Here is a 111,593-nt window from a genome sequence, read left to right as displayed (position 1 = left end):
ATCGTGCCGGTGGGCCGGGCCGGTGCGGCCGGTGCGGCCTCGGACGCGGCGAGCGGTGGGTCGTAGGCAGGAGTGGAGACCATGTCTCCTCCTTGGAGGGGTTGGCGGGTCGTACGGCCCGAGGGGACGGAGGGGAGGTCGTTGGCGCGGGGAGCGTCGTCAGAGGCGGGGAAGAAGCTCGGCCATGCAGCCGAACAGGCCGGGGCCGTCGAGCGGGGGCAGTGCGGGGTCGAGCTCCCGGTAGACGGTGTGCACGTTGACGGCGAGGCGTTCGCTCTCGTCCAGGTCGGCGAAGCGGCCGAGGCGGATGTCGCGTGCCGCGTCCATGGCGGGCATGCCGGCGGTGAAGCGGGCGGTGGCCTGCTCGTGGACGTACTCGAGGTAGTCGCGGATCTCGCGGACGGACTGCTTGGTGGTGACGGGGCCGTGGCCGGGTACGACGATGTCGGCGTCGAGGCCCAGCAGCAGGTCGCAGGCGGCGAGCCAGCGGGTGAAGGGACCGTGCCAGACGACCGGCGCCGCTCCGGCGAAGACGATGTCGCCGGTGTAGACGGTCCGGGCCCGCGGCACGTGGACGATCGTGTCGCCGGCACTGTGTGCGGGCCCCACGTCGATGAGGCGGACCTCCGTCCCGCCGATGTCGATGACGGTCTCGCCGTCGAAGACCCGGTTCGGGAGGACGGGTTCGATGTCGGTGTGGTCGAAGCGGCCGAAGATCCGGCGGGCGAAGTGTCCGGCCGGGCTGTCCATGCCGGTCAGTGCGCGCATTTCGGCGGGGCCCACCTGACGCATGTCCGCCACGGACCCGCGGGCCGCGATGATCTCCGCGTGGGACACGAGCTGGTTGCCGAACCAGTGGTCGCCGTTGCCGTGGGTGTTGACCACGGTGGAGATCGGTGCGGGAGCGGTGAGGGGCGCCAGCCCGTCGAGCATGGTCTTGGTCAGCCGCAGGTCGTAGAGGGTGTCGACGAGCAGTGACTCGCCCCGGCCGGTGATCAGCCCGGCGTTGCTCATGCCCCATCCGACATCGCCCGCGATCCAGGCGGAACAGCCGTGTCCGAGCTCGACACGGCCCGTGCGGGATGTCACGGAAGCCACGTTGCCTCCTTCTCGGCGTCCCGCGATCAACATCGCGAGACTTTCATCCATTGCTGGACTGGAGTCCAGCAATGGAGAGGAATCTAGATAAGTCCGGGGGAGGGGTCAAGAGCCGTGCAGCCCTGTGCTGTACTGAGGGCCATGAAGATCCGGGACGCGGCAGCGGCCTCCGAGGGCGGCGCGACCGTCGGGCGCCAGGAGCGCAGACGCCGGAAGCTGCACGACCAGCTGTACGAGGCGGCGGTCGGTCTCTTCGTCGCCCAGGGATACGAGGCGACCACCATGGAGCAGATCGCCGAGGCCGCCGATGTCGCCCGGGCGACCGTCTTCAACCACTTCGCGCAGAAGGTCGGCTTCCTCGAGGAATGGGGAGTCCGCCGCCGTGCCCGCGTCGCTGAGATCCTCGGCGCGGAGCACGCGGAAGACCTGCCGGTCGGCGACCGGCTGCGCCGATACCTGAAGGAGATGGGCGACCTCAACGTCGCCTCACGTGCCGAGACCACCGTCCTGATGGACGCGTCAGCGCGGTACGGGCGCCTTCTGCAGGACCCGTCCCTGGAAGTCGAACTCGCCAGGATCGTCGAGCAAGGGCGGCAGTGCGGGGAGGTCAGGGCGGGCGTCGACTGCGACCAGGCCGGCCAACTGCTGGCCGCCTGCTACTTCTCGACGATCCTGCGCTGGATCCGCGAGGAACCGGCCCCCTTCGACCTGGACGAGCGCCTCGCCGGGGCGCTCGACATCATCCTGCTGGGCCTTCTCGCCGACGAGGCACATGCAGGGGAACCCTGACGGTTCCCTCACCGCTGCCTTGAGGCAGGAGGCCGGTGGGCAGCAAGGTGCGGCAACGCCGAAGGGCCCGTACGACCGGAGTCGTACGGGCCCTTCAGTGATCAGTCAGCGGTCAATCAGCCAGTGAGCTCTCGGCGATCAGCCGTTGCGCTTCCAGCGCGGCTTCTCGTCGCGGCGGCCGAAGGACGAACCCGAGCCGGAACCCGAACCCGTGCCCGTTCCCGTGCCGCGGTGGCCGTACGACGGGCGGTCGTGGCTGCCGGAGCGGAAGCCGCCGCCCGCGGGGCGGTCGCCCTGGCGGTCGCGGTTGAAGGGGCGGTCGCTGCCTCGGTGACCGGTGGACGGGCGGTCGTCGCGGCGGAAGCCACCACGGTCGCCGCCGCCGTCACGACGGTCGTCCCGGCGGAAGCCACCGCCAGAACCCGAGGGGCGCTCGTCACGACGCTCGAACGAACGACCACCACGGTCGTTGTCACGGTTGAACCCACCCGACGGACGGTCGTCGCGACGGAATCCACCACGGTCACCACCATCACGACGGTCATCGCGGCGGAAGCCACCGCCAGAACCCGAGGGGCGCTCGTCACGACGCTCGAACGAACGACCACCACGGTCGTTGTCACGGTTGAAGCCACCCGACGGACGGTCGTCGCGACGGAATCCACCACGGTCACCACCATCACGACGGTCGTCCCGGCGGAAACCGCCGCCAGAACCCGAGGGGCGCTCGTCACGACGCTCGAACGAACGACCACCACGGTCGTTGTCACGGTTGAAGCCACCGGAGGGACGGTCGTCGCGACGGTCGCGGCGCTCGTAGTTGCCCCGCTCGTCACGACGCGGACGCTCCTCGCGCGCCTGCGCCTCAGCGGCGGCCGTCGCCTCGGCGGCGGCCTCCTCGATGACGACGGCAGCGGCGGCCTCGGCCACCGCGGCCACGGCCGCCTCCGGGTCCTCGCCCCGCTCGCGCGCCGCACGCGCGGTCAGCCTGTCGGCCTCCTCGCGCAGTTCGGTGGCGCGACGGGCGGCGCGCTCCAGCTCCTTGGTGAGCTGCGAGACCTCACGCTCGGCCTGCTGCGCGGCGTTGCCCGCGGACTCGGCCTGGACCTCGGTCATCGACCGGGCGCCGGTGATCTCGGCGACCTCCGGCTCGAAGGCCGCACCGCCCTGGATGATGTGGCGCGAGGCGTCGACGCCCGCGTCCTCCATCAGGCGGAAGATCTGGCGGCGCTGGTGCGGCAGCGACAGCGACACGACGGTGCCGGAGCGGCCGGCGCGGGCCGTACGGCCGGAGCGGTGCAGGTAGTCCTTGTGGTCGCCGGCCGGGTCCACGTTCAGGACCAGGTCGATGCCGTCGACGTGGATACCGCGCGCGGCGACGTCGGTGGCGACCAGGGCGTTGACGTAGCCCTTCTTGAAGTCCTCGAGGACGCGGGTACGGGCGCCCTGCGTCATACCGCCGTGCAGCGCGTCGGCCTTCACACCGGAGTCGCACAGCTGCTCGGCGATACGGTCGGCGCCCAGCTGGGTGCGGACGAAGATGATCGTGCGGCCCTTGCGGGAGGCGATCGCGGCGGTGACCGGCGCCTTGTCCTTGGGCTTCACGATGAGGATGTGGTGGGACATCGTCGTGACGTTGCCCTGGGCGCTGTCGACCTCGTGCGTGACCGGGTTGGTCAGGTAGCGCTTGACCAGCGTGGAGATCTCGTTCTCCATGGTGGCCGAGAACAGCATGCGCTGGCCGCCGCCCGGGATCTGGTCGAGCAGCTCGGTGACCTCGGGCAGGAAGCCCAGGTCGGACATCTGGTCGGCCTCGTCGAGGACCGCGACCTCGACGTTCGCCAGCGAGCAGGCGCCACGGTTGATGATGTCGCGCAGCCGGCCCGGGGTGGCGACGAGGACGTCGACGCCACGCTCCAGGGCGTACATCTGGTTGCTCATCGACGTACCGCCGCAGACGACCTTCATCTTCAGGCCGAGGACGTCGCCGTACGGCTGGAGGGCGTCCGCGACCTGCATCGCGAGCTCACGGGTCGGCGTGAGGATGATGCCGCGGGGCTTCTTCTTCTCGGTGTGGCCGCCGGACAGCTTGGTCAGCAGCGGCAGGCCGAAGGAGAGGGTCTTGCCGGAGCCGGTACGGCCACGGCCGAGGATGTCCTTGCCGGCCAGGGCGTCCGGGATGGTCGCGGCCTGGATCGGGAAGGGGCTGGTCACACCGTTCTGCGTGAGCTTGCGCACGACGCCCTCGGGGAGACCGAGGTCGGTGAAGGTGATCTCCGGCTCGCCGGACTCCGTGTCGGAGACATCGGCGGCGTCGGTGTCGGCGGCCGTCTGCGCGAGGTCGAGGTCGATGGCCTCGTTGTCCTCGTTCTCGGGCACGACGATGTGATCAGTACTGGAAATGGACATGCGAATGCGAAACCTTCCGGAGTCTCGTCGGCACGCGCCCGTCAACTCCGTGATTTCGCAATTCGACCGCCTCAATGCGGTCAGCCACGGCAAGGGAGAGTACGCGCCACACGCGGCGCATCTCTTCGGCGCCAGGCAATGGGATCAAACGATCTACTACCATACGCACTCACCTCCCCTTTGGGCAAATTGAGTACCGTCATCGCAGGTCAACACCCTTCTGAACCTTCGATCGAACGGGTCTAGACAGCCACCCCGGCCTCCGGCGCGGGCTCCCGCGTCATCAGCTGCGGCTGGGCCTGCTGCGGCTGCACCGAGGACGACGGCTCGGCGACCGTCGGCTCCGGTGAGGGCGGCGGAGGCGTGGGGGACGCGGGCGGCGGCTCCGGCTCCGGCTCGGCGGTCTTCGTCGGTGTGGGCTGCGGCTTCGTCGGTGTGGGCGCACCGGGGCCGACGGGCCCGGGACTGCCACCGGCAGGCTTGGTGGGCGCCGCCGCGGGCGCGCTCTGCCCCGCGGACGGGGAGGCGCCCGGAGAAGCGGGCGCCCCGCTGGCCCCCTTCGCGCCCCCCTTGTCCTTCCCGTGCCCGTGTTTGGCGTCACCCGCGGACCCGCCGGCCCACCCGGAACCGCCGCCGCCGGTCATCGCCGCCCCTCCGTCGGACACCTTCGCGCCCTTCTGGCCCGCGCTGTGGGAAGGCTTGACCTGGCCGGCGTCGCCGTCGCCCACGCTCATGCAGCCGGCGGCAGCGGCGACGGCCACGACCGTGGCGGCCAGTCGGACAGGTACATGCAAGGGGCGCACGAGCAGCCACCTCCGGTGGGGAGTCGAGGAGTCAAGGTGCTCAACTCCCGTCGCCCACAAGAAGACACGCGCCCCTCAGAAGCCTCCGCGCGCCCGGCCCAGTGGCCCCCGCAGCCCCTGAAGCCCCTGAAGCCCCGTCAGCCGTAGCCGAGTGCGTGCAGCCGCTCGTCGTCGATCCCGAAATGGTGAGCGATCTCATGTACGACCGTCACCTCGGTCTCCGCGACCACGTCGTCCCGGGTCTCGCACATCCGCAGGGTCGGCCCCCGGTAGATCGTGATCCGGTCGGGCAGCACCCCCGCGTACCACTCCCCGCGATCGGTCAGCGGCGTCCCCTCGTACAGCCCGAGCAGCTCGGGGTCGTCCGTGGGCGGCTCGTCCTCGACGAACACCGCCACGTTGTCCATCAGCCTCGTCAGCTCCGGCGGAATCCGGTCGAGGGACTCGGCGACCAGTTCCTCGAACTCCTCGCGCGTCATCTCCAGCACACGCCCATTGTCCGGCACGGGCCGCCCGTACGGGGCTCACGGACCCCCGCTCTGCGGAAAGCCGTGCTCTGCGTCACCCCGCATAGCCGCGTACCGCGTTGGGCATACGGGACCAATGGCACGCGTACCCGCCAACACCCCGAACCCCGGAACCACCCGCACCACCACCGGCCGCCTCGGCCGCCCCCTGACCGCGCTCACCGGCCCCTATCGCTCCCGGCGCGTGCGTCCGGCCGCCGAGCTGGTCCATCCGCCGCACCCCTGGACCCGCGCTCTGGGCCTGGTCGCGGTGGTCCTTCTGGGTGCTTGGCTGGGGCTGCTGATCGTCGGCAACGTACGCGCACCGGTCGGCCCGATGAACACCACGATGACCCTCCGTCCCTCCCTCACCGGCGGCACGAAGATCAACGTCTCCCCGCTGGGCGCCCTGGAGCTGAACAGCCACACCGCGCCGGTCCGCCTCGACGTGAACGTCGACCAGCTCGACCCGGTCCGCTCCCAGGCCCTCGTCGACCACCCCGAACGCCTCTCCGGACTCCAGGACGAGGTCGCCGAGGACGTCGAGCACGGCACCCTCGACCTGGCCGTCCGCTCCTGCGTGGCCGTCGTGTCCGGGGCCACCGCCCTCGGCCTCGCGGTGTACCGCCGCCCCCGCCGGGCCCTGGCGGCCGGCGGCCTCGCCCTCACCCTCCTGGTCGCGTCGGGGGCGACGGCGTATGCGACCTGGAACCCCAAGTCGGTCCTGGAACCGAAGTTCTCCGGGCTCCTGTCCTCCGCCCCCTCCCTGGTCGGCAACGCGCGCAGCATCGTCACCGAGTTCGACGTCTACCAGAAGGAGTTGGCGCGCCTGGTGACCAACGTGACGAAGCTCTACGACGTCACGTCCACGCTCCCGACCTACCAGCCCGACCCGGCCACGATCCGCGTCCTGCACGTCTCGGACATCCATCTCAACCCGGCGAGCTGGAAGATCATCGCGTCGCTCGTGGAGCAGTACGACATCGACGTCATCGTCGACACCGGCGACACCATGGACCACGGCACGGCCGCCGAGAACGGCTTCCTGGACCCGATCAGGGACCTCGGCGCCCCGTACGTCTGGGTGCGCGGCAACCATGACTCGAGGCTCACCCAGCGCTATCTGCAGCGCATGAAGAACGTGCACGTCCTGGACGACGGCCAGTCGGCCACCATCGGCGGGCTGCGCTTCGCGGGGATCGGCGATCCCCAGTTCACCCCGGACCGCTCGGCGGGCGAGCAGGACGGCACCCAGGCCCAGGAGTTGGCGGGCGACCGGCTGGCAGCGGCCATCCGCGACCAGCGGACCCTGGGCACCCCGGTGGACATCGCGATGGTCCACGAGCCGAAGGCGGCGCGGCGGACGGACGGCGTGGTCCCGCTCGTCCTGGCCGGGCACCTCCACCACGCGGAGATGGAGGTCATGGCGAAGGGCACCAGGCTGCGCATCGAGGGGTCCACGGGCGGCAGCGGACTGCGTGCCCTGGAGAAGCGCAACCCGGACCAGATCGAGGCGTCCGTCCTCTACCTGGACCGCGACACGCGTCGCCTGCAGGCCTGGGACGAGATCAAACTGGGCGGGCTCGGGCTGACCACGGCGGAGGTGAGCCGCCACCTCCCGAAGGAGAACCAGCCGGGCGCCACGCCGGTCCCCTCACCGTCGTCTTCGCCCCCGACTTCGACCCCGTCCGCACCCTCGACTTCGCCTTCGAGGTCCTCCGTTCCGAGCCCATAACCGTTTTGGCGAACGTCCCCGGCATCACCTATGCTTCTCACGTCCTCGCCCCCATCGTCTAGCGGCCCAGGACGCTGCCCTTTCAAGGCGGTAGCACGGGTTCGAATCCCGTTGGGGGCACAGGTAAATACGGTTGGCGGCATCCCGCATCAGGGGTGGCCGCCATTCGTGCTTCATGGACGCCGCTACGGCGGCCGGGAAACTCAGGCCGTCGGCTCGTCGGGCACGGGCTGCTCGGGGTGCCCACTGCCGGAGTGCGGAGCGCCCCGCCTGCCCGTACCGGCCTCGTCCGTGTCGGGGACCTCAGGGTCGGGCCGCCCGTCGGGGCCGGTCGCCCCCGGGGCGTCGTCGTCGAGCTCCCAGGGGTCCTCGTCGACGCCCGCCTGCTGATCGGGCAGATCCCTCGGGACGGGCGTGGGACGGGACTCCCGTTCCGGCGCCCCCTCTTCGTCGTCCCCGGGGGTGTGGGTGGCGTGGTCGCTCACAGCACTGTCCCTTCGCACTGTTCCTTCGTCGGCCCGTCGTCAGGACCGCTCGGACAAGCGGGTACCCAGGGGTGCGCCGGCCAGTACTCCAGCAGCCGCAGGACCGCGAGCGAGGGCGCGCGAGGCTCCGGCCACGTCACCGCATGTGTCGCGTCACCGGTCGGCTCGCGTCACTGATCGTCTTCGGAACTCCGCGCGTGTGGAGCCGTCGACTGCAGCTCACGCCGGCCGTCGACGTGTTCGGCATCGTGCCGCGCGAGGAGCGACAGCAGCTCCGCCACGCTCAGCCCCTCGTCGGCGGGATGGCGCAGGATCGTTCCGGCCTCGATCCGGTACGCGTTGGAACGTCCCTGACGGGTGTGGGTGAGATAACCGGCCGTCTCCAGGTCCGAAACGATCTTCTGAACGGCGCGCTCGGTGAGGCGACATCGGGCGGCGATGTCACGGATGCGGACGGTGGGATTCTCCGCGATCGCAGCGAGGACACGGGAGTGGTTGGTGAGGAACGTCCACCCTGTGTGTGATTCGGGTACTCCACGCATGCCGACAGCATAGGCTCCTCGATTCACGTATTCAAAAGGCCGAACTTTGTTTCATGTATCTCTTGACGTACGAACGCCTCGGGCAGACGCTTGAAGAGCCACGAACTGCCCGATGCCCACGGAGTATCCGCAATGCCAGACCGCGCAGTTACTACGCAGCTCACGGTGGCGAACGAAGTCCCCCTGGCGCCGCTCGCCACTCCGTCGAGCGACACCCCCGCACCGCTGCTCGGGATCGAGACCCGCCCCGACGGCTACGCGACGCTCGTCGTGGTCTCGGGCGCGATCGACCTCGTCACGGAGCAGGCCTTCCACAAGGGTCTGCGCCAGGCCCTGGCCGGCTCGGAGCGCGGCATCGACCTCGATCTGAGCGGCGTCGACTTCTGTGACTGCTCCGGGCTGAACGTCCTGCTGCGGATCCGGAGCCACGCCCTCGACGAGGGCAAGATCGTCACCATTCGGTCGGCGAGCGCCGCGGTGCTCCGGCTCTTCTCGATCACCGGCACGCTGCCGCTGTTCGCCGGCGTGGGCGAGGGCGAGGAAAGGGGCGCGGGAAAGGGAAAGGAACCCGAGGTCATGAACGGGGCCGACGCGACCGGCCGGGTCCCGGCCACAGACACAGACCCCACCGCGGACTCGGCCGCGGAATCAGCCGCCGGCTCCGCCGCACACTCCGCCTCGGCCCTCGCCCTCGGCGCCGAGGCCGCACCGCTCGGCGAAACCGACCAGGATCTGCGGATCGAGGTGATTCAGCTCCGGCGGGCGATGCAGACGCGGCCCGTCATCGACCTCGCCCGGGGCGTCCTCATGGCGTCCTTCGGTCTGAGCGCCGAGGACTCCTGGAAGGTGCTCGTCGCGGTCTCCCAGAACACCAACACCAAGCTGCACGAGGTGGCCGACAACCTCGTCGGCGCCGTCACGGGCGACGCCCTCCCCGAGGCGTTCCGACTACGGATCGCCGAGACGGTCGCAGACCTCCGGACACCACCAAAGGGCCGGGCGGGAGTTGCTCCTCACCCCTGAGCCCGACCTCCGGGCCCGCCCACCCCATGGCCCGACCCACCGCCAAGCCGCCGGCCCGGCCCCTGAACCAGCTGCTCAGCCGCGGTCCCGCCGGCTCTCGCGCCGCATGGCCTTCTCCGCGCGCTCCCGGGTCTCGCCCCTGATCTTCTTCGCCTCGCCGCGAGCCTTCTCCAGCTTGCCTTCGAACTCCTGCTCGTGATCGCTCGTGGCCTTGCCGGCCAGCTCCTTGGCCTTGCCCTTGATCTTGTCGGTACGCCCCTTGTCCACCATGGCTCCTCCGTAAGTCGAGTTGACGGGTGGCCCGGGAGGCACCGGTACCTCAGGCCTCCGGGGCCGCGATCCGCAGCGGGGTAGGCCCCGCGGGCGCCTCTTCGTCCCTCTCCTGAGTGATCTCCGCCCACCACGATCCACCGTCCTCGATGCACCGCAGCAGCACGCCCTCGCGGATGGCCCACGGGCAGATGGTGAGCCTCTTGATGCCCGTCAGCTTCATCGCCGTGTGCCCGACCACCGCTCCGGCCAAACTCTGCAGGGCTCGCGGCGCGGAGACCCCGGGGAGTGTCGCCCGCTCGGCCGCCGGCAGAGCCGCGAGGCGGGGCAGACAGGCGCGGAGTTCTCCTCGCGTCAGCTGCCGCGCCACGAACACGCCCTGGCGACCTGGTGCGGCCCCGCAGAGCCGGGCCAGCTGCTGGAAGGTCCGAGAGGTCGCCACCGCCATGTGGGGCCCCTCCCACCTGAGCCGTGCGGCCACGTCCCGCAACTGATGACGCACCCGGCGGCGCAGCGCCCTCAGGTCCTCCTCCGACGGCGGATCCTGGCCGGCGAGGAACTCCCGGGTCAGCCGGCCGGCGCCGAGCGGCAGCGACGCCGCGAAGTCGGGCAGCCTGCCGCGCCCGCACGCCACCTCCAGGGAGCCGCCGCCGATGTCGAACACCGCGAGGGAGCCGGCCTGCCAGCCCAGCCACCGCCGGGCACCCAGGAACGTCAGCTCGGCCTCGACCTCTCCCGGCAGCGTGCACAGCCGTACGCCGGTCTCGTCCCGTACGGTCCGCAGCACGTCGGCCCGGTTCGGCGCGGCGCGTATGACCGCCGTCGCGAAGGCCAGTGGCCCGCCCGCACCCCGCCGCTGGGCGGTCGCGGCGGCCGACGCGACCGCCTTCACGAGCCGGTGCACGGACTCCTCGGGGATCACTCCGTCGCGTTCCACCTGCTCGGACAGCCGCAGCCGCCACTTGGCCGTGTGCGCCGGCAGGGGCACACCGTTCCGGGTGTCCGCGACCACCAGCCGAACCGTGTTCGAACCCACATCCAGCACGCTCATCCGCATGCGGGCGGAGTACCCTGCGCGGCGCACCCCACGCCCTCCGGTGCACGCGCCGACACGCGCTCGGATCGCCTCCGAACCCCCTCGGGAATCTCACCGGACCCCCTCCGGAATCCCGCCAGAACCCTTCCGGAATCCCGACCGCACGCCCCCGACCTGCGTTGTCTCCTGCGCGGAGCATCCCCCGTGGTCTGATACGCTTTTCCAGCGACATCGGCACGCCAACAGCCCCAACCGGTCACTCAGAACCACCAGATCGGCCACGGCGACCAGGCAGTCCGACACTCGCAGTCGGTGTCGGTTCACGACGGGAAATCTCGTTGGGAGCACACGACACGGTGTGCGAGACTTACGTCGCGCACAACAGCAAGGTCCTGTGGAGCAGTTTGGAGTGCTCGCCACCCTGTCAAGGTGGAGGCCGCGGGTTCAAATCCCGTCAGGACCGCTGAGGTTGCATGTTTCACGTGAAACCTCGTGGCTGGGTAGCTCAGTTGGTACGAGCGATCGCCTGAAAAGCGATAGGTCGCCGGTTCGATCCCGGCCCCAGCCACAACCCGAAGGCCCCGTCCAAGCGGACGGGGCCTTTGTCGTGCTCACGCTTGGCAGACGATGCGGGGCGGCGCTACGTTCTGGCAGGTCCGCGGAGCGACAAGGTGGGGGCAGGGACGATGGTTCGGGGCGGGGCGAAAGCCGAGCGGGATCATGACGGGCTGGAGAAGAGCCGGGCGCTGTACGGACTCCTGGCCGTGGTCATCAGCAACCTCGCGATAGCCGGAGTGGCGATCTTCGGCGTGTGGCGTCTGCACGGCGACTCGGCCGTGATCGTGGGCATCCTGACCTCGGCGTTCACGGCGGTCAGCACGATGACGACGGCCTATCTGAGCATCAAGGCGATGTCCAACACCGCGAAGACAATGGTCCTGGGCGACGCGAGCGCCCGCATGACGCCCCCGGCAGCTCCTCCTGTGGCCCCGGTACCGCAGCCGGCCGGTCCTGTCAGCCCGGTCAGCCCAGTAAGTCCGGCCGGCCCGATCGGCGACTGAGGACACTGCGGACGCCGAAGGCCCTGAGGACGGGGCCGCTCGGGCTGTCGCCGGGCCCCGTGACAAAAGCGTTCGCCAGTAATTTGGCCGAGGTGAGATCCTGGACCGCGTATGTCTACGCATCCTGCCTCCGCCCCCGGCCACAGCCCCGGCGTCAGCGCCACCGGGTCCTCCACCCCCGGCGCTCCCGCCCTCGGCGATCTCGCCCCCCGCCTGACCGAGCTGTCCCTGCGCGACGCGCACCGGCTCGGGCGCAGGCTCGAAGGCGCGCGCAGGATCCGCAAGCCGGAAGCCCGCGCCGCCGTCCTCGCCGAGATCGAGGCGGAGGTCGCGAAGGCCGAACTACGGATGGCCGAGCGGCGCAGCCGGGTCCCGGCGGTCAGCTACCCCGAGCAGCTGCCCGTCAGCCAGAAGAAGGACGAGATCGCCGCCGCCATCCGCGACCACCAGGTCGTCATCGTGGCCGGTGAGACGGGGTCCGGGAAGACCACCCAGATCCCCAAGATCTGCGTCGAACTCGGCCGGGGTGTGCGCGGCATGATCGGGCACACCCAGCCCCGTCGTATCGCCGCCCGTACGGTCGCCGAGCGGGTCGCCGACGAGCTGGACACGCCCCTCGGTGAAGCCGTCGGCTGGAAGGTCCGGTTCACCGACCAGGTGAACCAGGACGCGACGGTCATCAAGCTCATGACGGACGGCATCCTCCTCGCCGAGATCCAGACCGACCGCGAGCTGCGCGCCTACGACACGATCATCATCGACGAGGCCCACGAGCGGTCCCTCAACATCGACTTCCTGCTCGGCTACCTCGCCCAGCTCCTCCCCCAGCGCCCGGATCTGAAGGTCGTCATCACCTCGGCGACCATCGACCCCGAGCGCTTCTCCCGGCACTTCGGGGACGCCCCGATCGTCGAGGTCAGCGGCCGAACGTATCCCGTCGAGGTGCGTTACCGCCCGCTCCTCGAAGAGGACACCGAGGATTCCGACCGCGACCAGATCACCGCGATCTGCGACGCCGTCGAGGAGCTCCAGGGCGAGGGCAAGGGCGACATCCTCGTCTTCCTCTCCGGCGAGCGCGAGATCCGCGACACGGCGGACGCGCTGGGCAAGCGGAACTACCGGTTCACGGAGGTTCTGCCCCTCTACGCCCGGCTCTCGCACGCCGAGCAGCACCGGGTGTTCCAGCAGCACACCGGCCGCAGGATCGTTCTGGCGACCAACGTCGCCGAGACCTCGCTCACCGTGCCGGGCATCAAGTACGTCATCGACCCCGGCTTCGCCCGTATCTCCCGCTACAGCCACCGCACCAAGGTCCAGCGGCTGCCCATCGAGGCGATCTCCCAGGCCAGCGCCAACCAGCGCAAGGGCCGCTGCGGCCGTACGTCGGACGGTATCTGCATCCGGCTCTACAGCGAGGACGACTTCGAGGCCCGCCCGGAGTTCACGGACGCCGAGATCCTGCGGACGAACCTCGCCTCCGTCATCCTCCAGATGACCGCCGCCGGTCTGGGCGACATCGAGAAGTTCCCCTTCATCGACCCGCCGGACCACCGCAACATCCGCGACGGCGTCCAGCTCCTTCAGGAGCTCAACGCCCTCGACCCCACCGAGAAGGACCCCCGCAGACGGCTCACCGACACCGGCCGCAAGCTCGCGCAGCTGCCCGTCGACCCCCGGCTGGCCCGGATGGTCCTGGAGGCCGACAAGAACGGCTGTGTCCGCGAGGTCATGGTGATCGCCGCCGCGCTCTCCATCCAGGACCCGCGCGAGCGCCCCGCCGAGAAACAGACGCAGGCCGACCAGCAGCACGCCCGCTTCAAGGACGAGACGTCCGACTTCCTCGCCCTGCTCAACCTCTGGCGGTACGTCCGTGAGCAGCAGAAGGAACGCGGCTCGTCGTCGTTCAGGCGGATGTGCAAGCAGGAGTACCTGAACTTCCTGCGGATCCGCGAGTGGCAGGACATCTACACCCAACTCCGTACCGTGGCCCGCCAGATGGGCATCCACCCCAACGAGGACGACGCCCCCGAGCAGAGCGTCCACGTCTCCCTCCTGGCCGGGCTCCTCTCCCACATCGGGATGAAGGACGTACCGAAGTCCACGAGCGGCTCAGCCGGAGCGTCCACGTCGACCGGCGACAGCCCCCGCAACGCCTCCGGCAAGAACGAGTACGTCGGGGCCCGCAACGCCAAGTTCGCGATCTTCCCCGGCTCCGCCCTCTTCAAGAAGCCCCCGCGCTTCGTGATGTCGGCGGAACTCGTCGAGACGTCACGTCTGTGGGCCCGGGTCAACGCCCGCATCGAGCCGGAGTGGGTCGAGCCCCTCGCCGAGCACCTCCTCAAGCGCACGTACAGCGAGCCGCACTGGGAGAAGGACCAGGCCGCGGTGATGGCGTACGAGAAGGTGACGCTGTACGGCGTACCGATCGTCGCCCAGCGGAAGGTGAACTACGGGCGCATCGACGCGGAGGTGTCCCGTGAGCTGTTCATCCGGAACGCGCTGGTCGAGGGCGACTGGCGGACGCACCACAAGTTCTTCGCCGACAACCGCCGGCTCCTCACCGAGGTCGAGGAGCTGGAACACCGGGCCCGGCGCCGGGACATCCTGGTCGACGACGAGACGCTCTTCGACTTCTACGACGAGCGCGTTCCCGAACACGTGGTGTCCGGCGCCCACTTCGACTCCTGGTGGAAGCGCAAGAAGACCGAGGAGCCCGAACTCCTCGACTTCGAGCGGGCGATGCTCATCAACGAGCGCGCCGGCGACGTCAGCAAGGACGACTATCCGGACGCCTGGCACCAGGGGCGGCTCAAGTTCCGGGTGACGTACCAGTTCGAGCCGGGCGCGGACGCCGACGGTGTGACCGTCCACGTCCCGCTCCAGGTGCTGAACCAGGTGACGGACGAGAACTTCGACTGGCAGATCCCGGGCCTGCGCGAGGAGCTGGTGACGGAGCTCATCCGTTCCCTGCCCAAGCCGATCCGCCGCCACTACGTCCCGGCCCCCAACTTCGCCAAGCGCTTCCTGGCCACCTCGACGCCGTCGGCCTCTGGCCGCCCAATGTCACAGCAGGAGCCGCTGACGGTCACCATGGCCCGCGAGTTGAAGCGCTTGGTCGGAGTCCCGTTCACCGCCGACGACTTCGACTGGGACCGGGTCCCCGACCATCTCCGGATCACCTTCCGGGTCGTCGACGAGCGTCGCCGCAAGCTGGCCGAGGACAAGGACCTGGAGGCACTGCGCCTCCAGCTCAAGCCGAAGGCCCGCCAGGCCATCTCCCAGGCCGCGGCGGCGACCGCCGAGCGCGCCGGCGGCGAGTCCCTGGAGCGCACCGGCCTGACGGACTGGTCGATCGGCACCCTGACGCCCCTCTTCGAGACCCGCCGAGCCGGCCAGCCCGTGAAGGCGTACCCGGCGCTGGTCGATAACGGCGACACCGTCTCCGTACGCCTCTTCGACACCGAGGCCGAGCAGCAGCAGGCGATGTGGAAGGGCAGCCGGCGGCTCATCCTGCGCAACATCCCGGTCAATCCAGCGAAGTTCGCGTCCGAGAAGTTGACGAATGTTCAGAAGCTCGCGCTGTCCGCGAATCCGCACGGTTCGATCCAGGCCCTGTTCGACGACTGCGCGACGGCCGCGGCCGACAAACTGATCGCCGATTTCGGCGGCCCGGCCTGGGACGAGGAGTCGCACCGGAAGCTGTACGAGAAGGTGCGCGCGGAGATCGTCGACACGACGGTCCGTACGGTCAACCAGGTGCAGCAGGTGCTGGCCGCCTGGCAGGCCTGTGAGCGCCGTCTGAAGGGCGTACGCAGCGCCGTGCTCCTCCCGAACCTGACGGACGTACGGAAGCAGCTGGACGGCCTCGTACGGCCCGGCTTCGTCACGGCGGCCGGTCTGCGGCGGCTGCCCGACCTGATGCGCTACCTCGTCGCCGCGGACCGACGCCTGCAGCAGATGCCCACCAACGTCCAGCGGGACACCTCCCGTATGGAGAAGGTGCACGAGATGCAGGACGAGTACGCGTGGCTGCTGGAGCAGTTGCCGCAGGGCCGGCCGGTGCCGTCGGCGGTGCTGGACATCCGCTGGATGATCGAGGAACTCCGCGTCAGCTACTTCGCCCACGCGCTGGGCACGGCGTACCCGGTGTCGGACAAGCGGATCGTGAAGGCGATCGACGCACAGGCCCCGTAAAACCCCGTAAAACGACCGTCGAGGCCGTAACGGGGTCGGCACGGTAAGTGAGTTCGCCCCCGGGCTCGCCCTCCTGTACAGTCTCTTTTCGCAGCACAGCGCAACATCAAGTGCCGCGAAACCTGGTCCTGTGGAGCAGTTTGGAGTGCTCGCCACCCTGTCAAGGTGGAGGCCGCGGGTTCAAATCCCGTCAGGACCGCAAGTGAAGTACGAGAGGGCCCGAGTCTCAGGACTCGGGCCCTCTCGCGTTGCCGTCGCGTCGACGGCTTGACGGCGCCGCGCTCCCCCGGTACCCAGAGAGCAGGGCCTTCGATGCCCTGTCCCCCTTCCGGAGGTGGCGCATGGCGGCGACCGCGCGACGGCACGAGACGCGTGCTCTGCTTCGGGCACACCTGTCGGCCGCGAGCGGGTACCGGCATCTCACGCGGCACTGCCCGATCTGCCACCGGTTACAGCGGCTCGCCATGGAGCGCTGCGACGCGGACACCGAGGCTGACGTCGACGAGGCACCGGGTGCCAACAGCCGTTCCCTCTAACACCTGTGCCACAGCGTCAACAAGGCGCGCAGGGTGTGACGGGTGTCACTGCATGAGTTTTCGAAAAGTGGGTTCTTACCGGTCTCCTACAACTGGTCAATTTAATATGTGCAATTGCACCAGCCTCAGACAGGTCCCGCGGCAGGTCCCACAGCAGATCCGACACCCCTCCCCAGACTCCAACAAGCCCGCTCACAGCACCCCGTGCCACCCCCGCTCGCGGGCACAAAAAAGAGATCGCGCTGGACCCGGCGGAGTCCAGCGCGATCTCTACGACGCGCCCATGAAGCTGTGGAACAGGTGGAACTGCGTTGGGCGTGGGGCCTGTTGGGGCAGGACCCGCGTCGCACGAGCGGTCAAAGATCAAGCTGATGGAACAGGTGACTCTGGTGACTCAGGTGACTCTGATCTTGCGGATGTTGCTGGTGTTGCCAGTCGGACGGCTCGGCCGATAGTTGGGGGACCTGCCGACACGTCCGACTATTCAGTTGGTCAGGCCTCGCTGCGCTGCTGCGGAATGCCCGCAAGCAGGGCGCGGACCTCGGCCTCGCGGTATCGGCGGTGTCCGCCGAGCGTGCGAATGGATGTGAGCTTGCCGGCCTTCGCCCACCGCGTCACCGTCTTGGGGTCAACACGGAACATGGTGGCGACCTCAGCCGGGGTCAGCAGCGGCTCGGCATCAGGGGTGCGAGCGGTCATGAGCGGCCTCCTCGGGAGAACCGAACCTTCTCGGTTCATTCCTCTAAATTCTGCACCTTGACCCGCGTTGCCCGAAATGGCGGATGCGGGTCGAGTCGGTTATAGGACGAACGGCTTGTCCTCGGCACTACAACTACACCATCTGTCCAACCGCGTAGGCCAAACCGACGGAATTGCCCTCCCAGGCGGCCATCAGCGACGGAAGCCGATGGACCATGCCATAGCGGACAGTCACGCCACTGTGACGATCAGTCACAGTGGCGATCAGGAGTCACGAGACCCCCCATAGCGTGCAATGCTGAGATTCCACCCATAGCTGGGCAGATAGAGCCTCCCCCGGACTCCTTGTCCTATTTTGGCACGAGGAGGGGCAAGGGACGCAAGCCACCTGTACGTGCGGTCCGTCACGCTTGACACAAACGCCCGGATCGGGACCTACGTCCCACGGCAGCCCCAAGAGCGTCCCACAGAAATGGAACTCACGTTCCAGGGAGTCTTTTTTTGACGAACTGTCAGTTCGCCGACCGCCGGTCCCGCACCGACTGCCACCGCTCCACGAGCCGCCCGTACGCCTCCCCGGCCGCCTCGCCGTCCCCGTCGCGCAGTGCCTCGATCCCGGCGGCCACGTCCGCCGCCGAGTGGTCGCCGGCCAGATCACCGGCCGGCAGCACATGCACCAGGCCGCCGTAGTCCAGCTCGACCAGCGACCTCGGGTGGAACTCCTCCAGCCACCGCCCCACGTCCAGCAGCCCGTCGATCAGCGGCCCCTCGTCGAGGGCGCCACGCAGGGTCCGCAGCCCGCGCGCCACGCGCCGCCGAGCCTGCACCATGGGCGTCCGGTAACGCAGCACGGGCGCCGCGCCCCCGGGGGCCCCCGAGCCCTTGTCGTACTCGCGCTCCTCGTCGGTCACGAGCACGAACCAGTTGAGCGGCACCTGCCAGGTCGCCGTGCGGATCCACGGGCGGGCGTCCGGGTTGCGGGTCAGCCAGCGCTCGTAGTCCTGGGTGGCCTGATGGCGTACGAGGGGCGGCAGAGCGGCGTCCAGGAGCGGCAGCGGCAGCTCCTCCCCCAGCCCGCCCAGCGCCTGCCAGCCGCGCAGCCGGGTCCGCCAGGGGCAGACGCACAGCACCCCGTCGACCTCCGTCACGAACGCGTCGGCGCTCTCGTGCACCGGCACCGCGACCGGCGGGACCGGCAGCAAGTCGGCCAGGGAGCGCCGTAGTTCGTCCTGGTACGAGGGCCGGTCGGGCCGCCGGGCGTAGCGCGCCCAGTGGCTGCGCTCCGGCTCCGGGAAGGCCGCCAGCGGCTCGTAGACGCGCAAGTAGGACGCGTACGGGACGATCACCGAGGACACCTTGGGCACGCCTGCTCCCTCCCCCCTGGACGACCTGGAAAAACCGCGTAAGCAGCACAGTGCAGCACGGGAAAATTATGCAAACCGTCCTACCGGCCCGTGCCACCGGTGGGTGATCCTCGGCACTGCGGGGACGGTTGGCATACGCGGACCAGGCAGGAGCTCTACTCTCATGCCCACGGAGGCCGCCACCCGTACGGGCTCCAGCCCCAACCGCCGCTACTTCCCTGGAGTCACCACAGTGACCGACGTAACCGGCGCGCCTGCTGATGTACTGCACACCCTGTTCCACTCGGAGCAGGGGGGTCATGAGCAAGTCGTGCTCTGCCAGGACCGGGCCACCGGCCTCAAGGCCGTGATCGCCATCCACTCCACCGCCCTGGGCCCCGCGCTCGGCGGTACTCGCTTCTACCCGTACGCGAGCGAGGCGGAGGCCGTCGCCGACGCGTTGAACCTCGCGCGCGGGATGTCGTACAAGAACGCCATGGCCGGTCTCGACCACGGCGGCGGCAAGGCCGTGATCATCGGCGATCCGGACATCGTCAAGAGCGAGGAACTCCTCCTCGCGTACGGCCGGTTCGTGGCCTCGCTCGGCGGGCGGTACGTCACCGCGTGTGACGTCGGCACCTATGTGGCCGACATGGACGTGGTCGCGCGCGAGTGCCGCTGGACGACCGGACGGTCCCCGGAGAACGGCGGCGCGGGCGACTCGTCCGTGCTGACCGCCTTCGGCGTCTACCAGGGCATGCGGGCCTCCGCCCAGCACCTGTGGGGCGACCCGTCGCTGCGCGGGCGCCGGGTCGGCATCGCGGGCGTCGGCAAGGTCGGGCACCACCTGGTGCGGCATCTGCGCGAGGACGGCGCCGAGGTGGTGATCACGGACGTACGGGAGGACGCCGTACGCCGGATCCTGGCCGCCCACCCGGACGGCGGGGTCACGGCCGTCGCCGACACCGCCGCGCTGATCCGGACCGAGGGGCTGGACATCTACGCGCCCTGCGCGCTGGGCGGGGCGCTCAGCGACGCCACCCTGCCCGTACTCACCGCCAAGGTGGTGTGCGGAGCGGCCAACAACCAGCTCTCGCACCCCGGCGTCGAGAAGGACCTCGCGGACCGCGGGATCCTCTACGCGCCCGACTACGTCGTGAACGCCGGTGGCGTGATCCAGGTGGCCGACGAGCTGCACGGGTTCGACTTCGAGCGGTGCAAGGCGAAGGCGGCGAGGATCTACGACACCACGCTCGCCATATTCGCACGTGCGAAGGCAGACGGGATTCCGCCGGCCGCGGCGGCCGACCGGATCGCCGAGCAGCGGATGGCGGAGGCCCGCCGGAAGCCGTAGCCGGACGGGGTGCGGAGGTACCGGTCGGCGGGGTGTTGGAGAGAACTCTCACCCCCGTCGGCGGGTCGGCCACCAAGAAGTGGTTAAAATCGCGGTTGACCAGCGGGGACAGGGCACCTCGCGGGTCCTGGGCACCGCCACGTCCTGCGGGCGACGTACCGTATGGGCGTGGGCTCAGGTACCGTGGAAGCCCTACGGACCGGTCTCTCCACGGAGAGCCCGTTCCAGAACATGAACGGGTGTCAAGACTCTGGGGCCATCGAGCCCCGTATCCGAGGGGGTCGAGCCATGGGGCGCGGCCGGGCAAAGGCCAAGCAGACGAAGGTCGCCCGCCAGCTGAAGTACAGCAGCGGCGGGACTGACCTCTCGCGCCTGGCCAATGAGCTGGGCGCTTCGACTTCGAGCCAGCCGCCGAATGGCGAGCCGTTCGAGGACGACGACGAGGAAGAAGACGACCCGTACGCTCAGTACGCGGATCGCTACAACGACGATGATGAGGACGAGGACGGACAAGGCTCCGGTCCCTCGTCCCAACAACGCCGTGGGGCTTGACGTCTTACTTCTGCTGCGGCGCGCCTGACAGGTGACGGGTTTCGTTCACCGGTCCTGCAGGGCACAGCAGCTGCACCTCACCCGGTCCGGGCGATCTAGCACCGGACCGGGTTTCGTGCGTTGCCGCTCCGCTGGGGTTGGGCGGGGTTGGCGCCTGGGCGGTCGGGGGGTGCCGGTTTTTTGGCGGGTGCGGGTGCGTTGCGGTTGCTCGCGCCGTTCCCCGCGCCCCTGCGTGGCGGCTTCGCCACCTACTCGGACGCGTAGTTGCCGATCAGTTCTGCGCCCGTGGTGTGGTTGTCGCGGTCTGTGATTTCGCCTGCGATCCAGGCTTCCACGCCTCGGTCGGCCAGGGTGGCCAGGGCGATGTCCGCTGAGTCCTCGGGGACGATGGCGATCATGCCTACGCCCATGTTCAGCGTCTTCTCCAGCTCCAGGCGTTCGACGGAACCCGTCTTCCCTACGAGGTCGAAGACCGGGGCCGGGGTCCAGGTGGAGCGGTCGACGATCGCGTGCAGGCCGGCCGGAATCACCCGGGCCAGGTTGGCGGCCAGACCGCCGCCGGTGATGTGCGAGTAGGCGTGCACGTCGGTGGTCCGCATGAGGGCCAGGCAGTCCAGCGAGTAGATCTTGGTGGGGACGAGGAGTTCCTCGCCGAGGGTGTGGCCGAAGTCGTCGATGTGCGCGTCCAGGGACATGCCGCCCTGGTTCAGCAGCACATGCCGGACGAGCGAGTACCCGTTCGAGTGAAGCCCGGAGGCCGCCATGGCGATCACCGCGTCACCCGTACGGATGCGATCCGCGCCGAGCACCCGGTCGGCCTCCACGACGCCCGTACCGGCGCCGGCGACGTCGAAGTCGTCCGGACCGAGCAGACCGGGGTGTTCGGCCGTCTCGCCGCCGACCAGAGCGCAGCCGGCCAGTACGCAGCCCTCCGCGATGCCCTTGACGATCGCCGCGACACGCTCGGGGTGCACCTTGCCGACGCAGATGTAGTCGGTCATGAACAGCGGTTCGGCGCCGCACACCACGATGTCGTCCATGACCATGGCGACCAGGTCGTGGCCGATGGTGTCGTACACGCCGAGCTGCCGGGCGATGTCGACCTTCGTGCCGACGCCGTCGGTCGCCGAGGCGAGCAGCGGGCGCTCGAAGCGCTTGAGGGCGGAGGCGTCGAAGAGGCCGGCGAAGCCGCCCAGGCCGCCGAGGCCCGCGACCTCGGGGCGCTGCGTCTTCTTCACCCACTCCTTCATCAGCTCGACGGCACGGTCGCCCGCTTCGATGTCGACGCCGGCGGCCGCGTAGGAGGCGCCGGAAGCAGAGTTGGTCGCAGACATTGCCTGGGATCTTTCGGGTTGATGTGAAGCAGGAGAGCAGGAGCAGCAGGGCTGCCGGAGCAGGGCTTACGGGCGGCGGATCGCGTCGGCCGCGGCCGTGGCGGCGGGCCCTGCGGCCAGCTCGGTCTCCAGGAGCTGCTTGCCGAGCAGTTCGGGGTCCGGAAGGTCCATCGGGTACTCGCCGTCGAAGCAGGCACGGCACAGGTTCGGCTTGGCGATGGTGGTCGCCTCGATCATGCCGTCCAGGGAGATGTACGAGAGGGAGTCGGCGCCGAGCGAGGTGCCGATCTCGTCGATGGTCATGCCGTTGGCGATGAGCTCCGCGCGGGTGGCGAAGTCGATGCCGAAGAAGCAGGGCCACTTCACCGGCGGCGAGGAGATCCGGATGTGGACCTCCGCCGCGCCGGCCTCACGCAGCATGCGCACGAGCGCCCGCTGGGTGTTGCCGCGCACGATCGAGTCGTCGACGACGACCAGCCGCTTGCCCTTGATGACTTCCTTCAGCGGGTTCAGCTTCAGCCGGATACCGAGCTGCCGGATCGTCTGGGAGGGCTGGATGAACGTACGTCCGACATACGCGTTTTTGACGAGCCCTGCGCCGAAGGGGATTCCGGAGGCCTCGGCGTAACCGATGGCGGCCGGGGTGCCGGACTCCGGGGTCGCTATCACCAGGTCGGCCTCGACAGGGGCTTCCTTGGCGAGTTTCCGACCCATCTCGACGCGGGAGAGGTACACGTTCCGGCCGGCGATGTCGGTGTCCGGGCGGGCGAGGTACACGTACTCGAAGACACAGCCCTTGGGCTTCGCTTCCGCGAATCGTGACGTACGCAGACCGTTCTCGTCGATGGCGACGAACTCGCCCGGCTCGATCTCGCGCACATAGGCGGCGCCGCAGATGTCGAGGGCGGCGGACTCGGAGGCGACGACCCAGCCGCGCTCCAGCCGGCCCAGGACCAGCGGGCGGATGCCCTGCGGGTCGCGGGCGGCGTACAGCGTGTGCTCGTCCATGAAGACGAGGGAGAAGGCGCCCTGGACCTGCGGGAGGATGCGCGCGGAGGCGTCCTCGATGGTCAGCGGCTCGCCCTCGTCGTCGGTCTGGGCGGCCAGGAGGGCCGTCAGCAGATCGGTGTCGTTGGTCGCGGCGACGCGCGGGGTGCGGCCGTCGTGCTGCTTGGGCAGGTCGGCGACCATCTCGGCGAGCTGCGCCGTGTTGACGAGGTTGCCGTTGTGGCCGAGGGCGATGGAGCCGTGGCCGGTCGCGCGGAAGGTGGGCTGGGCGTTCTCCCAGGTGGAGGCGCCAGTGGTCGAGTAGCGGGCGTGACCGACCGCGATATGACCCTTGAGCGCGCCGAGCGAGGTCTCGTCGAAGACCTGGGAGACAAGCCCCATGTCCTTGAAGACGAGGATCTTCGAGCCGTTGCTCACCGCGATACCCGCGGATTCCTGGCCTCGATGCTGGAGGGCGTAGAGCCCGAAGTAAGTGAGCTTGGCGACCTCTTCGCCGGGGGCCCAGACCCCGAAGACGCCGCAAGCGTCCCGGGGGCCTTTCTCGCCGGGGAGCAGATCATGACTGAGTCGACCGTCACCACGTGGCACGGCACCGAGTGTAGGCGAGATCGACCACTGGTCCGAATTAGGGAATGCGAGGGTGATGTGCGGGCACTCGGGGGCCGTGGACTGCGGTAAGAGCTCAATCGGCGACGATCGCGCTGGCGGTGGTCCCGTTTGCGCTGGTCAGGGACAGACTGCGGTGGTCGATCTTGTACGCCGTCCGGCCGTCGAAGAGTTTCAGGAAGGTCTTCTCGGCCTTCATGAGTGAGGCGTCGCACATCCTTCGGGTGGTCGCCGGGCTGCCGAAAGTGATAGCGCCATCGCTGACCGTTGCCTCAGCAGAAACGTTGTTGCACACAGCTTTGCCGCTGACGGTGCCCCTCTTCTGATCGAAGACGAGGTAGGCGTCGGCGCCGGAGGGGAGGGGGGTGGCGGAGTCACTGTCGGTGGCGGTGTCGGTGGCACCGAGTGCCGTGATCTTCCACTTGGTGCCGTAGAGGGCGGCGGCCTTCTCTTCGGAGAGGTGGATGGTCTCGCCGGTCCTGGTGGTGAGGGTGAGCTGCTGGGCGCTGCTGCCGTCGGCGTCGGCCTTCGCGGTGAGGGTGCCGCCGGTGAGCGCCTTGGAGAGACTGCTCTCGAAGGTCATCCGATCACCCTGACAGGCCATGTCGGTCGAGCGGGCCGTGCCGAGGTCGATGGCGTCGCCGTCGACCGTGGCGGTGGCTCCGAAGCTGTTGCAGCCGTAGTTGCCGCTGACCTCGCCGTCCTTGTCGATCTGCAGGAAGGCGCCGGCGGGGGCGGCACTCTTCTTCCCGTCCACGGTCAGGTCGTCGATGCTCCAGTGGACGCCGGTGACCTCGGATGTTCCCGATCCGGTGCCCGTCCCGACGGTCCGGCTGCCGCCGCCGTCCTTCTCGTTGCCGCAGGCGGCGGCGAGGGGGAGCACTGCCAGGGTCAGGAGGCTGAGGCTGACGCTCGTCAGTCGCTGCGTGTTCATGCCGGTGGGACGGAAGGGGCCGGTGGGCGGTTCCCGTCCGGCCACTCTTCGGAGGAGTCTGCGGATTCTCCGTACGGGGCCGCCGTCAGCCCATGAGGGGCAGCAGCCCTCCGAGGTCGGCGCGTTCGCCGCTCGCGCTGACCTGGGCGTTGTCGAGGGCGTCGGCCCATCGGACCCGCCCGGTGGCCAGGCGGATCCAGGTCAGCGGGTCGGTCTCGACGACGTTGGGCGGGGTGCCACGGGTGTGCCTCGGGCCTTCGACGCACTGCACCACGGCGTACGGCGGGACGCGGACCTCCGTCGAGCCGCCGGGTGCCTTGGTGGCGAGGGCGTCGGCAAGGAGGCGGGTGCAGCTGGCGAGGGCCTGACGGTCGTACGGGATGTCGAGGCCCGGGACGGCGGCGTTCAGGTCGTCGGTGTGGACGACCAGTTCGACGGTACGGGTGACGAGGTATTCGGCGAGGGTCATGGCGCCGGTGCGGGTGGCGAGCCGGCGGGTGCCGGCGGCTTCGCCGACTGTGGCGAGGCGGTCGGTGAGGCGTTCCTCGGTGCGGGCGTAGAGGGCCTGGAGTGAGTCGAGGTCGGGGTGAGCGGCGGCCAGTTCACGGGTGCCGTCGGAGATGTCCGCCGCCCGGGCTGCGGTGGCGAACGGCCAGTCGAGAAGGGCGAGTTCGGCTTTCGGCGGCTCGTCCCGGTCGAGGTTGCGACTGACGGACTCCACAGCCATGGTGACGTGCGCGACCAGGTCGTGGACCGTCCAGTCGCCCAGGCGGGTGGGGAGGGCGAGCTGGGCGGGGGCGAGGGTGGGGAGGGCGGCGCGGATGTTGGCGTACTGGGCGAGGACCGCGGTGCGGGTCTTGGCGGGGTCGTAGGTGCGGGACTTCGGCTTTCTGGCGGCCGGGGGCATGGCGGGGAGGGTAGCGGGTGGGGTGGGGAACGGGGAATTGCCCTGGGTCGGTATCCGGGCGGGTACTCATGTACATCTGTTACATTCATGACATGACTGACCCGGTGATTGAGTCCATGGCCGAAGTCCGCAGCCATCTCGCAGACGTAATCGATCGTGCCCGCCACGACGAAACGCCGACGGTCATCACGCGGCGCGGCAAGCAGGAAGCGGTCGTGATCGACATCCGGGAGTACCAGCGGCTGAGTCAGATCGCCGAGAACGCCGAAGACGCATGGCTCAATCGGCTGGCCGACGAAGCGGAGTCCGAGGGCACGGAAGGATCGGTCTCACTCGAAGAGATGGCCGCCCTGCTCCGCGCCGATCAGGGCTGACCGTGGGGTACGCCACGCGCTTCACGGCACACGCCCAGCGGGACATGTTCAAGATCCCGCGCCCTGACGCCCTGCGCATCCTGCATCGCCTCGCCGACCTCCAGAAGGCGATGGACGCGGGGGACACGACCCCGTTCGACGTCAAAGCTCTCCAGGGGCACGACGCCCGTTGGCGGCTCCGAGTCGGTGACTACCGCGTCATCTACACGGTCGAGGACGGCCAACTCATCGTGTGGGTCCTGTCCGTCGGCAACCGCCGTGACGTCTATCGCCAGGTTCCTTAGCTCCCGGACCCTTCCTCGCTCCTCATGAGCAGTGCCCCTGGCCGACGTGAGTCACGAACGCCTGGAAGGCGGATGGGGAGAGGCTGAGGGCGGGGCCTTGGAGTCGCGGACGGCTATGTGGGCTTAGAGGCGAAGGCGAGGTGGGAAGTCAGAGGTCTCCCCGGGACTGGGCGCTCCCGCCCGCATGGCGTCGAACCGCCACGAGAAGCCGGCCGCGTACGGCCAGTCCGGGATTCCCCTGTGCCTCCTGATCGACCGGGACTCCTGCACCATCACCGTGCACAGCTCCCCGACCCGATCGGCATAGAGCTCGACACGGGCACGTGTACGAAGCGGTGACATCGGTTACCCGACTGTCGAGAAAAGGATCTACGGCCCGCCCAACCTCCTCCAGACTCCGCGCCTCTTCAGGTGCGTAGGCACGCACTGACCAGCGTGCCAGTCCGTACACGAGGGGAACCAGAGACTCCATGAACAACAAGCTCGCCGCCGTCGCCCTGGCCGCTGTCGTCGCCGGCGGCTACGCCGTCACCGCCGTCCCGGCCTCGGCCGCCACCACCGCCAAGGCCGCTCCGACCCGCTGCCACACCGCCGACCTGAAGGCCGGTTTCGCCACGGGGGGCGACGCGGCGCCGGAGATGGGGCAGACCACGAAGCAGACACAGGCGTTCATCTGGTTCACCAACAAGAGCTCGCGCACCTGCACGGTGTCCGGCTTCCCCGGTGTTGACATGGTCGGCGCCCAGTCGACCGACGGGACGTGGTCGCTGGCGCGCTCTGCCAAGAAGCCCGTGAAGATCACCCTGGCGAAGGGCGACACGTTGGACTTCAGCATCAACCTGCTCCCGGTCGCCAGGTCCACGCCGAAGACGGAGAAGTTCGTCCCGAAGACCTTCCTGGTCACCCCGCCGAACGAGACGACGCACTTCACCCTGACGTGGCCCTTCGGCGGCCAGATCCTCAAGCACGACGGCGCCACCCACCCGGGCACCTACGTCAACCCGATCGGCTTCTGACCCACCACCCGGACCGTTGAGGGCCCCGCCTGCCAACCGGCAGACGGGGCCCTCAACGTCGTACAGCCAGAACCGACTACGCCAGCAGCGCCGGGATCGTCGCCTCGTGGGCCTCGCGCAGTTCGGCCAGGGTGAGGGTGAACTCGCCCTGCAGTTCCACCGCGTCGCCGTCGACGACGCCGATCCGGGTCACCGGCAAGCCCCGCGCCCCGCACATGTCGTTGAAGCGCAGCTCCTCCGAGCGCGGTACGGCGACGACGGCACGGCCCGCCGACTCCGAGAACAGGAGGGTGAACGCGTCGAGTCCGTCCGGTACGACCAGACGCGCGCCCTTCTCGCCCTGCAGCGCCGACTCGACGACCGCCTGGATCAGGCCGCCGTCCGACAGGTCGTGCGCGGAGTCGATCATGCCGTCGCGGGAGGCGGAGATCAGGATCTCGGCCAGGAGACGCTCACGCTCCAGGTCGACCTTCGGGGGCAGGCCGCCGAGGTGGTCGTGCACGACCTGCGACCACGCCGAGCCGCTGAACTCCTCGCGGGTGTCCCCGAGGAGGTACAGCAGCTGCCCCTCCTCCTGGAACGCGACCGGGGTGCGACGGGCCACGTCGTCGATGACGCCCAGGACCGCGACCACGGGGGTCGGGTGGATGGCCACGTCGCCGGTCTGGTTGTAGAGGGAGACGTTGCCGCCGGTCACCGGGGTGCCCAACTGCTGGCAGGCGTCGGCGAGTCCACGTACCGCCTCCGCGAACTGCCACATCACCGCCGGGTCTTCGGGCGAACCGAAGTTCAGGCAGTCGGAGACGGCCAGGGGCTTCGCGCCCGTCGTCGCCACGTTCCGGTAGGCCTCCGACAGCGCCAACTGCGCGCCCGCGTAAGGGTCGAGCTTGGCGAAGCGGCCGTTGCCGTCCGTCGCGATGGCGACACCGAGGCCGGTCGTCTCGTCGATGCGGATCATCCCGGAGTCCTCGGGCTGGGCCAACACCGTGTTGCCCTGCACGAAGTGGTCGTACTGGGAGGTGATCCAGGACTTCGAGGCCTGGTTGGGGGAGGAGACGAGCTGCACGACCTGTGCTTTCAGCTCCTCCGAAGTCCCGGGCCGCGCAAGCTTGTTGGCGTCGTCCGCCTGGAGGGCGTCCTGCCAGTCGGGGCGGGCGTACGGGCGCTCGTAGACCGGGCCGTCGTGCGCGACCGTGCGCGGGTCGACGTCGACGATCTTGCCGCCGTGCCAGAAGATCTCCAGCCGGTCGCCGTCGGTGACCTCACCGATCACCGTGGCGATGACGTCCCACTTGTCGCAGATGGCCAGGAACCGGTCGACCTTCTCCGGCTCGACCACCGCGCACATGCGTTCCTGCGACTCGCTCATGAGGATTTCCTCGGGCGAGAGCGTCGAGTCGCGCAGCGGTACGTCGTCGAGGGTGACGCGCATGCCGCCCGAGCCGTTCGAGGCGAGCTCGGACGTGGCGCAGGACAGGCCGGCCGCGCCCAGGTCCTGGATGCCGACGACCAGCTTCTCGGCGAACGCCTCCAGGGTGCACTCGATGAGCAGCTTCTCCTGGAAGGGGTCGCCGACCTGGACCGCCGGACGCTTTGACGGCTTCGCGTCGTCGAAGGTCTCGGAGGCCAGGATCGACGCGCCGCCGATACCGTCACCGCCCGTGCGGGCCCCGTACAGGATGACCTTGTTGCCCGTGCCCGACGCCTTCGCCAGGTGGATGTCCTCGTGCCGCATCACACCGATCGCACCGGCGTTGACCAGCGGGTTCCCCTGGTAGCAGGCGTCGAAGACGACCTCGCCGCCGATGTTGGGGAGACCGAGACAGTTGCCGTAGCCGCCGATGCCGGCGACGACGCCCGGGAGGACGCGCTTGGTGTCGGGGTGGTCCGCCGCGCCGAAGCGGAGCGGGTCCACGACCGCTACCGGCCTGGCGCCCATCGCGATGATGTCGCGCACGATGCCGCCGACGCCCGTGGCCGCGCCCTGGTAGGGCTCGACGTAGGACGGGTGGTTGTGCGACTCGACCTTGAAGGTGACCGCGTAGCCCTGGCCGACGTCGACGACGCCCGCGTTCTCGCCGATACCGACGAGCAGCGCGTCCGACTGCGGGGCCTTCTCGCCGAACTGGCGCAGGTGCACCTTCGACGACTTGTAGCTGCAGTGCTCGGACCACATGACCGAGTACATGGCCAGCTCGGCGCCGGTCGGGCGCCGGCCGAGGATCTCGACGACCCGCTCGTACTCGTCCTTCTTCATGCCGAGTTCGGCCCAGGGCAGCTCGACGTCGGGGGTCTCGGCCGCGTGCTCGACCGTGTCCAGAGGCGTCCGGCTCATGCGTTGACCAGCTTCTTGAGGATCGAGGTGAAGAACGGGAGGCCGTCCGTACGGCCGCTGCCGATCAGCGGCTCGACCGCGTGCTCCGGGTGCGGCATGAGGCCCACGACGTTCCCGGCGGCGTTGGTGATGCCGGCGATGTCCCGGAGGGAGCCGTTCGGGTTGAAGTCGCGGTACCGGAACACGACCCGGCCCTCCGCCTCCAGCTCGTCGAGCGTGTGCTCGTCGGCGACGTACCGGCCGTCCATGTTCTTCAGCGGGATGTGGATCTCCTGGCCGGCGTCGTAGTCGACGGTCCAGGCGGTGTCCGCGTTCTCCACCCGCAGTTTCTGGTCGCGGCAGATGAAGTGCAGGTGGTTGTTGCCGAGCATCGCGCCCGGGAGGAGGTGCGCCTCGGTGAGGATCTGGAAGCCGTTGCAGATGCCGAGAACCGGCATGCCCGACTTCGCCTGCTCGATGACCGACTCCATCACCGGCGAGAAACGCGAGATGGCACCGGCGCGCAGATAGTCGCCGTACGAGAATCCGCCCGGCAGAACCACCGCGTCGACCTGCTTGAGGTCCTTGTCCTTGTGCCAGAGAGCTACCGGCTCGGCGCCCGCGAGGCGGATCGCGCGCTGGGTGTCCCGGTCGTCCAGGGAACCCGGAAAGGTGACGACTCCAATACGAGCAGTCACTTCTCTTCCCCCACCATCTCCTCCACCTTCACGGTGAAGTCCTCGATCACGGTGTTGGCGAGGAAGGATTCCGCAAGATCATGGATGCGGGCGAGCGCGGCGTCGTCCACCGGTCCGTCAACTTCCAGTTCGAATCGCTTTCCCTGACGTACGTCGGAGACGCCCTCGAAACCGAGACGCGGCAGTGCACGCTGCACCGCCTGGCCCTGGGGGTCGAGGATCTCCGGCTTGAGCATGACGTCGACTACGACGCGTGCCACTGGCACTCCCGGTGTTGTGGTGCTGAGCAGGTTCCTACACGTGGCTTCAGACTACCTGTACAAAATTTCTACGCGGGTAGATTCGTAGGAATCTACGGAAGCGCGGGACCGGCGGCATCACGATCCGGTATCAGAGGGGTGCCATCCCGAAAAATTCTGGGAAAGATCCTGGTTCACATCCAGGATGTCTATTGCGGGGAGACACGCGGACAGCTTTAGTCGGTCTTCTCATTGCAATGCCGGGCACTGTACAAAGGAAAAGGCATTAGCCGATACTTTGCCCAATAACAGTCGGACAACCGAGATCTCCCGACACCTCCCGACGTCTTCGCACGTCGCGACGGAGGTGTCGCACGAAGGGACCGATATTCGTGGCTCAGCGCGTCGTGGTCACACTCTCCGACGACATCGACGGCTCGGAAGCGGCGGAAACGATCGCCTTCGGACTTGACGGCAAGTCGTACGAGATCGACCTGAATCAAACCAATGCCAAGAAACTGCGTAAGGCACTGGAGCCGTACATGGAGGCCGGCCGCAAGCGGTCGCGCTCCGGCAAGGCCTACAAGCAGACGGAGGTCGCCCCCGACCCGTCGGCGGTCCGGGCCTGGGCCCTCGCCAACAAGTTCGACGTGCCGACCCGTGGGCGCATCCCCAAGAAGGTGTACGAGGCCTTCACCGCCGCCCAGTAGTAGCCCGGCAGGACCCCGGCGGCGGCCCCGCTGCGCCTCAGGAGCCCCTCGGTACAACCGACTTGCGTTGACCCCCCGCTGATCAGCTAGAGTCTGGAACACGCCGAGGGGCAAGGCCGAAAGGCCGGACCCACGGAGGCTTGCGGGTGTAGTTCAGTAGTAGAACATCCCCCTTCCAGGGGGAAGGCGCAGTGTGCAATTCCTGTCACCCGCTCTGCACCGCCGGTCTGACCACTCTTGTGGATCAGGTAGGCTGGTGCCCGCGCCAGTCGGTGAAAGCCGACTGGAGGCAATGCGGACGTAGCTCAGTTGGTAGAGCGCAACCTTGCCAAGGTTGAGGTCGCCAGTTCGAACCTGGTCGTCCGCTCCAGATCAAGACCCCGGTCCATTGGACCGGGGTCTTTTTCGTGCAGCCCTGCGGTTCACGGTCGTCTGACATTTGTCATGTGCGGTGATGACACCACGCACTGCCCTCCCCTCCTTCCGGCCGAGATGCTGAAGGCATGGAAACCAAGGAACACGGACACGTGATTGAGGTCACTGACCTGCGGCGTGTGTACGGGGGCGGGTTCGAGGCGGTGCGCGGGGTGTCGTTCTCCGTGGGCCGCGGGGAGGTCTTCGCCCTGCTCGGCACCAATGGCGCGGGCAAGACGTCGACCGTCGAGCTGCTGGAGGGGCTGGCGGCGCCGGCCGGGGGACGCGTACGGGTGCTGGGCCATGATCCGTACACCGAGCGGGCCGTCGTACGGCCGCGTACGGGTGTGATGCTCCAGGAGGGCGGCTTCCCGTCCGAGCTGACCGTCGGCGAGACCGCGCGGATGTGGGCCGGGTGCACGAGCGGGGCGCGGCCCGAGGCGGAGGCCCTCGCGCTCGTCGGGCTGGAGCGGCGGACCGACGTACGCGTGAAGCAGCTGTCCGGCGGTGAGCGGCGGCGCCTCGACCTCGCGCTCGCGCTTCTCGGCAACCCCGAGGTGCTGTTCCTCGACGAACCGACGGCCGGCCTCGACGCCGAAGGGCGCCGCGCCACCTGGGAGTTGGTACGGGAACTGCGCGCCGGCGGTACGACCGTGCTGCTCACCACGCACTACCTGGAGGAGGCGGAGGACCTCGCCGACCGGCTCGCCATCCTCCACGAGGGGCGCATCGCCGCCGCCGGAACACCTGCCGAGGTGACCGCCTCGCAGCCGTCCCGGATCTCCTTCGAACTGCCCTCGGGGTACTTCGTGGGCGACCTGCCGCCGCTCGGCTCGCTCGGCGTGAGCGGCTACGAGGAGGAGGGGCGCGTCGTACGGCTGCGTACCCATGAACTCCAGCGCGCGGCAACGCGGTTGCTGGTGTGGGCGGAGCAGGCCGGGGTCACCTTGCGGGGGCTGGACGTGCGGTCGGCCTCGCTGGAGGAGGCGTTTCTGCGGATCGCCCGGGAGGCGTCGGCAGGCATGGAGAGTCCCGTCGCGGTCGAGGAGCGTGTCGCATGAGTGCGGTTGCCGGTACCGGTCGCGGGACCGGTCGTACGACTCCCGCCTGGCGGATGCGGGCCCTGGCTCGGGCCGAGGCGACGCTGTTCCTGCGGAACAAGGGGACGCTGGTCGCCGCCCTGTTCGTGCCGCTGGTGCTGCCCGTCAGTGTGCGGTCGGCCGTCCCGGAAGGGGACCTGAAGGAGGCCGGGCTCAGCGTCGGGACGCTCGTCCTGCCCGCCGCCGTCGGCTTCTCGCTGCTCTTCGCCGTGTACGCGGCCCTCATCGGCGCCTTCGTCGCCCGGCGCGAGGAACTCGTCCTCAAGCGGTTGCGCACCGGTGAGCTGGGCGACGTCGAGATACTCACCGGGACGGCGCTCCCGGCGGTCGCGACCGGCCTCGTACAGTGTCTGCTGCTGGCCATCGGCTGCAGTGTCGTACTCGATCTCGGCGCCCCGTCGGCACCCCAACTCGCCGTCATCGGACTGCTGTTGGGCCTGGTGACAGCTGTGGCGCTGGCTGCTCTCACCGCCAGCTTCAGCCGGACCACCGAGAGCGCGCAGGTCACCTCGCTGCCGCTGATGCTCCTCTCGTTCGTCGGCTCCGGGATCACCGTCCCGCTGGAGATGCTGCCCGACCGGCTCGCCTCGTTCTGCGAGCTGCTCCCGCTGACGCCGGCGATCACCCTCGTACGCGGCGCCTGGACCGGCGACCTTTCGGCGCACGACGTCGTGGGCGCCCTGCTGACCGGCCTGGCCTGGACCGTGCTGTCGGTGTTTGCTGTACGGCGGTGGTTCCGCTGGGAACCGCGGCGGTAGTGGACAGCGGGGGGCACGGGGACATGGACAGGCCGAGGCCGCTGAACTGGTGGGGGCGCAAGAGCACACCGGCGAAGGTGGAGACGTACACGCGCTGGTCGTTCCATCTGTTCCCCTTCGTCGAGATCACGGCGATCGGACTGCCCGTCCTCGGGCAGGCTGGAGCGGGGCTCGCGCCCTGGCTGTTCGCGCTGGTGTGCGTGCACGCCGGGCTCTGCGCGGTCACCGCGTCCCGGGCACTGGACTGGGTCCGCAGGACCCGGGAACAGCCGCTGCGGCTGTCGGCCGCGCTCGGCGTGGTCACCGCGGCGATCGGGATCGCGGCTCTCGTCCTGGCCGCCCACGGACCGGCGGGCGACGACACGAAGACCGTCGCCGGCAGCCTGTTCGCCGGAGTGGTCTCCTTCGGGGCCGGCACCCTCACCCTCGGCCTGCGCAGCAGACTGCGGATGCTGTCGCTGGTGGCCGGGCTGGCCGTGGGCTCGGTCGCCCTGGCCCTCGCACTGGGCCTCCCGGTGGGCGCCGCCCTCGGCACAGGGCTGGCCGTACTGCTCGGCGGCGGGTTCGTCTCGCTCACCTTCGCCTTCTCCATCTGGCTGCTCACCGCCGTCTACGAACTCGACGAGGCCCGCGAGACCCGGGCCCGGCTCGCCGTCGCCGAGGAACGGCTGCGGTTCGGGCGCGATCTGCACGACGTGATGGGGCGGAACCTGGCGGTGATCGCGCTCAAGAGCGAGCTGGCCGTACAGCTCGCCCGGCGCGAACGGCCCGAGGCCGTGGACCAGATGATCGAGGTGCAGCGGATCGCACGTGAGTCGCAGCGGGAGGTACGGGATGTCGTACGTGGGTACCGCGAGGCCGACCTCGGTGCGGAACTCCTGGGCGCGCGGAGCGTGCTGACTGCCGCAGGGATCTCGTGCGAGGTGACCGGCGAAGCGGCCGGACTGCCGGGTGAGGTGCAGTCGGCGCTCGGGTGGGTGGTCCGGGAGGCGACGACCAACGTGCTGCGGCACGGGGATGCCGGGTGGTGCGGGGTGGAGGTTCGGGTCGGTGAGGGGGTCGTGGTGCTGACTGTGGAGAACGACGGGGTTGGGGGCGGTGGGGGTTCCGGTCGGGGCTTCGGCGGGGGCTCGGGTGAGGGTTCAGGTGGGGGCTCGGGTGAGGGTTCGGACGGGGGCTCCGGGCGTGATTCCAGTAGGGGCTCGGGTGAGGGCTTCGGCGGAGGTTCCAGTCGGGGTTCAGGTGGGGGCTCAGACGGGGGCTCCGATAGGGGCTCGGGTGAGGGCTTCGGCGGGGGTTCCGGTCGAGGATCAGGTGGGGGCTCGGGTGAGGGCTTCGGCGGGGGTTCCGGTCGAGGATCAGGTGGGGGCTCGGGTGAGGGCTTCGGCGGAGGTTCCGGTCGAGGATCAGGTGGGGGCTCGGGTGAGGGCTTCGGCGGAGGTTCCGGTCGAGGATCAGGTGGGGGCTCGGGTGAGGGCTTCGGCGGAGGTTCCGGTCGAGGATCAGACGGAGGCTCGGGTGAGGGCTTCGGCGGAGGTTCCGGTCGAGGATCAGACGGAGGCTCGGGTAGGGGCTCGGGTGAGGGTTCCGGGGGTCGCTTCGGCGGGGGTTCAGATGGAGGCTCCGGGCGGAGCTCCCGTGATGGCTCCGGGCGGGGTTCCGGGGCGGGGGCGGGGTCCGGGATTGTTGGGTTGCGGGAGCGGCTGGCTGCTGTTGACGGGCGGCTGGAGGCGGGGGTCGTGGGTGCGGGCGCGGACCGGTTTCGGGTGGTCGCCACGGTGCCCCTGCCTGCGGAGGACGGGGCGGAGCCCGGTGCGAGGGGTGTTGTGAGCGGGGTCGCCTCATGAGCGGTGTACGGCTGCTGCTCGCCGACGACGAGCACCTCATCCGGGGTGCGCTGGCCGCGCTGCTCGGGCTGGAGGACGATCTCGTGGTCGTCGCCGAGGCCGCCACCGGGCCCGAGGCGCTGGCCATGGCCCGGGCGCACCGGCCCGACGTCGCGGTCCTCGATCTTGAGATGCCCGGCGCGGACGGTGTGAAGGTCGCCACATCGCTGCGCACGGAACTGCCGGAGTGCCGCGTGCTGATCGTGACCAGTCACGGCCGCCCCGGGCATCTCAAGCGGGCGCTTGCGGCGGGTGTGCGCGGGTTCGTCCCCAAGACGGTCAGCGCCCAGCGGCTCGCCGAGATCATCCGAACCGTGCACGCCGGAAACCGTTACGTCGACCCCGAGTTGGCCGCCGACGCGATCTCCGCCGGGGACTCGCCGCTGACCGCACGCGAGGCCGAGGTGCTGGAACTCGCCGCCGACGGCGCACCTGTCGCGGAGATCGCGGAACGGGCCGCGCTGTCGCAGGGGACCGTACGGAACTATCTGTCGTCGGCCGTGTCGAAGCTCGGGGCGGAGAACCGGCATGCGGCAGTGCGGCTCGCACGGCTTCGGGGTTGGGTATAGTTGGCGTCGCGCCACGGCACGTACGGCTCGTACGAGACGTACCGGGACGCGATGCGGACGTAGCTCAGTTGGTAGAGCGCAACCTTGCCAAGGTTGAGGTCGCCAGTTCGAACCTGGTCGTCCGCTCCAGATCAAGACCCCGGTCCATTGGACCGGGGTCTTTTTCGTGCACTACGTCCAGCTCAGGCCCGTCAGACGCTCGTACGCCTCGATGTACTTCGCGCGGGTCGCGTCGGTGACGTGCTGCGGGAGGGGCGGCGGGGGCTGCTCGCTGGCGCGGACCCAGCCGGACTCCGAGGACGTGAGCCAGTCCCGTACGAACTGCTTGTCGAACGAGGGCTGCGCGTGGCCCGGCTCCCACTGGTCGGCTGGCCAGAAGCGGGACGAGTCCGGGGTGAGGACCTCGTCGGCGAGGACCAGCTTCTCGCCGTCCTCGGTGGTCTCGTACCCGAACTCGAACTTCGTGTCCGCCAGGACGATGCCCCGCTCACGGGCGATGTCCCGGGCGCGGGAGTAGACGGCGAGGGTCGCCTGGCGGAGCTCGGCGGCGGACTCGGCGCCGACCTGGCGGACGACCTCCTCGTACGACACGTTCTCGTCGTGCTCGCCGACCGCCGCCTTCGTGGCCGGGGTGAAGATCGGGGCGGGCAGCTCGGAGCCGTCGGTGAGGCCCTCGGGGAGTGCCAGGCCGCAGACCGTACGGGAGTCGTTGTACTCGGTGAGGCCGGAGCCGGCGAGGTAGCCGCGGGCCACGCACTCCACCGGCATCATGCGCAGGGACTTGCAGATCAGGGTGCGGCCCGCCCAGTCGGCGGGGGCGCCCGGCGGGAGTTCGGTGCTCAGGACGTGGTTGGGGGCCAGGTCGGCGAGCTGGTCGAACCACCAGAGCGAGAGCTGGGTGAGGACGCGGCCCTTGTCGGGGATCTCCGTCTGCAGCACCCAGTCGAAGGCGGAGATGCGGTCGCTGGCGACCATCACGAGGTCGCCCGCCTCGTTCTGGTACAGGTCGCGCACCTTGCCGGTGTGCAGATGCACCAGACCCGGAACCTGGAGGGGCTCGGGCTTTTCTACGAATCCGGACACGGTTCCTCCCCGTGGTGATGACCAAGTGGCTCGATTCTCCCGTATGCGGAGAGTGCGATTCGCCGGGGGTCGTGGGGAGGGTCTTGGAGAAGGGGGCCGGTCAGGGCGTTCAGTCCCGTTTGCAGATGCGGTCCAGGAGGTTCGCGGTGGCCCGCTGGACCCGGGCGTCCACGTGCCCGGGACGGTCCAGGGCCGGGGACCACGCGAACGTTCCGGACGCGAATACCAGGGCACCCGAGGGGGCCCGGTAGAGCGAGGTCTCCTGGTGGCGGAGGGCGCCTTCGCTGTCGGCGTACGGGGAGTGGGCCAGGAGGACGCGGTCGTCGTGCTCGGGGAGCTGGGTGCGCGGGAAGTAGCGGTCGGCCTCGCCGGCCACCATTCCGTCGATCTCGTCGCCGTCGTGGGCGCCGGTCGCCTCCCAGATCCAGTGGTCGGCGTTGCGGACGACCATGGGGGTGGGCTCGGGGACCCGGCCCGCGTACTGGATGCCGATCAACTGCTGCTCGGGACGGTCGACTTCGCGCCACAGGGCCGGCTTTCCGGGGCCGCGGCGCTTTCGGCAGGAGAGGAGGCGGTCCGGGACACCGGACGGCGACGGGCCCAGCTCCACCTGCCAGTACATGGTGTTGGCGGAGAGGAAGACGAGGGACGTGCCGCTCTCGCGGGCGAGTTCCGTGGTGCGGCGCATCGGCGCGGACCAGTACTCGTCGTGCCCCGGGAAGACCAGTCCCCGGTATCGGGTGGGATCGACGCGGCCGGCGTGCAGATCGCGGGCGTCGGCGTACGCGACGTCGTAGCCGTAGCGCTCGGCGAAGCGGATGAAGTCGTAGGCGTGGCCCACGTGGAGGGGGAGACCGGCGCCCGCGTACGGCCGGTCGAAGGAGACGGTCGTCGCGGCGTCGGACTCGCCGAGGAGCCGGCCGTGCTCGTCCCAGGCGTGGTAGAGGCTCGCACCGGTGCGGCCGTCCTCCGGGTAGAGGTTGTACGCCTGCCAGGTGACGTCCGGCAGGAGGAGCAGCAGGTCCGCCGGATGGTTGTCGCGGACCGTGAACGGGATGTGGGAGCGGTAGCCGTCGCCGGTGGTGAGTACGGCGACGTACGCCCCGATGTTCCAGTACGTCGGGATCTGCAGGCGCCAGGAGAGCCACCAGTGGTGGCAGGAGACGGTGCGGTCGGCGGTGAGGGGCGGGGGCTGCACGATGCCGGAGAGACGGGGGCTGGTGGTGATCTTCGCGGCGCCGTCACCGCCGTAGTGGCCGATGCGGTAGATGTCCACGGCGAACTCCTGCGGCGGGTCGACCGTGATGTGGAAGTCGATGGCTTCGCCGGGGGAGACGGGACCGGTGGAGGCGAACCCCTTGATCTGCCGGCGCACGTCGTCGGCGGCGCGGGGGCCGCCGGTGGAGGAGGGCGCGGTGCGCGACGTACGGGCGGTACGGGGGCCGGGGATTCTGGCGTCACCGGGCCGCGCGGTGGGGCCGGCGGTCGGTGTTGGGTCTAAGGGGTCGACGTACCAGGGGACCACGTGACCCGTGTCGCCGAAATAGGTCTCGCTGCCCCGGAGCCAGGGAACCGGACCCAGACCGAAGGGGTCCGTGACGGCGTGCGCGAGGGCTCCTGACTCCCAGCGGCGGATCGGCTGCGACCCCATGACTGCTCCCCTCCCTGGCTCCCCCGTCAGCTGTTTATGTCCCGTGCGATTGCCATGAGCGTGTTCGGTCCCCAGCACATCACATTACGCACGCACTCCGTCACCGTTCGTCGCGAATTGACTGTAAACGGAAGGGAGGGGTCCGACCGGTTTCCTCGCCCTCGATCGTGCCTTCGCTCTCGCCGGGCGGGGGAGCGAGGCTCCCTCGTGTCACACCAGGCGTACGGGCTTCTCCGGGCGTACTCCGGTCGTGCGGAGCCATGCCTCCAGAGGGGCCGGGTCGCCCGTCTCTATGAGGGTCAGGACCTTGGGGCCCAGGTCGGCCGCCCGTTCGCCGTTCAGGAGGAGGGAGGGGCCGTCGAGCCAGTCGAGGCCGGGGGCCGCGCCCGCCGTGTCCATCGCCGCGCAGCAGACCATCGCGGTGACGTGATCGGCGAGCAGTTCGCGGCCCGTACGCGGGGGCTGCAAGGGGAACAGCGGCAGCGAGCCCTCGTCCCAGAGGGCCGTGTCCGGGCCCTGGCCGGTCAGCCCCGCAGAGGTCTGCTGTCCGCCCACCGGCGCCGCAGCCTCCTCCCGGGCGACCTCGGCGCTGAGCTGAGCGGCGAGAGCCTCGCCGCGCTCACTACCTACCGGCTCGTCGTCCGCGTCGCTGTAGTCGTCTGCGCCGCTGTAGTCGTTCTCGTACGCCTTTTCGCTGTCGCTGTCGGTGCCGCTCTCGCTCTCGTTTTCGTACTCGTTCTCGTTCTCGTTCTCGTCCTTCGCCATCGCCGTCGCCGTCGCTGTCGCCGCTTCCCGCGCCGTTGTCTCCGTTGCCGGGGGCTGGGGTGTCGTCAGGTGGTTCATCACGCGGGACAGGGTCGGGGCGTCGGGGTCCTGGGGCGTGGAAGCCGGGGTGCGGTGGACACCTCGGGCGTCCAGGGCGTCCAGGACCCGGTGGAGGCGTGCCGCGTCGGCACGCCACTTCCGGTCGACCACCTCGTCCGGGTATTCGTGCCAGTCCACCGGCGCCCAGTCCGGGCCGGTCTCGGCCGGGCCCCCGTGGAAGAGGCGGGCGGCGAGCAGGGAGGCCGCCTCGTCGACCAGGCCGGGCTCTTCGAGGAGGTCGCAGGCCGGGCGTTCGCCCAGCCGGGACGTGAAGCCCTCGGCCAGCCGGTCGCGGCGGGACAGTTCGGTGAGCGCCGCGACGACGCCGGCGTCCAGCCGGGCCGGCCAACGGCCCATCCGCCAGGCCGGCAGGGCGACCCTGGTGAGCAGCCGGTCCCAGCCCGCGTACGCCAGGCCGACCTGCTCCTGGGCGACGATCCGCAGTCCGTAGTCCACAGCCTGTGCGCGCTCGGCGGCGGCCGCCGCGACCCCGCGCTCCATCTCGGACGCGTGCACCCGACAGCTGCGCAGCAGCAGCCTCGCCACCCAGCCGACGCCCGCGAGCGCCGCCCGGGACACGGGGTCACGCCGGGGCGCTGCGGCCACGGCCACCGCCGCGTCCAGGCCGCGGACGAAGCGTCGGGCCGCCGCGATGTCTGGGTGCGCGGACGGTCCCGTACCCGCGACGACCGGGGCGAGGACCGCGCGCAGCTCGCCGACCCGCATCCACCACAGGAACGGCGAGCCGATGACGAGGACGGGCGATGCCGTCGCCGCCGTACGACGCCGCTGCCCCTGGAGGGGAGAGCGCAGGCCGCGTACGCCTGATATCTCGTCCCGGCCCTCCGGCTGGGGCGGGGCGTGGGCGCGGTGGGTGCGGTCCTCCAGCCAGCTGTCGCAGTCCGGTGTGAGCGCTATCGCGGAGGGCGCGGGGACGCCGAGGCGGTCGGCCAGGTCGCGCACCAGGTGGTAGAGGTCCAGGGCCGATTCCTCGGCGATCGGGACCGTGGGGCTCATGGCCGGGCGGGCGCGGGCCACGACCAGGGCGACACCGGCCGCCGCAAGGAGTACGACGAGTGCGGCGACGCTCGTGATCCAGCGGGCGAGGTGCCAGCCGCCGCCCACGAGGTGGTCGGTGGAGCCGCCTGCCAGCAGCACGACGGCGACGGCCGCGGGCAGCAGGGCGACGGCCAGGGCCCTGCTGCGGATACGCAGCACGGCGAGGGCCCGGGAACGCGCGACCTGCGCGCCCGCCTCCACACCCATACCGGTCACGACCGGATGTCACCCCCTACCTTTTCCGCACACCGTGACGTTGCTCGCCCTGACGTTGCTCACTCCCCCACTGTGGCACCCGCCACTGACATCGCAATGCCGGTGGGCCAAGTGCCGGAACGCTTGCGCCGCACCATAGTTGGGGGCCCGGTCCTCGTCAGCCGGATGGGGGATCGGTCACTCGATGGAATGGCTCTGGGGAGAGGTGGATGACACACGGCGACGACGAAGTAGCAGCTGGGAGAGGTTCCCGAGGCCTGCGGAGGCGCCGCGAACACACGTGGGCCCCGCATCCTTAGACGGCTGCGGGGCCCGGGAGGTTCATCGGCGGGAGAGGTCTGCTCCCCTGCCGCCTACTCGCCGGCCGCCGCCTTCGCGGCGATGTCCGTGCGGTGCTGGGAGCCGTCCAGACGGATGCGGCCGAGGGCGGTGTACGCGCGGTCGCGGGCCTGGCTCAGGTTCTTGCCGGTCGCCGTCACTGAGAGCACCCGGCCGCCGGCGCTCACCACCGCGTCGCCGTCGTGCTTCGTCCCGGCGTGCAGGACGTACGCGTGCGGGGCGTCCTCGGCGGCCACGTCTGCGAGGCCGGTGATCGGGTCGCCGGTGCGCGGGGTGCCGGGGTAGTTGTGCGAGGCGATGACCACGGTGACCGCCGCGTCGTCGCTCCAGCGCAGCGGCTCCAGGTCGGCGAGGGTGCCGTTGGCCGCCGCGCGCAGGATCCCGGCCAGCGGGGTCTTGAGGCGGGCCAGGACCACCTGGGTCTCCGGGTCGCCGAAACGTGCGTTGAACTCGATCACACGGACGCCGCGCGAGGTGATCGCGAGACCCGCGTAGAGGAGCCCGGAGAAGGGGGTGCCGCGGCGGCGCAGTTCGTCGACCGTCGGCTGCAGAACCGTCTGGTGGACCTCTTCGACCAGCTTGGGGTCCGCCCAGGGGAGCGGCGAGTAGGCGCCCATGCCGCCTGTGTTCGGGCCCTCGTCGTCGTCCAGCGCGCGCTTGAAGTCCTGGGCGGGCTGGAGCGGGACGACCGTCACACCGTCGGTGATCGCGAAGAGGGAGACCTCGGGGCCGTCGAGGAACTCCTCGATGACGACACGGTCGCAGGAGTTCGCGTGCGCGGCGGCCTCCGCGAGGTCGGCGGTGACCACCACGCCCTTGCCGGCCGCGAGTCCGTCGTCCTTCACGACGTACGGGGCACCGAAGGCGTCGAGGGCCTCGTCGACCTCCTCCGGCGTCGTGCAGACGTAGGAGCGGGCCGTGGGGACGCCGGCTCCCGCCATGACGTCCTTCGCGAAGGCCTTGGAGCCCTCCAGCTGCGCGGCCTCCCCGGAGGGGCCGAAGACCGGGATGCCGGCCTCGCGCACGGCGTCGGCGACCCCGGCGACGAGCGGCGCCTCCGGCCCTACGACGACCAGGTCGGCGCCCAGCTCCACGGCCAGCGCCGCTACGGCCTTGCCGTCGAGGGGGTCGACCTGGTGCAGCTCGGCGACCTCGGCGATGCCGGCGTTGCCGGGGGCGCAGTACAGCGCGGTGACGTCGGGGTCGAGGGACAGGGAGCGGCACAGGGCGTGTTCGCGGGCGCCGTTACCGATGAGGAGGACCTTCACGGGGGTCAGCTTAGTGGTCGGGGTGTACTGCTCGCCGGTGCCGGTGCGGGCCCTCCCTGGGAGCTGCGCCCCCAGACCCCCGCTCCGGCCCTGAACGGGCCTTGTCCTCAAACGCCGGACGGGCTGGAAATGCGGGGGCTACTCGTTGGAGAACTCTTCCAACACTGTCGCCCCCAGCTCACGCACGATCATTTCGTGACCGGAGAGGGCAGACTCGTCCAGGTCGGGATCGTCGTCCTCGGCGGTGTCGTCCTCGGGGGCGATGGGTGGGGGTTCCGGGGCCGAGGGCTGCGGGACCGGGGCGGCGGAGGCCTGGGGGCGGGGGGCACCGGATGCCTGCGGGGCGGCCGGTGCGGGGGGCGGGGACGCCGGCTGCTGCTGGTGGGGGGCGGGCGTCGTGGCCGCGCCGCCGTAACCGCTACCGCCGGCCCCGCCGCCGCCTCCGTAACCACCGGAGGAACCGCCTCCGCCGTAGCCTCCGGTCGCCGGGGGCGCTGCCGGGCCGCCGCCCGTCGGGTCGACGACCGACTCGATCCTCCACTGGACGTTGAACTGCTCCGCCAGCGCCTGCTTCAGCACGTCCTCGCTGCCGCTGCTGGAGAAGTTGTCCCGCGCGCCCGCGTTCATGAAGCCCAGCTGGAGTGTGGTGCCGTCGAAGCCGGTGACCTGGGCGTTCTGGCTCAGCAGAATCCAGGTGAACCGGCGGCGGTTCTTCACCGACTCCAGGATGTTCGGCCAGAGCATGCGGGGGTCGAGGCCGCCGGGCACGGGGGCACCCGCCTGCGCGGCGGGGGCCTGAGCCGGGGCTTGGGGCGAGGCGTAGGCCGCCGCTGGGGCAGGTGCGGCGGGCGCCGGGCCGGGGTTGGCCGCCGGGGGCTGTCCGCCGCCTGCGGGTGTCGCCGTGGGCCAGCCGCCAGGGCGTCGGCCACTGCCCGCGGTCGTCGCGGTGGGCCAGGCGCCGGGGGCAGCCGGGGCGGGGGCGGCTGGAGCCGAGGGCGGCGTCGGAGTCGGCGTGGGAGGCTGCGCTGCCGGTGCCGCCGGTGCTGCGTGTGCTGCCGGTGCCTGCGGCTGAGGGTGCGGGGCGGGCACTCCGGCCCTGTCCGCCGTACCGGGGAGGTCAGGCATGCCCTGCGCGTCGCCGCGCACTGCCGCTCGGGCGGCCGCGACTGCGCCGCCCGCCGGAACCGGCGCGCCCACGGGACCGCCGGGTGCCGTGCCCTCGTACGCGGCGGGACCACCATGACTAGTACCCGGTCCCGGCACGTACCCCATGGGGATGCCGGCGCCGCCCATGCCCATCGCGGGGCCGCCGGAGAAGTTGACTCCGCGTTCCAGTTTGTCGAGCCGGGCCATGACCGAGCGCTCGTCGCCGTACGCGGCGGGAAGCAGCACGCGCGCGCAGATCAGTTCCAGCTGGAGCCGGGGCGAGGTCGCGCCACGCATCTCCGTGAGTCCGTCGTTCACCAGGTCGGCGGCGCGGCTGAGTTCGGCGGCGCCGAAGACACCGGCCTGGGCCTGCATACGCTCGACCACGTCCACAGGGGCATCGATGAGCCCCTTCTCCGCCGCGTCCGGAACGGCGGCGAGGATCACCAGGTCGCGCAGTCGTTCGAGTAGGTCGGCGACGAAACGGCGCGGATCGTTGCCGCCCTCGATGATCCGGTCCACGACCTCGAAGGCCGCCGCTCCGTCCCCGGAGGCGAACGCCTCGACCACGGAGTCGAGCAGCGAGGCGTCGGTGTAGCCGAGGAGAGAGGTGGCCATGGCGTACGTCACACCGTCGGCACCGGCGCCGGCCAGCAGCTGGTCCATGACGGACATGGAGTCTCGTACGGAACCCGCGCCGGACCGGACGACCAACGGGAGCACACCGTCGGCGACCGGGATGTTCTCGTGTCCACAGACCTCGGCGAGGTACTCGCGGAGTGTGCCGGGCGGGACCAGCCGGAAGGGGTAGTGGTGGGTCCGGGAGCGGATCGTCCCGATGACCTTCTCGGGTTCCGTGGTCGCGAAGATGAACTTGAGGTGCTCCGGCGGCTCCTCGACGACCTTGAGCAGCGCGTTGAAGCCGGCCGGCGTGACCATGTGGGCCTCGTCGATGATGTAGATCTTGTAGCGGCTGCTCGCCGGCCCGAAGAAGGCCTTCTCGCGCAGGTCACGTGCGTCGTCCACACCGCCGTGCGACGCCGCGTCGATCTCGATGACGTCGATCGACCCCGGCCCGTTGCGCGCCAGGTCCTGGCAGGACTGGCACTCACCGCAGGGGGTCGGCGTCGGCCCCTTCTCGCAGTTCAGGCAGCGCGCCAGGATGCGCGCACTGGTCGTCTTGCCACAGCCGCGCGGCCCGCTGAACAGGTACGCGTGATTGACCCGGTTGTTCCGCAGCGCCTGCTGCAGCGGGTCGGTTACATGCTCCTGCCCGATGACCTCGGCGAACGACTCCGGGCGATAGCGGCGGTACAACGCAAGGGACGACACGCATACGACGATATCGGGCCCCACTGACAGTCGACCCCGCTCGCCCGCCTCACCCCGTATGCCGGCGTCGCAACCTGGGCATACAGAAGACCCCCCACGCACCCGCCAGAGCCAACCTACCCTTGCTGCCTTCCGGCCCTGGGGGAGTTCAGTCAGATAGCGCCGCGTGAGGGGCTGAGGCCCAGCGTACCTGATCGCAGGGGGTCCGAACGAGTTCGTAAGCACCCCCCAGGGTCATGTAATGTTCGGGGCGGAGGATTCGCCTAGTGGCCTAGGGCGCACGCTTGGAAAGCGTGTTGGGGGCAACCCCTCACGAGTTCGAATCTCGTATCCTCCGCCAGTGCCTCACCGGGCACGATGTCGAAGGGCCCCACCGTTCGCGGTGGGGCCCTTCTTCGTGCGTGGTCTCAGTTTTGGTCTCAGTTGTTGTGATCGGACGGGGGTGGATCTCGGCGAACAGTGATCCGGTTCACGGTGACGGTCGGTCCTCGTCAGCGGATTCGGCGGTCCAGGTAATGCGCGGTGGCACGACCCGCGCGCACAGAGGCCCACCGCGCGCGTCGGTCAGTCCGAGGCGCCCCACCAGCAGGCCGGTGAGGGTGGCGGCTTCGAGTACCTCGGTGGGCACGGCGTCGAGCATGAGTTTGGCGCGGCGGAACATCGTGAAGGTGCCCGAGTCCTCGACGGTGCCCCACGTCAGGTAGACGAACCGGCCTCCTGGACGGCCCTGAACGTAGGGCCCTTTCACATCGGTGCCGCCAGGTGAGGCCGCCGTGGTGCACTCCAGGGTCCAATCCGCCGAGGCGGCGTCTCCGGGCTGGGGGTCGAGGAGTTCAGCCGGACGGTCGCGGCGTTGCACGGCGACGTGGATGTTGCGGTATTCCGGAACGTCGTCGCTGGCGAATGCTGCGGGTGGGCAGGTGCGGCCGGGAAGGTCGACGGCTTCGATGCGGATGCGCATGTGGGCCATCATCCGCGTGGGGCGTACATGATGGCGGCCATGCCGGTGGGCATACCGGGGCGCCGATGACGTCATGGCGGCGGCACGGTAGCCGTCGGCGACCACGCCCCAGGCGATCGACCCGGCAACGAGGGTCCCGCCGTATGCGGCGAGGATCCACCCGATATCAGGCCACCCGTCATTTATGAGAGGGGGCGGGCAGGCAGCTCGTCCGGCTGCGTGATCCGTTCGGGAATCAGCCGGGGCACCAGGCGGACGTAGGTGACCATGCCCACGACCTCCACGAGCGTCTGGGTGACCACGACGACGGCGGCGACGGCCAGGTCGTCGGGCAGGGCGAGGGCGAGCGGCAGGACGACCAGGGAGTTGCGGGTGGCGCCGGTGAAGACGATGGCGCGGCCCGCCGGGGCTTCGAGGCGGAAGAGGCGGGCCACCGCCTTGCCGGCGAATGCCATGACCAGCAGGAAGGCGATGTAGAAGGGGATGACCGCCGCGACGTCGGCGAGGCTGTCGTCGAGCTTGGGAACCTGTGAGGCGACCACGATGAGCAGGGTGGCGGCCATCAGCGGCACCATCGTCGTGGTCGCCGCGTCGGAGACTCTCTGCCCGGCCGGGCGGCGGGCGGCCCATGCCTGCAGGGCCCACGCCAGGGCCAGCGGGATGACGATCAGGATCAGGAACGCCTTGAGGAACGGGCCGGCCTCGACGATGTCGGCCAGTTCCGAGCCCATGAAGAGGAACAGGAACCCCGGCAGCAGCAGCATCTGCGCGACGAGCAACAGCGGGGTAGCGGCAAGCAGGCGGCGGTTGCTGCCGCCTGCCAGGCCGGAGAAGACGATGACGTAGTCCACGCACGGACACAGCAGCACCAGCAGGACCCCGAGGCGGACGGCCTGGTCGGAGGGCAGGAACGCGAACATCGCGGCGACCACCAGCGGCACCACCACGAAGTTCACCACCAGTGCGGCGGACAGGAAGCGGCCGTCACGCAGTGAGCGGACCAGCTCAGCCGCCGGAACCTGGAGGAAGGTGACGAACAGCAGCGCGCCGAGCACGGGATTGATGGCGTGCTCCAGTCCCGGGCCCGCCTCGGGGGCGGCCCAGCCGAGGAGCGCGCCTGCGGCCATCGCCGCCAGGTAGATCGCGACCTGGTGGTGTTCCATCCGCTCGACCAGGCTCTGCGGTCCCTGCTGCTGCGGCACCCGAACTGCTCCCTCGTATGTATCGGGGGCCGCCGACAGACGGCCCCGCCCCATCCTCACAGGCCGCCGGACTGCTCCTTTCCCGGCTCCGGCGGTTCCGTGCCTCAGCGCCCGTTCTTCGCCCCCTCGGACTCGTCCGGACCCCGGCCGAGGGTGGGCATGCCGAGGTCGGTGAGGGCCGGGGCCGTGCGGCAGGCCACCTTCCTGCGCCGTCGTCGGACCATGAGCACGCCGAGTCCGGCAGCCACGGCCATCACCGCGAGGACGGGCATCCACAGCGCCCCGACCGCAGAGGTGACGCCGATGCCGCCCAGGACGGCGAGGAGCGGTCCCGCGCAGCACACCGCACAGGCGGCGAGGGCTGCCGTGCCGGTGCCGAGGATGCCCCACGGACGGGCCGGGCGGGGAGAGGGAGGCGTGGTCATGCGGTCACTCCGAACAGGTCGGCCAGCATGCCGGCGGCGCTCTCGGGCGCGTGGACATCCAACTGGAGGGCGTCGGGGGTCAGATGCAGGGTGAAGTCGAAGAAGGCACAGCAGCCCTGCTCCGCCGCCGCAAGGGCCGCGACTTCGGCGGCGAGGTCGGCCCTGGACGGGAAGGTGAGCCGGAGTCCGTCCGGGATGTCCTCGCGCCGCTCGGCCCTGGCGATCAGCGTGCGCCACTGCTCGGTGCGTTCACCGAGCTCGGCACCGCCCAGGGTGCATGCCACCGGGGCCTGGCGCCACGGTTCGGGTTCCCGCTCCGGTGCGGGGCGGGTGGGTGACAGGAGCACCGGGACCGGTCCGGGGGCCGGGGCCGCCGTGGTGGTGGTGGTGCAGCCGCAGTCCGGACCGCACGCGCCCTCGGGTGCCGGGCCCGACAGGTCGGCGTGGACGCCGGCGAGACGGCCGCTGAACGCCCGCAGCTCGGCGATGCGGCCGTCGGTCTCCGTGATCCGGGCGGCGACCAGTGGCAGCATTCGGGCCCGTACCGAGGCGCACACGCCTTCCTCGCGTACGTCCAGGAGCTCGCGGATCTCGTCCAGGGCCAAGCCCAGGAGCTTGGCCGAGGAGATGAACTCCAGCCGTTCCACCGCGTCCTCGCCGTACTGGCGATATCCAGCCGGCGTCCGGTCGGCGGGGAGCAGGCCGGCGTCCTCGTAGAAGCGCAGTGTCGTGGCCGGAACGCCGGAGAGATCCGCCAGCTGCGAGATCCGGTAGGTCTTCATACGTCCGACGGTAAACCTTCGACCCGACTTGAAGGTCAAGCGTTCGCGGCTACTCCCCTGCGCGAAAAGCGGGGTCGACCACCGTTAGGGCACGGAGTCGTGTGGGGCCGGTCTCCGTGCGCCCTGCGCGTGGTCAGTGCTGGGCTGGGACGCCGAGTTCGTCGAGGAGGCCGCGGACGCGGCGTTCGATGTCGTCGCGGATGGGGCGGACGTCGTCGACGGACTGGCCTGCGGGGTCGTCCAGGGTCCATTCGAGGTATCGCTTGCCGGGGAACACGGGGCAGGCGTCGCCGCAGCCCATGCTGACGACGACGTCGGCGGCGCGGACGATCTCCTCGGTCCAGGGCTTGGTGAACTCGCGGGAGATGTCGATGCCGCGCTCGCCCATCGCGGCGATGGCGGCAGGGTTGACCTCGTTGCCGGGTTCGGAGCCACCGGACCAGGCGACGGCGTTGTCGGCGGCGAGGTGCTGGAAGAAGCCCATGGCCATCTGGCTGCGGCCGGCGTTGTGGACGCAGAGGAAGAGCACGACGGGCTTGCCGTCGGTGTGGTGGCCTTCGACCTTGGCCAGGGCGCGCAGGCGCTGGCGGGCGAAGCGTTCGGCCATGAGCGGGAGGAAGTTGGGGATGGTGCTGCGGCCGGCGAACTGGTCGTAGCTGGTGTGCAGGAACCGTTCGATGGTCTCCTGGCCGAAGGTGCCGTCGAACTCGCGGCTGAGGTGGGTGGCGGCGGTGCGCAGGGCGAGTTGCTGGTCGATGCTCAGGTTGCGGTGCGGGACGGGCGCGGTCTCAGTCATCGCTGCCTCCAGGAGGCTGTACGGCGGGTGCCAGCCGGTCGACCCGGTCGGCGAGGTCACTCAGGGCGTCGGCGAAGGCGTCGGCGGTGCCGGTGCGGGTGGGGTCGGGGACCGACCAGTGCAGGCGGTCGGGGACCCGGGGGCCGAGTTGTTCGTGGGCGTTGTCGCAGACGGCGACCACGAGGTCGTCCGGGCGCAGCGTCTCGTCGATGTGAGAGGTATGGGCGGGGCCCAGAGAGAGGCCGTGTTTGCGTGCGGTCGCCACAGCACGGGGGTGGACGCACTGCGCGGGCTCGGTTCCCGCCGAGGCGGCCGGGACGGTGCTGTGCCGCTTCCAGAGGGCTGCGGCGAGGTGGGAGCGGGCGGAGTTGTGGGTGCAGACGAACACCACGCGGGGCGCCGTACGCAAAGGTGTCGGCATGGTGTCGGCCAGGGCTTGGACGCGCAGGCGCAGGTAGGTGCGCCGTCGGTCTCCTTCGGATCGGGAGCGCTCGATCAGGCCGACCTGTTCGAGCAGCTTGAGGTGGTGGGCCAGGAGATTGCTGGGCAGGCCCAGTTCCTGGCCGAGTTCACCGGGAGAGGCGTCGCCCAGCAACAGCCGGTCGATGATCGCCAGGCGCGCAGGTTCTCCCAGTGCCGCGTGCCGTTGCGCTCGCGCCACCACCGATGCAGACCACTCAACGTTCATTGAGTCAATTTTCGTTGAGCTAATCTCCGCTGTCAATGCGGCCGGCGGAGGTCAATTCACGAGGGGCTGCCGGGTAGGTCTGCGACCATGCGGCGCTGGACGTCGAGAGGGGCGCTCCGAGCGCCCCTGCAGGCGTCGTCCGTCAGGCGAGGTGGTCGGCGAGTTCGCGTTCCAGGGCGGCCTTCGGCTTGGCCCCGACGATGGTCTGGATGACCTCGCCGTCCTTGTAGAGGTTCATCGTCGGGATGGACATCACGCCGTAGCGGGCGGCGATGGCCGGGTTCTCGTCGATGTTGAGCTTGACGATCTCGATCTTGTCGCCGTGCTCGGCGGCGATCGCCTCCAGGGAGGGGGCGAGCTGTCGGCACGGGCCGCACCAGGCGGCCCAGAAGTCCACCAGGACGGGCTTGTCGCTGGTGAGGACGTCCTGCTCGAAGGAGTCCTCGGTGACGTTCTTGAGAGCCATGACAATGCTCCAGTCGCTGGTCAGACGGCGGCCGTGACGGGCTCGCTCGCGGCGTCGGAGTCGCTGAGGGCGGCGAGGTACCGCTCGGTGTCCAGGGCCGCCGCGCAGCCGGAGCCGGCTGCGGTGATGGCCTGGCGGTAGGTGTGGTCGACGACGTCGCCAGCGCCGAAGACGCCCACGATGTTCGTGCGCGTGGAGGGGGAGGCGACCTTGAGGTAGCCCTCACCGTCCAACTCCAGCTGGCCGTTGACCAGGTCGGTGCGCGGGTCGTGGCCGATGGCGACGAACAGGCCGGTGGCCGCAAGCTTGGAGGTCTCGCCGGTGACGGTGTCGCGCAGGGTGAGCCCGGCGAGCTTGCCGCCGTCCTCGTGGATCTCGGCGACCTCGCTGTTCCAGGCGAAGGAGATCTTCGGGTCGGCGAAGGCGCGGTCCTGCATGGCCTTGGAGGCCCGCAGGGCATCGCGCCGGTGGACGATGGTCACCGACTTCGCGAAGCGGGAGAGGAAGGTGGCTTCCTCCAGCGCGGTGTCGCCGCCGCCGACCACGACGATGTCGTGCTCGCGGAAGAAGAAGCCGTCGCAGGTCGCGCAGTACGACACGCCCCGGCCGGAGAGCTCGTCCTCGCCGGGCAGGCCCAGCTTGCGGTGCTGTGAGCCGGTCGCGACGATGACGGCCTTTGCCCGGTGGACCGTGCCCGCGCTGTCGGTGACCGTCTTGACGGCACCCGTGAGGTCGGCCTCGACGATGTCGTCGGGGACGAGTTCGGCGCCGAAGCGTTCGGCCTGGGCCCGCATGTTGTCCATGAGGTCCGGGCCCATGATGCCGTCGCGGAAGCCGGGGAAGTTCTCCACCTCGGTCGTCTGCACCAGCGCGCCGCCGGCCGTGACCGCGCCCTCGAAGACCAGCGGCTTCAGCGAGGCGCGGGCGGTGTAGAGGGCGGCGGTGTATCCGGCGGGGCCGGAGCCGATGACGATGACGTTGCGTATGTCAGCGGTCGTGCCGGTCGCTGTGCTCATGCCTGGGGCTCCGGCGCGATCTCCTTGATCAGACCCTCGATCAGCACCTTGATCTCGTCGCGGATCGGGCGTACGGCCTCGACGCCCTGGCCCGCCGGGTCCTCCAGCTGCCAGTCCAGGTACCGCTTGCCGGGGAAGACGGGGCAGGTGTCGCCGCAGCCCATGGTGATGCAGACGTCCGACTCCTTCACCGCGTCGACCGTGAGCATCTTGGGGACCTCGGCGGAGATGTCGATGCCGACCTCGGCCATGGCCGCGACGGCGGCCGGGTTGACGCCCGCGCCCGGGTTGGAGCCGGCGGAGCGGACCTCGACACGGTCCCCGGCCAGGTGGGTCAGCCACGCGGCGGCCATCTGGGAACGGCCGGCGTTGTGGACACAGACGAAGAGCACAGACGGCTTGTCGGACATCAGGAGGTCTCTCTTGATCTCGCGCCTGCCAGGCGACACCTGTCAGGCGACAGAGGAGGGCACGAACACATCAGCACCCGGTGGTGTCAGTCACCACTGATGTGAGAGTATCAGCGCATGCTGACGTCAGTCGACACTGATCTGATGCGGGTCCTCGCCGACCCGCTCCGCCTCCAGATCGTCACCCTGCTCGCCAAGGAGACGCTCTGCAGCACCCACCTGGTCGAGGAGACAGGGGCCAGACAGACCAACCTCTCCAACCATCTGAAGGTGCTGCGCGAGGCCGGGGTCGTAGAGACAGAGCCCTGCGGCCGGTTCACCTACTACCGGCTCAAGCCCGACGTCATCGCCGCCCTCGCCGGTCAGTTCGCCGACCTCGCTCAGACCGCGCGCGCCACCGCCGAGAACAACGTCAAGCGGTCCTGCCCCTGATCCCCGCCGCTCCGGCGGCTGCACCGAGGAGTCCTGTTGACCGCCACCGAGGCCACCGAGCACGGCAGAACCGGGGAGTCCGCCATAGCCGCCGGCACCGAGCCGCAGCCCGCGCCGGGTGCCACCCCGCCGCGTAACCCGCTGGTCGCCCGCGCCGCCGCCGAACTCATCGGCACGGCGCTGCTGGTGGCGGTCGTGGTCGGCTCCGGCATCCAGGCCACCGAACTGACCAAGGACGTCGGCCTGCAGCTGCTGGCCAACTCCACGGCCACCGTCTTCGGCCTCGGCATCCTGATCCTCCTGCTCGGCCCGGTCTCCGGCGCGCACTTCAACCCGGTCGTCACCCTGGCCGAGTGGTGGACGGCGCGACGCGGGGGCGCCGGGGTCACCCTCCGCGAGGCCGCGGTGTACGTACCCGCGCAGATCGTCGGCGCGATCGCGGGCGCGATCCTGGCGGACGCGATGTTCGGCAAGCCGCTGGTGGAGTGGTCCACGCACGACCGGTCGGCGGGACACCTGCTGCTGGGCGAGGTCGTCGCCACGGCCGGCCTGATCCTGCTGATCTTCGGCCTGGCCCGCACCGACCAGCTGCGCTTCGCCCCCGTGGCCGTCGCCTCGTACATCGGTGCTGCCTACTGGTTCACCTCGTCGACGTCCTTCGCCAACCCGGCGGTGTCCATCGGCCGCGCCTTCACCGACACCTTCGCGGGCATCGCGCCGGGTTCACTCCCGGGCTTCATCGGCATGCAACTCGTCGGCGGCGTGGTCGGGTTGGCGCTGGTGGCCCTCATCTTCATGGGCGGGCGATCGGCCGAGTGACCAACAGGACGCAGGTGGTGGTGATCGGCGGCGGGCAGGCGGGGCTCGCGGCCGGATACCATCTGCGCCGCCTCGGCCTCGATTTCGTCGTCCTCGACGCCCAGACCGAACCCGGCGGCGCCTGGCAGCACACCTGGGACTCGCTACGCCTGTTCTCCCCGGCCGCGTACTCCTCGCTCCCCGGCCGCCTCATGCCGGCGCAGAGCGGCGAGACGTACCCCGACGCGCAACACGTGGTGGAGTACCTCGCCGAATACGAGAAACGCTACGAACTTCCCGTCGAGCGCCCCGTACGCGTCGCCAGTGTCCACCGGGACGGACAACTTCTGCGGGTGGAGAGCGACTCCGGTACCTGGCATGCCCGCGCGGTGATCAGCGCGACCGGCTCCTGGTGGCGGCCTTTCATCCCCGCCGTCCCCGGCCAAACGGCCTTCGGGGGCCGCCAGTTGCACACCGTGGAGTACCGCAGCCCCGCCGACTTCGCAGGCCAACGCGTGATCGTGGTGGGGCACGCCCTCGTGACCACCGGACACGGACCAGCACAGTTCAGTGGTCCCCCCGGGTTCCGACTGAGGAAGCTCATCCAGGTCAAGCGCGCGGGTGCGCCCGTCGGTGCCGGCTCGATCGGGGGCCTGCCCGTGCCGTACTCGTAGGCGTGCGCCGCGAACTCGACCCGCCCTGCCTCGATGCCTCGCGTCACCTGCGCGATACGGAACGCACCTTCGCGCTCTCCCGCAACCACGGCGTGCTGCCCGCGTACGATCCGGCGGCCAGGCCGAGGCGCCCGACGCCATCCCGCAAGGCATCTTGTGAGATATGCTTGTCCCCACATTTGATATCAGGAGGCGCATATGAGTCGGACGGTCATCGACCTGGATGACGACCTGGTCGCGGACGTGGCCAAAGCCCTCGGGACGAACACCAAGAAGGAGACCGTCAACACCGCGCTTCGCGAGGTGCTGGAGAGCCGGCGTCGCGCCTTGGCTCTCGCCCGGCTGCGGACCGCGGCGGGCGACGGCGCATTTGATCTGGAACTGTTCGAGAACAAGGAGAACTACCGCCGGTGAACGCGGCCCAGTTCCTGATCGACACCAGCGCGCTCGCGCGGTTCATGCACGGGGAAGCGGAACAGTATGGCTGGGACCAGGCCGCCGCGGCCGGACTGATCGCGACTTGCCCGATCACCGAGCTCGAGTTCTTCTACAGCGCACGGTCAACTGCCGACCGGACGCGCGGCATCGAGGACATGCGGCTGATCTTTGGCTGGGTGCCCGTCGACGACCGCGCCTACGACCGTGCCTGGCAGGTCCAGGAAGCCCTCACCAAGCAGGGGAAACACCGAAGTGCCGGAGCGGTCGACCTGGTCGTCGCCGCGACCGCTGAGCTACAGGGGCTCACGCTGCTCCACCGCGATCACGACTTCGAGTGCATCGCCGCAGTGACCGGGCAAGCCCTCCAGTGGTACGGCCCGGAACCCGGCAAATAGGTCAGCCGTGGTTGCGGTCCTGGTTGCGTTCACCGCCGTACGACAGCATTCAGAAGCCCCACCCGAGTCGGCTGCACTGCAGGTCAGAACGCCCCCGCACACCCCAGAACCCCCAGACGAACATTTGACGGGATACGTCACGACGGTTACCGGCCGCCACGACCCACACGTTGAGTTGGCCGTCCTCAACGGCGTGGACGAAGAGGCAGTCGCCGCCCTGAGCCCCCACCAGGCGTCCCGTCAATGGTTGGCCTGCGGCGAACCTTGTCTCGAAAATCCACACGGAGCTGCCCATGGCCCCGGGACGATGTCGCGGTCATAGCCCGATCATCCGGACCTTGCTGCCGCACAGCCGGGTCAGGTCATCGACATCCGACGTGAGGATGGCGACCGGGCCAGGCTGACGCAAAGCCGCTTCCGCGACGGTGGCGTCGATCGCGTACTCGTGTCCGTGCAGGCCGGCGCCCTTGAGCAGTTGTGCCGCCGCCCTGGCCGCCGTCTCCGTGACCGGCTCCACCTTGACCCGGGAGAGCGCCCATTGCAGTCGGGGCAGGTTCACCCTGGCGTGACTCACCTCCACGATGGTGTTGGCGCTGACGACAAGGTCCGCTCCCATGTCGTGGAACACCTGGAACATCGCCAGAACCTTCCGGTCCTGCGCCACCCAGGCCGACAGCCCCTCGCTGTCCAGGACGACGGTCTCGATGTGCCCGCTCACGCGGCGCTCGCGCCGCCGGCGGCCTGCGTCGTACCGAAGATCCGCGCCCGCGCTTCGGCCAGCTCTTCCTCGCTGAAGGCCCCGTGCTCGTCTGTGTGGCTGCGCAGGTCGGCCCCCAGGAGCTGGTGCCGGATCTGCCTGGCGACCGCTTCGGCCACGTAGCCGGAGATGTTGTCCGTGATCTTCTTGAGCTCCGCCACCTGCTCGGTGGGGAGTGTCACCGTGATGCGTGTGGTGTCAGCCATACCGCAAGCATACTGTGGTATGCGCGCTGCGTGCTGCCTTTTCCCGCAGCCGGTCCGGTCAGCGGCAATCGCGGCGACTGTCCGGTCGAGCAGGGGATCAGCCGGCGGCTGTACGACGCGCCAGTTCAGCGAGCCCAGTAGCGGTACGCCTCGATCCATTGCCAGCCCTCGGGGGCGGGTTCCGGCATCGGCAGGTCCAGAATTCCGATGTCCTGTCGGACCGACCCCCGGGCGCAGCGTGCGACCACGCGCCCGTCCTCGGCCAGATCGACACCGCCCACGCTCACCTCGACGCCGAGAACAGTCGTGGTGAACGGCACGGCAAGACTCTCCTCGATCATCGTGAAGAAGCCGGTGAGTTGCTCATCCTCGCCGTAGGCGTCGACGGTGGCGGCGTCGATCAACGCCTCCAGCGTGGCTGGGTCCCAGGAGCTCATGCCCTCAACGTAGCGCTGCACCGTACGGTTGAGGACCGGTGCGTTCAGCAACGGCGTATTCGACGTGACGCCGTCGCCAGCAGTCAAGCCAAGGCCCGCGCTTGCCAGCGTGTGACATTGCCTGGTGAGGTTCGGTAGTGAACGGCCCAGGGGAGGGTCCGGCAAGCTACAGGGCGGAAGAGAGTGGCACGAGTCGTCGTACGAGAGCCGAGTACGGGGGCGAGGGGCGCACAGCCGCTGGCCCGGCAGGAAACGTCCGCCTTCGTGAGGGAGCTGCTCGGCGCCGGCTGGGCGGCGGTGTTCCTGCCCGGTGAGCCCGCCCGCCTCGGGCGGCTGCTGCTGTGGAAGCCGACCGGGGCAGCGGCCGGAGACCGTATGGCGCCCACCGGCCTTGAGACCGAGGTGGTGGAGCTGGTCCTGCCGCATGGTCGCTCGGTCAGGCGGCGAAGGGTCGAGGGTTACGCGGTGCCTGTCGCCGTCGCTGTCTCCGCCCTGGCCGATGCGGAGCCGACGCATCCCTCCGGCGCCGCCTGGCAGGCCGCCACTAGCTTCGCACTGCGGCTGCTCGCCGACGGCCGCCTCCACCCCGCCCTCACTCCCGCCGGTTACGACACCTGGCAGGTGGGTCCCTTCACCGCCGCCCAGCGCCAGATACTGGACGCCCTGGCCGCCGCCTTCCCGCCACACGCCCACTGCCTACCCGAGCCAGGTCCTGCTCCCGTACGGATCGCAGAACCGGCTGCGCTGGTACGCCAGTTCTGCGACGCGATCGCCGATGATCTGGTCCGTACGCCGGCCGCGCCGCTCGCCATGGGAGCGCTGCCGTACGCCTGGCGCGAGGTCCGTGCCGTGCCCGCCTTGCGTGAATGGGCAGAGGAGACCCAGGCGGCGCTCACCGCCGAGGTCAGTGTCTCCCTGCGTGTCGACGTACCCGAAGGACGCCGACGGCAGTTCCGGGCTGTCCTGCAGCTGCACACCGCGGCGGACCCGGCGCTCGTCATCGAGGCCGCACGGCTCTGGAGCGAGCCGGCCGAAGTGGAGCGGGTGCTCGGCCCACGCGCCGAGACCGAGACCCTTCTCGCCCTGCGCCGCGGCGCCCGCGCCTGGCCCCCGCTGCGGAGACTGCTCGACGACGCCGCTCCCGATCAGCTCCGGTTGACCGACGACGAAGCCTTCGATCTCCTTGGGGACGCCACGGACGCGCTGCGCGCGGCCGGTGTCGACGTGCACTGGCCGCGCGACCTGGTCAAGGCGCTCACCGCGACCGCGGAGATCGGGCAGCGCACCGCCCCCGGTTCCGCCGCGGGCGGCCTGCTGGACACCGAGGCCCTCCTCGACTTCCGCTGGCAGGTCTCCCTGGGCGGCGAGCCGCTCACCGAGGCCGAGATGGACGCTCTCGCGGAGTCACGCCGTCCCCTCGTCCGGCTTCGCGACCAGTGGGTGGTCGCCGACCCGAAGCTGGTGGCCCGCGCCAAGCGCCGCCGGATGGAACCGCTCACCCCCATGGAGGCGTTGAGCGCCGCGCTGACCGGCGAGGCCGAGCGAAGCGAGATGGGGGTCCCCCCGGCCGGAGGCTGGGGGAAGGACGGCGACCGGGTCGCCTGTACTGCGGTCGGTGCGCTCGGCGACCTGGTCGCTCGTATCCGCGACCCCGAGTCCCGCACCCTCGTGCCCCAGCCCGCCGCCCTCAAGGCCACGTTGCGCGAGTACCAGAAGCGGGGCCTGGCCTGGCTGGCCGAGATGTGCTCCCTCGGCCTCGGCGGGTGTCTAGCCGACGACATGGGCCTGGGCAAGACCATCACCTTGCTCGCTCTGCACCTGCACCGCCAGAACGACCCCACCACCGCGGGCCCCACCCTGGTCGTCTGCCCGGCCTCCCTGCTCGGCAACTGGCAGCGCGAGGCCGCCAGATTCGCACCGCTCACCCCCGTACGCCGCTACCACGGCGGCGACCGCCACCTCAAGGACCTGGCCGGAGACGAGATCGTCCTGGTCACCTACGGGGTGCTGCGCCGCGACCGCGAAGTGCTCGCCGAGACAGCCTGGTCGCTGGTGGCTGCCGACGAGGCACAGCACGTCAAGAACCCCTACGCCGTCACCGCCCGCGAACTGCGTGCACTGCCCGCCCGCGCCCGCGTCGCTCTCACCGGCACCCCCGTGGAGAACAACCTCTCCGAGCTGTGGGCACTGCTCGACTGGACCACCCCCGGGCTCCTCGGCTCACTCAACGCATTCCGCGACCGGCATGCCCGCGCCATCGAGGCGGGCGAGGATCCCGAGGCGGCCGAGCGCCTGTCCCGTCTCGTACGTCCCTTCCTGTTGCGCCGCAAGAAGTCCGATCCCGGCATCGCGCCCGAGCTGCCGCCCAAGACCGAGACCGACCACGTCGTCCCGCTGACGGCCGAGCAGACCAGCCTGTACGAGGCCGTGGTCCGCGAGACCATGGCGAGGATCGCGGAGTCGGAGGGCATCGCTCGACGCGGTCTGGTACTCAAGCTGCTCACCGCGCTGAAGCAGATCTGCAACCACCCCGCCCAGTATTTGAAAGAGCCCCCGTACGTGAAAGAGCACAGCCTGCGCCGGCCCACTCCCCTGCGGGGCCGCTCCGGCAAGCTCGACCTGCTCGACGAACTTCTCGACACCATCACCGCCGAAGGCGAATCCGTACTGGTCTTCACGCAGTACAAACAGATGGCGGCTCTGCTGGAGAAGCATCTCGCCGAGCGCGGCATCCCCACCCTCTTCCTTCACGGCGGCACCCCCGTCGCGCGGCGCGAGGAGATGGTGGACCGCTTCCAGCGCGGTGAAGTGCCGGTGTTCCTGCTGTCGTTGAAGGCGGCGGGCACCGGACTCAACCTCACCCGCGCCACTCACGTCGTGCACTACGACCGCTGGTGGAACCCGGCCGTCGAGGACCAGGCCACCGACCGCGCCTACCGCATCGGCCAGGACAGACCCGTCCAGGTGCACAAGCTCCTCGCGGAGGGAACCGTGGAGGACAAGGTGGCGAAGCTGCTCGAAGCCAAGCGCGCCCTCGCCGACGCCGTCGTCGGCTCCGGCGAGGCAGCCCTGACCGAACTGTCCGACGCCGACCTCGCCGAACTCGTCGCCCTGGGAAGGCAGTCATGAGCCCCGCTGTTCCTGGCCCGCGCCGTGCGCCCGCCCGCGGCAAGCGAGTCTTCGCCGCGACCTGGTGGGGCCAGGCATGGGTGGCCGCCCTGGAGGACTCCACCCTGGACGCCGGACGGCTCTCGCGCGGACGCACCTACGCCCGCAAAGGCATGGTCGGCCCGGTCACCGTCGCTCCGGGCAAGGTCAATGCCGCTGTCCAGGGCAGCCGCCCGAGCCCGTACCGCTCCTCGGTCCACCTGCCCGTCCTCACCGACCCTCAGTGGGACACCCTGCTCGACACGATCGCGGCCCGCGCCGGACATCTCGCAGCACTTCTCGACGACGAGATGCCCGCCGAACTCGTGGACGACGCCCGGCACGCGGGCGTCCCACTGCTCCCACTGCCCACCGAGCTCGATCCGGAGTGCTCCTGCCCCGACTGGGGACACCCCTGCAAGCACGCCGCCGCGCTCTGCTACGCCATCGCCGCCACCATCGACACCGACCCGTTCGTGCTCTTCGCGCTGCGTGGCCGCGGTCGCGAGGAGGTCTTCGCCCAGCTCCGCGCACTCCGTACGGCAGCACAGGAGACCGCCGCCCCACCGGCACCGGCCGGTATCCCGGCCGCCGCCGCGTACGCCCGCTGGGCCGAAGAGCCCCCCGAACTGCCCGAACTCCCGGAACCCGCCGCCCACACCACAGCGTTGCCCGTCGCGCCGCCGTCCGGCAGCGGCCTGGCCGTCGCGGACCTGGAACGCCTCATGGCCGACGCCGCCGCGCGCGCCGCCCGGCTCCTCGCGGGCGACACCGCCGACCTGCATCTGACCCAGCACCAGGACGCCGTCCGCATCGCCGCGAGCAACCCCGGACCCGAGTGGTTCCACCACCTGATCCAGAACACCGGCACCAACCCCACTGCCTTCGCACGCCTCACCCGCGCCTGGCGCCACGGCGGCCCCACGGGCGTCACCGTCGCCGAACAGCCCTACGCCCCCGACCCGACGGTGATGAAGGCCACCCGCGCCGCCCTGGACGCGGCCCTCGCCGAGATGACCGACTCCCCCACACACCTCAGAACCTGGCGCAACCGCCTCACCCTCACCCACCACGGAATCCAGCTGCGTCTGGGCCCCGACGCCCGCTGGTACCCCTACCTCCAGGACGACGACGGCGAATGGTGGCCCGCGGCACCAGCCGACAGCGACCCGGTCACCGCGCTCACCGCGGCCTGGTCGCAGAAGGGGGATTAAGGCACCCATGACGCTCCCCTTCCATGGTTGCAGTTCTGGTTGCATTCACCGGCGTACAGCACCGTTCAGAACCCCCGCCCGGACCAGCTGCACCGCAGTCGGCGGGACACCGAGCAGCATGAGAGCGTCTCGCCCTGACGCAGTCGTCTCGGATTCGTCATTGAGGAGCCGCTCACTCCCGTCAGGAGTGAACGTCATGGCGCCGCACGAAGTTGTGCGGCCTCGTGGCGCAGTGCCGCCACGGTGGTCGTTACTTCGGGAGAGCGGTCGCGGACCGTGACGGCTACGACGGCTCGGCCGAGCCAGGTGGGGTCGTCGACCTGGACGACGTGGACTCCGGTGGGGACCGCGGCCGCGGCCACTTCGGGGAGTACCGCGATGCCGAGACCTGCGGCGACAAGGCCGAGGCGAGTGGGCCATTCGCGGGCGGCGTAGGCGATCCGCGGCTGGTCGAGGGTGGGCCAGGCGCCGAACTGGGGGTCGTCACGAAGGCCCTTGCCGACGATCCAGGGTTCGTCCCTCAGCTCGGTCACCGGGATGGTTCCGCGGCCGGCGAACCGGTGGTCGGCAGGGACGGCGAGCAGCAGGCCCCCGTCAAGGAGCAGGTCCCGGCGCAGGCCCTCGAAGTCGTAGGTCGGCAGGTCCGGTCCCACGCCGATCACCGCTACGTCGATGCGGTGAGCGCGGAGTTGGCGGAGCTGGGTGGGTGAGGACGCCTCACCGAACTCGACGATCAGACCCGGGTGGTCGTTTCGCAGGCGTGCCAGTGTCCTGGGGACGAGCACGGCGGCGGCCGAGGGGAACGCCGCGACGGCCACTCGTCCGGTGACGTGGTCCTGCAGTCCGGCGAGGTCCGTGCTGACGGCGTCGATCTCGTTGAGGGCCGTCGCGGCTCGGCGGGCGAGCATCATGCCGGCGGGAGAGGGGGCCACCCCGCGTGCGCCCCGCACGAACAGCGGTGCGCCCGCGGCGGCTTCCATCGCCGCAACCTGACGGGACACCGCCGACTGTGTGTACCCGAGCGCGTCGGCCGCGGCAGTGAACGATCCGGTGTCGACCACCGCCTGGACGACACGGAGACCGGTGAGGGTGAAGTCGGCCATGCCGCCATCCTGACACATACACATTCCAAAACCGCATGTCTTCCATGAAAGACCTTCGTTGGCGGAATGTCTGTATCGGCAGCACGATGGAGGAGCAACAGCAGGCAATCCGCGCACAGGGAGCACTGGTCATGGCGAAGACGTGGTTCATCACGGGGAGTTCGAGGGGGTTCGGCCGCGAGTGGGCAGAAGCGGCACTCGAACGCGGCGATCACGTCGCGGCGACGGCTCGGGACGTCACCCGGCTGACTCCTCTGGTAGAGCGGTACGGGGACGCGGTACTGCCGGTCCGGCTCGACGTCACCGACCGCGCCGCGGTGCATGAGGCGGTGCAGCTCGCCCATTCGCATTTCGGTTCGCTGGATATCGCGGTCAACAACGCCGGCTACGGGCATTTCGGCATGGTCGAGGAGGTGAACGAGGACGACCTCCGGGCTCAGCTGGAGACCAATTTCTTCGGCGCGATGTGGGTCACGCAGGCCGTGCTGCCCTTCATGCGGTCGCAACGCTCGGGAAGGATCCTGCAGGTGACCAGTGAGGGAGGCGTACGCGCATTCCCCGGCATTGGCGCGTACCACGCCTCCAAATGGGCTCTTGAGGGGCTTTCGGAGTCCCTGGCGCAGGAAGTGGCAGCCTTCGGCATCCACATCACCAACGTCGAGCCCGGCCCCTATGCCACCGACTGGCTGGCTCACGGGGCACGGCGCAGTGCACGCCACCCGGACTACACCGAAGTCCACGCGGCCACTGCGCAGGAATTCGAGGTGGGCGATCCGCGCGCGACCCGCGACGCGATTCTTCAGATCGTCGATGCGGAGCGGCCCCCGCTGAGGATCTTCCTCGGCAAGTCCTTCACCGACGTCGCCGCTCTCTACGAGGAGCGTCTGAGCACCTGGCGCCAGTGGCGGCCGGTCTCCCTGGCTGCGTTCGGCTGAGCGGGAGCGCCGGCTGTCGGTGGTGGGTGTTGCCTGTGCACGTGGCCGCCGGGCCTACTTGCCGGAGCCGACGTGGTAGCCGACCGGGTCGACGTAGACGTCCGGAGCGTTGCCGCTGGAGGCGGAGATGGTAAAGGCCAGCTTGTCGAGATTCACGATCTCCCCGACCCTGTCGTTGGGCGGGGTGACCAGGAGCCGGGTGTAGGTCTTGCCGGAGCCGCTGGTGTCCGGGATGTAGCGGAGCAGGAAGCGGGTCTCCTCGCCGGGTCCGATGGTGACGGTGGACGGGGAGGCTTCGGTGCGGGCGGCGTCGGGCCCGGTGTCGCCCAGGCCGTCGGGGCCGATGAGCTGGACGCCGGGGAAGCCGTGCAGGCTGCAGGTGCTGGAACCGGTGTTCTTCAGGTTGACGACTATCTCGTTCTTGACCCCCGTGGCGGCGGCGCTGGGGGCGAGAAGGTCGGTCTTGCACCTGGGGGCCGCCGACGTCGAGGCTTGGGTCTGGGCGGCGACCTTGCTGCCCTTGCCGGAGCCGCTGGAGAAGCCGGACGAGGAGGAGGCCGAGGTCGATCCCTTGTCGGCACTGGAGGAGCCGGACGAAGTCGAACCCAAGGTCGAGCCCTGGCCGCCAGTGGAGGTACCGCCGGTCGAGGCGCCGCCGGTCGAGGCGCCCCCGGTGGATGTGCCACCAGTGGAGGTGCCGCCGGTCGTAGAGCTGCTGGCGGTGGTGGACGTGCCGGCACTGGCGGAAGCGCTCGAGCCGTCGCTGCTGCCGCACGCGGTCAGCGAGAGGGCGGCAGCTGCGACGACGAGGGCGAGGGCGGGCATCTTCTTGACGCGCATCGGTACTCCTGGGAAGCGGTGTCGTCTCGGTCGCTCGCTCCGGCGGAGCGGCCTCGGTTGCTTCGTAGGAGGCCGGTGCCAGGCCCTGCGTTGCCGTGGGAGTTGCACCAAGACACCGCTGTGACAAGCGAGTTGATGCGCCGTTACGGGAAGGGGGAGAAACACGGACAGAGCAGGCTCACCCGCCCGTCTCGCCTGTTCTTGCGTCCCGCATCGCGCGGCTCAGGGGCACCGATACGTGACAGGCGCGGCTCCGCTTCCGGGGCGGCAGGCCCTACTCTGAATCCCCGTGAGGCAGGCAGGCGCTGGGAAGGATGATCGGCGATGACGCCCCTGAGCACCGGGGACCCGGAGTCCATAGGCGGGTACACCCTTCGCGGGCGGCTCGGAGCGGGCGGCATGGGAGTCGTCTACCTGGGAGTCTCACCCTCGGGACGGCAGGTCGCGGTCAAGCTCGTGCACGTGCACTATGCCCAGGAGGAGGAGTTCCGGACGCGCTTCCGGCAGGAGATCGCGGCAGCGCGCAGAGTGAGCGGCGCCTTCACCGCGCCTGTCGTGGACGCCGACCCGGACGCCGAACGGCCGTGGATGGCGACGCTCTACGTGCCGGGGTCCACCCTTTCCGAAGTCGTGGCGAAGGACGGCCCGTTGAGTCAGCGGGACCTGCGCGCGCTGGGACTGGGGCTCACCGAGGCGCTGCGCGACATCCACCGGGTGGGCCTGGTGCACCGGGACCTCAAACCGGGCAACGTCCTGATGACCGAGGACGGGCCGCGCGTCATCGACTTCGGCATATCGCGCGCTTCCGGCAACCAGAACCTCACCACGACCGGGCGGATGATCGGCACTCCGCCCTTCATGTCGCCGGAACAACTGGCCTCTCCCCGAAACGTCACCCCGGCCTCGGACGTGTTCTCGCTGGGGTCGCTGCTGGTGTTCGCGGCCGTCGGCACAGGACCGTTCGACGCCGACAGCCCGTACATAACCGGCTATCAGGTGGTGCACGGGACCCCGGACCTCGGCGAGGTACCCGAAGCACTCCTGGGCATTGTCGAGCGCTGCCTGGACAAGGATCCGGCCGCACGGCCGGAACTGACGGACATTCATCGCATGCTCCGGACGCTGCCGGAATCCGACACCACCGGGTCCCCGAAGACCGGGCAGTCCGCGAACCCCCGGCGCCACCCCACTTCTCGGAACTCGACCGCCACCTCCACGGACGCCACAACCACAACCGGCTCCGGCACCGGCACCGGCACCGGCACCGGCAAGCGACGCCGAGCCCGGCTGCTGCTCACCGGCCTCGGTGCGGCGCTGGTCGTCGCGACGCTGGGTGTCGGGCTGGGCGTCTCCGTGTCCGGACCGGACGCGAAGGCGACCACCGTCTCCGCCCGTGCCGCGTCACTGCCCGACGGCTGGCGGCCGTGGCGGACGGCGTTGCGGTCCGACGTGAAGGGTGTTCCCCTCGACTACGGCAGCCCTGGATGCACGACGGAGGGAAGTGCCCTGTTCTGTGGGGGTACGGGCTTCACGGCCGCCAGGATCGACGCGGCCTCCGGCCACATCCGCTGGCGCACCGGCACCCGCCCCCAGGGTGCGCAGCCGATCGGCGTTCGCAGCGGTCTGGTCTACGTGTACGAGGAACCGGACGACGAGATCCGGCGCGTGGTGGCCCTGGACGCCGCTACCGGACACCGGCGGTGGCAACGCGACGTCAACAGGTCCCAGGACGCGGTCCTGTACGACGGCGGGCTGCTGACCATGTCCCCCGACTACTCGTCGTTCATGGCCTATGGGCCGTCCGGCAGGGAACTGTGGCGGGCGCCCTCGCTGAAAGGGGTCTGCATTCCGTCGGCCCTGGGAGGCGCCCCCTACGCGCTGTGCTCAGCCGGCACCGAGCCCGGCCAGGCCCCGGTCGAGCTGATGAAGCTCGGCCCCGGCAGCCTGACCAGAACCGCCACACTGCCCAAGAAGGCGGAAGTGCTCGGCGCTGTCGGCGGGCAGCCCCTGTTCCTCGCCCCTCAGACCGCGAAGGACGTGTACGAAGCCGGGTACGAACGGCCGTACAACGCGCTGCTGAGAGTGGCCCCGGACACCGGGCAGGTCAGACGGATTCCGCTGGCGCATCCGCTGACCGGCGCGGCCACCCTCGTGAACGGCGTCGTCTACTTCGTCCGGTCCGACGGGACGGTCACCGCGGTGTCGGCCCACAGCGGCAGACAACTCTGGCAGCGGACGACGGACATGGAGAGTCTGTCCGCGCCCGCGGTGTCAGCGACGTACAAGCGGGTCTACTTCTCCAACCGCTTCGGCCGTCTGCTGGCGCTGGACAGCCGCACCGGAGCAGAGGTCTGGCGCACCTCCGCCCTGGAATCCCCCGGAGAAAAAGCGCAGAGCTACCCACCGCGCGTGCTGCTCGTCAGGGACGCGATCGTTGCGCTGGCCGGCGACACGGCCTTCTCCCGGAGCCCGAACAGGCCCACCTGAGCGGCCGCGACACGACTACCGCGCAGTCGTGTCGCGGCCGGGCCCGGAGGAGGAAAAGGCCTGGTGCTCAGGTTCAGTACAGGCGGGTGTAGTTCTGCCAGCCTGTGGCGATGCGGGTCTTTGTGCCGAAGGTGGCCGATGTCGTGCCGTTCCAGCGCCACAGGGTGCCCGCATTGTCCAGGCCGACGAGGTCGGGGCGACCGTCGCCGGTCAGGTCGCCGGGGGCGGCCAGGGCCTTGACGCTGATCCCTCCGGCGATGCGGACCCGGGCGCCGAAGGCTCCCTTGCCGTCGCCGAGCCAGCGCCACAGCACGCCCGTACCGTCCAGGCCGACCAGGTCGCCGATGCCGTCGCGGTTCAGGTCGCCCGCGCCGATCAGCCGGGTGTAGCCGGCCAGGCCCTCGGCCAGTTCGACCCGCTCGGTCAGGCCGCCGGTGCCGTCGGAGGCGTACCGCCACAGGACGCCGGACTTGTCGCGGGCGACCAGGTCGGAGAGGCCGTCGCCGGTGAGGTCGCCGGGCGAGGTCAGCGCGTCGTACTGGTCGAAACCGGTGCCGATCGAGCGGTGCGGGCTGTTCAGTGTGAACGGCTTGCCGCAGGTGCCGTCGTACCGGTCCAGTTGACCGGCGAGGTTCCGGACGAGGATGCCGTTGCACGCGTTGCCGCTCGGATCACCGAACGGTACGACGAGCGACCAGCGGTCCCAGCCGTCACCCTGTGCCTTGATCGCGCTGTCGACGGTGCCGAGCCCGGTGCCGGGCTGGACCGCCAGCCAGTCCCCCTTGTCGAAGGTGATCAGGTCACCGATGCCGTCCCGGCCGAAGTCGTGGCGGTCCACCGGCCGTACCGTCAGCGGCTTGTCGTAGATCACCGCGTTCCTGGGCGTGCCGTTCGCGGACCGGGCGGTCAGGGTCACCCGGTAGGTGCCGGTGCGGACCAGTGAGCCGTTCCCGGTGCGCTTGTCCCAGGTCGCGGTGATCTTCCCGCGGGTCAGGCCGCCGGTGTCGGTCCACACGACGGCACCGCCGGGGCCGGTGACGGTCAGCTTCCAGCTGGCGGCGGGCGCGTTCAGGTGCCAGGTGCCCTCGAAGGTGCTGCCCTGGCGCAGGTCGGTGGAGGTGGGGACGGTGGCGTCGGTCGCCGCGAGCGGCGAGGTGGTCACCTGCGGCCACTTCACCGTCACGTCACCGGCAGCCGTCAGGTAGGCGACCGGACCGCCGAAGCGGTCCACGTTCCAGTAGCGGCCGCGCCGGTCGACGGGCGCGTCCACCGGCGACGGCAACGGGGCCAGCGTCTTCGTACCGACGCGGTTGGCGGCGACCGCGCCCTTCAGGTAGGTGATCAGCAGCTTGCCGGCCTTGTTGTCCTGGGAGACCAGGTAGCCGTCGGCCAGTCGCGCGTAGCCTCGCGGTACGTCCTGCACGGTCCGCTTGACCTGGTCGTACACGACCGCCTGCTTGTTCGGACCGCAGGACCAGTAGACGTACCGGCCCACCACCTGCAGATCGGACGGGACGCAGGAGCCGAGCGCCAGGCTTCCCAGTTTCCGCATGGCCGGCAGCGCGAACCTGTCGAACACGGGCTTGCCGCGTGAGTCCTTCCCGGCCGTCCACAGGGTGTTCCCCCACAGAGCCGCGGCCGGCCAGGAGCCTCTGGCCTGCACTTCTTTCCCGTCCCACACCAGTCGGTCGGGTCCTCCCTGGAGCAACTTGTACGAGCCGGACGCCCCCACCACCGACATATCCGTGTACCACGGGTGGGGGATCGTGCCCTCTCCCGTGCCGGTGAACCGCAGGCACTCCTTGTAGCAGTCGACGTGGTCCGAGGGCATGGTCTCCCAGTACCCGAGGTCGCCCAGGTTCTGCGGCGGTGCGGCGGTCAGCGTGCCGTCGGCCGCCCGGTGAAGCGCGACAGCGGTGAGATCGGTGCCGGGAAACGGGTAGAGGGGGTCGCCCCGCTCGTGGCCGTTGAAGTCGGTGCCGTTCCGCTCGGTGCCGAGCAGCACCCGCCCCTGGTCGACCGCGATACCGCCCGCCTCGTACACCGAGACCGGGGGCAGCGGTGCCCCCAGCGGCTTGAACACCGGGACCCCGTCCGGGCCGAGAGTGACCCGTTGGACCGACCAGTGCTCCGCGTCCGTACCGCCCTCGATGAAGAAACTGCCGTCGCCACCGTCGACGAAGTGGCCGTGCGAGGCTTTCAGCACGATCCGCGCCGGACCGCCGGTCACCGGCCTCGCGTCGATCCCGTTGTTCTTGGCGCCGGGGTACAGCACCCAGCCGCCGATCGCGCGGGCGTCCGAAAGGACGCTTTCCGGAACGTCGACCAGGTGTCCAGGGGCCTCTGGATGCGCCCGGTCGATGACGTACAAGCGGCTGGGGCCGGACGCTTTGTCCACGGCGTAGAAGCTCACCGTGTCGCCGGCCAGGTGGGGAAACTCCAGGAACCGGAGGTCGTCGCCCGGCACGTCCGTCATCGAGGCCGTGTCGAAGTCGAGCAGCGCGACGTGCCAGGAGAAGTAGTTGTCGGCCTCGATCTTGGAGTATTCGAGCGCGGCTCCCCGCGTGTCCGACGCCGGTTCGGAGACGGTCCCGCTGAAGTCGTCCCCGACGCCGCTCACCAGCCGGTCGACCGGCTGCCCGCCGCCCACCGGCATCTCCAGCAGGTGGAGCGTCCACTTCCCGGCGACCTGGCGTGCGACCAGCAGACGGTTCTCGGCGAAGACTCCGGTGGCCCGGTCACCGGACGGCAGGTTGAACCGCGTCACCTTGCCGGTGGAGTAGCGCCGGATCTCGTACGCGTTCCTCGTCTGCGGGGTCTGCGGGACCTTTTCCAGCCCGAGGCCGCCGTTGTAGAAGGTCTCGGATCGGGGGCTGGTCACGTCCTTGGCCGAACCGTCGCGGCCGTTCCACCGCGTCGGGGTGTTGCCCAGGGCCGTCCCCGGAAAAGACAGGTATCCGGAGTCGTCGGCCGCGGTCAGGAACGCCACCCGCGGCGCCACCCGGTTCGCGCCGGTCAGCGTGACGGTCGGCATGTCCCCGCTGCCCGCCGCGACGGCCGGCCCCGACGTCCACTGCAGCAGTCCGGCCGTCATCACGAGGGCCGCCGCGGCGGAGACCGCCCCGGCCTTCGTCCGTCTCCCTCGTCGCACCGTACGCAGAGTCGTGCTTCTCAAGCGTCCCACCCCCGTCAGTCCTCCCGTTGAGCCGTCTCGAGCCGCCGAGCCGTCAAGTCGTTGAGTGCGTCGGCGATGCGCCGCGGCCGCCGTCAGGAACAGCCGCCGCATGCCGCGCCCTGTCAGACTCGCTTCGGCGCGAATCGTTGTACGGGATACGAAATGTTGTACGGGACCAGGAGAAGCGCTTTCGATACCTTCGCGCTCATGCCTCGCGGTCGGGCCGGTCGGTGTCGATCTCGGCGATCAGAGCCTCGATACGGCCCCTGATCTCGTCGCGGATGGGCCGGACTGCCTCGACGCCCTTGCCGGCCGGGTCCTCCAAGGCCCAGTCCAGGTACTTCCGGCCGGGGAACACGGGGCAGGCGTCGCCGCAGCCCATGGTGATGACGTAGTCGGACGCCCGGACGTCTTCGGCGGTGAGGATCCTCGGCCGGGCGTCGGCGATGTCGACGCCGACCTCCCGCATGGCCTCGACGGCGGAGGGGTTGACCCGGTCGCCCGGGAGGGAGCCGGCGGAGCGGACCTCGATCCGGTCGCCCGCGAGGTGACCGAGGAAGCCGGCGGCCATCTGGGAACGGCCGGCGTTGTGGACGCAGACGAAGAGCACGGAGGCTAGCGGCGGGGAGGTCATCGGTTCTTCCTTCGTCACGGGATGACGTGAGCTGGGAGGGATGTCAGCTGTTGCTGCTGGTGGTCGTGCCTAATCCGCGGCCGACATGGTCGTCAGAAGCAGCCTGCCCATCGCGGCCAGTACCGACGGCTCGACCCGGTAGTACACCCATGTGCCGCGCCGCTCGGAGCTGAGCAGGCCGGCCTCCTTGAGCTTCTTCAGGTGGTGGGAGACGGTCGGCTGGGAGACCCCGACGTCGGAGATGTCGCAGACACACGCCTCGCCGCCCTCGTGGGAGGCCACCGCCGAGAACAACCGCAGACGCACCGGATCGCCGAGCGCCTTGAACATCCGCGCGGCCGTCTCAGCCTCCTCCGCGGTGAACGGGCGCTCGGTCAGCGGCGGGCAGCAGGGCGCCGCGGTCTCGCCGGGGGCCGGGTCGAGCAGCGGCAGCGGCAGCACCTTCGTATTCGACATGCATCTATATTGACACTCATCGAAGCAAGTGTCACGCTGGCCGCGCAGGAGATCGATGGATATCGATACAACCAGGTCCGCCCAGGAGGTTCGCCATGGCATCCCGCGTACAGCTCGCTCTCCGCGTCCCCGATCTCGCCGCGTCCGTTGCCTTCTACAGCAGGCTCTTCGGCACCGGACCCGCCAAACTCCGCGACGGCTACGCCAACTTCGCCGTCACCGAGCCCCCGCTCAAGCTCGTCCTCATCGAGGGCACCGCGGACGAGGCGACGCGCCTGGACCACCTCGGGGTGGAGGTCGAGAGCACCGAGGCCGTCCACGCCGCGACCGCCCGCCTGAGCGAGGCCGGCCTGATCACCGACGTGGAGAACGACACCACCTGCTGCTACGCCCTCCAGGACAAGGTCTGGGTCCACGGCCCCGGTCAGGAACCCTGGGAGGTCTACGTCGTCAAGGCCGACGCCGGCTCCGACTCGAAGGCAGCGTGCGTCGCAGGTAGCTGCTGCTGATGGCAGCGACGTACAACACCGTTTGCGGAGGCGGGAGTTGATGGCTCCGCAGTCGGGGTTCCGGCGACCGGACCCTCAGGCCAGGGTTGCCGTGAACGCCGGCAGGTCGAGTGTCGTACAGCCGATTGTCACCGCGTAGCGGCGCAGGACAACGCGCCCCCCTTCGACCGCAGGCCCGTGGTCGTGACCGCCGACCTGGTCGCTTTCCTCGTCCCGCCGCCCGCACCAACACCCCGACGCCAAGCGGCTACCGCCTCCTCGCCGAGGCCCACGAGTCGCGGGGCGGCGACTCCGCCGAGGTCTGCGGGGCAGGGGCCTGCGGAGCCCCGGACCGTCGCCGCCGTCGGTCCCGTACCGGCCAGAACAGGACGTACGCCGTGGACACCGTGACGAAGCCCAGGCGGACCAGGCCCCGGGCCGCGTCGTCCGGTACCGCGAAGACGCTGCCGTACAGGGTGATCAGCGCGATCCAGCTCCACCACGGCACCAGCCGCCGCTGCCCGATCACGTCCCACAGCAGGGTGCCGAGGAGGACCGAGGCCGTGTAGTACGTGTAGACGCTGGGGTCGAGGACGATGCGGGCGTTGGCGCCGAGCAGGACGACGGCGGGCCAGCGTCCCCGCCACACCGCGACGCAGCCCAGCGCCACGCCCGCCGCGGCCTGCGCGGGCCGTACCCAGGGCGGGGTCACCGGATCGCCGACGCCGAGACGGCGCAGCGCGGACGCGGGCTGGTTGGGGATGACGAACTCGGCGGCGGCGAACGAGTGCGGGGCGCCGAGGAAGAACGGCAGCCAGACGACCGCGACCAGGCCGGCGCACCAGAGAGCCGCGCGCGGCCACCGGTCTCTCGGCAGGGCCAGGAGAAGCGGGAGGAAGGCGAGCGCGGTCGGTTTCGAGTCGACCGCGAGGGCGAGCATCACGCCGGTCGCAGCCGCGTCGCCGCGGGTGAGGGAACGTACAGCCAGGGCGGTGAAGAAGAGGGCCAGGACGTCGTCGAGGTGGCCGAAGCGGACCGCGACCTCGATCCACATCGGGATGAAGGCGAGGCCCGCGACCAGTACGCGCTGTCGCAGTCGCTGGTGGTTGGTGCCGGTGCCCAGGAAGTACTGGGCGGCGCTGCGGCCGGCCACCACGAGGATCACCAGGCCGAGCAGGGACATCACGGCGGCGGCCAGAAACTGCCCGACGGGCTCGGAGAAAGGATTCAGCAGGCCGGCCGTCAGGAAACTGACGGGTCCCATCTGGAGTTCGGGGTGATGGGCGTACAGGTTCAGGCCGCCGTCGGGGCTCTCCGGGTTCTCGTAGATCAGCTCCCCGCCGGTGCGCAGATAGTGCCAGGAGAACCCGCCGTGCGGCTCGACCAGGGCGAACCACAGGATCGTCCAGGCGGTGAGCAGCACGAGGTGCGACCGCTGGCCCATGACCGGCACGTGTCTGTCTGTCCCCTCGGCTCGCTCGGCCCCCCTCTCCTAGAGGGTCGAACGGCGGTGCGGGTTTGCTCAGGAGCCGTGGATCACAGCGATTCCGCCGCGATTCGGCATGTTTCGGAATTCCGGTTTCCCGTACAACCCCGGCCCCCGGTCCGGTGTCTAACGGGTGATCAGTCGGGACTGTCGCCCGCGACACACCCACCCACGGCACCACTCCCCGAAAGGGCTGCTTCGCCATGCGTACACACCGCAGGATCGCCGCCGCGACCACCACCGCACTCGCCCTCACCTTCGCCCTGGGCGCGACGGCGCTCACCGCTTCCACCGCCCAGGCGGCCACTCCGAAGGCGGGCACGCTGCGCCACACGGACGGCGAGCTCTGGTACAAGGCGAACGCAGGGCAGGCCAACCGGCTGACGGTGTCCGTGAAGGTGGAGGTCCGCGACAACGAGTTCGACACCTACTACATCCTCACCTTCCGCGACCACGCCGACATCGCCATCGACGCGACGGCGGCGGCTCAGGACGAGTGCGTGTACCCGACGGCGACCGACCACACGGTCGCCCGCTGCGCGGTCGGTATCCCGAACGGCTCCGACGACTCCGACGACTTCGACGTCGACCTGGGCGACGGCAACGACACCGGGACGATCGCCGCCGACAGCTCCGCGTACGTCACGGTCTACGGCGGCAAGGGCAACGACGTTCTGCGGGGCAACGGTTCGACCGTGCTCTACGGCCAGGACGGCAACGACCGCATCGGCGGCGGGGGCGGGATCTGGGGTATCGGAGCGTTCGGCGGCGCCGGGAACGACGTTCTCACCGAGTGCTTCAGCGCGTGCCACGGAGGCGCCGGCAACGACTCGCTCACCGGCGGCGCGGACTCGGACGGCAACGAGAACGCGTTGTACGGCGATGACGGAAACGACATCCTGCACGGACTGGCGGGCACCGACTTCCTCTACGGCGGCAAGGGCAACGACCGTCTGTACGGCGACGAGGGCAACGACACGCTCTACGGCAACAGCGGCAACGACGTCCTGCACGGCGGCGCCGGCCGCGACACCCTCTCGGGCGGCCCGGGAACGGACAAGGTCTACCAGAACTAGCCCCACCCGCCAGGGGCGCGGGGAACTGCGCGACAAGCCCCCACCGCCCGCAGCAAACCAACTACCCGAGGAGAGGGCTCAGTTCAGATCCCCGAGCCCTCTCAACTCCGGAATGTCATCGAAGTCCCCCGCATTCAGAAACATCAACTCCAGCCCATCCGCGTGCGCTTCACCCCGCCCACCCTCCGGAGGAAGCAGCGCCTGCTCCGTCCAGATGCACTTGCCGGTCGGCGTGTAACGCGTCCCCCACCGCTGGGACAGAGCGGTGATCAACTGCAGCCCACGGCCCCCCTCGTCCGTCTCCGTCGCCCGGCGGATCCGCGGCATCGTGAGGCTGCCGTCGAAGACCTCACAGATCAGCTCGGCGCCGTGCAGCAGCCGGAGTTGGACGGGTCCCTTGGCATGCCGTACGACGTTGCCGACCAGTTCGCTGGCCAGGAGTTCCGTGGTGGGCGTGAGGTCGTCCAGGCCCCAGACGGAGAGCTGTTCGCGGACATGGCGACGGGCCTGGCCTGCCGCCCTCGGGTCCTCGGGCAGCGGCCAGGTGGCGACCCGGTCGCCGGTCAGGGCGTGCAGACGGGCGACGAGCAGGGCCGCGTCGTCGACGTTCGGCTGCTCGGCGGGGAGCAGTCCCGCGGTGAGCGTGTCGCAGAGCCCTTCGAGGTCCCCTTCCGTACCGGCCTCGTACGCCCCTCTTAACAGGCGGGCGAGTTGGCCCATGCCCTCGTCGATCTCCCGCTTGGACGACTCGACCAGACCGTCCGTGTACAGCACCAGCAGGCTGCCCTCGGGGACCTTCAACTCGACGGTCTCGAAGGGGGGTTCGGCCGCGCCGAGGGGCGGGTCGGCGGTGAGGGCCGGGAAGTACACCGTGCCGTCGGGGTGGACGACCGCCGGCGGCGGATGCCCGGCGCGGGTGATGGAGCAGGTCTGGGTGATGGAGTCGTAGAGGGCGTACAGACAGGTGACGTACGACTCCTCGCCCATGTTGCCGACGATGTCGTTGAGGTGGCTCATGATCTCGTCGGGGGGCAGCTCGAGGTCGGCCAGGGTGTGGACGGCTGTGCGCAGCCGGCCCATGGTGGCCGCCTGGGGCAGGCCGTGGCCCATGACGTCGCCGACGACGAGGGCGACCTGGCCGCCGGAGAGCGGGATGATGTCGTACCAGTCGCCGCCGACGTCCGTGCCCTGCGCGGCGGGAAGGTAGCGGGCGGCCGCCGTGCACGCGGGCAGGTTGGGCAACTCGCGTGGCAGCAGGCCGCGTTGGAGTTCGCGGGAGCGGCTGTGCTCGGCGTCGTAGAGACGGGCCCGGGCCAGGGCCTGGGCGACGAGGGCGCTGATCGTGGTCAGGAGGGTGCGGTCCTCCTCGGTGAGGCCGCGTGGGTTGTCGAAGCTGACCGAGCAGACGCCGAAGGTTTTGCCGGACGCGGTCAGCGGCAGGAACGCCCAGGCCTGCTTGCCGCTGTGCCCGGGGAGGGGCGCCAGATCGGGATAGCTGGCGGTGAACTCCTCCGGGGACGCGAAGAACGCGGGGGTCTCGCTGCTGATCACGTCCCAGCTGGGCCAGCCGGGGGCCATCGGACTGTTGTTGACCCTGTCGAGGAAGTCGTCCGAGTAGCCGATGGCTCCGACGTTGCGGAGCCGGTCGTCCTCGATGGTCTGGACGATGAGGCCGGCCGCGCCGAACGGCGGCATCACGCGTCGGCCGACCGCGTCGACGACGTCCCGCGAGGTCGTCGCCTTGGCGAGCGCGGCGGTCAACTCGGCTATTCGGGCGGCGCGTTCGGAGGCGTCGCGCTCGGCGGACCGGCGTTCCTCCTCGTGCGCCCGCTTCTCGGTGACGTCCTGGAGGTAGAGGGTGCGGCCGTCGGGGCCCGGGACCAGTCGCAGGTGGTGGCGACGGCCGGTGCCGGGCACGCAGATGTCGAAGCCGACCGACTTTTCCTCGGCGGCGGCCTTCCGGCAGCGCCTCTCCAGATCGGGCAGCTCCCGCACGGTCGGCAGGTCCCACAGGACCCGCCCGAACAGCTCCGCCTCGGAGAGGCCGAGGGTGCGTTCGGCCTCCAGGTTGGCGAAGGTGATCCGCCAGGTGTCGTCGACCGCGAGGAACCCGTCGCTCATGTGCCGCAGGGCCCGGCTGAGCGCGTCCCGGGCGGTGCGCGACTCGTTGCTGTCCCAGCCCATCCCGATCAGGCGCAGAGGCTCGCCGTTCTCGTCGTACGTCGCCCGGCCGCGCGCCTGGTGCCAGCCGTACGTGCCGTCCAGGGCCCGTACGCGGTACTCCGCCTCGAACACCGAGTGGCCGCGGATCGCCTGGTCGACGAGGGCGAGGGTCGGTCCGAGGTCGTCGGGGTGGACGCAGCGCATCCAGTTCTCGACGCGGGCGGTGTACTCCTCGGGGCGGGTGCCGTACAGCTCCATCGCGGCTTCGTCCCAGATGAGTTCACCGCTGTTGATGTGCCAGTCCCACGACCCGACCCGGACCTCCTTCAGCGCCTGGCGAAGCCGGTCGCCGCTCATCTCCGAGTGGACGGGACCGGCCGGCGGGGGCGCCTGGACCATGCGTTCCTCGGTCCAGGCGACGACCGCACGCAGGAACCGCCAGTGGGCGGGGGTCGGTTCACCGCGGTCACCGGTGATGACGGTGAGGGCTCCGATGCTGCGGTCCCGGCGGATGACGGGCACGGCGGCGAGGCCGCTACCGGGGATGGGCGCACTCGACGGGCCGTCGGGGGTCGCGGAGCCGGCGTGCTCGTCCGCCCCGGGTATCCACACACCTCGGCCGTGGTGGAAGTCCTCGTACAGGGCACGGGCGGGGGCCAGCGGGCCTTCCTGATCGATGATCTCCCAGGGACCGGTGAGGGCCGTGGGCAGACCGGTGGCCGACACCAGCCGCAGGGCCGACATGGGGCCCCGGAGGTGAATCGTTCCCCCGAGCGCGCCCAGCTCCGCCACCGCGTGCTGAAGGGCCAGCCGGAAGACCTCGCTCTCAGCGACACCGGGGTCCACCGAGCCGAGCAGTTCCAGCCGTGCGTTCATACTTGAAGTTTTACCGTTCAAATGGCACCTCAAGCAGGACTTTGCAGGAATCTCACGTTCACCTCCGGTCACCTTCACTGGCCGTCGAGGCAGCAACAAGCGTGATTCCGGGGCAGGTTGTGTGACATTCCATCGTCATCAGGGCCATGTAGCGTGCCGTTGAAGGACAGTTGATTTTTGAACGTAAGTGACTGGCAGGCACTTCACACCCGGGGATCCGCCTCAGAGGATCTGTCTCCAAGGAGTGGCATGGACATCGGCGTCTTCATCCCGATAGGCAACAACGGCTGGCTGATCTCGAAGAGCGCACCCCAGTACATGCCGAGCTTCGACCTCAACAAGGCGATCGTGCAGAAGGCGGAGGCCCACGACCTGGACTTCGCCCTCTCCATGATCAAGCTGAAGGGCTTCGGCGGCGAGACGGAGTTCTGGGACCACAACCTGGAGTCGTTCACGCTGATGGCGGGCCTCGCGGCCGTGACGGACCGCATCAAGCTCTACGCCTCCACCCCCATCCTGGCGCTGCCCCCGGCGATCGTCGCGCGCATGGCGGTCACGGTCGACTCGATCGCCCCCGGCCGCTTCGGCATCAACATCGTGACGGGCTGGGCCCCCGGCGAGTACTCCCAGATGGGCCTGTGGCCCGGCGACGACCACTTCGGCAACCGCTACGCGCGCGCCGTCGAGTACGTCACCGTGATGAAGGACCTGTGGCGCGACGGCGTCAGCAACTTCAAGGGCGAGTTCTACGAGATGGACGACTGCGTCCTCTCCCCGCGCCCGGCGGACGGGCACATCGACATCGTCGCGGCCGGTCAGAGCGGCACCGGCATGAAGTTCGCCGCGGAGCACGCGGAGTACAACTTCATCCTGGGCAGCGGTGTCAACACCCCGACGGCCCTGGCGGGCAGCACGGCGACGCTGGTGGAGGAGGCCGAGCGCACCGGCCGGGACGTGGGCGCCCTCTCCCTCTTCATGATCATCACGGCCGAGACCGACGAAGCGGCCCAGGCCAAGTGGCAGGACTACCACGACAACGCCGACCGAGCGGCGCTGGCGTACATGGCCGGCGAGACTGAGGCGGACACGACGTCCACGGGAACGTCGACGGCCCGCACGATCGCGCTGCCCGAGGGCGCGGTCAACTTCAACATGGGAACACTGGTCGGCTCGTACGAAAGCGTGGCGAGGATGCTCGACGAGGTCGCCGAGGTGGCCGGCACCAAGGGCATCATGCTGGTCTTCGACGACTTCCTGGAGGGCCTGGAGAACTTCGGGACGCGCATCCAGCCGCTGATGAAGTGCCGAGCGGGTAGGGGGAGTTCGGCGTGACGCCGGTGCCGGGAACCGGGTCGGCGGGGGGTCAGGAGGAAGATCAGGAGAAGGACTACGAACGCGCGGGCCTGGCCGGCCGGCTGACTCCCGGTACCTCCCCCGCCCTCCTCCTCGTGGACCCGGCCCGGGCGTACGTCGATCCCGCCTGCCCCCTGTACGCGGGGGCGGGCGCGGAGGGCGCGGCCGAGGCGATGAGAGGGCTGCTGTCGGTTGCCCGCGCGGCCGGAATCCCGGTGATCGTGACGCGCGTCGTCCTGCGCCCCGACGGCAGCGACGGAGGCGTCTTCTTCCGCAAGGTGCCGAGCCTGCGGGCGTTCGTGGAGGGCAGCCCGTACGGCGAGTTCATCAAGGGACTGGCGCCCAGGGAAACGGAGTTGACGGTGACGAAGCAGTACCCGAGCGCCTTCTTCGGCACGCCCCTGTCCACGTACCTCACCTCCCACGGCATCGACACCGTCCTCATCGCCGGCCTGACGACCAGCGGCTGCGTACGGGCCACCGCGCTCGATGCTATGCAGCACGGGTTCGTTCCGGTGGTGGTCGAGGAGGCGGTGGGCGACCGGGACGCGGGGGTCCACGCGGCGAACCTGTTCGACATCCGGCATAAGATCGGCGAGGTCTGGGGGGTGGGGCGGGTGGAGGAGTACCTGTCGCCGGGCGGGATTTGACGGAAGGGAGGGAGTAGCGGGAGGGGAGGGCGTGGGTACGCCTCCTGCCGGAGTTACTCGATGTGTCCGGTCTCAGGGTCCACCTGTGAGAGGAAGTCCCGGACGGCCTCCTCCAGTTGGGCCCGGTCGGCAGGTACCGGCGGGTGGGTGCTGAACCCGAAGCCGTACTGGGGGTCGGGGCCGGTCAGCCAGGTGAGGTCGTAGCTGCCCGGGGTGTCGTCCCGCCCGCTGACCTCGAACTCCTCACCGTCGACCGACATACGCCACGGCTCGTTCGCCGACATCCCGACCTGCCTTCCTCGACCCCGGAGGCCGGGACCGGTCCGGGAGCACACGCTCCACGTCGAACATCACCGGCCCATCGGATCACGCGACGGTGAAGTCCGCGGCCTTGGTGACCAGCTTCGTGTCGCCGTCCTTCGAGGTGGCCAGGACGGCGACGTGCCACACGCCACGCTCGGACGTCTCGGCGTCGGCGCGGGTCACGGGCACCTTGTAGGTGCAGTGCACGGTGTCCCCGCCGGACGGCTTGCACACGGCCGACTCCACGGAGGCCATGTCCTTGACGGTCAAGCCCTTCTTGGCGAACTCCGAGTTCGCCGGCCAGGCCAGGACCTTCACGGACTTGACACCGGAGGACGCCGTGACATCGGTGGTGAAGGTCAACGAACCGGCGCGGTCACCGACCGGGGCCGCGTAACCGGCGGCACTGTGCGTCACCGAGGGAGGCTGCTCCCCGGCGTAGGCGAGGGCGAAGGCTCCGGCACCGCCGAGGACGACGACACCAGCGGTAACGGCCAGAACGGTACGACGCGCCATGAGATTTTCCCCTGTCAGGATCAGCTGGATCGGACCGGCCTTCTCGGCCGCTCCGTTGCCCCAATCCTGGCCGCCCAGCTGCCTCCGGGTATGAGTACATGTACTCAACTCGCGCCTGAGTAAAGGCTGTTAGGCACTGAGGCCAGCGCCCAGGAATCTCTCGGTGAGATTCGCCAACTGGGCGCGCATCCTCTCGTGCGGCACGCCTTCCCGCCCCGCCAGGTGCTCGACGAGATCGGCTCGGACTGCGGCCAGCAGGACGTGGGCGGTGAAGTCGTTGTCGGTCGGACCGGGGATCTGGTCCAGCACGGCTCGGAGCAGTCCGTGCCAGCGCGCGTAGTGCTCCGCCTGGTACGGGCTGCCGCTCCCGCTCTCCTCCAGAGCCAGCGAGAGGCGGCGGTTGTCGAGCTTGAAGCACAGGACGGCGTCGAGCAGGGCGGGCACGCGCTCCCGCGGCGGGGTGGCGGGCCCCAGGGGCGGCGGGCCGGACTCGACGGCCTCCCTGATCGGTTCGAGGCGCGCCTCGTACAGGGCGCGGAGCAGCCCGGCGCGGTCACCGAAGGCACGGAAGAGGGTTCCCTTGCCGACGCCGGCGGCTGCCGCGACATCGGCCATGGTGACGTCCTCGGGCCCGTCGCTGCGGGCGAAGAGGCCGTCGGCGGCCGCGAGGACGGCCTCGCGGTTACGGGCGGCATCCTCGCGGGGCTTGCGCTCGGGCATGCGACTCCTCCGGTTGCTAAACGGACCCGGGGTCCGTATCGTAAAAGCGGACCCCCGGTCCGAATTCTACGAGATGTACGAGATGGAGGACACTCATGTCCGTACCGGTTTCCCCGGCGGATCTCTACCGCCACAGCCTGCGACTGCTGCTCGACAAGGACATCCCCGGGTGGCTCGACCTGTGGGCCGAGGACGGCGTCCTGGAGTTCCCCTTCGCCCCCGAAGGCTGGCCCGAGCGTCTGGACGGCAAGGAGGCCATCGCCGCCTACATGCGCCCGTATCCCGACCACATCGACCTTCACGACTTCCCCGCCGTGCAGATCCACGAGACCCTCGATCCGCAGGTCATCGTGGTGGAGATGCGTGGCGTCGGCCTCCTGGTGGAGACCGGCAGTCCCTTCGACATGACGTACATCGCCGTCGTGACCGTGCGGGACGGGCGCATCCTCTCCTACCGCGACTACTGGAACCCGCTCGCGGTCCTCGAGCCCGCCACCGACTTCGCCGGTGCCGGCCGATGACCGTCACCGGCACCACTCTCGTCATCGGCGCGACGGGCACCACCGGCAGCCGCACGGTCGCGCAGCTGGCAGCCGCCGGCCATCGCGTCAGGGCCGCCAGCCGTAACGCCACCGGAGGTGTGGGAGGCCAGGCAGGCGCGAAGGCGATCACCTTCGACTGGTACGACCCCGCCACCCATGCCGCCGCACTCGACGGAGTCGACCGCCTCTACCTCGTACCGCCCGTCGGCGACTCCGATCCGGCCGCGGTCATGCTGCCGTTCCTCCGGCAGGCCCGCAGCGCCGGCGTGCTCCGTGCGGTGCTGCTGAGCTCCTCGGCCATCCCCGAGGGCGGCCCTGCGGTGGGAAAGGTGCACCAGGCCCTGCCCGGTCTGTTCGAGCAGTGGGCGGTGCTGCGGCCCTCGTGGTTCATGCAGAACTTCACGGGCACGCACCTGCACGCCGCCGGCATCCGTGCGGACGGCACCATCCGGAGCGCCACCGCCGACGGCCGGGTCGGTTTCGTCGACGCCGACGACATCGCGGCCGTCGCCGTCCACGCCCTGACCGACGAACAAGCCCCCGACACCGACCTCGTCATCACCGGGCCGGAGGCGCTCAGCTACGACGACATCGCCGCGATCACCACCGAGGTCACCGGCCGGCCCGTCGTCCACCACCAGCTGTCGTACGAGGAGATGCGCGACCACCTCACGTCCACGGCGCTGATCCCACCGGAGTTCGCCGCCATGCTGGCCGGCATGGACCGTGCCATCGCGGAGGGTGCGGAGGACCGTGTCACCGACACCGTCCAGCACCTCACCGGCCGGCCCGCGCGGACGTTCCGAGCCGTCCTCGAAAGGGAGCACGCCGGTCCCAGGTGACCAGTGCACGTGCGTTCGGGTGGCGGGTGCCTGCGGGAGGGAGGCGCCGTGAACCCGTTCCGGCCGCTCAGCCGATCGCGCTCACGACCAGCACCGTCACCAGTACGGCGATCACGACCGACGCCGCCGCGATGCCCGAGACACGCAGGACCACCTGTTTCGAGGGGCGCCGCACGACCTTGAGGGCGTCGGGCCCCTGTCGGTCGGGGAAGGCGAAGTACACCCACTCCAGGTCGTCGACGACCGTGACGCGGGCCACCGGCAGATAGCGCAGGGTCGCCTCGCGGGTGGCTTCCCCATTGATGAGGGCCAGTTTGGGTTCGACCCGGGCGCGGAGGGTGTCCGGCAGGTCGGCCGGGAGCTTGTCCGTGACGTCCGTCAGCCGCTTCTCGCGCCAGCTCGCCCGCGAGGGGGAGGTCGGCCACCAGAGGTGGGGCAGGTCCCGGACCCGAACCTTGTCCCGCTCCACGGGGAAACGGATCTCCACCTCGGTGAACGTGGTGACGAACCCGCTGCCGCCGCACGGGCCGTGCTTCAAGCGCTTGTCGCCGTCGCAGGTGTCGCAGGTGCGGAAGCCCTTCCCCTTGCAGACACCGCAGGGCTTCGTCCGCTTGCCGAGGCACTTGGGACAGGCCACGTCGTGCTCACCGCAGAGCCTGCACCAGTCGGTCCTCGCCTGGTTGCTCCGAGCGTTCGCGGGCGGCTTGCGGGTGCCCTTCTTCTCCGTTCCGGCGCACGACCAGCACGCGTCGACGCCACCTCCACAGCCACGGCACTTCACCGTCTTCGGGCAGTCGACCCTGCCGCTCGCGCCGCATTCCGTGCAGTCCACCTTGCCACCGTCGCAGTCACGGTCCCGGCACGGAGTCTCGGCCACCGACCCCTCCAACACCAGTGTCACCGGGGTTGCTTCGGCGAAGCCGGAGGGCACTTCAACGGGATGAGTGGCGAGGTCGGTGTAGCTGGGCCGCTTGGAGATCTCACTCAGCCTCTTCCCCGGAATGCTCCGGGGCACCGGCCTGCCCCGCACCACGGTCCGGCGGACGATACGGAAGTCGAGCAACGTACGCCTGGTCAGTCGCGCCGTGGTGGGCACGACCAGGCGTACGTCGCGGCCCCGACCAGAGAGGTAACGCTCGACGGCCCGGAGCACATCTTCGTCGGACGTGGTCAACCCTGCTCCCCTGGTCAACGATCCAGGAGAGCAGGGTATGAGCGACCTGACACCTCATCAAGAGGGCCTTCGTGCAAGCCGGTTGGAGGCAGGGCGGGTCGCCCTACGGTCGCGGCTCCCGTACGACCGCCACCCCGCCCGGCGCGATCCGTACCGAGCCGCCGGTCAACGCCGCCCCGGTGAGGAGTTCGGTCGCTCCCTCCGGCACCGTGACCTCGGCCCCGTCGCCCGCGTGGTCGATGAGGAACAGGAAGTCCGCGTCGGAACCCCGCCGCAGCACCGCCTCCACCCCCGCCGGAGTCGCCCGCACCCCCTCGACACCCGCCTCCGCGCACATACGGGCGAGCAGCGCACCCAGCGTCGACGCGTCCGGCCGGGTCGCCAGGTACCAACCGGTGCCCGCCCCCAGCGAGTTGCACGTCACCGCCGGGACACCGGTCAACGGACCGTCCGTGTACGACAGCACCGCCTCCGCACCCGGACTCTCCAGCCGCAGCCGCTCCGTCCACAGCGACCCGGTGCTGCCGCCGCCGAGCCCGACTTCCTCGCCCGGCAGCAGGGGGAACAGCTCGTCCGCCCGTACCCCGAGGGCCTCCCGGAACGCGCCCGGGTAACCCCCCAGCCGCACATGGCAGTTGGCGTCCACGGCACCGCTGTGGAAGCTGACGGCCAAGGTGCCGCCGCGCTCCGCGAAGCCGGTGAGGTTCGCCGCGCCCTCGTCGTCGACCAGGTAGAGGCTGGGGGCCAGCACCAGCCGGTAGCCGTCCAGTGCCGCGTCCGGCCGTACGAAGTCCACCGCCACGCCCGCCCGCCACAGCGGCTCGTACCAGTCCCGTACGAGGTCCAGGAAGCGGAGTTCGCCGTTCGGCTGGGAGGGGAGTTCCAGTGCCCAACGGGCGTTCCAGTCCCAGACGATGGCCACCGAAGCCGTGCCCGTGCTGCCGCGTACCTCGGCCAACGCCCGTAGATCGGAGCCCAGTTCCACCACGTCACGCCAGATCTGGCTGTCCGTGCCGGCGTGCGGAAGCATCGCCGAGTGCCACTGTTCCGCGCCCGCCTTCGCGGCCCGCCACTGGAAGTACGCGATGCCGTCCGCGCCGTGGGCGACATGCGCGAGCGCGTTGCGGCGCAACTCCCCTGCCGTCTTGGCCCTGTTGACCGGCTGCCAGTTCACCGCGCCCGTGGAGTGCTCCATCAGGAACCAGGGGCCGCCCGCGAGCGACCGCATGAGATCGCCGCTCAGCGCGATGTCGATCTCCGACTCGGGGTCGGTCGAGCGGAGGTAGTGGTCGTTGGCGACGACATCCAGCTCCGGGGCCCAGCGCCAGTAGTCGAGGGCGTCGAAGTTGTACATCACCATGAAGTTGGTGGTGGCCGGGGTGGCGGGTGCCGCCGCCCTCAGCACGTCCCGCTCCGCCGTGTACAGCGACAGCAGCTCGTCGCTGCAGAAGCGGCGCCAGTCGAGTTGGTGGGCCGGGTTGGGGACGGCACCGGTCGCACGGGGCGGGATGATCTCGGCCCAGTCGTAGTACCACTGGCTCCAGAAGGTGGTGCCCCAGGCGTCGTTCAGCGCCGCCAGGTCGTCCCCGTACCGCGCCCGCAGCCAGCGGCGGAAGGATTCCGCACTCTCGTCGCAGTAGCAGGCGGGGTTGTGGCAGCCGTACTCGTTGTGGACGTGCCACATCGCGACCGCCGGGTGGTCCGCGTACCGCTCCGCCAGCGCACCCGCGATCCGCAGGGCGGCCTCCCGGTAGGCGGGGCTGGAGGGGCAGAACGTCTGACGGCTGCCGTACGAGAGCCGGCGCCCGTCCTTGTCCACCGGCAGCGCCTCGGGGTACTTGCGGAAGAACCAGGCGGGCGGGGCCGCTGTCGGGGTCGCGAGGTCGGCGGCGATGCCGTTCTCGTGGAGGAGGTCGAGGAGACGGTCCATGCGGGCGAAGTCGTAGACGCCCTCGGCCGGTTCGAGCAGCGCCCAGGAGAAGATGCCGACGCTGACCATGGTCACCCCGGCCTCGTGCATGAGGCGCATGTCCTCGGCCCAGACCTCCTCGGGCCACTGCTCGGGGTTGTAGTCGCCCCCGTACGCGATACCGGGGACAGCGAGTTCGCGCTTCATCGGTCAACTTCCTGAGTTGCTTGTGGTGTTTCCAACGACGCGGGCCTCAGCCCTTGTTGGCGCCCAGCGTGAGGCCGCTGACGAACTGGCGCTGGAGTGTGAAGTACACGATCAGGGTGGGGATCGCGGTCAACAGCGCACCTGCGGCGACCAGGTTGGGGTCGGTGAAGTACTGGCCGGAGAGGTTGTTGAGGGCCGAGGTGATCGGCATGTTCTCGCCGGTGGAGATGAGGACGATCGCCCAGAAGAAGTCGTTGTAGATCCAGATGGAGAGCAGGGTGCCCAGGGCCGCCATCGCCGGACGGCACAGCGGCAGCACGATCTGCCAGTACATTCGCCACACCGACGCGCCGTCGACGAGGGCGGCCTCGGTCAGTTCGTGCGGGAGCATCCGCATGTAGTTGGAGAGCACGAACGCGCAGAAGCCCGACTGGAACGCGATGTGGATGAGGACGAGGCCCAGCGCGGAGTCGTACAACTTGCCCGAGGCGGTGATCCCGGGCAGGTCGATGAGCAGGTACATGCGGTACAGCGGGGTGATGATGACCTGCTGCGGGAGCAGGTTGCCCGCGGTGAAGACCAGCAGCAGGAACAGGTTGATCCGGAAGTCGAAGCGGCTCACGTAGAAGGCGACCATCGACGACAGGAACAGCGTCAGCAGCACCGCCGGGACAGCGATGACCAGCGTGTTCCCGAAGTAGTGCAGCATGTCCGACTGCGTGAAAGCGTTCTTGAAGTTGGCGAAGCTCAGCTTGTCGGGCCAGGACACATAGCCCTTGGTGCTGGTCTCGGCGTACGGGCGCAGGGCCGCGTACATCGCCCACAGCAGGGGTGCGACCCACGCCAGCGACATGGTGATGAGGAAGACGTGCAGGAGCACGCGGGCGGGGCGGACGGGGGCGCGCCCCTTCGCGGGCCTGTTCGCGGGTGGCCGCGCGGCCAGGGTGGGAGCGCTCATGCCCGCCGCTCCTTCCGGAAGGTGCTGATCAGATACGGGATGATCACGACGAGGGAGATCACCAGCAGGACGACGGCGATCGCGGAGCCGTAACCGATCCGGCTGGACTCGCCGATGATGTTGTTGGTGATCAGGATCGACAGCAGTTCGGTGCCCTGGGCGCCCTTGTTGAAGACGAACACCAGGTCGAAGGCGCGCAGCGATTCGATGATCGTGACGACCAGGACGATGGTGTTGGTGGGGCGCAGGGTCGGGAAGATGACGTTCTTGAACGTCTGCCACTCGTTGGCGCCGTCCAGCGAGGATGCCTCGCGCAGGGACGGGTCGACGCCCTTGAGGCCGGCCAGGTAGAGGATCATCATGTAGCCGGTGTGCCGCCAGCAGGCGGCCACCAGGATGGCCCACAGGTTGAGGTCCGGGTCACCGATCCAGTCGATGTAGTGGCCGGGCTTGTTGGCGCCGATCAGGCTGTTGATCAGGCCCGTGTCCGGGTTGTAGACCAGCTGCCAGACGAACCCGGTGACCGCCAGCGACACCACGACCGGCAGGAAGAACGCCGTCTGGTAGACCCGGGTGAACCGGATGTTCTTGTCCAGCTGCACGGCCAGGAACAGACCCAGCGGGGTCGGGATCAGGATGAGGACGACGAACCAGATGATGTTGTGCTGGACGGCCGGCCAGAACTGCGGGTTGCTGGTGAACAGTTCACGGAAGTTCTGCAGCCCGACCCACTTGATGGAGTCGAAGCCGATGCCGTCCCAGGTGGTGAAGGCCAGCGCCACCGAGGCGAAGGCCGTCACCCACACGAGGGCGATGTGCAGGAAGGTCGGCAGGCCCGCCATGAAGCCGAGGGTGATCCTGTCCCGGCGGGTCAGCAGCCTGCGGTGACCGTAGGGCGGCTTGCGGCTGGCCGGGGACGAAGGGGTGCGGGTACCCCCCGGAGGCGGCACGTCGGCCGCCCCCGGGATCACGGGAATCGAGTCGGAGTTGCTCATGAGGAAGCGAAGATCGTCTTCTTCTGGCGCTCGATGGACGCGAGCAGGCTGTCGATGTCCTTGGGGTCACGGATGAACTTCTGCAGCGCGGGCTGCATCACCGTGGAGGTGAAGTCCGGGCGGCTGTCGCGGTCCATGAACTGGGTGAGGCTCTTCGCGCCGGTGATCATCGCGTACGCCTTCTTCTGCAGCGGGCTGTACAAGGAGGTGTCGGCGTTGCTGGAGGCGGCGACGACGTTCGGGTCGGCCTTGAGGTAGATCTGCTCGGCCTCCGTGGTGCCGAGGAACTCCAGAAGCTGGACGGAACCGGCCTTGTTCTTCGGCGCCTTGGAGAGCATGAAGCCGTCGGTCGGCGCCTCGACCGTGTCCTGCCCGAAGGAGGGGTCGATCTCCGGGAACGCGAAGAAGTCGAGGTCCGCCGCATCGGTCGCGTTCGTGAACTGCTGGCCCACGAAGGTGCCCAGCAAGTACATGCCGGCCTTCTTCGAGACGAGGGTCTGGGCCGCGTCCTGCCACGTACGGCCGGTCGATCCCTCCTGGCTGTAGGGGAGAATTTCGGCCCAGTTGTCGAACGTGGCGCGAACCTTCGCGTCGGTCCAGGATGCCTTTCCGGCCATCAGCTCGACGTGGAAGTCGTAGCCGTTGGTACGGAAGTTGATCTGGTCGAAGGTGCCGAGGGCGGGCCAGGCGTCCTTGTCACCGAAGGCGATCGGGACCAGGCCGTCCTTCTTCATCTGCTTGCACAGCGCGATGAACTGCGCCCAGGTGGTGGGCACCTCGTAGCCGTACTGCTTGAACACGCTCTTCCGGTAGAACATCGCCCAGGGGTACGTGTACAGCGGCACGAAGTAGTACTTGCCGTCCGCGCCCTTGCTGAGCTGCTTCATCGCGTCGGGGAAGTTGCCCCCGATCTTCTGCCACACGTCGTCGATCGGGCTGGCCAGGCCCTTGCCCGCGAAGAACTGCATGCGATAGCCGGCGAACCAGGTGAACACGTCGTCCGGGGTGCCCTGGAGGTAGGAGTTGATCTGCTCCTGGAACGTGTTGTGGTCCTTGGTGTTCACGTCGACCTTGATGCCGGTCTTCTTCGTGAACGCCGCGTAGATCTCGGCGAAGGCCTTCTTCGGAACGGCGTCCGAAGAGTTCGAGCCAAGAGTGACGGTCTTCGCGTCGGAACCCGAGTCACTGCCGCCGCAGGCGCTCAGCAGCGGAATGGCAGCGCCGAGCGCAGCCGCGCCGCCGACGCCGCGCAGCAGAGTGCGGCGGCTCGGGCCCGGGACGGACAGACCGGAGGGTGTGTGGTGCATGACGGCTCCTGAGGACAGACCCCCCGAAACGGGGAGCAAGGTCACGACTACGCTGGGTCCATGCTGATCTAAATCGACCAGAAATCAACTTGACCGAACATCGTGGCGGCAATAACAGCCCCTTGTTCGGCCCCTCGTCAAGAGGCGGAGTCCGCCGTTCCTGAAACGTGATGGACACCAGGACGTGAAGCTTTGCTAACAGACAGATGGCAAACGCGCGACGCAAATCCTCCCCTCGGCCGTTCGGCCAGGGCGCACGCCTCCCCCGAGCACGAACGCTGACCTTTCGGCCGAGGCGGGCGGACCGGGCCGCAAACGACATTGGTGACGATCACGCCAGGCCACTCGTCGGCCGACACGTCGGGTGATCACGCCACGTCAGCCGCAGCCGGCAGGAGCCCGCCCATGTCCAGCACGACCACCGCCCCGGCGCCCCCGGTGACCGGCAGGCACCTCACCGACCCCTCGGCCGGGCGTCCATCCCGGCGCCCGACCCGACACTCGGTCCGGCGCCTGACCCAACGCTCGGTCCGACATTCGACCCGGCACTCGGTCCGCTGGGACGTCGTCCATTTCCTGGCCTGCGCCGCCTTCGCACTCGGCCTAACGCTGACCACGACCCTGTCCCCGCACCGCGTGTGGGGCGTCTGCGCGGCCTTCGGATACGGCACGGCGGCGATACTGGCGGCCCGCGCCCCACGCCCCTGGGAGAGCCGGGCAGCACTGCGGGTGGCAGGCGTCGGCGCGGTGCTGCTCCCCCTGACCCTGCTGGTCGTGCTCGGCGGGGCCCAGTCCGAGGTCGGGGTCGTCGAACACTCGGGCGCCCTGCTGCTGCACACGGGCAGCCCGTACGCGCCCCACCCCGTGACCGTGGACGACTACAACCCGTACCTGCCCGGCATGGCCGTCTTCGGCCTCCCGCACGCCCTCCTGGGCAACACCCCGGCGGCCCCGCTCGCGGACGCCCGGCTGTGGTTCTGCGCGGCCTTCGTCGCCTGCCTGTACGCCACCAGGTCCCGTCCGGGCAACAGGTCCCGGCTCCGTACAGCCAACAGCTCCCGTACGGCCGATCGGGCGCGACCGAGCGACTCGACTCGTGCCGCGGCCCTGCTGCTCTCCTTCCCGGCCGTGGCGCTGCCTCTCGCCGTCGGCGGGGTGGATCTGCCGGTGATCGGGCTGATGTGTCTGGGGCTCGCGCTGGCCGGCCGGACCGGTTCCGGCCGGGGCGGTTCCGGCCGGGCGGCCGGGGTCGCGGCCGGGCTGGCGATGGGTGCCGCGGCGGCCCTGAAGTGGACCGCCTGGCCCCTTCTCCCCGTCGGTCTCGTCCTGATCGCCGTCACGGCGGGCCGCTGCACGGCCGTACGCGCTACGGTGACCGCCCTCCTGACAGCGGCGGCGGCCGTCGTACCGGTCGCCCTGGCCGACCCGCGCGCCTTCGTCGAGCACGTGGTGCTGTTCCCCCTGGGCAAGGGCGGCGTCCGTTCCCCAGCCACGAGCCCCCTGCCCGGGCATCTGCTCGCCGAGTACGTGCCCGGCGGCTTCGTCCTCGCGGTCGCACTGCTGGTCGCGAGTGCCGTGGCGGTGGCGGCGTCGCTCGTGGTCCGGCCGCCGCACACCGTCCGGGCGGCGGCCGACCGGCTCGCCGTCGGCCTGGGCCTGGCGATGTGCCTGATCCCGGCCACCCGATTCGGCTACCTCGTCTACCCGATTGTCCTGGCGATGTGGTTCCGCCCGGGGCCGGCCGACTTCGAGCGCCTCGGCGGCTCCGGCCGTCGGGGCGGGTCAGCTACCGATCTTCACCTTCCGCGACACGCTCACCTGGTCCACATCGGAGGTCCGGATGGTGACCTTCATGGTCCAGGTGCCGGCGATCGGGAGGTTGAGGGTGTTGGTGCCCCAGTAGCCGCCCTGGTCGGTGACTTCGGCGTTCAGAGGGCCGATCGCCTTGCTGGGAAGGGAGAAGGAGATACGGAGTTCGGGGACGATCGCGAAGCCGTCGTCGGGGCCGAACACGACGGCCTGCACGGTGTTCTCGCCGACTCGGCCCGGTTCGAGGGTGACCTGCACCTTGCCGTGTCCGCCCGGTGTGCCAACGTCGAAGGGGATCGTCGTCGTGGACGCGCTGATCACCCCGGGCGTCGGAGCGTCCTTGGCGGCCTCCGCCGCCTCGGCCGCGGCCCGGCCCGGCAGGGTGGTCGTCAGGACGGTCGTGATCACCAACACCGCGATCCCGACGGCCACTTCGGCCAGCACGGAACGGCGGAGCCGCCGACGGTAGGAAGCGGAAAGGGAGGGCGCGTCGGCCGGGGGCACGTCACTTGGGGCGTCGCTCTCACCGGACCGCACCGCCGGACCGCCGACCGTCTCCGGCACCCGTTCCCCGACCTTCGCCTCGACCTTGACCTTTGTCTCGACCTTCGCCTCGGCGTCCACCTCCGCCGCCTCGGCCGCCTCCGTCGCCTGAGGTGCCGTCAACTGCCCTGTCCACCGGCGCGAGAACCCGGCCGCCACCAGCAGCAGCGCCACCGCGCACACCTTGGCGATCAGGATCCGGCCGTACGACGTACCGGTGATGGCGTCCCACGAGCCGAGGCCGCGCCAGGACTGGTAGACCCCGGTGACGGTCAGGACGGCCACGGAGGCGAAGGCCAGCCGGGAGAAACGGCCGACGGTGGAAGCCGGGAGCGGCTCCTCCGCCTGGAGGAGGGTGAGCAGGGCCGCGAGGCCGCCCAGCCACGCGGCCATGGCGAGCAGATGCAGCACCGAGGACGTCATCGCCACCGGCACCTGGATACCGGCCGACGCGTGCTCGGCGGCGGCCCACGTCAGCGTGAGACCGAGCGCGAGCACACCCCCGGCGGCGAGGAGAACCGACCGCTCACGGTCGCCGCCCGACTCTCCGTCGGCGTGCCGCCGGCGGCGTACGACTACCGCCAGCAGTACGGCCGTTGCGGCCAGCAGGGCGAGCCGGACCAGAAGTGCCAGACCGGGCCTGCTGGTCACGGTCCGTTCCAGGACCGACAGGTCGAAGGCACCGGAAGGTGCGGTGCCGGCCTCGTACGGGCCGCGCAGCACAACCAGGGCGACGGTGGACACCAGGAGGGTCCACCAGCCCGTCAGGACCAGTCTGCGCAGGGGGCCCGTGCCGGGCGGCCGGCAGACGAGGACGAAGACGACGGTGCCGACCAGCAGCGCCAGAGCCGCGTACGCGAGGTAGCGGAAGATGTCGTAGAGGGCGCTCGTGGCCGCGTTCTCGGTGGGGCCGGTGTCGACCACGGTCGGGGTCGCGGAGGGCTCCCCGACGGAGAAGGTGAAGGCGCCCGAGATGGGGTGGCTGTCCGCCGAGACGACCCGCCAGGCCACGGTGAACGTGCCCTTGCCGAGGCCCTTGGGGAGGCTGACGCGCACTCCGTCGGAACGGCCCTCCACATGCTTGGCCTCACCGGTGCTCACACGCCGGCCGTCGGGGTCGAAGACGCGGAAGGAGTCGTCGAGCAGGCCGACGGACTCGGTGAAGCTCAGGGTGACCTGTCGGGGCGCGGAGTCGAGGACGCTTCCGTCCCGGGGGTCGGTGTCCCGCAGAGCCGCGTGCGCGGAGGCGGTACCGGCCCCGCCGACGAGGAGGAACAGCACGAGCATGGTGCCCAGCAGCACCGCCCGCTGAACTCCCCGGACGTTCCGCCCACATGCCCGTACACCTTGGTTCCGCAGTCGGCCCACGTACCTTCTCCGTCTTCGGGACTTTTCGGCTCTCGTATACGTACGGACGATCCTGGTGCCCCGCTCACCTCGCCGGAACCGGATTCGCCGTGGTCTTCACCACGTGGGGCGGGCGGACACCCCGCCGTCGACCACCAGGTCGTGCCCGCTGACCCAGGACGCCAGCCGGGAGGCGAGGAACACGCACGCGTCGCCGATGTCCTCGGGCCGGCCCAACCTCCCTACGGGCGCCGCCTGTTGCCATCGCCGCACCCCCTCGGGCCAGTCGTCGGCCAGCCCTTCCCGGTCGACGAGCCCGGGCGAGACGGTGTTGACGCGGATTCCGTACGGCCCGTATTCGAGAGCCGCCGACCGGGCGTGCGCCAGGACCGCAGCCTTCGAGGCGCAGTAGTGGGCGTGACCGGGCGCCGGGTGCGTGGCCTCGATGGAGGCGATGTGCGTGACGCTGCCGCCGCCCCGGCCGTCGCTCTCACGCGCCTGCTCCCGCATGACCTCCGCCGCGGCCTGCGTACTGGCGAAGACGCTGAGGACGTTCGTGTCGACGACCGCCCGCCAGTCGGCGACCGTCATCCCGGCCAGTTCCTGGACCGGTTGCACGCCCGCGTTGTTGACCAGCGCGTCGAGCCGCCCGCCGCCCCACTCGGCGGCCTCCCGCACCACCCGCCGGCACTCGTCCTCGACGGTGAGATCGGCCCGCAGTACGACGGCCCGCCCGCCCGACCGCTCGATCCGCGCGGCCACCTCACGGACACCCTCGTCCGACGTCCGGCAGTGCAGGGCGACAGCGGCCCCCTCCGCCGCGAACCGCGCCACGATCCCGCGCCCGACCCCGCCACCGGCCCCCGTCACCAGGGCGACCTGCCCGGCGAGAAGTCCCGCGGAACTGACGGACGACCGCACGGACGACGGCGTGGCTGGCGGCACGGGTGACCTCATCGATGAGGAAGGGGATGACGTGGATGACGTGGAAGGCCTCATGGCCGACACAGTGCCCCGATGCGAGCCGCCTCCGCCGGATATCGCGCGGTCAGTTCGGCGGCGTCCCCGTGCTCGTACCCCTCGTAGGTGAATCCGGGCGCCATCGTGCACCCGAAGAACGTCCACGCGCCTCCCTCGACGACCCGCGCGCCCATCCAGGTGCCGGCGTCCACGGTGAGCTGGGGCTCCTGCCCGTGCAGGAGGCCGGGCCCGAGCACGACCGTCCGGGAGGTGCCGTCCGGCGCGAGGAGCAGCAGCTCGAGGGGATCGCCGAGGTAGAAGTGCCAGACCTCGTCCGACGGCAGCCGGTGCAGCGCGGAGAAGTCACCGGGCTCGGCGGTCAGCAGCGCGACGATCGCCGAGCCCTCCGGCCGCCCGTCGGCCCGCTCGGGCCCCGCCCACGTACGCTGGAAGAGCCCGCCCTCACGCGGGATCGGCTCCAGGCCGTAGTGGGCGATCAGGTCGGCGGGCGTCGGATGTCCTGAGGTCGTGGTCACCCGGGAAAAGCTACCTCCCGACGCAGAAAAGCCAGTTGGGCACGCTTCTCCGGCAGGTACACGTCCGGCAGATCGATCTCGGGCAGGACGACGACGGGCCCGGGCACGAACCCCTGCCGCAGAAAACGGGCGACGGCCTTCTCGTTCGCCACATCGGGATCGACCACGACCCGCCGCCGCCCGAGCCTGACCAGCACGAACTCCGCCAGCACCCCCATCAGCACTCCGGACCACCCGGGACTCACGCCCGCCGCCCCGGCGGGCGCGAGCAGCAGATGTACGCCGATGTCGCCGGGCTCGACGGGGTAGCAATCGCCCACCCGGTCGGCCTCGGGCTCGTACGTCTGGAGCAGCCCGACCGCCGTACCTTCCTTCACCAGCAGATAGGCGTGATGGGTGTCGAGGGTGTCCAAGTGGCCGTAGATCTCGGCGACTTGTTGCTCCGTGAACCCGTTCATGCCCCAGAACCCGGCCTCCTGCCCACTCACCCAGCCGTGCACCACGCCCACGTCGACGACGGGGTCGAGCCGCAGCACGCGCACGGCACCGAACCCGTCGACCACTCGCTCGTGCAGGGCGGCCCGGGCCGCGTACGGCTCAGCGGTCGTCACGTCGCTCATCACCTGTCGGTTCTCCTTCGTGAGTCTCCTTCGTCAGCCGCGTCCAGTCGGTGACGACCGGGACGAGGTCTCCTCTTGTCCACAGGGGGAGTTGATCGCGGTTGTGGGCGGACCCGGGAACGCCGGAGGCGCCGAGGGGCACCACCCAGAGGCTGTCCTCGCGCCGGGCCAGATCCCAGACGTACCGGGCGGCGGGCCCACGCGCGCTGAGGTCGGTCAGACCGGGAACGGAGGAGGTGCAGAGCACACAGTCGTGGTCACCGGAGAGCCCGGGTTCGGCATCGGAGGAGTCAGGGGAGTTGAGGGCGGGCGGGGAGTGCGGGGTGGTGGGAAGTGCCCGCCAGGGGGCCAGCCGGTGACGCTCGCCCCAGGTCGCGGTCCCGGTCGTCGGCTCGGCGGCCACCTCGGTGACGGCTTCCCTGACGAGGGCGGTGCGGTCGATCCCGTACAACTCCTCTGTTCCCAGGAGCCCTTCGAGCGCGAAGGCGATCCGGGGTAGCAGCGCGAGCCAGGGGCGGAAGATCTCGGGGTACGCGGGCGGGACGGCCAGTGCGGCGAAGGCGGGGTGAGCTGCGAGGCGGCGTACGACGGCGGAGCGCAGGGCCGCGTACGACGCCGCGTCCGTGCTGTCGGCGTCCATCCGGCAGTCCCAGCGGAGAAGGCTGTCGCGGAGCTCTGCCTCCTCGGCCGTCAAACCGTCGAGAGGATCGAGGGCGGCGAGGAGGCCGAGGAGCGGGCGGGCGGAGGCGAGGTGGGTGTCCATATGGACGGCGGACAGGTCGGCCGCCGACCACCGCTTCCTCTCCTCAAGGAGGTCGCGGATACGGTCCGCCCGGTGCGGCGGCGCGAACTCGACGCCGAGGGGGGTCGACGGGCCGCGCTGGTTGGCCATGACGGCGAGGCCGTCGTCGACGGTGCCGTACGGCGTCTCGTGCCGGCCGTGCCACTCGTGACCGGGTTCCCAGGCCCGCGCGAGCCGGGTCCGGTTGACCTCGGCGCGTACGGGGACGTGGCCCGCGACCCGGTGCAGCAGCCCGCCCTCGGTGTCGGCGGCAAGGACGACGTTGACGGGCTCGGCCCACAGGTCGAGGGCCCGGTCGATGTCGGCGACGCGACGGGCGCGGAGAAGGGGGAGGAGGGCGGAGAAGCCGAGGTCGCCGGTGACGCGGGGCGGGTGGCGCAGGCTGATGGTTTCCGTACGACCGTCATCGGGGCCGCCGATCACCACCGGCCCCCGCCCGGTCTCGATCACCTCGACCTCGACGGACTCCCCGCCCGCGACCTCGACCACTTCCCGGTGCACATGAGCCGGCCTCCACGTCCCGTCAGGATCGAGGGCCTCAACTCCCGCACCCACACGGCGGATTCGCTCCTCGTACAGGTCCTGATAGTCGGCCATGCCATTGGTGATGGCCCAGGCGGCCGTGCCGGTGTGGCCGAAGTGGGCGATGCCGGGAACGCCCGGGACGGCGAACCCGACGACGTCGAACTCCGGGCAGGAGAGCCGTACTTGCTGGTAGACGCCGGGATCCTCGATGTAGCGGTGCGGGTCGCCGGCGAGCAACGGGAGCCCGGTGACCGACCGTTCACCGCTCACCAGCCAGCCGTTGCTGCCGGAGGTGCCGGGTCCGTCGGTGGCGAACAGGGCGACGGCGTCGGCGCCCAGCTTCGCGACGACCTGTTCGCGCCAGAGCTTGGCCGGGAAGCCGGCGAACAGGATGTGCGTGGCCAGCCAGACGCCGAGCGGGGTCCAGGGCTCCCAGCGCCCGGGCGCCAGACCGGTCGCGGCGAACTCGGGTGCCCGGCGGGCCCCTTCTCCCAGCCCGGCGTTGACACCGTCCGTGTACGCACGCACCCAGGCGGCGGTTTCGGGGTCCCGTCTCTCCAGGGTGGCGTAGCAGTGCCTCGCGGTGTCGTCGAGACGCGCACGTCTGGCGAACACGTCCCAGCCGACCGCCTCGGCGCCCAGGAACACGGCCGAGGTGCCCTGCGCGCGGTGGCGCTCGACCTCCAGCTGCCAGGCCCGGTCGAGGGCGGTGACGCGGCCCTGGCCACGGGCGAGTTCGAGCGCGTCGCTCGCCCGCAGGTGCGGGATTCCCCAGGCGTCGCGGTAGATCTCGGTGGCCATATCCGTATCCTCACTGGGTCCGAAACTGTGCTTTAGGTTAGCCTTACCTAAGTAAGTTGTGCCGGAATCGTACGCGAGGGGCGGAGAAGTCGTGGCGCAGGGGCAGCAGAGCCGGCAGGAACAGGGCCATGGCCACAGCCAGGGCCGTCGCGGCTGGGAGGGCGCTGTCCTCAAGCTCTTCCGGGGCAAGGACTTCCTCTTCACCGTGACGGACGCCGAGGACGTCACCCCGCACTACCGGCGCCTCCATCTCACCGACGGGGGCATGCTTTCGGCCACCGGCGTCCACCCCACGATGTGGGTGCGGCTCTGGTTCGACAACGCGGGCAAGCCGCACCAGCGGGCGTACACCCTGGTCGATCCGGACCCCCGGGCGGGCACGTTCAGCCTCGAATTCGCGCTCCACGAGGGATGCGCGAGCGACTGGGCGCGGACGGCGAAACCCGGCGACACCATCGAGGCGACGGTCCAGGGCACCGGCTTCACCCGCCCCGAACCGGACCCCTCGCACATCTTCGCGATCGGCGACCCGGCATCGCTGCCCGCGCTCAACTCCCTCCTCGACGCGTTCGGCTCGACCCCGGCGACGATCTGGTTCGAGTCGGACCACGGCACCGACGGCTACCCCTTCCGCACCACCCCCGGCCGTCACGACGTCCGCCCGGTGCCCCGCCGGGACACGGGCGCCCACCTGGTCGCCGAGGTCCGCTCGGCCTTCCCGGACCTCCTGACGCGCACCGCCGACTCGTACGTGTGGATCGCCTGCGACACGGCCACGACCCGGGCCCTGACGAGCTACTTCCGCAAGGACGCGGGGCTGCCGAAACAGCGAGTGCACGGGCTGGGGTACTGGCGGCCGTAGGGCACCCCTGCCCCGATCGAGGCATGATCGAGCCATGGACGTCACTCTCCACCTCGCCCAGGACCCCGAGGCCGACGCGCTCCTCGGCCGCAGTGCGCTCGCCGCGCTGACCGGAATGCTGCTCGACCAGCAAGTTCCGATGGAGTGGGCGTTCAGGGGACCTGCGACCATCGCCCAGCGACTGGGCGCCGACGACCTCGACGCGCACGAGATCGCGGCGTACGACCCCGACGCCTTCGCCGCGCTCCTCTCCGACAAGCCGGCCGTGCACCGGTACCCCGGCTCGATGGCCAAGCGGGTCCAGCAGCTCTGCCAGTACCTCGTCGAGCACTACGACGGCGACGCCGAGGGCGTCTGGCGGGACGCGACGACCGGCCAGGAACTGCTCAAGCGCCTCGGCGACCTGCCCGGCTTCGGCAAGCAGAAGGCCCAGATCTTCCTGGCCCTGCTCGGCAAGCAGCTCGGCGTACAACCCAAGGGCTGGCGTGAGGCCGCCGGTGCCTACGGCGAACCGAAGTCCTTTCGCTCCGTCGCCGACATCACCGGCCCGGAGTCCCTGGTCAAGGTGCGCGCCCACAAGCAGGAGATGAAGGCCGCGGCGAAGGCGGCGAAGGCCGCCGGCAAGTAGGCGCCCGCGACACCGGCCCCCAGCCGGTGGGCCGCCGGTAGACCGCCGGTAGGCCGAGTGAGCGGATCTCGGGCCCGGAAGGATCAGCCCCGTCCGTGCGGCGGGGAGATCACCTCCCATGAGCCCCGCCGCGCGCACCCCGTACGCCTCGTACGCCGTTCGCCGGACCGCCTGGCTCCGGGCCGTCGTCCTGCTGCTCACCCTGCTCGCCCTGCTCGTGCCGGGGACGGCAGCACAATGCGGAGCGGCCGAGTCGGTCGTTTCGAGCGGTACAGCCGCCGAGCACGACGTCCACGACAGCGCCCTGCGCCCGCCGGCCCGGTACGGCCACCGCGGCGTCGTAGCCCTGCGCCCCGTACCCGGCCCGCGGGCGGCACGGCGCGCGCCGGCGCGGACGACCCACCCGCTCCCCGTACCGCCACGGTCCACGCCCGCCCCGCGCTCGGTGGTCCTGCGCTGCTGACAGCACCGGCTCCCCGGTCCATCAGTCAGTACCCCCAGCCCACCCAGCACGCCACACGGGACAAGGAACACCGCCATGGCGATCGACCCCTACGCGGTCCTGCGCGCCCTTCTGCGCGCCGAGGCCGCCCGCAACACACCGAAATCGCAGGAACCGCAGGTGAAGGGAGCCGAGCGGCAGCGGCCCCCGGAGAAGCGGGGCCGCTGACCGGGCGGCGGGGGCGGGGCCCCGGTGGGCTACCGCCTCCGCCGTGCCGTACCGAAGACGGAGCGGGTGATCTCCCGGCCGATCTGGGTGCCCAGGGAACGGGCCAGGGACTTGAACATGCCACTGCCCACCACCTGTTGGACGACAGAGCCGCCATCGTCCGACTCCCTCGGCTCCCTGGACTCCTTCGGCTCTTTGGACCTGCTGGGACTGCTGGGACTGCTGGGCTCCTTGGACCTCATCTCGTCCGGGCCCTTGGCTCCGCCGGAGGTCTGCGCGGCCGTCAGTTTCTCGTAGGCCGACTCTCTGTCCACAGCCTGTGCGTAACGGTCGTAGAGCTTCGAGGACCTGACCGCCTGGTCGAGAACGGCCGCGTCGACGGGGCCCATCAGGGACTCGGGCGCGCGCAGGCGGGTCGCGGCGACCGGAGTCGGGGCGCCCTTCTCGCTCAGGACGGTGACCACCGCCTCGCCCGTCCCGAGGCCGGTGAGCAGCTCCTCCAGGTCGTACGCCGAGTTCGGGAAGGTCTGCACGGTGGCCCTGAGGGCCTTCTGGTCGTCGGGGGTGAAGGCGCGCAGCGCGTGCTGGACGCGGTTGCCGAGCTGGGCGAGGACGTCGGCGGGCACGTCTCGCGGGGTCTGCGTCACGAAGAACACGCCCACCCCCTTGGAGCGGATGAGGCGGACGGTCTGTGTGATCGCGTCCAGGAACGCCTTCGACGCGTCCTTGAAGAGCAGATGCGCCTCGTCGAAGAAGAAGACGAGCCTGGGCTTGTCGGCGTCGCCGACCTCCGGGAGGTCGTGGAAGAGGTCGGCCAGGAGCCACATCAGGAAGGTCGAGAACAGCTGCGGCCGGTCCTGGACGGCGGGCAGTTCGAGCACCGAGACCACGCCCCGGCCGTCCGGGGCCGTGCGCAGCAGCTCGGCCGTGTCGAACTCCGGTTCGCCGAAGAAGTCCGCCATGCCCTGTGCCTCGAAGGCGGTGAGGGAACGCAGGATCACCCCGGCCGTGGCCGTCGACAGCCCGCCGATGTTCTTCAGCTCGGGCTTGCCCTCGTCGGAGGTGAGGAACGCGACGACGGCCCGCAGGTCCTTCAGGTCGACCAGGTCCAGCCCCTTCTGGTCGGCGTAGTGGAAGACCAGGCCGAGCGACTGCTCCTGGGTCTGGTTGAACTGGAGCACCTTGGACAGCAGCACCGGGCCGAAACTGGTGATCGTGGCCCGCACCGGGATGCCGTGGCCGAGACCGCCGAGCGCGTAGAACTCGGCGGGGAAGCCGGTCGCCGTCCACTTCTGGTGCACCTCGGCGGCCCGGGCGGCGACGCGGTCGTTCGCCCGCCCTCCCTCGCCCGTCTGCCCCGGCGCGGAGATGCCGGACACGTCACCCTTCACATCGGCCAGGAAAACGGGCACACCTTGGGCGCTGAGCTGTTCGGCGATCAGCTGGAGTGTCTTCGTCTTGCCGGTGCCGGTGGCCCCCGCGACCAGACCGTGCCGGTTGAGCATGGGGAGCGGGATACGGATCTGGGCGTCCGGGAGGCACGTCCCGTCCCACAGCAGGGCGCCCAGATCGAGTGCCGGGCCGGTGAAGGCGTACCCGGCGGCGATCTCCAGGGCCGGCTGGGGGAGCGCGGGAGCGCTCCCGGGCGTACGTGGTGGTGAGTCGGGCGCGTTTGCCGGTGGCATGGGCTCCGCGGGGGCCTTCGCGGCGGCCGAAGGCACGGTCTCGCTGTCGCTCATGTCGGGCCCCTCTTCCGGTTTGCACCGATTTACAGCATCTTTTCCAGCGTCGCACTCCGTCTCCATGGCTGCGCCCGGAACGTCTGGACCGGTAGGCTTTCCGTGTGATCTTCAAGCGCATCGGAAACGGCCGGCCGTACCCCGACCACGGCCGGGAAAGCACCCGGCAGTGGGCGGACGTCGCGCCGCGCCCGGTCCGCCTCGATCAGCTCGTGACGACCAAGGGCCAGCTCGACCTGGAAACCCTGCTCGCCGAGGACTCCACGTTCTACGGCGACCTCTTCGCGCACGTCGTGAAGTGGCAGGGCGACCTGTATCTGGAGGACGGTCTGCACCGCGCGGTCCGGGCGGCCCTCCAGCAACGCCAGGTACTGCACGCCCGCGTCCTCGAAATGGACTGACGGCCGTCCACACCGTCCTCACGACGCTTATTGGCCCTTTCGGGTAGTACTGCGGCCGGGTCAATGATCATTTAGTAGGCATCACCGCCCGGGCGCACTACGCTGCGCCCATGAGCATGCTGACTCCCCCCGGAATGGGCGGCCAGTACCGCATCACGGGGGACAAGTACCCGCGGATGCGCCGACCCCGGGGACGCCGCAAGTTCGTGTTCGGACTCGTGGCCTCCATCGTCGCCCTCGGCCTGATCGGCTGGGGCACCTTGCAGCTCATCGACGTCTTCACCGGCGGCGGCAGCAAGGCCACGGCCGCGGGCCCCAAGACGGACTGCGCGACGAAGGCGTCACCGACGCCGACAACACCGCCGAGGACCGTCAGAGCGCTGCCCAAGCCCAACCGGATCACCGTCAACGTGCTGAACGCCACGCCCCGCAGTGGCCTCGCCAAGCAGGCGGCGGACGAGCTGCGCAGGCGCGGCTTCCGCATCGGCGACGTCGGCAACGCGCCCAAGGCCTACGACAAGAAGATCGCCGGAACCGGCATGGTGCTCGGCGCGAAGTCGGCCGCCGAGGCCGCCCTGCCCGTGCTCGGCACCCAGCTCGCCGGCGCCCAGGTGAAGACCGACACCCGCGCGTCGGCCACCGAGGTCGACCTGCTCATCGGCACCGCCTTCACGGCTCTGACCAGCAAGAAGGACGCCGACCAGGCCCTGGCCGCACTGGCCGGTCCGGCGCCGGCGCCCTCCAGCACCCCGAAGAGCTGCTGACCGCTGAGCCTCGTGCTCCCGTACGTCTGTAGCTGTGGCGGGTGCTACTCGGCCGCGCCGTACAGCCGGTCGCCCGCGTCTCCGAGGCCCGGGACGATGTAGCCGTGCTCGTTCAGGCGCTCGTCCACCGAGGCCGTCACGACCGTGACCGGGGTGCCCGCCAGCTCGCGTTCCATGATCTCGACGCCCTCCGGGGCGGCCAGCAGGACCACGGCCGTCACATCGTCGGCGCCGCGCTTGATCAGCTCGCGGATCGCCGCGACCAGGGTGCCGCCGGTGGCGAGCATCGGGTCGAGGACGTACACCTGCCGCCCGGAGAGGTCCTCCGGCATACGAGTGGCGTACGTCGACGCCTGGAGCGTCTCCTCGTCGCGCACCATGCCCATGAAGCCCACCTCGGCGGTCGGCAGCAGCCGCATCATGCCGTCCAGCATGCCGAGGCCGGCCCGCAGGATCGGCACCACCAGCGGGCGCGGGTAGGACAGCTTGACGCCCGTGGTCGGGGCGACCGGCGTCGTGATGTCGACCTGTTCGGTACGCACGTCGCGCGTGGCCTCGTAGGCGAGCAGGGTGACCAGCTCGTCGGCGAGACGGCGGAAGGTCGCGGAGTCGGTGCGCTGGTCGCGCAGCGTGGTGAGCTTGTGGGCGACCAGAGGGTGGTCGACGACGTGGAGACGCATGGCCCTAACAGTAGCCGTGGTCCCGTACAGCGGCTCTGCTCCCCCGTGCGGCGGTTCCGGTTCCCACTACAGCCGTTCCGGTGCCCCGTACAGCGGCGTCGCTCCCCGTTCACCCTCCCGGTGGCATCAAACCGCCCACCGGAGGGAAGGTGGGAGAGACGCACCGACTGGGGGTGTCTGCCCATGCCTGACCCTGAACCCTTCCGTGAACCCGCCCGTGAACCCGACCGGGACCGGGACCAGAAGGCGTCGGAGACCGAGGCCGAACGGCGTCGGCGCCGGGCCGTCTTCCTGCGCGAACTGACCGAGGCGCGCGAGTTGCGCGACCGTGTCCAGCCCCGCCGCGCCAAGACCGCCCGCCTCCGCCACGCCATGCGCATGCGTACGTTCCGCTGGTAGCAGGCGCGTTGGGGGGTGGCCGTGCGGGCATCCCGAGGGAAGCCCGTTACGATCCGCTGGTGGCGGCGACGACAGTGCTGCTGAAGGACTCGGTCCACGAGCGATCAAAAGAGCCGGACACAGGGTGCCGAAGACGTCCCCTGAACGCTCCGTTTCTGCCACGATGCCGAGTGGGCGGGCCTCGGCACACAGCGTTCCCCGCTCACGAACTCCGCCGGGAGGACCCCCAACCGGCACGCCTAGGACCAGTGGGAGAGTCACGGTGTACTTCGCCGCACTGCTCGCGCGCACCGAAGACGGGTGGGAAGCGAGCGACAAAGAGCTCGACGACGTGGAAACACTGTCGGACCTGGCCGAACTGGCCCGTGAAGCCTCCCCCGAGGACGACACGGTGCTGGTGCTCATCGAGCAGGAGGACGCCTGGTTCGGCGTCGTCCGCATCGACGGCGAGGACGACCCCCGTATCTACGTCTCGGACGCCGCCGCCGCTGCCCGTAGTTCGTACGGCGAGATTCTGCTCACGGCCGAGCTGCTCGGCCGCGATCCGGACACCGACGAGCCGGATCTCGACGCCCTCGACCTCGACGGCACCGAGGACGGTGAGTCGGACGCCGATCCGGACACCGACGAAGACGACGAGGAGGCCGGTACGTCCGCCGAAGCGGTGCCGCACGGCCCCGTAGGGGACCCGGAGATCCTCGACGACCTCGGCGTCGGCAAGAAGGAACTGAGCGCCCTGGACGCCGACGACGCGCTGGGCGCGATCGCCGAGGCCCTGGGAGCGTCGGAGGTCCTGGAGACGGTGCGCTGAGCGAGGAGGGCCTGATCGGCGAGAGGCCGCCCGACCCCGTACGGGATCCCTGGCGGGCCGCGATGCGGCTCGCCCTGGCCGAGGCCGCGAAGGCCGTCCTCGGCGGTGACGTCCCCGTGGGCGCCGTCGTCCTGGCCGCCGACGGCACGACGGTGCTCGCGACCGGGCACAACGAGCGCGAGGCCACGGGCGATCCGACCGCGCACGCGGAGGTCCTCGCGGTCCGGCGGGCCGCGGCGGAGCTCGGCGAGTGGCGGCTGTCCGGCTGCACGCTCGTCGTGACGCTGGAGCCCTGCACGATGTGCGCGGGCGCCCTCGTGCAGTCCCGCGTGGACCGCGTCGTCTACGGGGCCCGCGACGAGAAGGCGGGCGCGGCCGGCTCCCTCTGGGACGTCGTACGCGACCGTCGCCTCAACCACCGCCCCGAGGTGATCGCCGGAGTCCTCGCGGAGGACTGCGCCGGCCTCCTCACCACGTTCTTCCGCGACGGCCGCTGACGAAATCGGATTTCGGAGCACGCCACACCTTGCTGTAAGGTCTCCCTCGGTAGCGTGTCCGAGCGGCCGAAGGAGCTCGCCTCGAAAGCGAGTGTGGCGCAAGTCACCGAGGGTTCAAATCCCTCCGCTACCGCTGTAGAAGGGCCTCGCCGAACGGCGGGGCCTTTCGTGCGACATCGGTCGGGATCGGTCGTGTGTCGTGCGGTCGGTTCTGGTCGGGTCTGAGTCGGGTCTGAGGGGGAGGCCGCCGTGGCGGTGAATTCGAAGAAGATAGCCGTCTACGTCCTCGTGGTCTTCGTGGCGTACGTGATCATCACGGACCCGTCGAAGGCGGCCGACTACGTCCAGATAGCGTTCGAAGGAATCTCGAACGCGGCCCGTGCCATAGGTGACTTCATGACCTGGGTCGCCGACGGCGCCAAGTAGCCACCAGCCAGCCGGCCCACTACCCAGCCCACGCAGCAGCCGAGGAGTTCACGTGATCCGCCATCTGGTCCTCTTCAAGCTCAACGAGGGCGTCCAGCGCGACGAACCGCGGGTCGTGGCGGGTGTCGAGGCCTTCCGTGCCCTGTCCGGCCAGATCGACGAACTCCGCTTCTGGGAGTGCGCCTGGAACATCACCGACCGCCCCATCGCCTACGACTTCGCGATCAACTCGGCGGTCGACGACGTGGACGCGCTGAAGCGGTACCTCGAACACCCGGCACACCAGGCGGCCGCCGGACAGTGGCGCGAGTTCGCCACGTGGGTGATCGCCGACTACGAGGTCTGACCGTACGGCAGCACGGCCGCACGGACCGCCCCACACCGGAACGGTGTGGGGCTTTTCTGCGTCTTGTGCACCAACCATCCGTCAACACGGTGTTATGGGGTGCTTGCACACAGTGCACATGTCTTGTGATGCTATGACCGCTTTTGACGGATGAGTTGACGATGAGTTGACCGTTGGGTTTGACCGATGAAGAGGTGGCGTTGACCGTGTCGGCCAGTACTGCGCCACCCCAGGAAGCCCCCACCCAAGAAGCCCCCGCCCAGGACATCGCACCTCAGGAGCCCGCGCCCCAGCGGAGTCGGGGCGCTGACACCCGGGCACTCACCCAGGTGCTCTTCGGTCAGCTCAAGATGCTGGATCCCGGTACGCCGGAGCACAACCGCGTACGGGGGGCGCTCATCGAGGCGAACATCCCGCTCGTGCGCTACGCGGCCGCCCGCTTCCGCTCCCGCAACGAGCCGATGGAGGACGTCGTCCAGGTCGGCACCATCGGGCTGATCAACGCCATCGACCGGTTCGACCCCGACCGGGGCGTGCAGTTCCCCACGTTCGCGATGCCGACCGTCATCGGCGAGATCAAGCGGTACTTCCGGGACAACGTCCGCACGGTCCACGTACCGCGCCGGCTGCACGAGTTGTGGGTGCAGGTCAACGGGGCGACCGAGGACCTGACAACGGCCTTCGGACGCACTCCGACGACCGCCGAGATCGCCGAGCGGCTGCGCATCAGCGAGGAGGACGTGCTGTCCTGCATCGAGGCCGGCCGCTCGTACCACGCGACGTCTCTGGAGGCCGCCCAGGAGGGCGACGGCCTGCCCGGCCTGGTCGACCGCCTCGGCTACGAGGATCCCGCGCTGGACGGCGTGGAGCACCGCGACCTGGTTCGCCACCTCCTGGTCCAACTCCCGGAACGCGAACAGCGCATCCTCCTGCTGCGTTACTACAGCAACCTCACCCAGTCGCAGATCAGCGCGGAACTGGGCGTCTCCCAGATGCACGTGTCCCGGCTACTGGCCCGTAGCTTCGCGCGACTGCGCTCGGCGAACCGCGTCGAGGCGTAGTCGCGGTCGACGTCCGAGCCGCCCTCCCCGGCGTATCCGGATACAGGATCGAGTTGTCACCTGGGAGAGCGAATCACTCAAGGGCGAACTTCCCGGTATTTCTGGGCTGAAAAACCGTCACACCCCCTTTTTCCAGGGCGGATTCGCACTCCACTTGTCGACATGTCACTACAGCGTGTTGCCGACATGTGACATTCTGCCGGAAGAGCGTTTGCCGTGGCTTCGGCTCCGGTATTCAGGTGAAGGCTGCGTTCCTCAGATCGGGAACGTCCGCCGCGACCGTCCGCGACCCAAAGGGGGTGGCATGTCCGCAGACCAGGGCAGCTCCAAGGTGCTCACGCTCACAAAGAGCGAGTCGGCGCCCGCCGAGCTTCACGACGTCCCGGCCCTTGTAGTGGAGGTCGAGGCAGAGGCGACCCCGGCCGTCCAGGCCCTCCCGGCTCCTCCGCCGACCACTGGCGCCATCGACACCAGGACCCTGTCCCGTTCCCTGTTCCTGCGGCTCGCCGCCCTCGACGAGAACAGCCCCGAGCGTGCGTACGTCCGGGACACCCTCATCGAGCTGAACCTCCCCCTCGTCCGGTACGCGGCGGCCCGCTTCCGCTCCCGGAACGAGCCGATGGAGGACATCGTCCAGGTCGGCACCATCGGCCTGATCAAGGCGATCGACCGCTTCGACTGCGAACGCGGTGTCGAGTTCCCGACGTTCGCGATGCCGACGGTCGTGGGCGAGATCAAGCGCTTCTTCCGCGACACCTCGTGGTCTGTGCGTGTGCCGCGCCGGCTGCAGGAGCTGCGCCTGGCCCTCACCAAGGCCAGCGACGAACTCGCCCAGAAGCTGGACCGGTCCCCCACGGTCCCCGAACTCGCCGTGGTCCTGGGCGTGTCCGAGGAGGACGTGGTCGACGGCCTCGCGGTCGGCAACGCCTACACGGCCTCGTCCCTCGACTCCCCGGCCCTGGAGGACGACGGCGGCGAGGGCTCCCTGGCCGACCGCCTCGGCTACGAGGACACGGCGCTGGAGGGCGTGGAGTACCGCGAGTCCCTGAAGCCGCTGCTGGCCAAACTTCCGCCGCGCGAGCGCCGGATCATCATGCTGCGCTTCTTCGCCAACATGACCCAGTCACAGATCGGCGAGGAGGTCGGCATCTCCCAGATGCACGTGTCACGCCTCCTGACCCGGACCCTGACCCAGCTCCGCGAGGGCCTGATCTCCGACTGAGGTCCGGACACGCTCCGGTCGACGTACGGCCAAAGTCCGACCGAGGGTTCACTTCTGACGGAGCATCAGCGACGATGTCGCGATGCTTCGACAGACCCGCGCGACGCATGACCGCCGGGGCGCCATCGCCCTGACCACCTCGGCGGCCGTCGTGACCTGCGTCCTGGCAGGGGTGTTGGCGGCGTGCGGGAACGGCGGCGGACACGACGAGGGGTACGTCCCGGTCGAGCGACCGGGGATCGGCGGTACGGCGATCGCTCCCACCGGGGAGGTGACGTTCGTACCGCTGGAAGGACCGGAGGGACGGCAGCCGGAAACTCCGGCTCCCAACCCGCCCGCCGGGCAGGCCAGTCGACCGCGCACCCCTGCGACAGGACCCGGGGCAGCGCCGCCAGCCCCTCCAGGAGGCGCCGACTCCGGCCGGACGAGCACGGGTTCAGCGTCCCCGGGGACGGCACCGGAGCAGCCCCAGACACCCACATCGAGTGTCACACCGGGGCCGACAACAGCGACACCAACACCTCCGACGACACCCACAACTCCGGCGCCCTCAACGCCCGCCGGTCCCGCGCGCCTGACCACGGGTGCGCTGGTACGAGAGTCCACGGACAGACGCTGGTGCGAGAAGGCGACGCTCCCCTTCCACAACACCGGCGGCTCACCGGTGCGTTCGGGCACGGTGACCTTCGGCACGCACATCATCGACCTGCTCGGCATCGACTGGGCGACCATCGAATCGACGGTGCCGCTCCCGACGCCGATCGGGCCGGGGGCTGGGCGCGAGCAGAGCTGGACGGTGTGCGTGGAGGAGTGGCGCGTGCCGTGGGGCATGCGGGTGGAGACGCGGGTGGTCGGGGTGGAGTGGGAGTAGGACCGGCCCGGAGGGGACGATCCTCGGCGCCCGGGGTGAGCTGGGTCTCCGGTTCGGCCGTAGGACGGGGAGCGGCCGAGCCTATGCGTGGCGCCCGCTGCTCCGCCGTGCACCGACGGCCCGGCGGTCACGTCCTCGCGTAGGCCCTACTTCAGCGCCAGCCAGGCCACCGCCGCGATCACCAGCACGGCGACGACGACGCCGACGATCAGGCCGATGCGGGGGCCCGTCGGCGCAGGTGCCTGGGGGCCGCCGGCCTGAGGGGTCTCGTCGACGAACGCTCGGAACATCTGGGTGCTGCCCGCGGGGTCGTAGTTGCCCTCGGGGCCCTGGGGGTTGGGGGTGTTGGCCATGGTGCGAGACCCTAGCGAACTCGACGGGGCGTGCCCAAGCTGCCCCCCTCTCTCACCCATCTCACCTGCACGTTTACGTTCGCCAATGCTTGCCTTTGCCAAGTTTTTAGCCCAACCCCTCCCCATTTCATTTGCCTGTAGCAACCAATCTTTTCTATGGTTGCCCCAAGCAACGAATAACTGGACACCGGAGCAGGACTCACAGGACTGCACTCGGGGGGACTGCACTCAGGGGGTGTGATGGCCGAGCAGACGCAGTACGAGGAGCTGGTGCGTCAGTTCAGCGCCTTCGGGGCCGTGAAACGGGAGATGGGGCGGATCATGCCGCCCGAGTGTCCCGGCGGTTCCGCCAGCGTGCTGACGCTGCTCGGCCGGTACGGGGACATGCGGATGAGCCGGCTCGCCGAGCTGCTCGCCGTCGACATGTCCGTCACCAGCCGCCATGTCGCCCACGTCGCCGAACGCGGCTGGATCGAACGGCTCCCCGACCCTGCCGACAAGCGCTCCCGCATTTTGCGGCTGACCCCTTCGGGGCACGCGCAGATCGGCGAGCTGTCCCGACGGACCACCGAACTGCTCGCCCACCGGCTCGCCGACTGGAGCGACGAGGAGGTCGGACAGCTCGCCCGCCTCATGGGGCGGCTCCGGGAGAGCTTCGGTACGCAACAGACGCCGTAGCAGCAGTAGCAGCCGTAGCAAACGACGTACAAGACGCAGCACAGACAAGGAAGTTCAATGGCAACGACCACACCGGCCGGTGTGCGGGCGGCACACGCCAAGCACGGAGGAGGCTCGCACGGGTCCGCCGACGGCGCGCCGATGTCGCACCGGCAGATCATGGAAGCGCTCACCGGGCTGCTGCTCGGTATGTTCGTGGCGATCCTGTCGTCGACGATCGTCTCCAACGCCCTGCCCGACATCATCAAGGACCTCGGAGGCGGGCAGAGCGCCTACACCTGGGTCGTGACCGCGTCGCTGCTCGCGATGACCGCGTCCACCCCGCTGTGGGGCAAGCTCGCCGACCTCTTCTCCAAGAAGCTGCTGATCCAGTTCGCGCTCGTCATCTTCGTGCTGGGCTCGGCAGCCGCCGGCCTCTCGCAGAACGCGGGCATGCTCATCGGCTTCCGTGCCGTGCAGGGCGTCGGCATGGGCGGTCTCTCCGCCCTCGCCCAGATCATTCTCGCGGCGATGATCTCCCCGCGTGAGCGCGGACGCTACAACGGCTACCTCGGCGCCACCTTCGCGACCGCGATGGTCGGCGGCCCGCTGATCGGCGGGGTCATCACCGACACCAGCTGGCTCGGCTGGCGCTGGTGCTTCTACGTCGGCGTGCCCTTCGCCGTGATAGCCCTCATCGTGCTCCAGCGGACCCTGCACCTGCCGGTCGTCAAGCGCAAGGCCAAGGTCGACTGGACCGGCGCCTTCTTCATCACCGCGGCCGTCTGCCTGCTGCTGGTCTGGGTGACCTTCGCCGGCGACAAGTACGACTGGGTGTCCTGGCAGACGTACGCGATGATCGGCGGCACGGTCGCGCTGCTCGGAGTCTTCGTCCTCGTCGAGTCGAAGGCCAGCGAGCCGATCATCCCGCTGCGGCTCTTCCGCAACCGCACGATCACCCTGGCGTCGCTCGCGTCGCTCTTCGTCGGCGTCGCGATGTTCGCGGGCACCATCTTCTTCAGCCAGTACTTCCAGCTGGCCCGGGACAAGTCGCCGACCATGTCCGGCGTGATGACGATCCCGATGATCGGCGGTCTGTTCGTCGCCTCCACCGTCTCCGGGCAGGTCATCACCCGTACGGGACGCTGGAAGGCGTGGCTGCTCTCCGGCGGTGTGCTGGTGACGGCCGGTCTCGGTCTGCTGGGCACCCTGCGCTACGACACCCCGTACTGGCACGTCGCCATCTACATGGCGCTGCTCGGGCTCGGCGTCGGCATGATGATGCAGAACCTCGTGCTCTGCACCCAGAACCAGGTGTCCCCCTCCGACCTGGGTGTCGCCAGCTCGGTGGTCACCTTCTTCCGTTCCCTCGGCGGTGCGATCGGCGTCTCCGCGCTGGGCGCGGTCCTCAGTCACCGGATCACCGACCACCTCAAGGACGGTCTGGCGACCATCGACCCGAAGTACGCCGCGGGGCTCTCCGGTTCCACCAACAACACCATCCCCGACCTCGACGTGCTGCCCGCGCCGCTGCGCTCGGTCATCGAGGGCGCGTACGGCCACGGCATCGGCGACGTCTTCCTCTACGCCGCCCCGGCCGCCCTGCTCGCGCTCGTCTTCTCCCTCTTCATCAAGGAGGTCCCGTTGCGGACCAAGGGCGCGCTGGCGCAGGCCGCGGAGGACAAGCAGGCCGCACTCGGGCCGGTAGCCCCGGTAGCCTCTGTGGCCCCGGTCGCCCCGAGCACCGAGGCTGTCGAGACGGAGAAGGCGCCCGCCGCCGCCGTCGCCACGGTGGCTGTCGCGACCGCCGAGACCGGCGAGACCGGCGATGTGCCTGCCGGTGGTGGGATTCCGGTACGTGGTCACGTGCGCGGTGCCGAGAGCGCGCCCGTTCCGCAGGCCGCCGTCACGCTGATCTCCCTCACCGGACGTCAGCTGGGCCGCGCAGTCGCGCAGGGCGACGGCGCCTACGCGCTGGACGCGCCCGGCACCGGTTCGTACGTACTGATCGCCTCGGCGGACGGGTTCCAGCCGCAGGCCTCGACCGTCGTCGTGAACGGCGAGCCGGTCTCGTACGACATCCTGCTCAGCGGCACCAGTGGCCTCAGCGGGCTGGTGCGCGGCACCGAGACCGGGGTGCCCGTCAAGGACGCCATGGTGATCGTCACCGATGTGCGCGGGGATGTACTGGCCACCGGGACCACCGGTGAGCAGGGCGAGTTCACGTTCGCCGAGCTGGTGCCGGGTGCCGTGACCGTCGCCGTGAACGCTGCCGGATACCGGCCGCGGGCGCTGCCCGTCGAGGTCGGCGGCACCGGGGTCACCCGGGTCGAGGTGGAACTGGCGTCCGGGGCGCACGTCCAGGGTGTCGTACGGGCGCCGCACGGGCCGCTCGGGGACGCGCGGGTCACGCTCGTCGACGCGGCCGGCAACGTGGTCGGCTCGTCGACGACCGGTACGGACGGGGCGTACGCCTTCACCGATCTGGACAGCGGCGAGTACACGGTCATCGCGACCGGCTACCCGCCGGTGGCCACCGCCCTGACCGTCACGGGCCCCGGCGCCGACGACCACGACATCGAGCTCGCCCACCCGGGCGGGGAGTAGCGGGACATGAGCAGCACCACAGAGGTCGCAGGGGTCACAGGGGTCACGGGGCTGAGTGCGCGGGTTCGTACTCGGGACGGGTGGGCCGTGTCGCATGCCGTCGTCACCGTGACCGACATGACCGGTCAGCAGGTGGTGCGTGCCGGGGCGGACGCGGACGGGGTCGTGCGCGACGCGACCCCGCTCGCGCCCGGCGCGTACACCGTGATCGTGACGGCTGTCGGCTACGCGCCCACCGCGTCCAGCGCCATCGTCACCGTGAGCGGCCGCGCCGAGGTCGGGACCGTCACGCTCGCCCGGCTGGGCGGCGGCGCCGAACTGCCGCCGCCGGGACCGTGGACCGTCGACCCGGCCCACTCGTCCGTCGGGGCGCTCGCCCAGCATCTGGGCATCTCCAGCGTGCACGGACGGTTCACCGAGTTCACGGCGACGATCGAGATCGCGCCGGACGACATCGCCAAGTCCCGTGTGGAGGCGGTCATTTCGGCGGCCTCCATCGATACGGGCAACGGCACGCGGGACGACCATCTGCGGTCCGCCGACTTTCTGGACGTGGACACCCACCCCGAGATCACGTTCCACTCGACGGGCCTCACCCCGGCCGCCGGTCCCGACCGCTGGACCGTCCACGGCGAGCTGACCATGCGCGGTGTCGTACGGCCCGTCGACCTCGACCTCGCCTATCTCGGCACCGGCGCCGACCCCTGGGGCGGCACCCGGGCCGCGTTCCGGGCGACGACGGAGCTGCGGCGCGAGGACTTCGCCATGAACTACAACCAGGTGGTGCGAGCGGGGATCGCGGCGATCGGTACGACGCTCAAGGTGGAGCTGGACATCCAAGCCGTGCGGGGGGATGCACTACCGACGGTGTAACCGATCGAGGGGACCTCCAGGGGACTACAGCAGGCGCAGCAGACGGGACGGGACGAAGAGGTGCCGTACTCGGTGTTCCTCGGCGTTCATCACGGCGGCGGGCATCCGGTCGGGCCGTCCCTCCGCTCTCGCCAGGGCATCCTGGCGTTCGGCGCAGGTTTCGCAGGCGGGATCCCAAGGGGGCAACAACTCGGGGTGTGCGTCGGCGAGATGGCGGCCGAGTCTGAGCTGCGTTCCCAGCACGCTGTCGGTGAAGTCCCAGTCGACGGAGGAGTCCTCGGCCGTCAACCCGGCCACTTCGGCCTGTACGTGACGCATCCCCTCGTAGAGCCGGACACAGTCGGCGCAGTCCCACATCCAGTCGGGGAGGAGGGGCCACTGTTCCGCGGCCCCGTTGTTCTCACCACTACTCAAGCTGCTCTCCATACCGCTTCCCGCCCCAGGTTTCCGTTGTCCGTCAGCTCGGATCCCTCTCCAGAACCGATCGGTCTCACTCACCCGCCCACCTCGAACCACAGCAACTTCCCGGCACCGCGATCGAGCATGCCGTCCCCGAGGGACCGGCCGCCCCAGCAGTCGGCGTACTCCTGCACAAGGCGCAGCCCACGCCCGCCCTCGCCGTCGACCGGTGCGAGCGGGACGCGGTCGCGGGGCGGCGACCCGAAGGGGGCGGGAACACGCGGGTGACTGTCCCAGAGGCCGACGCGCAGGCGGCCGTCGTCGAGGGCGGTGAGGCGGAGGGAGGCGGGGCCGTTGGTGTGCCGGTAGGCGTTGGTGACCAGCTCGGAGGTCAACAGCTC

Annotated in this window: 106 protein-coding genes, 9 tRNA genes, 1 other RNA gene and 4 pseudogenes (2 of these 120 running past the window's edge); 59 read left to right on the top strand and 61 right to left on the bottom strand. The window is 70.1% G+C overall.

What is annotated here, in order from left to right; genetic code table 11:
* Both OG241_RS29990 and OG241_RS29985 read right to left on the bottom strand, forming a co-directional pair.
* Positions 1-83, bottom strand: partial view of an MFS transporter gene (locus OG241_RS29990; protein ID WP_405819561.1) — the 5' portion only. The gene continues 1,516 nt to the left of window position 1, outside the view; only the first 83 of its 1,599 coding nucleotides appear in the window; the start codon lies at positions 81-83; the stop codon falls past the left edge of the window.
* Between the two features lie 76 nt (positions 84-159).
* Positions 160-1,098 (bottom strand): MBL fold metallo-hydrolase, encoded by a 939-nt coding sequence (locus tag OG241_RS29985; RefSeq protein ID WP_405819560.1) that lies wholly within the window; start codon positions 1,096-1,098, stop codon positions 160-162.
* A gap of 141 nt (positions 1,099-1,239) precedes the next feature.
* Between OG241_RS29985 and OG241_RS29980 the strand changes: the two genes are divergently transcribed.
* Positions 1,240-1,887 carry a TetR/AcrR family transcriptional regulator gene (locus OG241_RS29980; RefSeq protein ID WP_405819558.1) on the top strand — a complete coding sequence of 216 codons (648 nt, stop codon included), beginning with the start codon at positions 1,240-1,242 and terminating at the stop codon, positions 1,885-1,887.
* Between the two features lie 138 nt (positions 1,888-2,025).
* Here OG241_RS29980 and OG241_RS29975 read toward each other — a convergent pair whose 3' ends face one another.
* From OG241_RS29975 to OG241_RS29965, 3 genes are all read right to left on the bottom strand, one after another.
* Positions 2,026-4,296, bottom strand: a complete 2,271-nt coding sequence (locus OG241_RS29975; RefSeq protein ID WP_405819556.1) for a DEAD/DEAH box helicase — start codon at positions 4,294-4,296, stop codon at positions 2,026-2,028.
* Between the two features lie 242 nt (positions 4,297-4,538).
* Positions 4,539-5,099, bottom strand: coding sequence for a hypothetical protein (locus OG241_RS29970; RefSeq protein ID WP_405819555.1), 561 nt, complete (start codon positions 5,097-5,099; stop codon positions 4,539-4,541).
* 137 nt (positions 5,100-5,236) lie between these two features.
* Complete coding sequence (locus OG241_RS29965) at positions 5,237-5,587, bottom strand: metallopeptidase family protein (protein ID WP_189150830.1); 351 nt, start codon at positions 5,585-5,587, stop codon at positions 5,237-5,239.
* A gap of 115 nt (positions 5,588-5,702) precedes the next feature.
* Between OG241_RS29965 and OG241_RS29960 the strand changes: the two genes are divergently transcribed.
* A complete protein-coding gene (locus OG241_RS29960) occupies positions 5,703-7,340 on the top strand; it encodes a metallophosphoesterase (RefSeq protein ID WP_405819554.1) in 1,638 nt (545 codons plus the stop codon).
* 47 nt (positions 7,341-7,387) lie between these two features.
* Positions 7,388-7,460, top strand: a tRNA-Glu gene (locus OG241_RS29955).
* A gap of 83 nt (positions 7,461-7,543) precedes the next feature.
* On the opposite strand, the gene OG241_RS29950 is transcribed toward OG241_RS29955, so the two are convergent.
* A complete protein-coding gene (locus OG241_RS29950; protein WP_405819552.1) occupies positions 7,544-7,825 on the bottom strand; it encodes a hypothetical protein in 282 nt (93 codons plus the stop codon).
* A 170-nt stretch (positions 7,826-7,995) separates the two neighbouring features.
* The gene (locus OG241_RS29945) at positions 7,996-8,367 is read right to left on the bottom strand and encodes a helix-turn-helix transcriptional regulator (RefSeq protein ID WP_405819550.1); all 372 of its coding nucleotides are present in this window, start codon (positions 8,365-8,367) and stop codon (positions 7,996-7,998) included.
* Between the two features lie 132 nt (positions 8,368-8,499).
* Here OG241_RS29945 and OG241_RS29940 point away from each other — a divergent pair, with 132 nt between their 5' ends.
* A complete protein-coding gene (locus OG241_RS29940; protein ID WP_405819548.1) occupies positions 8,500-9,390 on the top strand; it encodes an ANTAR domain-containing protein in 891 nt (296 codons plus the stop codon).
* Between the two features lie 75 nt (positions 9,391-9,465).
* On the opposite strand, the gene OG241_RS29935 is transcribed toward OG241_RS29940, so the two are convergent.
* Positions 9,466-9,660 carry a CsbD family protein gene (locus OG241_RS29935; RefSeq protein ID WP_405819546.1) on the bottom strand — a complete coding sequence of 65 codons (195 nt, stop codon included), beginning with the start codon at positions 9,658-9,660 and terminating at the stop codon, positions 9,466-9,468.
* A gap of 49 nt (positions 9,661-9,709) precedes the next feature.
* The gene (locus OG241_RS29930) at positions 9,710-10,717 is read right to left on the bottom strand and encodes a Ppx/GppA family phosphatase (RefSeq protein ID WP_405826489.1); all 1,008 of its coding nucleotides are present in this window, start codon (positions 10,715-10,717) and stop codon (positions 9,710-9,712) included.
* 367 nt (positions 10,718-11,084) lie between these two features.
* Between OG241_RS29930 and OG241_RS29925 the strand changes: the two genes are divergently transcribed.
* From OG241_RS29925 to OG241_RS29900, 6 genes are all read left to right on the top strand, one after another.
* A tRNA-Asp gene (locus OG241_RS29925) sits at positions 11,085-11,159 on the top strand.
* Between the two features lie 31 nt (positions 11,160-11,190).
* Positions 11,191-11,264: transfer RNA gene (locus OG241_RS29920), tRNA-Phe, on the top strand.
* Positions 11,265-11,367: 103 nt separating this feature from the next.
* Positions 11,368-11,757, top strand: a complete 390-nt coding sequence (locus OG241_RS29915) for a hypothetical protein (protein ID WP_405819544.1) — start codon at positions 11,368-11,370, stop codon at positions 11,755-11,757.
* Positions 11,758-11,868: 111 nt separating this feature from the next.
* Entirely contained in the window at positions 11,869-15,951 is a 4,083-nt protein-coding gene (gene hrpA / locus OG241_RS29910; RefSeq protein WP_405819543.1) for an ATP-dependent RNA helicase HrpA, read from the top strand.
* 124 nt (positions 15,952-16,075) lie between these two features.
* Positions 16,076-16,150: transfer RNA gene (locus tag OG241_RS29905), tRNA-Asp, on the top strand.
* Between the two features lie 142 nt (positions 16,151-16,292).
* Positions 16,293-16,487: a DUF6274 family protein gene (locus tag OG241_RS29900; protein WP_405819541.1), complete on the top strand. Its 195-nt coding sequence runs from the start codon at positions 16,293-16,295 to the stop codon at positions 16,485-16,487.
* 492 nt (positions 16,488-16,979) lie between these two features.
* Here OG241_RS29900 and bldC read toward each other — a convergent pair whose 3' ends face one another.
* Positions 16,980-17,186 (bottom strand): developmental transcriptional regulator BldC, encoded by a 207-nt coding sequence (gene bldC, locus OG241_RS29895; RefSeq protein WP_003949541.1) that lies wholly within the window; start codon positions 17,184-17,186, stop codon positions 16,980-16,982.
* Between the two features lie 512 nt (positions 17,187-17,698).
* A complete protein-coding gene (locus tag OG241_RS29890; RefSeq protein WP_405819539.1) occupies positions 17,699-18,550 on the bottom strand; it encodes a hypothetical protein in 852 nt (283 codons plus the stop codon).
* 232 nt (positions 18,551-18,782) lie between these two features.
* Here OG241_RS29890 and OG241_RS29885 point away from each other — a divergent pair, with 232 nt between their 5' ends.
* Both OG241_RS29885 and OG241_RS29880 read left to right on the top strand, forming a co-directional pair.
* Positions 18,783-19,883 carry a Leu/Phe/Val dehydrogenase gene (locus OG241_RS29885; protein ID WP_405826488.1) on the top strand — a complete coding sequence of 367 codons (1,101 nt, stop codon included), beginning with the start codon at positions 18,783-18,785 and terminating at the stop codon, positions 19,881-19,883.
* Positions 19,884-20,171: 288 nt separating this feature from the next.
* Positions 20,172-20,435 (top strand): DUF3073 domain-containing protein, encoded by a 264-nt coding sequence (locus tag OG241_RS29880; RefSeq protein ID WP_405819538.1) that lies wholly within the window; start codon positions 20,172-20,174, stop codon positions 20,433-20,435.
* 248 nt (positions 20,436-20,683) lie between these two features.
* Here the strand turns inward: OG241_RS29880 and purM are convergent, their stop codons facing one another.
* The 4 genes from purM to OG241_RS29860 all read right to left on the bottom strand — a co-directional run bounded on the left by purM (position 20,684) and on the right by OG241_RS29860 (position 25,224).
* Complete coding sequence (purM, locus tag OG241_RS29875) at positions 20,684-21,769, bottom strand: phosphoribosylformylglycinamidine cyclo-ligase (protein WP_405819536.1); 1,086 nt, start codon at positions 21,767-21,769, stop codon at positions 20,684-20,686.
* A 66-nt stretch (positions 21,770-21,835) separates the two neighbouring features.
* On the bottom strand, positions 21,836-23,365 hold the full coding sequence (gene purF, locus OG241_RS29870; protein ID WP_405819534.1) for an amidophosphoribosyltransferase: 1,530 nt from the start codon (positions 23,363-23,365) through the stop codon (positions 21,836-21,838).
* A 94-nt stretch (positions 23,366-23,459) separates the two neighbouring features.
* Positions 23,460-24,317 carry an META domain-containing protein gene (locus tag OG241_RS29865; RefSeq protein ID WP_405819532.1) on the bottom strand — a complete coding sequence of 286 codons (858 nt, stop codon included), beginning with the start codon at positions 24,315-24,317 and terminating at the stop codon, positions 23,460-23,462.
* A gap of 85 nt (positions 24,318-24,402) precedes the next feature.
* Positions 24,403-25,224: a sterol carrier family protein gene (locus OG241_RS29860; RefSeq protein ID WP_405819530.1), complete on the bottom strand. Its 822-nt coding sequence runs from the start codon at positions 25,222-25,224 to the stop codon at positions 24,403-24,405.
* A gap of 92 nt (positions 25,225-25,316) precedes the next feature.
* Between OG241_RS29860 and OG241_RS29855 the strand changes: the two genes are divergently transcribed.
* The 4 genes and pseudogenes from OG241_RS29855 (at position 25,317) to OG241_RS29840 (ending at position 26,898) form a co-directional block, all read left to right on the top strand.
* A complete protein-coding gene (locus OG241_RS29855; protein ID WP_405819528.1) occupies positions 25,317-25,598 on the top strand; it encodes a type II toxin-antitoxin system Phd/YefM family antitoxin in 282 nt (93 codons plus the stop codon).
* Between the two features lie 2 nt (positions 25,599-25,600).
* On the top strand, positions 25,601-25,882 hold the full coding sequence (locus OG241_RS29850; protein WP_405819526.1) for a type II toxin-antitoxin system RelE/ParE family toxin: 282 nt from the start codon (positions 25,601-25,603) through the stop codon (positions 25,880-25,882).
* Positions 25,883-26,075: 193 nt separating this feature from the next.
* A pseudogene (locus OG241_RS29845) lies at positions 26,076-26,180 on the top strand (Uma2 family endonuclease); the annotation flags it as partial.
* A 172-nt stretch (positions 26,181-26,352) separates the two neighbouring features.
* Complete coding sequence (locus OG241_RS29840; RefSeq protein ID WP_405819524.1) at positions 26,353-26,898, top strand: DUF4232 domain-containing protein; 546 nt, start codon at positions 26,353-26,355, stop codon at positions 26,896-26,898.
* A 76-nt stretch (positions 26,899-26,974) separates the two neighbouring features.
* Here OG241_RS29840 and purL read toward each other — a convergent pair whose 3' ends face one another.
* The 3 genes from purL to purS are packed head-to-tail and all read right to left on the bottom strand — an operon-like array spanning position 26,975 to position 30,170.
* Positions 26,975-29,233, bottom strand: coding sequence for a phosphoribosylformylglycinamidine synthase subunit PurL (gene purL, locus OG241_RS29835; protein WP_405819523.1), 2,259 nt, complete (start codon positions 29,231-29,233; stop codon positions 26,975-26,977).
* Entirely contained in the window at positions 29,230-29,910 is a 681-nt protein-coding gene (purQ, locus tag OG241_RS29830) for a phosphoribosylformylglycinamidine synthase subunit PurQ (RefSeq protein ID WP_319096483.1), read from the bottom strand. Before purQ ends, purL begins: the two co-directional genes overlap by 4 nt.
* The gene (gene purS / locus OG241_RS29825; protein ID WP_006377276.1) at positions 29,907-30,170 is read right to left on the bottom strand and encodes a phosphoribosylformylglycinamidine synthase subunit PurS; all 264 of its coding nucleotides are present in this window, start codon (positions 30,168-30,170) and stop codon (positions 29,907-29,909) included. Before purS ends, purQ begins: the two co-directional genes overlap by 4 nt.
* A 371-nt stretch (positions 30,171-30,541) precedes the next feature.
* Here purS and OG241_RS29820 point away from each other — a divergent pair, with 371 nt between their 5' ends.
* The 8 genes and pseudogenes from OG241_RS29820 (at position 30,542) to OG241_RS29785 (ending at position 35,715) form a co-directional block, all read left to right on the top strand.
* Entirely contained in the window at positions 30,542-30,859 is a 318-nt protein-coding gene (locus OG241_RS29820; protein ID WP_006377278.1) for an Lsr2 family protein, read from the top strand.
* A 142-nt stretch (positions 30,860-31,001) separates the two neighbouring features.
* Positions 31,002-31,073 (top strand) — tRNA-Gly (locus tag OG241_RS29815).
* Positions 31,074-31,153: 80 nt separating this feature from the next.
* Positions 31,154-31,229, top strand: a tRNA-Gly gene (locus tag OG241_RS29810).
* A gap of 133 nt (positions 31,230-31,362) precedes the next feature.
* Entirely contained in the window at positions 31,363-32,334 is a 972-nt protein-coding gene (locus OG241_RS29805) for an ABC transporter ATP-binding protein (RefSeq protein WP_405819520.1), read from the top strand.
* Positions 32,331-33,131: an ABC transporter permease gene (locus tag OG241_RS29800; RefSeq protein WP_405819518.1), complete on the top strand. Its 801-nt coding sequence runs from the start codon at positions 32,331-32,333 to the stop codon at positions 33,129-33,131. Before OG241_RS29805 ends, OG241_RS29800 begins: the two co-directional genes overlap by 4 nt.
* Before the next feature lie 23 nt (positions 33,132-33,154).
* Positions 33,155-34,255 (top strand): annotated as a pseudogene (locus tag OG241_RS29795) (histidine kinase); the annotation flags it as partial.
* A gap of 719 nt (positions 34,256-34,974) precedes the next feature.
* Positions 34,975-35,586, top strand: coding sequence for a response regulator transcription factor (locus OG241_RS29790; RefSeq protein ID WP_044472409.1), 612 nt, complete (start codon positions 34,975-34,977; stop codon positions 35,584-35,586).
* A 53-nt stretch (positions 35,587-35,639) separates the two neighbouring features.
* A tRNA-Gly gene (locus OG241_RS29785) sits at positions 35,640-35,715 on the top strand.
* 42 nt (positions 35,716-35,757) lie between these two features.
* On the opposite strand, the gene OG241_RS29780 is transcribed toward OG241_RS29785, so the two are convergent.
* From OG241_RS29780 to ffs, 6 genes are all read right to left on the bottom strand, one after another.
* Complete coding sequence (locus OG241_RS29780; protein WP_405819516.1) at positions 35,758-36,669, bottom strand: phosphoribosylaminoimidazolesuccinocarboxamide synthase; 912 nt, start codon at positions 36,667-36,669, stop codon at positions 35,758-35,760.
* 109 nt (positions 36,670-36,778) lie between these two features.
* The gene (locus OG241_RS29775; RefSeq protein ID WP_405819515.1) at positions 36,779-38,320 is read right to left on the bottom strand and encodes a N,N-dimethylformamidase beta subunit family domain-containing protein; all 1,542 of its coding nucleotides are present in this window, start codon (positions 38,318-38,320) and stop codon (positions 36,779-36,781) included.
* Between the two features lie 210 nt (positions 38,321-38,530).
* A complete protein-coding gene (locus tag OG241_RS29770; protein ID WP_405826486.1) occupies positions 38,531-40,450 on the bottom strand; it encodes a hypothetical protein in 1,920 nt (639 codons plus the stop codon).
* 362 nt (positions 40,451-40,812) lie between these two features.
* A complete protein-coding gene (purD, locus tag OG241_RS29765; protein WP_405819514.1) occupies positions 40,813-42,066 on the bottom strand; it encodes a phosphoribosylamine--glycine ligase in 1,254 nt (417 codons plus the stop codon).
* A gap of 138 nt (positions 42,067-42,204) precedes the next feature.
* Complete coding sequence (locus tag OG241_RS29760) at positions 42,205-44,544, bottom strand: DNA polymerase III subunit gamma and tau (RefSeq protein WP_405819512.1); 2,340 nt, start codon at positions 44,542-44,544, stop codon at positions 42,205-42,207.
* Positions 44,545-44,626: 82 nt separating this feature from the next.
* Positions 44,627-44,723, bottom strand: an RNA gene (gene ffs, locus OG241_RS29755) — signal recognition particle sRNA small type.
* 73 nt (positions 44,724-44,796) lie between these two features.
* On the opposite strand from ffs, the gene OG241_RS29750 reads away from it, so the two are divergent.
* Positions 44,797-44,884 (top strand) — tRNA-Ser (locus tag OG241_RS29750).
* Between the two features lie 129 nt (positions 44,885-45,013).
* Here the strand turns inward: OG241_RS29750 and OG241_RS29745 are convergent.
* The 9 genes from OG241_RS29745 to OG241_RS29705 all read right to left on the bottom strand — a co-directional run bounded on the left by OG241_RS29745 (position 45,014) and on the right by OG241_RS29705 (position 51,290).
* The gene (locus tag OG241_RS29745; protein WP_405819510.1) at positions 45,014-45,517 is read right to left on the bottom strand and encodes a DUF5990 family protein; all 504 of its coding nucleotides are present in this window, start codon (positions 45,515-45,517) and stop codon (positions 45,014-45,016) included.
* 170 nt (positions 45,518-45,687) lie between these two features.
* Positions 45,688-46,668 carry a bile acid:sodium symporter gene (locus tag OG241_RS29740; protein ID WP_405826484.1) on the bottom strand — a complete coding sequence of 327 codons (981 nt, stop codon included), beginning with the start codon at positions 46,666-46,668 and terminating at the stop codon, positions 45,688-45,690.
* A 143-nt stretch (positions 46,669-46,811) separates the two neighbouring features.
* Positions 46,812-47,132, bottom strand: coding sequence for a hypothetical protein (locus OG241_RS29735; protein ID WP_405819508.1), 321 nt, complete (start codon positions 47,130-47,132; stop codon positions 46,812-46,814).
* On the bottom strand, positions 47,129-47,914 hold the full coding sequence (locus OG241_RS29730) for a heavy metal-responsive transcriptional regulator (protein ID WP_405819506.1): 786 nt from the start codon (positions 47,912-47,914) through the stop codon (positions 47,129-47,131). The genes OG241_RS29735 and OG241_RS29730 overlap by 4 nt, the downstream gene beginning before the upstream one ends.
* A gap of 133 nt (positions 47,915-48,047) precedes the next feature.
* The gene (locus tag OG241_RS29725) at positions 48,048-48,710 is read right to left on the bottom strand and encodes an arsenate reductase ArsC (protein WP_405819504.1); all 663 of its coding nucleotides are present in this window, start codon (positions 48,708-48,710) and stop codon (positions 48,048-48,050) included.
* Positions 48,703-49,398 carry a helix-turn-helix domain-containing protein gene (locus OG241_RS29720; RefSeq protein ID WP_405819502.1) on the bottom strand — a complete coding sequence of 232 codons (696 nt, stop codon included), beginning with the start codon at positions 49,396-49,398 and terminating at the stop codon, positions 48,703-48,705. Before OG241_RS29720 ends, OG241_RS29725 begins: the two co-directional genes overlap by 8 nt.
* A gap of 142 nt (positions 49,399-49,540) precedes the next feature.
* Complete coding sequence (trxA, locus tag OG241_RS29715) at positions 49,541-49,864, bottom strand: thioredoxin (protein WP_405819501.1); 324 nt, start codon at positions 49,862-49,864, stop codon at positions 49,541-49,543.
* 20 nt (positions 49,865-49,884) lie between these two features.
* Entirely contained in the window at positions 49,885-50,880 is a 996-nt protein-coding gene (gene trxB, locus OG241_RS29710; RefSeq protein ID WP_405819500.1) for a thioredoxin-disulfide reductase, read from the bottom strand.
* Positions 50,877-51,290 carry an arsenate reductase ArsC gene (locus tag OG241_RS29705; protein ID WP_351413110.1) on the bottom strand — a complete coding sequence of 138 codons (414 nt, stop codon included), beginning with the start codon at positions 51,288-51,290 and terminating at the stop codon, positions 50,877-50,879. The genes trxB and OG241_RS29705 overlap by 4 nt, the downstream gene beginning before the upstream one ends.
* Positions 51,291-51,407: 117 nt before the next feature.
* Between OG241_RS29705 and OG241_RS29700 the strand changes: the two genes are divergently transcribed.
* The 5 genes and pseudogenes from OG241_RS29700 (at position 51,408) to OG241_RS29680 (ending at position 54,027) form a co-directional block, all read left to right on the top strand.
* A complete protein-coding gene (locus OG241_RS29700; protein WP_405819498.1) occupies positions 51,408-51,722 on the top strand; it encodes an ArsR/SmtB family transcription factor in 315 nt (104 codons plus the stop codon).
* A 36-nt stretch (positions 51,723-51,758) separates the two neighbouring features.
* On the top strand, positions 51,759-52,541 hold the full coding sequence (locus OG241_RS29695; protein WP_405819496.1) for an aquaporin: 783 nt from the start codon (positions 51,759-51,761) through the stop codon (positions 52,539-52,541).
* Positions 52,538-53,050, top strand: a pseudogene (locus OG241_RS29690) (FAD-dependent oxidoreductase); the annotation flags it as partial. The gene OG241_RS29695 and the pseudogene OG241_RS29690, both read left to right, overlap by 4 nt.
* 342 nt (positions 53,051-53,392) lie before the next feature.
* Complete coding sequence (locus OG241_RS29685; RefSeq protein ID WP_405819494.1) at positions 53,393-53,608, top strand: type II toxin-antitoxin system VapB family antitoxin; 216 nt, start codon at positions 53,393-53,395, stop codon at positions 53,606-53,608.
* Positions 53,605-54,027 (top strand): PIN domain nuclease, encoded by a 423-nt coding sequence (locus OG241_RS29680; protein WP_405819493.1) that lies wholly within the window; start codon positions 53,605-53,607, stop codon positions 54,025-54,027. The genes OG241_RS29685 and OG241_RS29680 overlap by 4 nt, the downstream gene beginning before the upstream one ends.
* Positions 54,028-54,343: 316 nt before the next feature.
* On the opposite strand, the gene OG241_RS29675 is transcribed toward OG241_RS29680, so the two are convergent.
* The 3 genes from OG241_RS29675 to OG241_RS29665 form a co-directional block, all read right to left on the bottom strand.
* Positions 54,344-54,745, bottom strand: a complete 402-nt coding sequence (locus OG241_RS29675) for a DNA-binding protein (RefSeq protein ID WP_405819492.1) — start codon at positions 54,743-54,745, stop codon at positions 54,344-54,346.
* The gene (locus OG241_RS29670) at positions 54,742-54,990 is read right to left on the bottom strand and encodes a hypothetical protein (RefSeq protein WP_037678403.1); all 249 of its coding nucleotides are present in this window, start codon (positions 54,988-54,990) and stop codon (positions 54,742-54,744) included. Before OG241_RS29670 ends, OG241_RS29675 begins: the two co-directional genes overlap by 4 nt.
* A gap of 125 nt (positions 54,991-55,115) precedes the next feature.
* Positions 55,116-55,427, bottom strand: a complete 312-nt coding sequence (locus OG241_RS29665; RefSeq protein ID WP_405819490.1) for a hypothetical protein — start codon at positions 55,425-55,427, stop codon at positions 55,116-55,118.
* Between the two features lie 264 nt (positions 55,428-55,691).
* Between OG241_RS29665 and OG241_RS29660 the strand changes: the two genes are divergently transcribed.
* Both OG241_RS29660 and OG241_RS29655 read left to right on the top strand, forming a co-directional pair.
* A complete protein-coding gene (locus OG241_RS29660) occupies positions 55,692-58,556 on the top strand; it encodes a DEAD/DEAH box helicase (RefSeq protein WP_405819488.1) in 2,865 nt (954 codons plus the stop codon).
* Complete coding sequence (locus OG241_RS29655) at positions 58,553-59,788, top strand: SWIM zinc finger family protein (protein WP_405819486.1); 1,236 nt, start codon at positions 58,553-58,555, stop codon at positions 59,786-59,788. The genes OG241_RS29660 and OG241_RS29655 overlap by 4 nt, the downstream gene beginning before the upstream one ends.
* 194 nt (positions 59,789-59,982) lie before the next feature.
* On the opposite strand, the gene OG241_RS29650 is transcribed toward OG241_RS29655, so the two are convergent.
* Positions 59,983-60,891 (bottom strand): LysR family transcriptional regulator, encoded by a 909-nt coding sequence (locus tag OG241_RS29650; protein ID WP_405819484.1) that lies wholly within the window; start codon positions 60,889-60,891, stop codon positions 59,983-59,985.
* 131 nt (positions 60,892-61,022) lie between these two features.
* On the opposite strand from OG241_RS29650, the gene OG241_RS29645 reads away from it, so the two are divergent.
* Entirely contained in the window at positions 61,023-61,826 is an 804-nt protein-coding gene (locus OG241_RS29645; RefSeq protein ID WP_405826483.1) for an SDR family NAD(P)-dependent oxidoreductase, read from the top strand.
* A gap of 54 nt (positions 61,827-61,880) precedes the next feature.
* Here the strand turns inward: OG241_RS29645 and OG241_RS29640 are convergent, their stop codons facing one another.
* Entirely contained in the window at positions 61,881-62,666 is a 786-nt protein-coding gene (locus tag OG241_RS29640) for a DUF4232 domain-containing protein (protein WP_405819482.1), read from the bottom strand.
* Between the two features lie 324 nt (positions 62,667-62,990).
* Here OG241_RS29640 and OG241_RS29635 point away from each other — a divergent pair, with 324 nt between their 5' ends.
* A complete protein-coding gene (locus OG241_RS29635) occupies positions 62,991-65,153 on the top strand; it encodes a protein kinase domain-containing protein (RefSeq protein WP_405819481.1) in 2,163 nt (720 codons plus the stop codon).
* 73 nt (positions 65,154-65,226) lie between these two features.
* Here the strand turns inward: OG241_RS29635 and OG241_RS29630 are convergent, their stop codons facing one another.
* The 3 genes from OG241_RS29630 to OG241_RS29620 form a co-directional block, all read right to left on the bottom strand.
* On the bottom strand, positions 65,227-68,304 hold the full coding sequence (locus OG241_RS29630; RefSeq protein WP_405819480.1) for an FG-GAP-like repeat-containing protein: 3,078 nt from the start codon (positions 68,302-68,304) through the stop codon (positions 65,227-65,229).
* A 229-nt stretch (positions 68,305-68,533) separates the two neighbouring features.
* Entirely contained in the window at positions 68,534-68,962 is a 429-nt protein-coding gene (locus OG241_RS29625) for an arsenate reductase ArsC (RefSeq protein WP_405819478.1), read from the bottom strand.
* Between the two features lie 69 nt (positions 68,963-69,031).
* A complete protein-coding gene (locus OG241_RS29620) occupies positions 69,032-69,418 on the bottom strand; it encodes an ArsR/SmtB family transcription factor (RefSeq protein WP_405819476.1) in 387 nt (128 codons plus the stop codon).
* Positions 69,419-69,513: 95 nt separating this feature from the next.
* Between OG241_RS29620 and OG241_RS29615 the strand changes: the two genes are divergently transcribed.
* Positions 69,514-69,927, top strand: a complete 414-nt coding sequence (locus OG241_RS29615; RefSeq protein ID WP_405819474.1) for an ArsI/CadI family heavy metal resistance metalloenzyme — start codon at positions 69,514-69,516, stop codon at positions 69,925-69,927.
* Between the two features lie 247 nt (positions 69,928-70,174).
* On the opposite strand, the gene OG241_RS29610 is transcribed toward OG241_RS29615, so the two are convergent.
* On the bottom strand, positions 70,175-71,350 hold the full coding sequence (locus OG241_RS29610; RefSeq protein ID WP_405826481.1) for a hypothetical protein: 1,176 nt from the start codon (positions 71,348-71,350) through the stop codon (positions 70,175-70,177).
* A 245-nt stretch (positions 71,351-71,595) separates the two neighbouring features.
* On the opposite strand from OG241_RS29610, the gene OG241_RS29605 reads away from it, so the two are divergent.
* A complete protein-coding gene (locus OG241_RS29605) occupies positions 71,596-72,468 on the top strand; it encodes a calcium-binding protein (RefSeq protein ID WP_405819472.1) in 873 nt (290 codons plus the stop codon).
* Between the two features lie 78 nt (positions 72,469-72,546).
* On the opposite strand, the gene OG241_RS29600 is transcribed toward OG241_RS29605, so the two are convergent.
* Positions 72,547-75,507, bottom strand: coding sequence for a SpoIIE family protein phosphatase (locus tag OG241_RS29600; RefSeq protein WP_405819471.1), 2,961 nt, complete (start codon positions 75,505-75,507; stop codon positions 72,547-72,549).
* A gap of 249 nt (positions 75,508-75,756) precedes the next feature.
* On the opposite strand from OG241_RS29600, the gene rutA reads away from it, so the two are divergent.
* Together rutA and OG241_RS29590 are read left to right on the top strand one after the other, a co-directional pair.
* Positions 75,757-76,839 (top strand): pyrimidine utilization protein A, encoded by a 1,083-nt coding sequence (gene rutA / locus OG241_RS29595; protein WP_405819469.1) that lies wholly within the window; start codon positions 75,757-75,759, stop codon positions 76,837-76,839.
* Positions 76,836-77,510, top strand: a complete 675-nt coding sequence (locus tag OG241_RS29590) for an isochorismatase family protein (protein ID WP_405819467.1) — start codon at positions 76,836-76,838, stop codon at positions 77,508-77,510. Before rutA ends, OG241_RS29590 begins: the two co-directional genes overlap by 4 nt.
* A gap of 53 nt (positions 77,511-77,563) precedes the next feature.
* Here OG241_RS29590 and OG241_RS29585 read toward each other — a convergent pair whose 3' ends face one another.
* The 3 genes from OG241_RS29585 to OG241_RS29575 form a co-directional block, all read right to left on the bottom strand.
* Positions 77,564-77,794 (bottom strand): hypothetical protein, encoded by a 231-nt coding sequence (locus OG241_RS29585; RefSeq protein ID WP_405819466.1) that lies wholly within the window; start codon positions 77,792-77,794, stop codon positions 77,564-77,566.
* Positions 77,795-77,876: 82 nt separating this feature from the next.
* Positions 77,877-78,329: a DUF5707 domain-containing protein gene (locus OG241_RS29580; RefSeq protein ID WP_405819464.1), complete on the bottom strand. Its 453-nt coding sequence runs from the start codon at positions 78,327-78,329 to the stop codon at positions 77,877-77,879.
* A 129-nt stretch (positions 78,330-78,458) separates the two neighbouring features.
* A complete protein-coding gene (locus OG241_RS29575) occupies positions 78,459-79,049 on the bottom strand; it encodes a TetR/AcrR family transcriptional regulator (RefSeq protein WP_405819463.1) in 591 nt (196 codons plus the stop codon).
* Between the two features lie 95 nt (positions 79,050-79,144).
* Between OG241_RS29575 and OG241_RS29570 the strand changes: the two genes are divergently transcribed.
* Both OG241_RS29570 and OG241_RS29565 read left to right on the top strand, forming a co-directional pair.
* On the top strand, positions 79,145-79,570 hold the full coding sequence (locus OG241_RS29570; protein ID WP_405819461.1) for a nuclear transport factor 2 family protein: 426 nt from the start codon (positions 79,145-79,147) through the stop codon (positions 79,568-79,570).
* Entirely contained in the window at positions 79,567-80,433 is an 867-nt protein-coding gene (locus OG241_RS29565) for an NmrA family NAD(P)-binding protein (protein ID WP_405819460.1), read from the top strand. Before OG241_RS29570 ends, OG241_RS29565 begins: the two co-directional genes overlap by 4 nt.
* A 67-nt stretch (positions 80,434-80,500) precedes the next feature.
* Here OG241_RS29565 and OG241_RS29560 read toward each other — a convergent pair whose 3' ends face one another.
* The 5 genes from OG241_RS29560 to OG241_RS29540 all read right to left on the bottom strand — a co-directional run bounded on the left by OG241_RS29560 (position 80,501) and on the right by OG241_RS29540 (position 86,983).
* Positions 80,501-81,607 carry a hypothetical protein gene (locus OG241_RS29560; RefSeq protein WP_405819458.1) on the bottom strand — a complete coding sequence of 369 codons (1,107 nt, stop codon included), beginning with the start codon at positions 81,605-81,607 and terminating at the stop codon, positions 80,501-80,503.
* Positions 81,608-81,710: 103 nt separating this feature from the next.
* Positions 81,711-83,723: a beta-galactosidase gene (locus OG241_RS29555; protein WP_405819457.1), complete on the bottom strand. Its 2,013-nt coding sequence runs from the start codon at positions 83,721-83,723 to the stop codon at positions 81,711-81,713.
* Between the two features lie 46 nt (positions 83,724-83,769).
* Complete coding sequence (locus tag OG241_RS29550; RefSeq protein ID WP_405819455.1) at positions 83,770-84,681, bottom strand: carbohydrate ABC transporter permease; 912 nt, start codon at positions 84,679-84,681, stop codon at positions 83,770-83,772.
* Positions 84,678-85,676 (bottom strand): carbohydrate ABC transporter permease, encoded by a 999-nt coding sequence (locus OG241_RS29545; protein ID WP_405819454.1) that lies wholly within the window; start codon positions 85,674-85,676, stop codon positions 84,678-84,680. Before OG241_RS29545 ends, OG241_RS29550 begins: the two co-directional genes overlap by 4 nt.
* Positions 85,673-86,983: an ABC transporter substrate-binding protein gene (locus OG241_RS29540; protein WP_405819452.1), complete on the bottom strand. Its 1,311-nt coding sequence runs from the start codon at positions 86,981-86,983 to the stop codon at positions 85,673-85,675. The genes OG241_RS29545 and OG241_RS29540 overlap by 4 nt, the downstream gene beginning before the upstream one ends.
* 405 nt (positions 86,984-87,388) lie before the next feature.
* Between OG241_RS29540 and OG241_RS29535 the strand changes: the two are divergent.
* Positions 87,389-88,597: pseudogene (locus tag OG241_RS29535) on the top strand (hypothetical protein); the annotation flags it as partial.
* A gap of 168 nt (positions 88,598-88,765) precedes the next feature.
* Here the strand turns inward: OG241_RS29535 and OG241_RS29530 are convergent.
* From OG241_RS29530 to OG241_RS29510, 5 genes are all read right to left on the bottom strand, one after another.
* The gene (locus tag OG241_RS29530; RefSeq protein WP_405819450.1) at positions 88,766-90,637 is read right to left on the bottom strand and encodes a copper resistance CopC/CopD family protein; all 1,872 of its coding nucleotides are present in this window, start codon (positions 90,635-90,637) and stop codon (positions 88,766-88,768) included.
* Positions 90,638-90,799: 162 nt separating this feature from the next.
* Positions 90,800-91,639 carry an SDR family NAD(P)-dependent oxidoreductase gene (locus tag OG241_RS29525; protein ID WP_405819449.1) on the bottom strand — a complete coding sequence of 280 codons (840 nt, stop codon included), beginning with the start codon at positions 91,637-91,639 and terminating at the stop codon, positions 90,800-90,802.
* 38 nt (positions 91,640-91,677) lie between these two features.
* Positions 91,678-92,178: a cupin domain-containing protein gene (locus OG241_RS29520; protein ID WP_405819447.1), complete on the bottom strand. Its 501-nt coding sequence runs from the start codon at positions 92,176-92,178 to the stop codon at positions 91,678-91,680.
* Complete coding sequence (locus OG241_RS29515) at positions 92,175-92,798, bottom strand: GNAT family N-acetyltransferase (protein ID WP_405819445.1); 624 nt, start codon at positions 92,796-92,798, stop codon at positions 92,175-92,177. The genes OG241_RS29520 and OG241_RS29515 overlap by 4 nt, the downstream gene beginning before the upstream one ends.
* The gene (locus tag OG241_RS29510; RefSeq protein ID WP_405819443.1) at positions 92,776-94,926 is read right to left on the bottom strand and encodes a penicillin acylase family protein; all 2,151 of its coding nucleotides are present in this window, start codon (positions 94,924-94,926) and stop codon (positions 92,776-92,778) included. The genes OG241_RS29515 and OG241_RS29510 overlap by 23 nt, the downstream gene beginning before the upstream one ends.
* Before the next feature lie 91 nt (positions 94,927-95,017).
* On the opposite strand from OG241_RS29510, the gene OG241_RS29505 reads away from it, so the two are divergent.
* The 4 genes from OG241_RS29505 (at position 95,018) to OG241_RS29490 (ending at position 97,086) form a co-directional block, all read left to right on the top strand.
* On the top strand, positions 95,018-95,788 hold the full coding sequence (locus tag OG241_RS29505) for a siderophore-interacting protein (RefSeq protein ID WP_405819441.1): 771 nt from the start codon (positions 95,018-95,020) through the stop codon (positions 95,786-95,788).
* A gap of 34 nt (positions 95,789-95,822) precedes the next feature.
* The gene (locus OG241_RS29500) at positions 95,823-96,416 is read left to right on the top strand and encodes an HhH-GPD-type base excision DNA repair protein (RefSeq protein WP_405819439.1); all 594 of its coding nucleotides are present in this window, start codon (positions 95,823-95,825) and stop codon (positions 96,414-96,416) included.
* 118 nt (positions 96,417-96,534) lie between these two features.
* Positions 96,535-96,879, top strand: a complete 345-nt coding sequence (locus tag OG241_RS29495; protein ID WP_405819437.1) for a hypothetical protein — start codon at positions 96,535-96,537, stop codon at positions 96,877-96,879.
* Between the two features lie 75 nt (positions 96,880-96,954).
* Complete coding sequence (locus tag OG241_RS29490) at positions 96,955-97,086, top strand: hypothetical protein (protein ID WP_405819435.1); 132 nt, start codon at positions 96,955-96,957, stop codon at positions 97,084-97,086.
* A 29-nt stretch (positions 97,087-97,115) separates the two neighbouring features.
* Here OG241_RS29490 and OG241_RS29485 read toward each other — a convergent pair whose 3' ends face one another.
* Entirely contained in the window at positions 97,116-98,825 is a 1,710-nt protein-coding gene (locus tag OG241_RS29485; protein WP_405819434.1) for a helicase HerA-like domain-containing protein, read from the bottom strand.
* A gap of 104 nt (positions 98,826-98,929) precedes the next feature.
* Here OG241_RS29485 and OG241_RS29480 point away from each other — a divergent pair, with 104 nt between their 5' ends.
* On the top strand, positions 98,930-99,226 hold the full coding sequence (locus OG241_RS29480) for a type II toxin-antitoxin system VapB family antitoxin (RefSeq protein ID WP_006377352.1): 297 nt from the start codon (positions 98,930-98,932) through the stop codon (positions 99,224-99,226).
* A 110-nt stretch (positions 99,227-99,336) separates the two neighbouring features.
* Positions 99,337-99,990 (top strand): LytR C-terminal domain-containing protein, encoded by a 654-nt coding sequence (locus OG241_RS29475; RefSeq protein WP_405819432.1) that lies wholly within the window; start codon positions 99,337-99,339, stop codon positions 99,988-99,990.
* Between the two features lie 44 nt (positions 99,991-100,034).
* On the opposite strand, the gene upp is transcribed toward OG241_RS29475, so the two are convergent.
* Positions 100,035-100,670 carry a uracil phosphoribosyltransferase gene (gene upp, locus OG241_RS29470; RefSeq protein WP_405819430.1) on the bottom strand — a complete coding sequence of 212 codons (636 nt, stop codon included), beginning with the start codon at positions 100,668-100,670 and terminating at the stop codon, positions 100,035-100,037.
* 183 nt (positions 100,671-100,853) lie between these two features.
* On the opposite strand from upp, the gene OG241_RS29465 reads away from it, so the two are divergent.
* From OG241_RS29465 to OG241_RS29425, 9 genes are all read left to right on the top strand, one after another.
* Positions 100,854-101,069 (top strand): hypothetical protein, encoded by a 216-nt coding sequence (locus OG241_RS29465; protein ID WP_405819429.1) that lies wholly within the window; start codon positions 100,854-100,856, stop codon positions 101,067-101,069.
* 262 nt (positions 101,070-101,331) lie between these two features.
* Positions 101,332-101,880, top strand: coding sequence for a hypothetical protein (locus tag OG241_RS29460; RefSeq protein ID WP_405819427.1), 549 nt, complete (start codon positions 101,332-101,334; stop codon positions 101,878-101,880).
* Positions 101,881-101,942: 62 nt separating this feature from the next.
* Positions 101,943-102,377, top strand: a complete 435-nt coding sequence (gene tadA / locus OG241_RS29455; RefSeq protein ID WP_405819426.1) for a tRNA adenosine(34) deaminase TadA — start codon at positions 101,943-101,945, stop codon at positions 102,375-102,377.
* 48 nt (positions 102,378-102,425) lie between these two features.
* Positions 102,426-102,510, top strand: a tRNA-Ser gene (locus OG241_RS29450).
* A 116-nt stretch (positions 102,511-102,626) separates the two neighbouring features.
* The gene (locus OG241_RS29445; RefSeq protein WP_405819424.1) at positions 102,627-102,803 is read left to right on the top strand and encodes a hypothetical protein; all 177 of its coding nucleotides are present in this window, start codon (positions 102,627-102,629) and stop codon (positions 102,801-102,803) included.
* Between the two features lie 52 nt (positions 102,804-102,855).
* A complete protein-coding gene (locus OG241_RS29440) occupies positions 102,856-103,149 on the top strand; it encodes a Dabb family protein (RefSeq protein WP_405819423.1) in 294 nt (97 codons plus the stop codon).
* Positions 103,150-103,343: 194 nt separating this feature from the next.
* A complete protein-coding gene (locus OG241_RS29435; RefSeq protein ID WP_405826479.1) occupies positions 103,344-104,210 on the top strand; it encodes an RNA polymerase sigma factor SigF in 867 nt (288 codons plus the stop codon).
* 304 nt (positions 104,211-104,514) lie between these two features.
* A complete protein-coding gene (locus OG241_RS29430; RefSeq protein ID WP_319096541.1) occupies positions 104,515-105,432 on the top strand; it encodes an RNA polymerase sigma factor SigF in 918 nt (305 codons plus the stop codon).
* Between the two features lie 82 nt (positions 105,433-105,514).
* Complete coding sequence (locus tag OG241_RS29425) at positions 105,515-106,303, top strand: hypothetical protein (RefSeq protein WP_405819421.1); 789 nt, start codon at positions 105,515-105,517, stop codon at positions 106,301-106,303.
* A 146-nt stretch (positions 106,304-106,449) separates the two neighbouring features.
* On the opposite strand, the gene OG241_RS29420 is transcribed toward OG241_RS29425, so the two are convergent.
* Positions 106,450-106,656, bottom strand: coding sequence for a hypothetical protein (locus OG241_RS29420; protein ID WP_405819419.1), 207 nt, complete (start codon positions 106,654-106,656; stop codon positions 106,450-106,452).
* A 240-nt stretch (positions 106,657-106,896) separates the two neighbouring features.
* Here OG241_RS29420 and OG241_RS29415 point away from each other — a divergent pair, with 240 nt between their 5' ends.
* Genes OG241_RS29415 through OG241_RS29405 form a run of 3 tightly spaced genes read left to right on the top strand, consistent with a single transcriptional unit; the run spans position 106,897 to position 110,793 of the window.
* The gene (locus OG241_RS29415; protein WP_405819417.1) at positions 106,897-107,334 is read left to right on the top strand and encodes a MarR family winged helix-turn-helix transcriptional regulator; all 438 of its coding nucleotides are present in this window, start codon (positions 106,897-106,899) and stop codon (positions 107,332-107,334) included.
* A gap of 57 nt (positions 107,335-107,391) precedes the next feature.
* The gene (locus tag OG241_RS29410; RefSeq protein WP_405819415.1) at positions 107,392-109,920 is read left to right on the top strand and encodes an MFS transporter; all 2,529 of its coding nucleotides are present in this window, start codon (positions 107,392-107,394) and stop codon (positions 109,918-109,920) included.
* Positions 109,921-109,926: 6 nt separating this feature from the next.
* Positions 109,927-110,793, top strand: coding sequence for a YceI family protein (locus tag OG241_RS29405; protein WP_405819414.1), 867 nt, complete (start codon positions 109,927-109,929; stop codon positions 110,791-110,793).
* 24 nt (positions 110,794-110,817) lie between these two features.
* On the opposite strand, the gene OG241_RS29400 is transcribed toward OG241_RS29405, so the two are convergent.
* Positions 110,818-111,207: a hypothetical protein gene (locus tag OG241_RS29400; protein ID WP_405819413.1), complete on the bottom strand. Its 390-nt coding sequence runs from the start codon at positions 111,205-111,207 to the stop codon at positions 110,818-110,820.
* Between the two features lie 80 nt (positions 111,208-111,287).
* Positions 111,288-111,593, bottom strand: the 3' portion of a protein-coding gene (locus tag OG241_RS29395; protein WP_405819411.1) for an ATP-binding protein. It continues 138 nt past the right edge of the window; only the last 306 of its 444 coding nucleotides appear in the window; its start codon lies beyond the right edge, outside the window — the gene reads right to left on this strand; its stop codon occupies positions 111,288-111,290.

Origin of the sequence: Streptomyces sp. NBC_01390, assembly GCF_045040105.1 — a bacterium.
In the GTDB taxonomy this organism is placed as follows: Bacteria; Actinomycetota; Actinomycetes; order Streptomycetales; family Streptomycetaceae; genus Streptomyces.
The sequence above is the reverse complement of the archived record's forward strand: the minus strand, read 5'-3'. Positions and strand labels throughout refer to the sequence as shown.

What these genes read in the sequence shown, in the direction of transcription:
- OG241_RS29980 (WP_405819558.1), top strand. Translation starts at nt 1,240, where the DNA reads ATGAAGATCCGGGACGCGGCAGCGGCCTCCGAGGGCGGCGCGACCGTC.
- OG241_RS29975 (WP_405819556.1), bottom strand. Translation starts at nt 4,296, where the DNA reads ATGTCCATTTCCAGTACTGATCACATCGTCGTGCCCGAGAACGAGGAC.
- OG241_RS29960 (WP_405819554.1), top strand. Translation starts at nt 5,703, where the DNA reads ATGGCACGCGTACCCGCCAACACCCCGAACCCCGGAACCACCCGCACC.
- OG241_RS29945 (WP_405819550.1), bottom strand. Translation starts at nt 8,367, where the DNA reads ATGCGTGGAGTACCCGAATCACACACAGGGTGGACGTTCCTCACCAAC.
- OG241_RS29940 (WP_405819548.1), top strand. Translation starts at nt 8,500, where the DNA reads ATGCCAGACCGCGCAGTTACTACGCAGCTCACGGTGGCGAACGAAGTC.
- OG241_RS29935 (WP_405819546.1), bottom strand. Translation starts at nt 9,660, where the DNA reads ATGGTGGACAAGGGGCGTACCGACAAGATCAAGGGCAAGGCCAAGGAG.
- OG241_RS29930 (WP_405826489.1), bottom strand. Translation starts at nt 10,717, where the DNA reads ATGCGGATGAGCGTGCTGGATGTGGGTTCGAACACGGTTCGGCTGGTG.
- hrpA (WP_405819543.1), top strand. Translation starts at nt 11,869, where the DNA reads ATGTCTACGCATCCTGCCTCCGCCCCCGGCCACAGCCCCGGCGTCAGC.
- OG241_RS29900 (WP_405819541.1), top strand. Translation starts at nt 16,293, where the DNA reads ATGGCGGCGACCGCGCGACGGCACGAGACGCGTGCTCTGCTTCGGGCA.
- bldC (WP_003949541.1), bottom strand. Translation starts at nt 17,186, where the DNA reads ATGACCGCTCGCACCCCTGATGCCGAGCCGCTGCTGACCCCGGCTGAG.
- OG241_RS29880 (WP_405819538.1), top strand. Translation starts at nt 20,172, where the DNA reads ATGGGGCGCGGCCGGGCAAAGGCCAAGCAGACGAAGGTCGCCCGCCAG.
- purM (WP_405819536.1), bottom strand. Translation starts at nt 21,769, where the DNA reads ATGTCTGCGACCAACTCTGCTTCCGGCGCCTCCTACGCGGCCGCCGGC.
- OG241_RS29865 (WP_405819532.1), bottom strand. Translation starts at nt 24,317, where the DNA reads ATGAACACGCAGCGACTGACGAGCGTCAGCCTCAGCCTCCTGACCCTG.
- OG241_RS29860 (WP_405819530.1), bottom strand. Translation starts at nt 25,224, where the DNA reads ATGCCCCCGGCCGCCAGAAAGCCGAAGTCCCGCACCTACGACCCCGCC.
- OG241_RS29855 (WP_405819528.1), top strand. Translation starts at nt 25,317, where the DNA reads ATGACTGACCCGGTGATTGAGTCCATGGCCGAAGTCCGCAGCCATCTC.
- OG241_RS29840 (WP_405819524.1), top strand. Translation starts at nt 26,353, where the DNA reads ATGAACAACAAGCTCGCCGCCGTCGCCCTGGCCGCTGTCGTCGCCGGC.
- purL (WP_405819523.1), bottom strand. Translation starts at nt 29,233, where the DNA reads ATGAGCCGGACGCCTCTGGACACGGTCGAGCACGCGGCCGAGACCCCC.
- OG241_RS29805 (WP_405819520.1), top strand. Translation starts at nt 31,363, where the DNA reads ATGGAAACCAAGGAACACGGACACGTGATTGAGGTCACTGACCTGCGG.
- OG241_RS29800 (WP_405819518.1), top strand. Translation starts at nt 32,331, where the DNA reads ATGAGTGCGGTTGCCGGTACCGGTCGCGGGACCGGTCGTACGACTCCC.
- OG241_RS29790 (WP_044472409.1), top strand. Translation starts at nt 34,975, where the DNA reads ATGAGCGGTGTACGGCTGCTGCTCGCCGACGACGAGCACCTCATCCGG.
- OG241_RS29775 (WP_405819515.1), bottom strand. Translation starts at nt 38,320, where the DNA reads ATGGGGTCGCAGCCGATCCGCCGCTGGGAGTCAGGAGCCCTCGCGCAC.
- OG241_RS29770 (WP_405826486.1), bottom strand. Translation starts at nt 40,450, where the DNA reads ATGGGTGTGGAGGCGGGCGCGCAGGTCGCGCGTTCCCGGGCCCTCGCC.
- OG241_RS29745 (WP_405819510.1), bottom strand. Translation starts at nt 45,517, where the DNA reads ATGATGGCCCACATGCGCATCCGCATCGAAGCCGTCGACCTTCCCGGC.
- OG241_RS29740 (WP_405826484.1), bottom strand. Translation starts at nt 46,668, where the DNA reads ATGGAACACCACCAGGTCGCGATCTACCTGGCGGCGATGGCCGCAGGC.
- OG241_RS29735 (WP_405819508.1), bottom strand. Translation starts at nt 47,132, where the DNA reads ATGACCACGCCTCCCTCTCCCCGCCCGGCCCGTCCGTGGGGCATCCTC.
- OG241_RS29730 (WP_405819506.1), bottom strand. Translation starts at nt 47,914, where the DNA reads ATGAAGACCTACCGGATCTCGCAGCTGGCGGATCTCTCCGGCGTTCCG.
- OG241_RS29725 (WP_405819504.1), bottom strand. Translation starts at nt 48,710, where the DNA reads ATGACTGAGACCGCGCCCGTCCCGCACCGCAACCTGAGCATCGACCAG.
- OG241_RS29720 (WP_405819502.1), bottom strand. Translation starts at nt 49,398, where the DNA reads ATGAACGTTGAGTGGTCTGCATCGGTGGTGGCGCGAGCGCAACGGCAC.
- trxA (WP_405819501.1), bottom strand. Translation starts at nt 49,864, where the DNA reads ATGGCTCTCAAGAACGTCACCGAGGACTCCTTCGAGCAGGACGTCCTC.
- trxB (WP_405819500.1), bottom strand. Translation starts at nt 50,880, where the DNA reads ATGAGCACAGCGACCGGCACGACCGCTGACATACGCAACGTCATCGTC.
- OG241_RS29705 (WP_351413110.1), bottom strand. Translation starts at nt 51,290, where the DNA reads ATGTCCGACAAGCCGTCTGTGCTCTTCGTCTGTGTCCACAACGCCGGC.
- OG241_RS29700 (WP_405819498.1), top strand. Translation starts at nt 51,408, where the DNA reads ATGCTGACGTCAGTCGACACTGATCTGATGCGGGTCCTCGCCGACCCG.
- OG241_RS29685 (WP_405819494.1), top strand. Translation starts at nt 53,393, where the DNA reads ATGAGTCGGACGGTCATCGACCTGGATGACGACCTGGTCGCGGACGTG.
- OG241_RS29670 (WP_037678403.1), bottom strand. Translation starts at nt 54,990, where the DNA reads ATGGCTGACACCACACGCATCACGGTGACACTCCCCACCGAGCAGGTG.
- OG241_RS29665 (WP_405819490.1), bottom strand. Translation starts at nt 55,427, where the DNA reads ATGAGCTCCTGGGACCCAGCCACGCTGGAGGCGTTGATCGACGCCGCC.
- OG241_RS29655 (WP_405819486.1), top strand. Translation starts at nt 58,553, where the DNA reads ATGAGCCCCGCTGTTCCTGGCCCGCGCCGTGCGCCCGCCCGCGGCAAG.
- OG241_RS29650 (WP_405819484.1), bottom strand. Translation starts at nt 60,891, where the DNA reads ATGGCCGACTTCACCCTCACCGGTCTCCGTGTCGTCCAGGCGGTGGTC.
- OG241_RS29645 (WP_405826483.1), top strand. Translation starts at nt 61,023, where the DNA reads ATGGCGAAGACGTGGTTCATCACGGGGAGTTCGAGGGGGTTCGGCCGC.
- OG241_RS29640 (WP_405819482.1), bottom strand. Translation starts at nt 62,666, where the DNA reads ATGCGCGTCAAGAAGATGCCCGCCCTCGCCCTCGTCGTCGCAGCTGCC.
- OG241_RS29635 (WP_405819481.1), top strand. Translation starts at nt 62,991, where the DNA reads ATGACGCCCCTGAGCACCGGGGACCCGGAGTCCATAGGCGGGTACACC.
- OG241_RS29625 (WP_405819478.1), bottom strand. Translation starts at nt 68,962, where the DNA reads ATGACCTCCCCGCCGCTAGCCTCCGTGCTCTTCGTCTGCGTCCACAAC.
- OG241_RS29620 (WP_405819476.1), bottom strand. Translation starts at nt 69,418, where the DNA reads ATGTCGAATACGAAGGTGCTGCCGCTGCCGCTGCTCGACCCGGCCCCC.
- OG241_RS29615 (WP_405819474.1), top strand. Translation starts at nt 69,514, where the DNA reads ATGGCATCCCGCGTACAGCTCGCTCTCCGCGTCCCCGATCTCGCCGCG.
- OG241_RS29610 (WP_405826481.1), bottom strand. Translation starts at nt 71,350, where the DNA reads ATGGGCCAGCGGTCGCACCTCGTGCTGCTCACCGCCTGGACGATCCTG.
- OG241_RS29605 (WP_405819472.1), top strand. Translation starts at nt 71,596, where the DNA reads ATGCGTACACACCGCAGGATCGCCGCCGCGACCACCACCGCACTCGCC.
- OG241_RS29600 (WP_405819471.1), bottom strand. Translation starts at nt 75,507, where the DNA reads ATGAACGCACGGCTGGAACTGCTCGGCTCGGTGGACCCCGGTGTCGCT.
- rutA (WP_405819469.1), top strand. Translation starts at nt 75,757, where the DNA reads ATGGACATCGGCGTCTTCATCCCGATAGGCAACAACGGCTGGCTGATC.
- OG241_RS29585 (WP_405819466.1), bottom strand. Translation starts at nt 77,794, where the DNA reads ATGTCGGCGAACGAGCCGTGGCGTATGTCGGTCGACGGTGAGGAGTTC.
- OG241_RS29580 (WP_405819464.1), bottom strand. Translation starts at nt 78,329, where the DNA reads ATGGCGCGTCGTACCGTTCTGGCCGTTACCGCTGGTGTCGTCGTCCTC.
- OG241_RS29575 (WP_405819463.1), bottom strand. Translation starts at nt 79,049, where the DNA reads ATGCCCGAGCGCAAGCCCCGCGAGGATGCCGCCCGTAACCGCGAGGCC.
- OG241_RS29570 (WP_405819461.1), top strand. Translation starts at nt 79,145, where the DNA reads ATGTCCGTACCGGTTTCCCCGGCGGATCTCTACCGCCACAGCCTGCGA.
- OG241_RS29565 (WP_405819460.1), top strand. Translation starts at nt 79,567, where the DNA reads ATGACCGTCACCGGCACCACTCTCGTCATCGGCGCGACGGGCACCACC.
- OG241_RS29555 (WP_405819457.1), bottom strand. Translation starts at nt 83,723, where the DNA reads ATGAAGCGCGAACTCGCTGTCCCCGGTATCGCGTACGGGGGCGACTAC.
- OG241_RS29550 (WP_405819455.1), bottom strand. Translation starts at nt 84,681, where the DNA reads ATGAGCGCTCCCACCCTGGCCGCGCGGCCACCCGCGAACAGGCCCGCG.
- OG241_RS29545 (WP_405819454.1), bottom strand. Translation starts at nt 85,676, where the DNA reads ATGAGCAACTCCGACTCGATTCCCGTGATCCCGGGGGCGGCCGACGTG.
- OG241_RS29540 (WP_405819452.1), bottom strand. Translation starts at nt 86,983, where the DNA reads ATGCACCACACACCCTCCGGTCTGTCCGTCCCGGGCCCGAGCCGCCGC.
- OG241_RS29525 (WP_405819449.1), bottom strand. Translation starts at nt 91,639, where the DNA reads ATGAGGTCACCCGTGCCGCCAGCCACGCCGTCGTCCGTGCGGTCGTCC.
- OG241_RS29515 (WP_405819445.1), bottom strand. Translation starts at nt 92,798, where the DNA reads ATGAGCGACGTGACGACCGCTGAGCCGTACGCGGCCCGGGCCGCCCTG.
- OG241_RS29510 (WP_405819443.1), bottom strand. Translation starts at nt 94,926, where the DNA reads ATGGCCACCGAGATCTACCGCGACGCCTGGGGAATCCCGCACCTGCGG.
- OG241_RS29500 (WP_405819439.1), top strand. Translation starts at nt 95,823, where the DNA reads ATGGACGTCACTCTCCACCTCGCCCAGGACCCCGAGGCCGACGCGCTC.
- OG241_RS29495 (WP_405819437.1), top strand. Translation starts at nt 96,535, where the DNA reads ATGAGCCCCGCCGCGCGCACCCCGTACGCCTCGTACGCCGTTCGCCGG.
- OG241_RS29490 (WP_405819435.1), top strand. Translation starts at nt 96,955, where the DNA reads ATGGCGATCGACCCCTACGCGGTCCTGCGCGCCCTTCTGCGCGCCGAG.
- OG241_RS29485 (WP_405819434.1), bottom strand. Translation starts at nt 98,825, where the DNA reads ATGAGCGACAGCGAGACCGTGCCTTCGGCCGCCGCGAAGGCCCCCGCG.
- OG241_RS29475 (WP_405819432.1), top strand. Translation starts at nt 99,337, where the DNA reads ATGAGCATGCTGACTCCCCCCGGAATGGGCGGCCAGTACCGCATCACG.
- upp (WP_405819430.1), bottom strand. Translation starts at nt 100,670, where the DNA reads ATGCGTCTCCACGTCGTCGACCACCCTCTGGTCGCCCACAAGCTCACC.
- OG241_RS29465 (WP_405819429.1), top strand. Translation starts at nt 100,854, where the DNA reads ATGCCTGACCCTGAACCCTTCCGTGAACCCGCCCGTGAACCCGACCGG.
- tadA (WP_405819426.1), top strand. Translation starts at nt 101,943, where the DNA reads ATGCGGCTCGCCCTGGCCGAGGCCGCGAAGGCCGTCCTCGGCGGTGAC.
- OG241_RS29430 (WP_319096541.1), top strand. Translation starts at nt 104,515, where the DNA reads ATGTCCGCAGACCAGGGCAGCTCCAAGGTGCTCACGCTCACAAAGAGC.
- OG241_RS29425 (WP_405819421.1), top strand. Translation starts at nt 105,515, where the DNA reads ATGCTTCGACAGACCCGCGCGACGCATGACCGCCGGGGCGCCATCGCC.
- OG241_RS29420 (WP_405819419.1), bottom strand. Translation starts at nt 106,656, where the DNA reads ATGGCCAACACCCCCAACCCCCAGGGCCCCGAGGGCAACTACGACCCC.
- OG241_RS29415 (WP_405819417.1), top strand. Translation starts at nt 106,897, where the DNA reads ATGGCCGAGCAGACGCAGTACGAGGAGCTGGTGCGTCAGTTCAGCGCC.
- OG241_RS29410 (WP_405819415.1), top strand. Translation starts at nt 107,392, where the DNA reads ATGGCAACGACCACACCGGCCGGTGTGCGGGCGGCACACGCCAAGCAC.
- OG241_RS29405 (WP_405819414.1), top strand. Translation starts at nt 109,927, where the DNA reads ATGAGCAGCACCACAGAGGTCGCAGGGGTCACAGGGGTCACGGGGCTG.